The organism is Pseudomonas sp. RT4P38 (assembly GCF_054897765.1).
This window is the reverse complement of the sequence record NZ_CM142703.1, coordinates 1-113,931: the sequence shown is the minus strand read 5'-3', so window position 1 is coordinate 113,931 and position 113,931 is coordinate 1. Positions and strand designations below refer to the sequence as shown.

The following is a 113,931-nucleotide window of genomic DNA, read 5'->3' as shown; positions in this document are numbered from 1 at the left end:
CGCATCGAAGTGCAGCGGGCAGTCGAAGTGCTCGGCGTAGGTCGCCTCATAGTCGGGCGCTGCATGTTCGAAGCGAGCTGCCAGCAACGGCAGCGGATGGCCGAGCAGGTCGTCGCAGGTGACTTTCAACGACACCAGACAGAACTCGGCATTGAATACCGCCAGCGCCGGATTCTCCCGGTAATCAGCGGCGACAAACCAGATGCGCTCGCCGTCATCTTCAAGGCTCAGTTCGAAAAGTGTTCCTAACAGCGCCGGATAGCGTATCGCCAGACGTAAAGCGTCACCGAAGGTGGCACTGGTGAGCAGCGCATAACCGAGCATGCCGTAGGACGAAACGTGCATCCGCCGGCCCAGCTCCAGGCCAATGTCACGCTTGAGCGCGACAGCATTGGCGCAGACCTGCATCTCCTGATTGGTGGTGATGCGCGTGTCCGCCCGGCTCAAATCCGCCGGGTTTATGCCGCTTCCAGCCAGCAAGGCTTCGCTGGGCAGCCCCTGGTCCTTGAAGGCGTTGAGTACCAGAGAGACGGCGTTGAGGGTGGTGAGGTGGGAGTGGAGCATGGGGTGTTCCAGCCTTGGGATGCTGGAACGGCAGCAAGTTACATGCCTGACGATGACCCTGTGGGAGCGAGCAAGCTCGCTCCCACAGGGATTTGGGTTGTGTCAGCTGAGTTCGCCGCAGAGGTCCAGTTCTACAAGGCTCCGCACTTCAGCGGTGTCGAGCCCGGCACCGAGCAAGCCATGCAACTTGCCGAACGCAGCCTCGCGAGTCATGCCTCCGCCCGAAAGCACGCCAACGCCACGCAACCGGCTACCGGCCTCGTAAACATCCAGCTCCACTCCACCTTCATGGCACTGCGTAACCGCCACCACCACAACACCCTTGTCCCGCGCCCGCTCCAGGCTGGCGAGGAACTCTGGATTGTCGCTCGGTCCGGTGCCGCTGCCGTAGCACTCCAGAACCAGGCCCTGAATGCCGCTGTCGAGCAGGCCGTCCAGTATCTCGGCGCCGATGCCGGGGAACAGCGGCAGCACAGCGACTTTCGCCTGTTGCCTGGGCTGGTTGTAGGTCAGCGATGCCGGTATTGAAGACGCCTTCGCACCGCCACCCTGACGCTCCAGTCGCTTGAACGGATGACGACCGAAACTGCGAACCTTCGCGCAACGGGTCGGGTCCAGCAACTCGCCGTGGAAGTACAGATGAACGCCCGGCGCAAGGCCTTGGCCCAGAGCAACCAGCGCGCCGCTGAGGTTTTCCCAGGCATCGCTGTCGGCTACACCCGCCGGCAGCATGGAACCGGTGAACACCACGCGGGCATGCAGGCCGAGCAACTTAAAGCTCATGGCTGCAGCGCTGTAAGCGAGGGTGTCGGTGCCGTGCAAGATCAGCACGCTGTCGCAGCCCTGCACATCAACGGCGTCAACCACCGCTTCACGCAGTTGCTGCCAGTAAGCCGGGCTCATGTTGGCGCTGTCGATCAGCGGCGACATCTCGCGAAAGCGCCACTGCGGCACAACGAGATCAGGTTGGCTGTGCAGATACTCGCGCATCCGCGCTTCGAAACCGGACGCCGGGGCCAGGCCGTGAGCGCTGGCTTGCATACCGATGGTGCCACCGGTGTAGAGCACCATGACGTGCTGGGCGGCAGGGTAGGTCGAGGAATTCATGGGGGTTCTCCGAGAACGATGACAGCATGCGGTCGAGCATGACGCTGACCGCACGGTGTGTCACGTCGGGCGCAGGGGATGCGCCCGGTTTTTTACCGATCAGCGTTGCGCTGCGGGTACGCCTTGCGGCTGAGCTTCAGCCTTGATGGCGGCAGCAGGCGGATTGGCGGGCCAGGCTTTCAAGTCCAGGTCCAGATCCGGGAATTTGCTCGAATCGAACACGGGCGTCTTGATGCCGGCTGCGCGCTGGTCATCGTAGTCACGCAGGATGCGCATGCCGACTTTGAACAGCAGGAACAGCGCGATCAGGTTCACGAACGCCAGCAGGGTCATGGTGATGTCGGCGAACGCGAACACCGTACCCAGGTTCTCGATCGCACCCCAGTAGATCAACACCAGTACCAATGCGCGGTAGCCGATCAGCGCCTTGCGGTTTTCACCGATCAGGAACCGCAGGTTGTTCTCGCCCAGGTAGTAGTTGTAGAGAATCGAGGTGAACACGAACAACGACAGGGCCACGGAGATGAAACTCCGGCCCCAGTCACCGACGACGGCGGCGAGCGAGTTCTGGGTCAGGGCAATGCCGTCGCCTTCGAAACCTGGTGTGTAGAAGCCCGAGAGCAGGATCAGCAACGCGGTGCAGGTGCAGATCACAAAGGTGTCGAGGAACACGCTGAACGCCTGAACCACACCTTGCGAAACCGGGTGCTCGACCGAGGCCACAGCGGCCACGTTCGGCGCACTGCCCAGGCCTGCTTCGTTGGCGAACACGCCGCGCTTCACGCCCATGACGATGGCACTGCCGATCAGGCCACCGAAGGCCTGGTCGAGACCGAAGGCGCTTTTGACGATGGTCATCAGCATCGCTGGAACGTGGTCGAATTGCAGGACGATCACGTAGATGGTCACGCCGATGTACACCAGGGTTTTTACCGGCACCAACAGGTCAGCGACCTTGGCGATGCGCTTGATCCCACCGATGAACACCAGACCCAACAACACCGCCAGGGCCAGGCCGGTGTAAGTGGGGTCGAGGTCGAAAGCGTTTTTCAGCGAGTGGGTCACGGCGTGGGATTGCAGACCGTTGAAGGCGAAGCCGAAGGTGATCAGCAGTAGAAACGCCATGATCATGCCCAGCCAGCGTTTCTGCAGGCCGTGCTGGATGTAATAGGACGGACCGCCACGGTACGTGCCGTCGGAATCGCAGCGCTTGTAGAGCTGGCCGAGGGAGCATTCGAAGAAGCTGCTGGACATGCCGACCAACGCAGTCACCCACATCCAGAACACCGCGCCCGGACCACCCAGGGTCACGGCGATACCGACACCGGCGATGTTACCCGCACCGACACGGCCGGCGAGGCTGAGCATCAAGGCCTGGAACGAACTGAGTTGACCGGCGCTGCTTTTCAAGCTGTCGCGGAACACCGCGAACATGTGGAAGAAGTGGCGCAATTGAACGAAACGCGAGCGGATCGTGAAGTAGCTACCGAGCCCGACAATGAGCACGATCAGTACTTTCCCTGAGAGGAAGTCGTTAATGACTTCGAGCATGGATTATTCCTCGCTGTTTTTTGTTTAGGCAAATGCTGGAGGGTCAGAAATATCGCGTTACACCGGCTTGCGCGTGGCACAACAGGTGGGGCGACGGTTCGTCCCGGTTCCATATCGCGGGTTGTTATTAGTTCGGGTTTCGCATGGGTTTTGGCCTCGTTACCGACGACCGCTCACGCGAAGAGGGGCGGCACTATACCTATGAGCGTGCCATCCGTCTGCACGGTTGTGGTGCAAGCGACGAAACGAAGCCTTTGAAACACCTGACTTTTTTGAAGTCAGGCTCGTGTGGGAGGGCGAGAGCCCCATTTCCACAGAAGTCTTTTTCCTGCCAATGAGTTAAAAAAAAGGGCTTGGGGAATAAATCCCCAAGCCCTCAAAAGGTGAGAGGTGTCTAGTCCCTCGACCTGGTGAGCGTGGCGTTTCGTGCTCTTCGTTAAAAGAGCAAGCGCCGGCGTTGCGTTCGGTTAAGCCTTCAGAGGCACCAGACGCGGAGCAATCATGTTTTCCGGGCGCAGGATGTCGGCGAGCATTTCGTCGTCGAGCAAGCCTTCTTCGCGCACCAGTTCCAGCACGCCGCGGCCGCTTTCCAGCGCGATACGGGCGATGCGGGTGGCGTTTTCATAACCGATGTACGGGTTCAGCGCAGTGACCAGGCCGATCGAGTGTTCGACCAGTTCGCGGCAACGCTCTTCGTTGGCGGTGATGCCGACGATGCAGTGCTCGCGCAGCATGTCCATGGCGCGTTGCAGCAGGCGGATCGAGTCGAAGATCTTGAACGCGATCAGCGGCTCCATCACGTTCAGTTGCAACTGGCCGCCTTCGGCCGCGATGGTCAGGGCCAAGTCGTTGCCGATGATCTGGAACGCCACCTGGTTAACCGCTTCCGGGATGACCGGGTTGACCTTGCCAGGCATGATCGAGCTGCCTGGCTGACGCGCTGGCAGGTTGATTTCGTTGATGCCGGTGCGTGGGCCGCTGGACAGCAGGCGCAGGTCGTTGCAGATCTTCGACAGCTTGACCGCGGTGCGCTTGAGCATGCCGGAGAACAGCACGAAGGCGCCCATGTCGGAGGTGGCTTCGATCAGGTCGGCGGCCGGAACCAGCGGTTGACCGCTGATCAGCGCCAGACGCTGAACGGCCAGGAGTTGGTAGCGCGGGTCGGCGTTGATGCCGGTACCGATCGCGGTGCCGCCCAGGTTCACTTCGGTCAGCAGTTCAGGTGCCAACGTTTTCAAACGCGCCAGGTCTTCGCTCAGCGTGGTGGCGAAAGCGCGGAATTCTTGACCCAGGGTCATCGGCACGGCGTCTTGCAGCTGGGTACGACCCATCTTCAATACGTGGCTGAATTCCTGGCCCTTGGCGGCGAACGCCTGGATCAGGCTGTCGAGGCTGGCCAGCAACGCATCGTGACCCAGCAGCAGACCCAGACGGATCGCGGTCGGGTAGGCGTCGTTGGTCGACTGCGCCATGTTCACATCGTTGTTCGGGTGCAGGTATTGGTATTCGCCCTTCTGGTGACCCATGGCCTCCAGCGCGATGTTGGCAATGACTTCGTTGGCATTCATGTTGGTTGAAGTGCCAGCGCCGCCTTGAATCATGTCCACCACGAACTCTTCGTGGAAATCGCCGCGGATCAAACGTGCACAGGCTTCGCTGATGGCAGCGTGCTTGGCTTCGCTCAGGTGACCCAGTTCGCGGTTGGCGTCAGCGGCGGCCTGCTTGACCATTGCCAGGCCGACAACCAGCTTCGGGTAATGCGAAATCGGAACGCCGGAGAGACGGAAGTTGTTCACCGCTCGCAGGGTCTGAATGCCGTAATACGCTTGAGCAGGTACTTCGAGTACGCCAAGCAGGTCTTTTTCTGTGCGGAACGATGCAGCGGAAGACATGATAGAAATCATCTCGATAGGGACCCGGTCTGTGCCGGAACACCGCAAATGCTAGGCTTGTGGAGAATTTTGGGCCAATGCTGTTAAACACTAGCCTATGCACATTCGGCATAATGCCCGTGTGACGCCGTGTCTGCGGCGAGCGTGTGACCTAAATTGGTGCGTGTCCGGGAGGCCGTGATGAACCTTGAAAGTAAATGGCTTGAGGACTTTAGTGCTCTGGCTGCCACCCGCAGCTTCTCCCAGGCTGCCGAAAGGCGCTTCGTAACGCAGCCGGCATTCAGTCGGCGGATCCGCAGCCTCGAAGCTGCGCTGGGGCTGCAACTGGTCAATCGCTCGCGCACACCGATCGAGCTGACGGCGGCGGGGCAACTGTTTCTGGTCACCGCGCGGACCGTGGTTGAGCAGCTCGGTGAAGTATTGCGTCACCTTCATCACCTGGAAGGTGGGCAGGGTGAGGTGATGCAGGTCGCCGCCGCTCACTCGTTGGCGTTGGGTTTCTTTCCACGGTGGATCGCGCAATTGCGCAACGAAGGGTTGAACATTGCCACGCGATTGGTGGCGACCAACGTCGGCGACGCGGTGCATGCGCTGCGTGAAGGCGGTTGCGATCTGATGTTGGCGTTCTACGACCCGGATGCCGCGATGCAGATGGACCCGGAAATCTTTCCTTCGCTGCATTTGGGCCATACCGAGATGCTCCCGGTCTGCGCGGCCGATGCTGACGGCAAGCCACTGTTCGATCTGGAAGGCGAGGCCAGCGTGCCGCTGCTCGCTTATAGCGCCGGGGCGTTTCTCGGGCGTTCGGTGAACATGCTGCTGCGCCAACGGGCGCTGCGCTTCACTACCATTTATGAAACAGCCATGGCCGACAGCCTTAAAAGTATGGCGCTGGAAGGGTTGGGCATTGCCTGGGTGCCGCAGCTAAGTGTGCGCGCCGAACTGGCGCGCGGGGAACTGGTGGTCTGCGGCGGCCCGCAATGGCATGTGCCGCTGGAGATTCGTTTGTACCGTTGCGCGTTGGTACGCAAGGCCAACGTACGATTGCTGTGGCGCAAGCTCGAGGGCGGGGCGGCGAGTGCCAACCTTTAAGCCGTAGCGGGCAGAGGCGTACATTGCGCACCTCTGTTGTTAACAGGGTTCAACGTCAATTTTTGTCGGCCAGATAGTTCTTGATATTTCGTCGGTTGGCAGGGCTGAAAGTGTAAGAGATGGATCGGATTATCTCTCGTTTTGGCGCCATGTAAGTTTCGGCCCACCAGCCGTTGTACTGAACTTCAAAGTCCTCATGTTTAGCCCCCAATAAATGACCGACTTCATGTCCGACATACAAATGGCTGCCCAGTGATGCAATCGCAAATTTTCCGGTATTGGCCGGTGGCCAAAGAAGTGCGGCACCTGCTGTCTTGTCATTCAACGTATCATTTGTGACCAAGATGACTTTGGTCATATCATCCGTATTCAAACCTTCCTTCTTCATTTCATCGAGTAGTTTGTACCCCAGAGCCTCCCAGCTTCGTAAGGTATTAAGAGAATCATCGCCCTTGTAATCAAACTTGTTATAGGGTTCTCCGCCAGCGAAGACGACATTGACTTTTCGCTCGGTGAAGCTTTCCAGCTCGCTTACGAGAGGTCGGAAGTGATCGGCGTAAATCGTCGTTGCCGTAGATTTCGGCACGTCATCATGGATAACGGCGATGATGGTAATGGAGTTTTCGTGCTTTTTTTCGATAGTCGAAGTCATTCTTGAATCCTTTTTAGATTGCTTCTCGATACCCACTTAAGTTCGAAAAGTTGTTGTTGTAAGTTGCTCGTTGGTAATGGCTGGTGGCGATAATAAAAACTAACGATGAAGTTGTGATTTGGCGAGTGAACATATATTTCGTTCTATTGCATTACTCTGTAAACCCCACACAGAATAAATTGGGAAATCGTGCGTTCGGTTTAACTGAATAGCCCCTCTGTTTGGCTATTTTTTTGACCGATGAGTCAATGAATCTGACGGATTGCAGTAAATGACAGATGGTCACACCGGGGGCTGTTTATCTGCCTCATTGAGGTATACTGCGCGGCCTTTGGCCGGTTCGTCCGGCCATAATTCGTACAATCAAGCCACGCATTTTGCGTGGTTTGTTGTTTTTTGACGCGCCTGTGGGCGCCCAGAGAGAAGAGGCACGACGATGAGTGCACTGGTTGGCGTGATCATGGGCTCCAAGTCCGATTGGTCCACCCTTAGCCACACCGCCGATATGCTGGAAAAGCTCGGCATCCCTTACGAGGTGAAAGTGGTCTCTGCCCACCGCACCCCGGACCTGCTCTTCCAGTACGCCGAAGAGGCTGAGGCGCGTGGCATCGAGGTGATCATCGCCGGTGCCGGCGGCGCAGCCCACTTGCCAGGCATGTGTGCGGCCAAGACCCACCTGCCGGTACTGGGCGTGCCGGTGCAGTCGTCGATGCTGTCCGGCGTCGACTCGCTGCTTTCTATTGTGCAGATGCCCGCGGGCATTCCGGTCGCCACCCTGGCCATCGGCAAGGCCGGCGCGATCAACGCCGCGCTGCTGTCGGCGAGCATCCTCGGTGCCAAGCACCCGCAGTTCCACGCGGTGCTGAAAAAATTCCGCGCTGAGCAGACAGACAGCGTTCTGGAAAATCCAGACCCACGCATCGCCTGAGGTTGTTGACGATGAAGATCGGTGTAATCGGTGGCGGCCAGTTGGGTCGCATGTTGGCGCTGGCGGGCACTCCGCTGGGCATGAACTTCGCTTTTCTGGACCCGGCGCCGGATGCTTGCGCAGCCGCGTTGGGCGAGCACCTGCGGGCCGATTACGGCGATCAGGATCACCTGCGTCAACTGGCCGATGAAGTCGATCTGGTGACCTTCGAGTTCGAAAGCGTCCCGGCCGAAACCGTGGCCTTCCTGTCGCAATTCGTCCCGGTCTACCCGAGCGCCGAAGCCCTGCGCATCGCCCGTGATCGCTGGTTCGAGAAGAGCATGTTCAAGGACCTGGGGATTCCCACCCCGGCGTTCGCCGACATTCAATCGCAAGCCGATCTGGACGCCGCCGTGGCTTCCATCGGTCTGCCGGCCGTGCTGAAAACCCGCACCCTGGGTTATGACGGCAAGGGCCAGAAGGTCCTGCGCAAGCCTGAAGACGTGGTCGGCACGTTCGCCGAACTGGGCAGCGTGGCCTGCCTGCTGGAGGGCTTCGTGCCGTTCACCGGCGAAGTGTCGTTGATCGCCGTGCGCGCTCGCGATGGCGAAACCAGGTTCTATCCGCTGGTTCACAACACCCACGACAGCGGCATCCTCAAACTGTCCGTGGCCAGCACCGACCACCCGCTGCAAGCCTTGGCGGAAGACTATTCCAGCCGGGTGCTCAAGCAGCTGAATTATGTCGGTGTGATGGCGTTCGAGTTCTTCGAAGTCGACGGCGGCCTCAAGGCCAACGAGATTGCCCCGCGGGTGCACAACTCGGGTCACTGGACCACTGAAGGTGCCGAGTGCAGCCAGTTCGAAAACCACCTGCGGGCCGTTGCCGGTCTGCCGCTGGGTTCGACGGCCAAGGTCGGCGAGAGCGCGATGCTCAACTTCATCGGTGTTGTACCACCGGTAGAGAAAGTGATCGCGATTGCTGATTGCCACCTGCATCACTATGGCAAGGCCTTCAAGGTCGGCCGCAAGGTCGGTCACGCCAATCTGCGCTGTGCAGACCGTGATACGTTGGCTGCGCAAATCCTCAAGGTCGAAGCGCTCATCGCCGAATAGTTTCATGTGGCGGCGGCGGAACCTTCAGGAGTCGCCGTTCTCTGATGGCAGGATGCCAAAGTCTGTCTAGGCTTCGGCTAGGTGTCCTGTCTCACCAAATCATTCAGAGGGAAATGCCATGGGAATTATCGGAACCATCTTTATCGGCTTGATCGTCGGCCTGCTGGCTCGGTTTTTGAAACCTGGCGATGACAGCATGGGCTGGATCATGACCATCCTGCTCGGTATCGGCGGTTCGCTGGCGGCCACTTACGGCGGCCAGGCCCTGGGCATTTACCGCGCTGGCGAAGGCGCAGGTTTCATCGGTGCGCTGGTGGGCGCGGTGGTATTGCTGGTGATCTACGGCCTGATCAAAAAAAGGACCTGATTGAAGTGACAAAGCCCTCTCTGCGCCATCGCCGGAGAGGGCTAGAATGCTCGGCGTTACACCGTCCTTTCCTTTGCCGAGCACTTTCATGCGCCGTCTTCTATTGACTCTTCTATTCCTGGGTACGGGCCTTGCCCACGCCGGCGAACTGCCGGAAACCGACTGGCTCGAATTGATGCCCAAGTCGGACCAGAAAGCCCTCGAAGCCATGCCCGAAATCGACCACAACTCCCCCGAAGCCAATGGCACGTTTACCCAAAAGGGTGGCATGAAGCAGAGCAAGGGCTTGCCGGCGGTGATGTATTCGAGCAAAACCGTGCCGTCGATGAACGACAAGAACATCCGCATCGGCGGTTATCCGGTGCCGCTGGAGTCCGACGCCAAGGGCCGCAGCACGCTGTTCTTCCTCGTGCCGTACCCGGGCGCCTGCATCCACGTGCCGCCGCCACCGCCCAATCAACTGGTGTTGGTGCGTTATCCGAAAGGCTTGAAGCTGGATGATATCTACACGCCGCTGTGGGTGACCGGCACGCTGAAAATCGAGAAGGTCAACAACGACCTGGCCGATGCGGCGTATGCGTTGGATGCGGCGAAAGTGCGAGTAGTGCAGGAGTCGGATTTGTAACGCGCCAGTCAGGCTGGCAAAGATCAACTGTGGGAGCGAGCTTGCTCGCGATGGCGGTGTAACAGTCAACATTGATGTTGAATGTTATGGCCTCATCGCGAGCAAGCTCGCTCCCACATTGGGTTTGTGGTGTTGATTAGAGCGGTGCGCTGCCGATGCTGACGCCCAAGGTATGGCTCGCATCCGGCGCCAGCGTCACCACATCATCCATCACGTTCGCCGTTTCAATGCACAGCATCCGCTGCCAGCCATCGTCCGCCATGTCACTGAACGCCGCAGCACGATCAATCCACGGATTCCAGATCACCGCCGAGCGTGAGCCGCTGCTGGTCAGCTCAATGCGCCGTTCCCAGGCCGGATCGACAATGCTCAGCTTCGCCGGGGTATTGAGATAGATACGATCGGTCTCGCCGACAAAACGCAGATCGCCGGTCTGAGTGACGGTTTTCCAGTCGTCCAGGGTTTCGATGTAACTCAAGCCATCCAGCCCTTCGACATGCACTTCGCGTACATCGCTGACCGCGAAATAGCTGTGCAGTGCCTGGCTGATGGTGACTTTGTCAGCGCCCTGGTTATGGCTGGTCAGGCTGATGTGGAGTTGCTCATCCAGACGAATGCTCAGCTTCAAGTCCACTTGATGCGGCCAGCCTGGCAAGCCGCCTTCAGGGTAAGGCAGAACAAACTCCACCTTCAGGCTTTCGCCCTCGGTTTCAATGCCGCCCAGTTCCCAGTCCATCGCCCGCACCAGCCCGTGGGCGGTCGGCGGTTCGTTGCTGACGCGCATCGCTTGAACACTTTGCGGGTTGCGCGGCAGGTTACCGAACCAGGGCCAGCACACCGGAACCCCGGCGCGGATGCTCTTGCCGGTCTTGAACACCGCCTCGTCGTTGAGCCAGATCAGCGGTGGTTGACCGGCCAATTGATAACTGAGGATGTGCGCGCCTTGCTGGGCGACCAGCAATTCGGCCTGACCGTGGCGGATGCGCCAGCAGTTCAGTTCATCCAGTTTCACGGCTTCAACGTTGGGCGTGCTCATGGGGCAACTCTCGATCAGGAACAATGACTGCTATGGACCGCAAAACGGCCACCGCGTTTAACTAACGCGCGCGTGGCGGAACCGAACGGGTGCGGCCGCTGCCATCGATGGCGACGAACACAAACACGGCTTCAGTCACTTTACGCCACTCGCTGGACAGCGGATCGTCACTCCAGACTTCGACCATCATCTGAATCGAGCTGCGGCCGATTTCCAGCGCCTGGGTATAGAAGGAGAGCTGAGCGCCCACCGCTACCGGAACCAGAAACGCCATACGGTCGATTGCAACCGTGGCCACGCGCCCACCCGCGACTTTGCTGGCCATTGCGGTGCCGGCCAAATCCATTTGCGCTACCAGCCAGCCGCCGAAAATATCGCCAAAGCCGTTGGTTTCGCGAGGGAGCGCGGTAATTTGCAGGGCAAGGTCGCCTTGCGGGATTGGATCTTCTTGTTCGAGCTCTATCATGCCGGGGGTGCCTCTGACCCGTGACTCTTCATATATGTAGCGGGTGAATAGCCGTCTTGGAAAAACGATTCAGCCCCGAACATACTACGTTCGTCACGTTTTTCGTAAGGCGCCTAAAGGGAAACTCTGCGAAATCGGCTGACAGGTGCCAACGACGTTTTCGCACAGCAACCCCTTACAAGCAGGTGCAGGATTGCGAGTATATCGATCGGTAGACTCCGAGACGACCGTCCGGTTCTCATTTAGACCGTCAATTACGCACCTCTATGTGCTTTTTCGAACAATTTGCTATCGTGCCGGACCTGCCCAAGCCTCCGCCAGCGTTGTTGGGGTTGCAGATCCGACTATAAGAGAAGCCTTGCCATGACCACCGCGCCCTCAAGCATCGCGCAGCCCACTCAGTCCGCACGTCCGCTGACCCGCAACGACTACAAGACTTTATCGCTGTCTGCCCTGGGCGGCGCGCTGGAGTTTTACGACTTCATCATTTTCGTGTTCTTCGCCACGGTGGTGGGCAAGCTGTTCTTCCCGGCCGACATGCCCGAGTGGCTGCGCTTGATGCAGACTTTCGGGATCTTTGCCGCCGGCTACCTGGCGCGACCACTGGGCGGCATCGTCATGGCGCACTTCGGCGACCTGCTGGGGCGCAAGAAGATGTTCACCCTGAGTATTTTCATGATGGCGGTGCCGACCCTGATCATGGGTTTGTTACCGACTTATGCGCAGATCGGCATGTGGGCGCCGATCCTGTTGCTGCTGATGCGGGTGATTCAGGGCGCGGCGATTGGCGGTGAAGTGCCGGGCGCGTGGGTATTCGTTTCCGAACACGTACCGCAGCGTCATATCGGCTACGCCTGCGGCACCCTGACCAGCGGTCTGACGGCTGGCATCCTGCTGGGGTCGCTGGTCGCCACCGCGATCAACAGCATTTACACCCCGGTAGAAGTCGCGGATTACGCCTGGCGGATTCCGTTCCTGCTGGGCGGCGTGTTCGGCCTGTTCTCGGTTTACCTGCGCCGCTGGTTGCACGAGACGCCGGTGTTCGCCGAGCTGCAACTGCGCAAGGCCCTGGCTGAAGAAGTGCCGCTGCGCGCCGTGTTGCGTGACCATCGCGGGGCGATCCTGATTTCCATGCTGCTGACCTGGCTGCTGTCCGCCGGCATCATCGTGGTCATCCTGATGACCCCGACCGTGCTGCAGACCGTCTACCACTTCTCGCCAACCACCGCGTTGCAGGCAAACAGCCTGGCGATCGTGTTTCTGAGCGTGGGCTGCGTCGCCTCCGGTGCACTGGCTGACCGCTTCGGCGCGGGTCGTGTCTTCGTGTTCGGCAGTGCCGCGTTGCTGATCAGTTCGTGGACCTTCTACCACAGCCTGTTCAACCACCCGGACTGGCTGTTCCCGATGTACGCCTTGACCGGCTTCCTGGTCGGCACCATCGGTGCGGTGCCTTACGTGATGGTCAAAGCCTTCCCGGCGGTGGTGCGCTTCAGCGGTCTGTCGTTCTCCTACAACCTGGCTTACGCCATCTTCGGCGGCCTGACCCCGATGGTCGTCACTTTGCTGCTCAAGGAAAGCCCGATGGGGCCGGCCTATTACGTGGCGATCATTTGTGGTGTCGGGATTCTGGTGGGTGGGTATCTCTGGCAGAAGGGCCGCTAGATGCTGGCCTTTCATCTAATTGTCATATTTCAGCCATAGAGTGTTCACACGGCCTGCTGATACTTGGCCCCGACTTAACACACCTATCTGCTAGGAGTAAGGCATGAAACTGAAGCGTTTGATGGCGGCAATGACTTTTGTCGCTGCTGGCGTTGCGACTGCCAACGCGGTTGCCGCTGTTGACCCTGCTATCCCGAGCTACACCAAGACCACTGGTGTGTCGGGCAACCTGTCCAGCGTCGGCTCCGATACCCTGGCCAACCTCATGACCCTGTGGGCTGAGAACTACAAAAAAGAATACCCGAACGTAAACATCCAGATTCAGGCTGCCGGTTCGTCGACCGCGCCACCTGCGCTGACTGAAGGCACCGCTAACCTGGGCCCGATGAGCCGCAAGATGAAGGACAACGAGCTGCAGGCCTTCGAAACCAAATATGGCTACAAGCCAACCGCTATTCCGGTTGCCGTGGATGCCCTGGCAGTGTTCGTGCACAAGGACAACCCGATCCAGCACATGACCATGGAACAAGTCGACGCGATCTTCTCGTCCACTCGTCTGTGCGGCGCTAAAACCGACGTGAAAACCTGGGGTGACCTGGGTGTGACCGGCGACCTGGCGAACAAGCCGGTTCAACTGTTCGGTCGTAACTCGGTATCGGGCACCTATGGCTACTTCAAAGAAGAAGCCTTGTGCAAAGGTGACTACAAGCCAAACGTCAACGAACAACCAGGTTCGGCTTCGGTCGTGCAGTCGATCAGCTCCTCGCTGAACGGCGTTGGTTACTCGGGCATTGGCTACAAAACCGCTAGCGTGAAAACGGTAGCTCTGGCCAAGAAAGGCAGCACCGAGTTCGTCGAAGACACCGAAGAAAACGCCCTGAACGGCAAGTACCCGCTGTCGCGTTTCCTCTACGTTTACGTCAACAAAGCCCCGAACAAGCCTCTGGCCCCGCTGGAAGCCGAGTTCGTGAAGCTGATTCTGTCCAAACAGGGTCAGGAAGTTGTAGTGAAAGACGGCTACATCCCACTGCCGGCCAAGGTTGCTGCAAAAGCACTGGCTGACCTGGGTCTGCAAGAAGGCGGCAACGTCGCAAAGAAGTAAAACCTTGAGTCCGGGATGATTTCCGGGCTCCAGTGGGAGCGGGTACGCCCGCTCCTACACCCCAAATTTTTGATCCACTGCCAGTTCCCACTGGCGGCGGATTTGTTGCGTCACTGCATTGTCATCTTTCTGTCATACAGGACCGCTAGGGTGTGCGCATGAATGATCTGGCCAATTCCACCATGACTACTAATCCTCCCAAGCGAATTGATTTCAATACGCCTGAGCTGCAACGCAAGCGCCGCATCCGCGCGCTCAAAGATCGCCTGACCCGCTGGTACGTCCTCGTGGGCGGCCTTGCCGTTCTCGGCGCGATCACGCTGATCTTCTTCTTCCTCGCCTACGTCGTCTTCCCTCTGTTCCAAGGTGCCGACCTGACGACCAAGGACGCCATCACGCCCGCCTGGATGCAAGACGCCGGCAAGCCGTTGATGATCTCCCTGGAAGAACAGAACCAGGTCGCCATGCGCGTTTCCGACAAGGGGCAGGCGCTGTTCTTCGACATCGACAGTGGCGCCGAACTCAAGCGCGTCGATCTGCCGGTTCCGGCGGGTGCCAGCGTCACGTCCATCGGCGAAGACCAGCCCGGCCATCCGCTGGTAGCGGTGGGTTTCTCCAACGGCCAGGCCTTGGTGTTCCGTCACACCTATAAAGTCAGCTACCCGGATGGCAAGAAGACGATCACGCCAGCCATCGAGTACCCGTACGGCGAAGCCCCGATAGCGCTGAACGAGACTGGCGGTGCGCTGGAGCATGTCAGCCTTAACGCCACCGACACCACGCTGATGCTGGTCGGCTCTACCGGTGCGCAACTCAATGTTCTATCGCTGACCAGCGAAGAAAACATGATGACCGGCGAAATCACCAACGAGCAGAAGCGCATCGATCTGCCGCAGATGACCGAGCCGGTGAAGAACATCTTCGTCGACCCGCGCCAGCAATGGCTGTACGTGATTAACGGTCGCGCCCAGGCCGACGTATTCAGCCTGCGCGACAAGAGCCTCAACGGTCGTTACAAGCTGCTCGAAAATGGCGATGCCGAGATTACTGCCAGTACTCAATTGGTCGGCGGTATCTCGCTGATCCTTGGTGATTCGAAGGGCGGTCTGGCCCAGTGGTTCATGGCCCGCGACCCGGATGGCGAGCAGCGTCTGAAGCAGATCCGCACCTTCCAGATGGGCACTACGCCAATCCTTGAAATCACCGCCGAAGAACGTCGCAAAGGCTTTGTCGCTCTTGACGCTGCAGGCAAGCTCGGCGTGTTCCACAGCACCGCTCACCGCACCTTGCTGGTGGATCAAGTGGTCGATGGCCAAGGCCTTTTCGGTATGTCGCCACGGGCCAACCGCATCATTGTGGAGCAGGGCGGCAAGCTGCAACCGCTGCTTCTCGACAACCCGCACCCGGAGGTTTCCTGGAGCGCGTTGTGGAGCAAGGTCTGGTACGAGAACTACGACGAGCCTAAATACGTCTGGCAATCGACCGCCGCCAACACCGACTTCGAACCGAAGCTGAGCCTGTCGCCACTGACCTTCGGCACCCTGAAGGCCGCGTTCTACGCCATGCTGCTGGCTGCACCACTGGCCGTCGCTGCTGCGATTTACACCGCGTACTTCATGGCCCCGGGCATGCGCCGCAAGGTCAAACCGGTGATCGAGCTGATGGAAGCGATGCCGACGGTGATCCTCGGTTTCTTCGCCGGCCTGTTCCTCGCTCCGTATGTGGAAGGACATTTGCCGGGCATCTTCAGCCTGCTGATGCTTTTGCCGATCGGCATTCTGGTGGCCGGTTTCGTCTTCAGCCGCCTGCCTGAGTCCATCCGCCTGAAAGTGCCGGACGGCTGGGAAAGCGCGATTCTGATTCCAGTGATCCTGTTCGTGGGCTGGCTGTCGCTGTACATGAGCCCGTACATGGAAACCTGGTTCTTCGGTGGCGACATGCGCATGTGGATCTCCCACGACCTGGGCATCACCTACGACCAGCGCAACGCTCTGGTGGTCGGTCTGGCCATGGGCTTTGCGGTGATCCCGAACATCTACTCCATCGCCGAAGACGCCGTGTTCAGCGTGCCTCGCGGATTGACCCTCGGTTCTCTGGCCCTCGGTGCCACGCCGTGGCAGACCATGACGCGGGTGGTGATCCTCACCGCCAGCCCGGGCATCTTCTCGGCGTTGATGATCGGCATGGGCCGTGCGGTCGGTGAAACCATGATCGTGCTGATGGCCACCGGTAACACGCCGGTCATGGAAATGAACCTGTTCGAAGGTCTGCGCACGCTGGCCGCCAACGTCGCGGTGGAAATGCCCGAATCGGAAGTCGGCGGCAGCCACTACCGCGTGCTATTCCTCTCGGCGCTGGTGCTGCTGTTGTTCACCTTCGTCATGAACACCCTCGCGGAGCTGATTCGTCAGCGTCTGCGCAAGAAATACTCGTCGCTTTAAGAAAGGTAGAAGTCTGTGAAACAGAACTCCCTGAACGGATGGTTCAAGAGCGGCGCCCCCGGCGTCTGGATCAGCGGCGGCGCGGTGTCCATCGCGGTCATCATGACCATTGGCTTGCTGGCGGTGATTGCCGTGCGCGGTCTGGGTCACTTTTGGCCGGCGGACTTGATTCACGCCAGCTATGACGTGCCGGGCCAGGCCAATCACCTGGTCATCGGCGAGATCGTGCAGAAAGAAGAAGTGCCGCGCGAGCGCCTGAAAAGCGCTGGCCTGCCGGTGCCCGATCAGGGCCCGGAGTTCATGACCCGCGAGCTGATCAAGGTCGGCAACCGTGACTTGAACGGCAACGACTTCACCTGGATCGTCGGCGAGTGGCTGACTAACCAGAAGACCCCGCCTGAGTTGATGGCCATTGAGCGTCGCGAGTGGGGCAACTTCTACGGCTACCTGGTCAACGTCAAGCAGGATGGCAAGGTCATCGCTGAAGGCGAGGCCGCGTGGCCTGAGTTGCAGGCGCGTGTCGATCGCGTCAACAATCTTGCCGCGCAGCTCAAGAGCCTGGAAAAAGCCGACATCGGCGCGATCAACGCAGGTCTTGAGCGCGTCCGTCTGCACGGCCGCAAACTGGAACTGGCCGGCAAGCTCGACGCCGCCGCACAAGCGGACATGGAATCCGAGCGCGCCGAGCTCAACGCTCGTTATCAAGACATCGAAGTCCGCCTGAACGACCTGCACGCCCAGTTCAATCGCGACAGCCTGACGGCCCGCGATGCAAACGGCAAAGAGATCGAAATCGGTATTGGCAAAGTGGTTCATGCCTACCAGCCGAACGCGATGGGCACCTTCACCAAGATCGGTTTCTACTTCAGCAAGATGTGGGAATTCCTCAGCGACGACCCGCGTGAAGCGAACACCGAAGGCGGGATCTTCCCGGCGATTTTCGGCACTGTGATGATGACCCTGATCATGGCGATGGTCGTGACGCCGTTCGGCGTGCTGGCGGCGGTCTACCTGCGTGAGTATGCGAAACAGAACACCATGACTCGTCTGATCCGCATCGCGGTGAACAACCTGGCGGGCGTTCCGGCTATCGTCTACGGCGTGTTCGGTCTGGGCTTCTTCGTCTACGTACTCGGCGGCTCGGTCGACCGGTTGTTCTTCCCCGAAGCGCTGCCGGCACCGACCTTCGGTACCCCGGGTCTGCTCTGGGCGTCCCTGACCCTGGCGTTGCTGGCGGTGCCGGTGGTAATCGTGGCCACCGAAGAAGGTCTGGCGCGGATTCCTCGCACCGTGCGTGAAGGCTCGTTGGCCCTCGGCGCGACCAAGGCTGAAACCTTGTGGAAGATCGTGCTGCCAATGGCCAGCCCGGCGATGATGACCGGCATGATCCTCGCCGTGGCTCGCGCCGCCGGTGAAGTGGCGCCGCTGATGCTGGTGGGTGTGGTGAAACTGGCACCGTCGCTGCCACTGGACGGTAACTACCCGTACCTTCACCTTGACCAGAAGATCATGCACTTGGGCTTCCACATCTATGACGTCGGCTTTCAGAGCCCGAACGTCGAGGCCGCGCGTCCGCTGGTGTACGCCACGGCGCTGCTGCTGGTGCTGGTGATTGCCACGTTGAACCTGTCGGCCGTTTATATCCGTAACCATCTGCGCGAGAAGTACAAAGCGCTGGATAGCTGATTACCGCTGCTCCCTGTAGGAGCCAGGCTTGCCGGCGAAGGCGATTTCAAGGACGCCTTCGCGGGCAAGCCTCGCTCCTACAGAGTGGCAACACCGCTGGCCCATTTTTGTGAGGCCAGCGGCCAACCGAACCGAATTTGTTAGCACAGGGAGCCTCCCATGCAGCACGAAACACACACACACGGCATCAACATGTCTGCCCTGGGCCGCGATAAACAGAGCTTGAGCCTCGAGCAGGAAACCGTCGCCATCGAAGTGCCAGGCCTGAGCCTGTTCTACGGCGACAAACAAGCGCTGTACGACGTCAGCTTGAACATCCCGAAACAGCGCGTGACCGCCTTCATCGGTCCGTCCGGCTGCGGCAAGTCCACGCTGCTGCGTACGTTCAACCGCATGAACGACCTGGTGGATGGCTGCCGTGTCGAAGGCGCGATCAACCTCTACGGCAACAACATCTACCGTAAGGGCGAAGACGTGGCCGAGCTGCGTCGTCGTGTTGGCATGGTGTTCCAGAAGCCGAATCCGTTCCCGAAAACCATCTACGAAAACGTGGTCTACGGCCTGCGCATTCAAGGCATCAACAAGAAGCGCATCCTCGACGAAGCCGTCGAGTGGGCGTTGAAAGGCGCTGCGCTGTGGGACGAAGTCAAAGACCGTCTGCATGAATCGGCACTCGGCCTGTCCGGTGGTCAGCAACAACGTCTGGTGATCGCTCGTACCATCGCCGTGGAGCCAGAAGTGCTGCTGCTCGACGAACCGTGCTCGGCACTCGACCCGATCTCCACGCTGAAAGTCGAAGAGCTGATCTACGAACTGAAATCGAAGTTCACCATTGTCATCGTGACCCACAACATGCAACAGGCCGCGCGGGTTTCCGACTACACGGCGTTCATGTACATGGGCAAACTGGTGGAATTCGGCGACACCGACACCCTGTTCACCAATCCGGCGAAGAAGCAGACCGAAGACTACATCACTGGTCGCTACGGCTAGCAAGCGGTTGGTTGCTCACTGAACTGACGCTGCGGTCCACCGCACCTTACCGGACGCTCCAAGGACGCCAACATGATTAGTAAAGAAGGCCTTACCCACCACATTTCCGCGCAGTTCAACGCTGAACTGGAGGAAGTGCGCAGCCACCTCCTGGCCATGGGCGGGCTGGTGGAAAAGCAAGTCAACGACGCGGTGACCGCGCTGATCGAGGCCGACTCCGGTCTGGCTCAGCAGGTTCGCGAGATCGACGACCAGATCAACCAGATGGAACGCAATATCGACGAAGAGTGCCTGCGCATTCTGGCCCGTCGACAGCCTGCGGCGTCGGACCTGCGTCTGATCATCAGCATCTCCAAGTCGGTGATCGACCTGGAACGCATTGGCGATGAAGCGACCAAAATCGCCCGTCGCGCCATCCAGCTGTGCGAAGAAGGCGAAGCCCCTCGCGGCTATGTCGAGGTTCGCCATATTGGCGACCAGGTCCGCAACATGGTTCGCGATGCGCTGGACGCTTTTGCCCGCTTCGACGCCGACCTGGCGTTGTCGGTGGCGCAGTACGACAAGATCATCGACCGTGAATACAAAACCGCGCTGCGTGAGCTGGCCACCTACATGATGGAAGACCCGCGCTCTATCTCGCGGGTTCTGAGCATTATCTGGGTGCTGCGTTCGCTGGAACGGATCGGCGACCACGCGCGCAACATCTCGGAGTTGGTGATTTACCTGGTGCGTGGCACCGACGTGCGTCACTTGGGTCTCAAGCGCATGAAGGAAGAAGTTGAAGGCACAAGTGGCGAAACCGCTAATGTTCCGGGTAAAGCTGACGATAAGTAAGATTGCCTGAGAAAAGCGCCCGGCCTTCTGGTCGGGCGTTTTTGTTTGTGGTTTATCAATTCGAAAGCAGCACCCGCGAACGAAAAGTCCCGGCGTGACTGAAGGTTTTTGGCAATGTGCCATCAGCAAAGCGGTATGCTTGCCGGGATTTTTTAAAGGGGTGATGGATGAGTAAGGTCAGTGTGTTGGTCGTGGATGACGCGTCGTTCATTCGTGACCTGGTGAAGAAGTGCTTGCGCAACTACTTCCCGGGGATCCGGATCGAAGACGCGGTCAACGGCAAGAAGGCTCAGTCCCTGCTGGCTCGGGAAGCGTTCGACCTGGTCCTGTGCGACTGGGAAATGCCGGAAATGTCCGGGCTGGAGCTGCTGACCTGGTGCCGCGAGCAGGACAACCTCAAGACCATGCCGTTCGTGATGGTGACCAGCCGGGGCGATAAAGAGAACGTGGTCCAGGCGATCCAGGCCGGGGTTTCCGGCTACGTCAGCAAGCCGTTCACCAACGAGCAACTGCTGACCAAGGTCAAGCAGGCCCTGAACAAGGTCGGCAAGCTCGACACCTTGATGAACAGCGCGCCGACCAAAATGAACTCGGCGTTCGGCAACGATTCCCTGAGCGCCTTGACGGGTGGCAAGGCTGCCGTGGTCGCACCCGCAGCGGCGCCGGTCAACCCGTTCGCCAAACCTGTCGCCGCCGCGTCAGCCCCGGCGGCGGCTCCGTCTCGCGGTCTGCTCAACAGCCCGCCGATCAAGCCTCCAGCGTCCTCCGCGGCGCCAACGGGCGGTCGTGGCCAGGGTCAACTGCGCCTGCCGAACGGCATTCAGCAATGTGTAATCAAGGCCTTGAGTCTCAAGGAAGCACTGCTGGTGGTGAAGCGCACCGATACGCTGCCGCAAGTGCTCGACAGCGCGGTGCTCGATCTGGAGCAGGGCGACAACGCCGAAACCGCCCGCCTGAACGGCTACCTGCACGCCATCGTCGCCCACGAGCAGAAGCCCGACAGCGAGTGGCTGCAACTGACCTTCCGCTTCGTCGACCAGGATGCGCAGAAGCTCGACTATATCTCCCGTCTGATTGCCCGCGGCACGGCGCAGAAGCATTTCGTGCCCGGCGCTTAGGTTCGGCATCGTCTGTTAGGCCGCCATCGCGAGCAAGCTCGCTCCCACAAGGGAACGCATTCCAATAATGTGGGAGCGAGCTTGCTCGCGATGAGGCCTTCGAATTCACCACACATCCGCTGAACTGCCCATTTTGAAACATCTGCCGACTACCCGGGTCCATTGCAGCTGCTAGGCTCTTTCCCAGGCCTTACTCGACAGAATCTTGCCCATGCTCGCGCGCCTGCTGTTTTTCTGCGGTCTTTTCATGGCCTCCACCTCGGCGATGGCCATGACGATCTACAAGTCCACCGACGCCAATGGCGTGGTCTCCTACAGCGACCGGCCCACGACAGGCTCCAAGGTGTTCGTTTTTCGTGATCGCATGGTTGAGAATCTTGAGCGTCAGGTGTACCTCATCATCACGAAGAAGACGGGCGTGGACAGCGTTTACGTGCGCAATGACCTGTATGCACCGGTAGAGATCGAATTGAGCTTCGGCGGGCTGAAAAACGTCAGCGGTGCGCCGAGCCGACCGATTCGCCGGGTGATGCCGGCACGCAGCAGTATTCGTCTGGCGCTGCTCACGGCCACGCAGCCCGAAAGGCCGCTCGCGTATACACCAAAATTCGAATACTCCTTGGGCGACCCTTCAGGGGCCGCCATGGCCTATCGATACCCGCTGCCCTGGCGCGGCGGACCGTTTCGGTTGAGTCAGGGGGCTAATGGTCAGTACAGCCACTTTGGTCCAAAGAACCGCTACGCGATGGACATCGCCATGCCCGAAGGCACGCCGATCATCGCGGCGCGAGGCGGGGTGGTGGTGAAAACCGAAAATGCCCAAACCGGGCGTGGCACCGATCCGTCGGGCAATTTCGTGCGGGTGCTGCACGATGACGGGACGATGGGCGTGTACCTGCACCTCAAGCAAGGTTCGGTGTGCGTTCGCGAGGGGCAACGGGTGTCGGTAGGCAGTGCGTTGGCGCTGTCGGGCAATACCGGCAACAGCAGTGGGCCGCACCTGCATTTCGTGGTGCAGCGCAATTCCGGGTTGGGGCTGGTGTCGATCCCGTACCAGTTCAATCAACCGGTCGGCGCATTGCCCAACTTTGCGTTGGGCAAGCAGTGAGTCAAAGGTTGATGCTCAATCGAGCATCAACACCTTGGCCAGAATAATCTTCGGCCCTTTCATCTTCTTGATGATGATCCGCAAGCCTTCGACTTCCAGCACTTCTTCCTCTTCCGGTACCCGTTTCAGGGTTTCGTAGACCAGCCCGGCGAGGGTTTCGGCTTCGATGTGGTCCAGGTCGATGCCCAGCAGGCGTTCGACCTTGAACAGCGGCGTATCACCACGCACCAGCAGCTTGCCCGGCTGGTACGCGAGGATCCCGCGCTCAGCCTTGCGGTGTTCGTCCTGAATGTCGCCCACCAATACTTCCAGCACGTCTTCCATGGTCAGGTAGCCGATGATGTTGCCGTCGGCTTCCTCGACCACGGCGAAATGCGAACCGCCCTTGCGGAACTGTTCAAGTAACTGCGACAGCGGCATGTGGCGAGACACGCGCTCCAGCGGCCGGGTCAGTTCGGCGAGGTTGAACGATTCGGGAATGTGATCCAGTGCGGCCAATTCAAGCAGCAAATCCTTGATGTGCAGCAGGCCGACGAACTCCTGACGATCGCTGTCGTACACCGGATAACGGCTGAATTTGTGGCGACGGAACATCGCCAGGATTTCCTTCAGCGGCGCGTTGAACTCCAGCGTCACCAGGTCTTCCCGGGAGTTGGCCCAGTCGACCACTTCCAGTTCGCCCATCTCCACCGCCGAGGCCAAAACGCGCATGCCTTGGTCGCTCGGGTCCTGGCCACGGCTGGAGTGCAGGATCAGTTTCAGTTCTTCACGGCTGTAATGGTGCTCGTGATGAGGGCCGGGTTCACCTTGGCCGGCGATCCGCAGAATCGTGTTGGCACTGGCATTGAGCAGGTAAATGGCCGGGTACATCGCCCAGTAGAACAGGTACAGCGGCACGGCGGTCCAGAGCGACAGCAGTTCGGGTTTGCGGATGGCCCAGGATTTCGGGGCCAACTCGCCGATCACAATGTGCAGGTACGAAATGATGAAGAACGCCGTGAAGAACGACACGCCTTTGACCACTTCGGCCGACTCTACGCCAACGGCGCTCAGCACTGGCTCTAGGATGTGCGCGAACGCCGGTTCACCGACCCAGCCGAGGCCAAGTGAGGCGAGAGTGATACCCAATTGGCACGCCGACAGGTAGGCATCGAGCTGACTGTGAACGGTGCGCAGGATGTGTCCGCGCCAGCCGTTTTTTTCAGCGATGGCTTCGACCCGGGTCGAGCGCAGTTTGACCATGGCAAATTCTGCCGCAACGAAAAAGCCGTTGAGCAATACCAGGATCAGAGCAAAAAGAATCATGCCGAAATCGGCGAAGAGTGTCGCGAGGGTCAAGCCAGGGGAAGGGTCCATGATGGAGTTTTGCGGGTTCCGTGTATTCGAAAGGAAAGAAAAAAGTGCGCCTGAAGGGCAGGCGCAAGTCAGCCAATGTAGCGGCTGACCGGGCGATTGCCTAGTGGTGAGTGCTGGCCGGTATCAGTCAGTCGTGCTGATGACCCTGGATTTGGTGACTTGGGCGGGGGCGAAGTGGCAGGTAAACGTGCTGCCATGGCCCGGCACGCTGCTGATCTCCATCCGCGCGCGGTGGCGCAGCAACACGTGTTTGACGATCGCCAGACCTAGCCCGGTGCCGCCAGTATTGGAGTTGCGGCTGGAATCGACACGATAGAAGCGTTCAGTCAGGCGCGGCAGGTGTTTGCTGTCGATGCCGATGCCGGAGTCCTGCACGCTCAAGTGTGCACCTTGCTCATCGGCCCACCAGCGAATGCGGATATTGCCTTCGGCCGGTGTGTATTTCACTGCGTTGAACACCAGATTGGAAAACGCGCTGCGCAATTCGGCTTCGCTGCCCTTGAGCAGAATCGTCGGGTCGGCTTCCAGCATGATCGTCTGGTTACGCTGACCGGACAGCTGCTGAGCGTCGCTCTTGATCGATTGCAGCAAACCATCGATGGCCACCGGCTGGTTGTCCGACGGGTAATCGGTGGCTTCCAGTTTTGCCAGCAACAGCAAGTCGTTGAGTAAGGTCTGCATGCGCCCGCCTTGCTGTTGCATCTGCTGCAAGGCACGGGACCAGCGCGGGTTCACTTCCTCGACGTTGTCGAGCAGGGTTTCCAGATAACCGCAGATCACTGTCAACGGCGTGCGCAGTTCATGGGAGACGTTGGCGATGAAGTCTTTGCGCATCTGTTCCAGCTGATGGATACGCGTCACGTCGCGTACCAGCATTAAATGTTCGTTGTTGCCGTAGCGGGTGATGTACAGCTGAATGCGCAGGCGATCATTGGTCGGCGAGGGGATTTCCAGCGGCTCGGCGTAGCTGTTCTGCTCGAAGTATTCTTTGAAGCTCGGATGGCGTACGAGGTTGGTCACCGGCTGACCGCTGTCTTGCGGCGTCTTGAGGCCGAGCAGGGTTTCGGCGGCGCGGTTCCACCATTCCAGGTTGCCGTCGCTGTCGAGCATGATCACCGCGTCTTTCAGCGCGGCGGTGGATTCCTGGACCCGGTCGATCACCGCTTGCAGACGCCCGCGCACCCGTTGGTCGCGGCGTTGCAGGTGGTAGATGCTGTCGAACACTTCGCCCCACAGGCCATAGCCATCGGGCGGTGCTTCATCGGATTTGTGCAGGCGCAGCCACTCGTGCAGACGCAGCAGTTGCTTGAGCGTCCAGGCCAGGTAAAGGCCCAGGCCCGCGGCGAGGCTCCAGCCGTAGTAGCCGGAAATCAGGCCGATCACCAGGCAGGTGGTGACCAGCAACAGCATGTGGCGAATCAGGATGCCATGCCAGTTTTGGTTCACGGAAAATATGCGTCCTTGTCAGCGAGTCTGGCGGCAGGCTCAGGCCTTGGTGGAAAACCGGTAGCCGGTGCCGCGCACGGTTTGTACCAGATTTTCGTAGGCGTCGCCGAGGGCTTTGCGCAGGCGACGGATGTGCACGTCGACGGTGCGCTCTTCGACATACACGTTGCCGCCCCAGACCTGATCCAGCAACTGGCCACGTGTGTAGGCACGCTCCTGGTGGGTCATGAAGAATTGCAGCAGACGGTATTCGGTCGGGCCCATCTCTGCGGGTTTGCCGTCGATGGTCACACGGTGGCTGATCGGGTCCAGCAGCAGGCCGCCGACTTCGATCGGCGTCTCGCCATCGGTAGGGCCGGCGCGGCGCAGCACGGCCTTCAGGCGCGCCACCAGCTCACGTGGGGAAAAAGGCTTGGTGATGTAGTCATCGGCGCCGACTTCCAGGCCCTGGATCTTGTTGTCCTCTTCGCCCTTGGCGGTGAGCATGATGATCGGGATGTCCCCGGTCAGCTCATCGCGCTTGAGGCGCCGGGCCAGCTCGATGCCGGAAGTGCCGGGCAGCATCCAGTCGAGCAGGATCAGGTCCGGTTTACGGTCAACGATGATGGCGTGGGCCTGCTGGGAGTTCTCAGCCTCCAGGCAGTCATAGCCGGCCATTTCCAACGCAACGGCGATCATTTCGCGAATGGGCGCTTCGTCGTCGACGATCAGAATGCTCCTGCCAACCATGCCTTTAATCCTCTTGTCATTTAACTGTCTTGCGCCGCATTAGATAACGGAATTATTGCAGTCGTGTGACAGTATTTTAGTCGGCCTGCGATTGTTGTGAACCTGAACTAAGCTCTAATTCCGAATCCTGACAACCACAAAAGGAAGGTTTCCATGAAGCAATACTCGCAATCCATCAAGGCTCTGATGCTGACCGCGGCCCTGGCGTTGCCATCGATGGCCTTCGCGGCTGAGCCCGCAATGATGAAAGACGGGATGATGGTCGATCATAAGGGTATGACGGTGTACACGTTCGACAAGGATGCTGGCGGCAAGTCAATGTGTAACGATGATTGTGCCAAGAACTGGCCGCCAATGATGGCTCCGGCGGGTGCCAAGGCCGAAGGCAAGTGGAGCGTCATTAAGCGTGATGACGGCATGATGCAATACGCTTACGACGGCAAGCCGCTGTACACCTTTGTGAAGGACGAAAAGCCTGGAGAAATGAAAGGTGACGGCATGAAAGATGTCTGGCACGTCATCACCAATACCGGACCGAAGAAGTAAGCGAGTCCAGAAACCACAAACCTGCCCCCATGCCGGGAGCAGGTTTGATTCAACGCAGCCCGTAATCCAACACAATCCCCACAAAAATCGCCAACCCGGCCCAATGGTTGTGCAGAAACGCCTTGAAGCAACGCATCCGGTCCTTGCCGCGGGTGTACCAGAACTCCCACGCAAAACACCCCGCTGCCGCCAGCAATCCCAAGTGGAACCAGCCGCCGAGCTCAAATTTCGACCCGGCCAACAGCAAGCAACCCAACGCCAACCCTTGCAGCGTCAGGATGATCACCCGGTCCGCTTCGCCAAACAGAATCGCCGTGGATTTAACGCCGATTCTCAGATCGTCGTCGCGGTCGGTCATGGCGTAATAGGTGTCGTAGCCCACCGTCCACAACAGGTTGGCGATCCACAGCAACCACGCCGCCGCCGGCAGTTCACCGGTTTCGGCAGTGAACGCCATTGGCATCCCCCAGGAGAACGCCGCGCCCAGCACCACTTGCGGGTAATAGGTGTAGCGCTTCATGAACGGGTAAGTGAAGGCCAGTGCCAAACCACCGAACGACAGCCAGACCGTCGTGGCATTCGTGCACAGCACCAGCAAAAAGCTCACGCCCATCAGCAGCGCGAAGAACACCAGGGCTTCTTTGGAACTGATCTTGCCGCTCACCAATGGCCGCTGTTCGGTGCGCTTCACGTGGCCGTCGACTTTGCGGTCCGCCCAGTCATTGATTACGCAGCCACCGGCGCGGGTCAGCACCACACCGAGGACGAAAATGACGATGTTGGCCAGTGACGGTGAACCTTTACCGGCAATCCACAATGCCCACAGGGTTGGCCACAGCAGCAGATAAATGCCGATCGGCTTGTCCATGCGGGTCAGCTGAATGAAATCCCAGGCCCGAGGGTTCAAGCGATTCAGGGACTTGAGCAGGCTCTGGTACATCAGCAATTCTCCGGATGGGCGCGGGTGGCGTTCCACAGGGTCGGCAAGAAAATTTCGGCCACCAGCACGCTCAAGGCGCCACGGTCGAAACGCGAGCGCCGGCCCCACAGTTCAGGTGCCCGGGACTCCATCGGCAGCCACTGTTGAGGATAATGACAAACCTCGATAGCACGGCGCTGGAACGCTTGATCGCAAAACAGCAATTCGCCCAGGGAACGGCTGCCCAATTCGTCCATGTGCAAACCGTCGCCCTGCAACGCGCTGCGCGCCGCCACGCTGCGTGCAAACACCCAGGCCTCGCCGTGGCCACGCAGATACACCTCGCGAACCCAGCCCTCGCTGCCTTCGGCCAGATCCAGTGCGGCACATTCGTCGACGCGCAGAGGCTGCCAGCCTTCGAAGAGTGGAGTGACGCTGAAGCCGTCATTCGACAAACGGATCAGCCGTCGGGTCAGAGAGCCTTCGTCGAACAACCAGTCGAGGGTAGACGTGTCGGGGAGGGGCGTCAGTTGGCTTTCAGGGAGCCAGAGCGGGGTCATGGTGGGGGATTTTGAGTGCGGCACAGTGAGTCATTATTGGCAGCAAATGAGGCGGCGAGCTTACCATGTCAGCCGGCGATTTTGATTGATCCGGCCAGCCGTCGCGTCGAACAGGCTTGCATCTGCCGGGCCCGATCAGTACAAAACGCCCCTGAGCCGGACGGCAGCGCTCCAACCATCGACCGTTCGCGCCGGCAAAAGCCTGAATCCTGAGGATGTACGTGAATGAAAAAGTGGCAATGTGTGGTCTGCGGCCTGATCTACAACGAGGCCGACGGCTGGCCGGATGACGGCATTGCGCCCGGCACTCTGTGGCAAGACGTGCCGGAAGACTGGCTGTGCCCGGATTGCGGTGTAGGCAAGATGGATTTCGAAATGATCGAAATCAACTAAGACATTTGAAGGAGTAGGGAATGAACGCACCTGTCGTGATCATCGGCACTGGGCTGGCTGGCTACAACCTGGCCCGGGAGTTTCGCAAACTCGATGGCGAAACCCCGCTGCTGCTGATTACTGCAGATGATGGGCGCTCCTACTCCAAGCCGATGCTGTCCACAGGCTTCGGCAAAAACAAGGACGCCGATGGCCTGAGCATGGCCGAACCGGGCGCCATGGCCGAGCAATTGAAGGCTGAAGTGCGCACGCACACGCGCATCAGCGGCATTGATCCGGGCCACAAGCGCTTGTGGATCGGTGAGGAATCGGTGATTTACCGTGACCTGATCCTGGCGTGGGGCGCAGAAACCGTGCGAGTGCCGATCGAAGGCGATGCGGCTGACGCCGTTTTCCCGATCAACGACCTGGAAGATTACGCACGCTTTCGCGCGGCGGCGGCCGGCAAACGTCGGGTGTTGCTGCTCGGCGCCGGTCTGATCGGCTGCGAGTTCGCCAACGACCTGATCCTCGGAGGCTACGAGGTGCAATTGGTTGCACCGTGCGAGCAAGTCATGCCGACCCTGCTGCACCCGGCGGCGGCCGCTGCGGTTCAGGCCGGGCTGGAAAGTCTCGGCGCACGCTTCCACCTCGGGCCGGTGCTCAACCGCTTGCAGCGTGTGGCTGATGGCCTGGAAGCGCATCTCTCTGACGGTCAGGTGATTCCTTGTGACGTGGTTGTTTCGGCCATTGGTCTGCGTCCGCGCATCGACCTGGCGGCTGCGGCCGGTGTGCAGGTCAATCGCGGCGTGGTCGTCGATCGTCACCTTAAAACCTCCCACGCCAATATCTACGCCTTGGGCGACTGCGCCGAAGTCGACGGGCTGAATCTGTTGTACGTGATGCCCCTCATGAGCTGTGCGAGAGCGCTGGCTCAGACCCTCGCCGGAAACCCGACGGCGGTGAGTTATGGCCCGATGCCCATCACCGTGAAAACCCCGGTTTGCCCATTGGTGGTTTCACCACCGCCACGGGGTTTCGAAGGCGTCTGGACTGTCGAAGGGCAGGGCGCGGACATCAAGGTATTGTGCCGCGATGCCAGCGGCAAACTGCTGGGATATGCCCTGACAGGCGCTGCGGTGATGGAAAAACTGGCCCTGAACAAAGAGCTTCCGGCACTGCTGGCGTAAATACCGGTCGTTCTGTCGGAATCACCCCTCTTTTGCCCTTACAAAGGTCGCGCCGAGACTGGCGCGGCTCTTCGCTGCGTGCCATCCTCACTCCCGTCTGCCGCAGAGTAGAGCACCTGCGGCGCTTTGGGCGCTGTTCCAACGAGAACAGCACGGACATAACAACAAAAAACCGTCAAAGGGGCTTCACTAACATGCGTAAACCAGAACTCGCCGCTGCAATTGCTGAAAAAGCAGACCTCACCAAAGAGCAGGCCAACCGCGTTCTCAACGCCGTTCTCGAAGAAATCACCGGCGCTCTGCACCGCAAGGACAGCGTCACGCTGGTGGGCTTCGGTACCTTCCTGCAACGCCATCGCGGTGCCCGCACCGGCAAAAACCCGCAAACCGGTGAGCCGGTTAAAATCAAGGCCAGCAACACCGTTGCGTTCAAGCCAGGCAAGTCGTTGAAAGACAGCGTTAATCCGTAACACGCACCGACTTCCCGCATAGCCGGGTGAGCGGGATAAAAAATGGGCACGCCAATGTGGTTGGGTGCCCATTTTTTTATGCCTGACGAATCAGCTGACTCGGTTTTGTTGCTTGGCGAAAATCGCCGCCATCTCGGGTTCATCCAGATGATCCAGCGCTCGCTCCACCAACAAATGCACGCCGTCGGCCATGCGGCTGAGCGCCAGGGCTACGGAGCGGCGTGAGCCGTCGACATCGTCGGCGAGGCTCGCGGCGATGGCGCTAATGGACAGTAGGTCTTCCGAAGCGTTGGCGAGGAGTGCTTCAGTGTTGATGCCCTGGCAGACGCTGAAGAGCTGGCCGTTGCGTTTTGGTGGTTTGGGGTCGGCTGGCGGGAAGTGATGGTCGAGGGCGCGCTCGGCGGCTTCGTTGAGTTTGTTTGAATCGGGGCTTTCGTATGGGGAGACCGGATCGGTGTCTGGTGGGTTGGGTGTGACCTTGAACATGATCTTCAATTCCTTGAATGATGCTGACAACACTTCGCCGACTAAACGAAGGGGTGGCAGCTGTACGCAGGTTAGTCGGACCGGGGAATTGAAGAAGCCGGCGCACCCGAAGGTGCCCTACGCACAGCCACCATCAAATGCAGGTAGGAAATACCTGTCTGACAGAAGCTTGTGCAACTTCAATTACCAGCGAGCGACTAAACCCGATCACTGATGGGCAGTGACAGGAACCAAGTTCCCGACCGTCCCCAAGGCGCACAAGCCGGCGGATTCTGGCGTAGCCGTAGGCAACGACGCAAGGTGTTGTAGCTTTCAGGACGTAACCTTGAGCCGTTTTAAACTAGTGCTGTCGAGCAGTGTTTAACTACCGGAAATGTTGGCAGGAAACGATATTCGACAACATTCGGCATAACGGATGCGTCCTACGCTAAATATCGATTCGTCTGACTGCGCCAATGGGTAGATCCACGCAAAGTCCCTTGTCTTTAAAAGACACAGGGATATGTGGATGCACAGTGCTGCCAACCAAGTCATTTTCAGACGCGACACTGATTTTTCCTGCGACATTCAGGTACTCAATCAGCCCACGCGCATCACCCCAACGCTCCATACACCATCGCTGCAATCCCCCGGCGAGCGCATCGCGTTGGCCGCCGACCTGGCCCAGCGCTGGGCCAGTCAAGGGAGCCGCCCATGACCCACCCTGCCAACCTTGCTGCGGCCGCCGCCTCCAAAACCGCCATCGGCTCACCCGGTGCCTGCCCTTTGCGGCAAACCCATGTGCAGTTGTTGCCCTTGCGTTATGGGCTGGTGGAAAAGCCCCTCGACCCGAGTGCCGAACTGAAGCTGCCGTATACCCTGACGACCCGTCCTCTGGGCATTCGCATGCTGCGCGATGGCTGGTTGTACGTCATCGACAGCGTGACCGGCCATCTGCACGAGTATCAAGTACTTAACGGACTGGTCAGCGCCTTGCTGCACAAGGGCGCCAAGGTTGCCGACGATCAGCGCACGCCCATCGAAGAGCGTCCGGCGCTGGTGTTTTCACGACGCAGCACCCTGCATGTGAGCTTCGCCGAAGTGCAGTGGACGGTGGCCAAATGCGCTCAAGTCACTGACAACCGCGAGGAACGCGAACACTTCATGCAGGCCGTCGATCTCGGCCCGGTGCATTGCCAAACCGGTAGCGCGAACTTGCTGACGGTCGCGCAAGGCAAACAGTGGTTGGCAGAGATTGCGACCGATCCGGCCCGGCAGGCGCAAGCCGCGCAAGACCGCGCGGAACAGGACACCGAGTCGCCGCCGGACGCCGTTCTAATGCCGACGGTGGACGTCAGCGATGCCCCCGCGCACGAACGTGAACCCTATCTGTGGGAGCAGCCTCGGCGCTTTCGCGAGGCGCACATTGGCGAGTTTCTCGGGCGGGTACGCCCGGCTTATCAGGACGACACCCTGTTCCTTGTGGTGCACGACGACCTCGGCGTATTGCGTGATCTGGCCGAATATCAGGACACCGTGGTCGGCTGGGTCGACGACTGGAGCAATGCCGACCATAACGAACGCGATTACCTGTTGGCCTGTTTTATCGAGTCCCTGAGCCAGCTCAGTCCGGCCGATATCGGCAACCTGGCCGAGGCCAGCAACGATCCGTCGGTCCAGGTGCTTTTTGGCGATCTGGAACAGTTGCCCGAACCGGATCGGGAACACACCCGCAAAGCCTTGCTCGACTACCTGAACAAGGGCGGCAAGGTCGAGCCTACGGGCGTACCGGTGCCACCGGAACTGGAGCAGTTGCGCAAAGAAGCCCATGCCGAAGCGTTCAAATTCGCCAAGTACCAGGGCGCCGCACCCGACTTCACCGCCCACAGCCGCGCCAGTGACGAGGCAGACCGCCGTTACTACGCTCGCCAACATTTCAAGGTTGCCCCCGACGATTTCGTCGAACGTCACCTCGATACCTTGATAAAACTCGGCCAAGAGCAAAACAAACGCATCATCGATGTGCTCGAAGGTTCCAGCTTCAGTGGCAAACGCGGGGTCAACGATTTCATCGACCGCCCCGCCATGGACGCGGCGCTGTTTCAGCATCGCGACGACCTTGGCCGCTGGAACCGCTTGCTCGAACGCATCACCGCTGACCGTACGATGATGGTATGTGCCGGTCGCTACCATCGTTCGGCCTGGTACTACGACGCGCAGGATCAACAGCAACTCCACCAGGCCTTCACCGCCGAATACGCCTGCCTCAAGGACATCTGCCGCAGTGACCACGCCAGCGAAACCCTCCTCGGTTATCTGGAGAAACACCCCGAACTGACCCGGCCACTGTTCTACACCTTGCCCCTGCGTCTTCAGCCAGAACGGGCCGCGCAATACGCCACGTTGTTCAACGCCGGCATGGGGGTGTTCAACAACCTGCCGCACTGGTTGGGCGAGCTGCAGAAAATCGAACAAGCGCACCTGCCAGCCCTCGACGACCTGCCCGAGCATACCCGCGCTGTCGCGGACGCGGCCCAGCACAGCCTCAGCCCGGCGCTGAACCTGGGCCTGAGCCGGGCGCTGGAAGGGTTCGACCTGTCGGCAGAGAAAATCCCCGACCTAGACGAGCTGTTCAGTCGTCTGCCCAAAGCCTTGTCGGGGCGGATACTCGATGCGGCAAAAACCACCGGCGTGACCTTTACTGTCGCCAGCCCGGCGGAACATGCGGCGCTGCAAACCAACCTCAAGGAACTGCTCAGGGAGCGCGACTACCTGAAAACCCTGACCCGCGAACGCAACCAGCTCACCCACAACAAAAACCGGGCGGGGCACAAGACGCCACGGGCGGTGGAGTTGCAGGGCGAGATCGTGCGAGTACGCGGGCAGTTGACGCTACTTGAAGGCCGGTTGGCTGGGGCGCTGAGCCCGATTGCGGAGCTGCCGGATCAGTCGGCGCGCCTGTACGGCGCGACGCCGGCTCGGGCGGGGGTGACGGTGGTGTTTCCGCCGGCGCAGCAGTTGGAGGTGCGGAGTTTGTTGAAGGATATTCGGCTGGGGGTTCAGAGTGTGCCGAATGCGAATTTGGTGAGAAGCGAGGGGATGGGGTTGTTAATGTTTTTGGTGCAGGGGGTGAATTTGGTTTCGGTTATAAGGGAACTGACCAACCAATCCAGGAACAAGCGAGTCTGGATGCCCGTTTTTAATGCAGCGATGACCACCGGGGCCGCTGGGTTCACTGCGGCGCAAAGTCTCGCCGATACAGCGTTGAAGGCACGTAGCGCTGCACTCGTCGCGGGACTTCAACACCACGCCTTGCAGAATGTGCATTTGCAGATGGGCAAGCTGCATGTTGGACTGGGCATTTTCACCTACGGCTTCGGTTTTATCTCTTCAGTGGTTAGTCTCAATACCCAACAGCAGAATTGGCAACAGGCGACGCGTAGTGGGAATGCTGCTGCGCAGAATAGTGCAGCGCTCGCTGCAACGGGCGCGGCCGGCATGACGACCGTCAATGCCTATGGCTTAGGTCATACCTTACACGTGGGGTATAGCGTAGCGATTGCCAGAAACGCTGCAGCAAGAACGGCTGCTTGGGCCGCGGCTGGTACCCGTTTGTCCACCGTGTTCTTCCGCTTCAATCTGGCCGGTGCCCTGTTCACCATTTTGGAGTTGGGCGGAACCTGGCTGTACAACCGTTACAACATCAGTGCCCATGATAAATGGCTGAAAACCACACCCTGGAGCCTGGACACCGATCATCGCGGCGACCATGCCCTGGATGAATATCAGCGTTATCTGGCCTATTTGCTCAACGCCCCGTATACGCAACTGGGCCCGAACGAGCATGACTCGTGGCTGAAAAACCTCCTGCTAAAAGCCAAGCCCAGCGACATTCACTTGGTGCTGCCAAGGTTCAAGCTCAATGATTTTCAGCCGCCCCTGAGCGGTCACCCGACTCATCGCCTGGGAATCGGTGCCCACCGTCTTTCCGTTCCCCTCCATAGTCGTGGCACGCCGCGAGAACGCAAGGACGTTATCAGCGATGAAATCACGGCCAGCCTGCGCATCGTACAAACAGGACCCGATCGGCTGGTGCTGTGCCTGCAATATCCCGTGGATCCTGACAGCGAATTTACCCCGGCGTCCGAAACACTGGAGCTGGCCGTCTGTATACAGACCTTGAACGCCAAGGGGGTGTGGGAATCGCTGACTGACGTTATTCACCTCAACCCGCGCGGTAAGGGTCATTTCCCTGCGTTACCTCGTCAATCCGTTACCGAGCATCCACCGTTGTTGCTGGTTCAAACCCATCTGCTGGAACTGGCCGACCATGCCCACCAAGATTGATAGCTCCCTGCCTGCACCGCACCTTGAGCAATCCCGCAAAGCCGGCGATGTCGAGCCGTTTCCCAGCGGAAGGATCACCTATCTCGCGCCGTTGCCATTGCCGACACCGCTGCCGCCGCATGGCCCGCATATCGGGGAACTAAATGAGGTGTACATGGACTTTGGGCTGGGATCACCGCAAATCTTTATGTGGCAGATGACATTAGGGGGACCATTCAGTGTTGCCTTCTCGGTTGCATTCTTAATACCTCTATTTGGCGGCTTCATGTTTTTCTTGTTCGGCATGGGCTGGGACGATATTACTCATGCCATAAAAGGAGTATTCAATGAGGCGTACGGACCAGCCATACAGGGCGGTTTTTTAATGCTGCTCATCGGCCTCGGCGTCTGGCACCACAACCATAAAAAACGTCTCCAAATCATCCCCACCCGCTTCAACCGCCAACGCCGCGAAGTCTGCTTCATGCCCGAAGACGCCACCGACCCCGTCTTCGTTCCCTGGGAATCCCTCTCCGCCTGGATCATCGAAGCCCAAGGTGCCACTCAATACGGCATCCACCGCCAATACGGCATGGGCATCGGCTTCCAGCACGGCGAGACCCTGACCAGCGTCGAATTTCCCTGTTTCGGTCTTTCCCTGGCCATCAGCCACTGGGAAGCCATCCGCGGCTACATGGAATACGAAGTCAACGACCTAAAATCCATCCAGGACCCGCAAGACCTGCAAGGCCCCGACGATCCACCCCACGAAGGCCTGCACACCTTCCGCAACGCCCGTGCGCGCATGCACCAACAAATCCGCGATGGTCAGCGCGGTCGGGTGTCCGGCTTTTTCTGGTACCTGTACCACGTGATGACGCTGTGGACGATTCCCAACCACCTGACCGAATGGGAAGTCCGCCGACTTCAGAAAATGGCCCCGCACGCCTTGCCCGAGGTCATGCGCCAATGGTCGGAACCGCTGCCGAAGGAACAATGGGCGAAGCCGAGCGAAGAACTGCTGCGCCTGAGCGCACAGGTCCGCGTCCTGCACAAACGTCAGCCGCGACGCCCGATCACCGAGATTTTTGCCGAGGTACAGCGCGCGAATCCGACCGACAAACGTCGCGCATGAGGTGTTATTCCAAAGTAATCGGTTCGGACAATTAGCTGACAACATCGGCGTTTTTCAAGGTAGTTGTCGCGTCAACCGTTCAACTATGCCGCTCTTTTCTCGTACTGCTGCTCCCGATCCGGATTCAGCATCACCGCTCCTATCGGCTCCCAGTTCCGCGTCTGGCCTGACCAACGTTCCGGGCTTTTCTTGCGCGCTCGCTGGTACAGTTCATGCCGCCGCGCCAGGATCTGCTGGTCCAGCCCTCGATGCCGCTCCGTCGGTGTCACGAAGCGGATCCGGCTATGCCGGTGCTCGTTGTTGTACCAACGCATAAAATCTCTCACCCACGCGCGTGCGGCGTCCAAGCTGGCAAAACCCTCCTGCGGCCATTGCGGGCAATATTTCAGCGTTCTAAACAGCGACTCCGAGTACGGATTGTCGTTGCTCACTCGCGGTCGGCCACGGGACGGCGTGATACCCAGGTCGTACATCTTGCTCAACAGCGTCAGCGATTTCATCGGCGCACCATTGTCCGAGTGCAGCACCAGCGGCTCGTGTAAACACTGCTCGCCGATCACGCTGCGTTGCAGCAGCGCAGCCGCTTTTTCGCCGCTTTCTTCTTCGTAAACTTCCCAGCCCACGGCCTTGCGGCTGTAAATATCTTCGATCAAATACAGGTAGTAGTACTTGCCGCGTATCGGCGACGGCAAATACGTGATGTCCCACGACCACACCTGATTGGGCGCTTTGGCGACATGCGTCGTCGGTGCCGCATGCCGTCTGGGTCGCTGGCTACGGCCCCGATGATGTTGCTGACCGGCTGCACGCAGGATGCGATAAAACGTCGCTTCCGACGCCAGATAACGCCCCTCGTCAGCCAGCCTCGGTACGATCTGACTCGGCGGCAAATGGGCATACGCAGGGCTGTTACACAGCGTCACGATCGCTTGTCGTTCGATCTCGCTCAACGCATTACGCGGCGTGGGCCGCACGGTGGTTGTGCGGGCATCGGCTTGAAGATCCTCACTCTGCGTCCATCGCTGCAAGGTTCTGAGCGACAGCCCCACCTCTTGGCACGCTCTGATTTTTCGAGCACCGGCCTCGATGGCTTCGATCAACCAAGCCACCAACAACTGCCGTTCCGGCAAAGAGGTCAGGTGTCCTCGTTGTCGATCCCCCAGTAATCGTTGAGCTTTTTTCGCAGCACCAACAACGCGGCGGTTTCGGCCAGCGCCTTGTCTTTACGCAGCAGTTCGCGCTCAAGTTGCTGAATACGTTTCTTGTCCTTGCGAGATTGTTCGCGGTCGACCTTTTGTTGGTTCTGAACACTCTGCTGCCCCGTGATACAGGCTTGGCGCCAGGCGCTGACGTGTTCGGGGTACAGACCTTTTCGTCGGCAGTACTCACCCAGTTCGAGCTGCGACAGACCGGCGGTTTCAAGGACGACAGCGAACCGGGCTTCAGCAGACCAGTTCTCGGGGAGTGGCTTGTCTTCAGGCACTGCGCTTCCTTCAGAACTGACCTTCTTGCGCCAGTTGGACAAAGACATTTCGCTAACCCCTTCACGCCGGGAAACCTCGGCCATCGTCAGGTTCAGCGGGGGAAGCAGCATCTTGAGTAATGCGGCTTTGCGTTCAGGTGAATAGTACGGCACGACCAGTCTCTTTCCGCCCCCGATATGCTTTTTCAGGAAAATTCGGAGAGGCGACAACTATCCTGACACCGGGGGACATTGGGAGCACTTGATGCCGTCCCAGACGTGTTGCTTGAAATGTCTTCAGTGCTGCTTGCGCAAGCGCTTTGGCGGAACCGAAAACCGTCGATTTGAATCAGCGGAATAGCGAGAACCGGTTACAGCCTCCAGTTGCCCGCCTTCACGCACAAAATCATTCACCTCTTTCACCCGGCGACTGCGGAGCCAGGTAATCCATTGGATCAACTCGGCGTGCCCCTGCTGTTCAAGCATCTGCGTAAAACGCACCTGCCAGCGCTTACAGGCAGGTCCGCAAAGCCCTGTACGGCGTTGCAAATCAACCACGCTTTCGCCATTGATCACCCCTTGAGCAAAACCCAGCCAGTGTTCCGGATAACCCAATCGGGACAGCTCCGTGCCACGCAGTAAGCTCAACGTGCTTGAGCAACCAGAGCAGTAGAAATTAGGGCGCCGCTCATCGACACGCTTCATATCAAGTGACCCACACTTTGAGCAAACAGCCTGTTGAGTCGTCAGTAAATGCTCTAACCCGCTAAGGAAAGCCTGGGCCTGGGCCGCAATATGCGGCGGCGGTTCCAGGTCGGTTCGATCTTGTCGCGCAGACCACCAGTGGTACAACGCTGGAAACTCTTTAGCCACTACCGCACGGCAGGGTTTAATCCAGCGCCACGTGGTGCTGGGGGAAATGCCCATCGCTTTGGCGACATTGGGCATGGACCAGCCCGCTAAGAGGTACTGTCCGTAGGCGGACCACAGGTGCATAAGCCCGTACCCCGAAAATGGATTTTTCGACAGACAGTTAAAGCCTTTATTGCAAGCTGCACAGCGGTAAAACGGAAGACGCAGGTTTGGCATGGCCTCCAGTCTGAAGCGTGGATGACCACACTGCGGGCACTCGACCGGTGATTTATTGGGTAGCTCGTGCAGATAACGGATAAATGCATCCGCCTGACTGTGCAGCTCGATGGGCAGGCATCTGTGGTAGTCAGGTGAGATTGCCAAGTGGGCAGCATTGGCCGGAGCGAACATGCGCTTATCCTTTTGCTTGTATAGCTCGTCCTTAAGCTGAGAGAAAAAAATCGCGACGCCTGAACCATGCTCGGCTTGAGCAAGTCGACAAAATACCGTGCACGCTAACAAGGCATACAAAGAATTGATGTAGGAGGGATTCGGAAGAGCGGTAAGAAATTTCCGCGATACCGAAAGTTTCGTTTTGGAACTTTGGATTTAATGCAAAGTGCCATCACGATGATGGCACTTTTCTTATTGGCTGTTGTCACTCGTCGATTTATTCATCGATACCGGTAACATTTCGGAATGCTCCTACATTTATCTTTTTTTATTTTTGGCATGCTTCACGCCTGCCTCAGTGAGCGAACCGGCGATGCATATGGCTGTGATTATCCTTGGTCAAAAGGAAGGCTCTATCTCAATGGTTTCAGGTCGGCTGTCCAGAAAATGAAATATTAAACGGATCTCAGGGATTCCCTTGCTACATATAGGGAAATCTCCTGCAGGAAATAAACACGCTTCGTCTTATTGTTTAATCGGATGCTTGCTAGTGGCCATCATCGTGAGTACGATGCGCGCACTTGAAAGAGCACGAACTCAATTGGATGAGACTCATCGCAGCTCTTTGATACTGTCCCACGCCTCGGTAATTCCATTAGGCGTATGACTGTAATCCTTAATAAAGGCCATGGATGTCCTACTCAAGCAAACTTTCCGCTCATTACCTTGAACTCGCAAAAGCCTCTGTTTCCAAAGAGAATTTCGCGGGCGAGGATGTTCGCTTTTCGAGCGAATATGAGGCATTGGAAAGCGAGCTGGGCAAAGCCCAGTCCATGCACGAAAGCGGTCAGATCGACTGGCTGAAAATCCGCGAAAGCAGTGAAAACCTGTTGCGCACCCAGTCCAAGGATTTGCGGGTCGGTGCCTGGCTGACCTGGGCTCTGTACCAGCGCGAGTCCTTCCAGGGACTGCTGGCCGGCCTTGGACTTCTGCACCACCTGTGCGAGAACCACTGGGCCGAGGTTCATCCCCACAAGGCCCGCACCCGCTCCGCTGCCATCAGTTGGTTGGTGCCGCGTCTTGAGCAGGTGCTGAACCAAAACATCGCGATCAAAGAGCAGCTGCCGCTGTTCCGCCGTCTGGTGGAACATCTTGAAGGCCTCGATGCTGCCTGCACCGAACACCTGGGCGACTATGCGCCGTTGCTGCTGCCGATCTCCCGCCGCCTGAAAAACATGGTCCAGCGCGCCGCTGACAACCAGCCGGAGCCCGGTGTGGTAGGGACCGCCGTGGCCCAGGTCAAGCAGGCTGCCACGCAGCTGTTCACTCCCGGCGCGCCGATCGACAACGAGAAAGAAGCCCACAAGGCCCTGCGCGCTCAGCAAGAAAACGCGCGACCGTTGTGTGCCTGGTGGCTCAAGCAGAAAGCCACCGACCTGCGCGCCTTGCGCCTCAATCGAACACTGTTGTGGTTGCCCATCGACGCGGTGCCCGAGCGCAATGCCGAGCAGATCACCGTTCTGCGTGGTTTGCCAGCCGACAAGCTCAAGGCCTGCCAGGACCGTTACGACCAGGCCAAATACGCTGACCTGCTGGTGGAACTGGAGGCGAGCCTGGCGAAGGCGCCGTTCTGGTTCGATGGCCAGCGAATGGTTTGGGAGTGCCTCCAGGGGCTCAACGCCGAGATGGCTATGCGCGAAGTGGAAATCCACTTCGCGCTTTTGATTCAGCGCCTGCCCGGCATCATCGAATTGCGTTTTCATGACGGCGCCCCGTTTGCCGATCCGGCGACCCGCGCCTGGGTCAGCGCCCACGTCATGCCGCACCTGCAAAGCGCCAGTGCGCCGCGCAAGGTCGAAGTCGCCGACACCCAGCCGGCCTGGGAACTGGCCCTGGAAGAAGTCCTGCCGATCCTGCGCAAGGACGGCCTCAAGGCCGCCGTGCAGATCCTCAAGCAAGGCTTGCAAAGCGCCCAAGGCGGACGCGTCCGGTTCTTCTGGCAGTTCGCCCTCGCGCGGTTGTGCTTCATGGCCAAGAAATACGAACTGGCCAGGACCCAACTCGAAACCCTCGACCAAACATTACAGGACTCAGGCCTGAACGCCTGGGAGCCCGATCTTGCGCTGGAAGTGCTGCATTTACTGCATAGCTGCTGCGAGTTGTTACCGCAGAACCATGCCGTACGTGAACGCAAGGAAGAGATTTATCGCAGGCTGTGCCACCTCGATCTCGAAGTGGTACTCGAATAGGCCCCAGGGCCACAACCGCAAGGAGAATAGCCATGGCCAAAGAAGGCTCGGTAGCCCCCAAGGAACGCATCAACGTCACTTTCAAACCTGCCACTGGTGGTGCTCAGGAAGAGATTGAACTGCCGTTGAAACTACTGGCAATCGGTGACTACACCCACCGCAAGGACGAACGTAAAGTCGAAGATCGCAAACCGATCGGCATCGACAAGATGACCTTCGACGAAGTGCTGGCCAAGCAAGAGCTGCAGCTGACGTTGAGCGTACCGAACCGTCTTCAGGAAGAAGGCGACACTGAAGAACTGGCCGTGAAATTGCGCGTCAACTCGATGAAGGACTTCAACCCGGCCAGCCTGGTCGAACAAGTGCCTGAGCTGAAAAAACTGATGGAACTGCGCGACGCGCTGGTGGCCCTCAAAGGCCCGCTGGGTAACGCGCCTGCGTTCCGCAAAGCCATCGAAGGCGTTCTCGCCGACGACGAATCCCGCGGTCGCGTATTGGGTGAGCTGGGCTTGAACGCCGCAGCCCAGGACGCCTGAGTCTCCATCAGCCAAGGAAGCCAACACAATGAGCACTAGCGCAGCACAGCAAAAGAGCAAAGAGAACGGCGAATACAGCATTCTCGACAGCATCATCGCCGAAACCCGCCTGACGCCGGACGACGAAGCCTACGACATCGCCAAGCGCGGTGTGTCGGCCTTCATCGAAGAGCTGCTCAAGCCGCAGAACAGCGGTGAGCCGGTCAAGAAAGCCATGGTTGACCGCATGATCGCCGAGATCGATGCCAAGCTCAGCCGCCAGATGGACGAAATCCTGCACCACCCGGCGTTCCAGTCCCTGGAATCGTCGTGGCGTGGCTTGCAGTTGCTGGTCGACCGCACCAACTTCCGCGAAAACATCAAGATCGAAATCCTCAACGTCTCCAAAGAAGACCTGCTGGACGATTTCGAAGATTCGCCAGAAGTGATGCAGGCTGGCCTGTACAAGCACATCTACACCGCTGAATACGGTCAGTTCGGTGGTCAGCCGGTTGGCGCGATCATCGCTAACTACTTCATGTCCCCAAGCTCGCCGGACGTGAAACTGATGCAGTACGTGTCCAGCGTTGCCTGCATGTCCCACGCGCCGTTCATCGCCGCCGCCGGCCCGAAATTCTTCGGCCTGGAAAGCTTCACCGGTCTGCCAGACCTGAAGGATCTGAAAGATCACTTCGAAGGCCCGCAATTCGCCAAATGGCAGAGCTTCCGCCAGTCGGAAGACTCCCGTTACGTTGGCCTGACCGTGCCGCGTTTCCTGCTGCGTAACCCGTACGACCCGGAAGAAAACCCGGTCAAATCGTTCGTGTACAAAGAAACCGTCGCCAACAGCCACGAGCATTACCTGTGGGGCAACACGGCCTACGCGTTCGGCACCAAGCTGACCGACAGCTTCGCCAAATTCCGCTGGTGCCCGAACATCATCGGCCCGCAGAGCGGTGGCGCGGTTGAAGACCTGCCGTTGCACCACTTCGAAAGCATGGGCGAAATCGAAACCAAGATTCCTACGGAAGTTCTGGTTTCCGACCGTCGTGAATACGAACTGGCCGAGGAAGGCTTCATCTCCCTGACCATGCGCAAAGGCAGTGACAACGCGGCGTTCTTCTCCGCGAGCTCGGTGCAAAAGCCGAAGTTCTTCGGCATCAGCGCTGAAGGCAAGGCAGCAGAGCTGAACTACAAGCTCGGCACTCAACTGCCGTACATGATGATCGTCAACCGCCTGGCTCACTACTTGAAAGTGCTGCAGCGCGAGCAACTCGGTTCGTGGAAAGAACGTACCGACCTCGAGCTGGAACTCAACAAGTGGATCCGCCAGTACGTGGCCGACCAGGAAAACCCAAGTGCCGAAGTTCGTGGCCGTCGTCCACTGCGCGCTGCCCAGATCATCGTCAGCGATGTTGAAGGCGAGCCTGGCTGGTACCGCGTCAGCCTGAACGTGCGCCCGCACTTCAAGTACATGGGTGCCGATTTCACCCTGTCGCTGGTTGGCAAGCTGGACAAAGAGTAAGCGGAGCGACTCATGACTGGATATGGCAGCCTTTTCGAACGCCTGGGTGGCGACGCGGACAAACGCGTCGGTTGGAGCCGCGAGGTTTCCGCCATGGCGTCCGTGGCTGCCCATCTGGCCAAGATGCTCAGCACCCGTGCGGGCAGCGTGCAAACGCTGTCCGATTACGGGCTACCCGATCTCAATGACATGCGTCTGAGCCTGCACGACTCCCTGAGTCAGGCCCGTCTGGCCATCGAAAATTTCATCGAAGCCTACGAGCCACGCCTGAGCAATGTGCGTGTCATTTCCCTGCCGCGTGACAACGATCAGCTTCGCCTGTCCTTCAGCATCGAAGGCTTGCTGGAAGTTGATGGTTTCAAGCGTCAGGTCAGTTTCGCCGCGCGCCTGGATGGCAGCGGTCAAGTCAAGGTCAACTAAGGAGATTCGTATGTCCGGCAAACCCGCAGCACGTGTCACCGACCCCACCGCTTGCCCACTCCCCGGCCACGGCACCAACCCGATCGTCGCCGGTTCCGGCGACGTGTTCTTCGACGGCCTCGCGGCCGCCCGCCAAGGCGATGCCTCGGCGTGTGGTGGTGCGCTGGTTGGCGATTTAGCAACGACCGTTTTGATCAACGGTAAACCGGCGGCCACTGTGGGCTCCGTCGGTGCTCATGGCAATAAAGTTACGGCTGGGTCTTCGACGGTGATTATCGGGAACTCGCATACGCCGGTGCCGTTTATTCCGCCGACTCCATTAATGCTGTTTTCCCATTGTCAGCATGTTGTGATGGAAGATCAGGATGGAAATCCACTTCAGGATATTCCTTATCAGATTACAACCGCCAAAGGCGAAGTTATCTTCGGGCAAAGTGATGCAATGGGCAGAACCCAGTTGGTAGGGGGGGAAGAAGGTGAAACTTTTGACTTTTACGCCGCAATTGATGGAGCGTCGGTATGAGCGCCGAAATTTTGTCTACCTTGATGACACGGTCAATTGCATTAACTTCCAAGGCAGATCCGGTCGGGAAAAAAGTTACCTATAAAGTATTCTGGAAAACGACTGCTTTCTGGACTGATGCAGATATTGCTGCTTATCACGACGAAGCACCATTGATTGCGGAAGGACTGATCAATGAGCAGTATTGGGACAAAGATGGCAAGGTAAATAACTATAAATTTACCTGCGAAGATTTTGCAATCATGGTCTTAGTGGAGTTTTCTAGTAAGCGCGGGCTTCCAGTTAAACTGGTTACTGGCGTCAGGGCTTATAGAAACATGGAAAATTATAGTCCGTCCGCTCATGACCGATACGGGTCGAATAAGTACGGTTTCGCTGAAATGGTGATGCTGAGTTACGGCGCCCGTGAAATGCAAAAAACGACAGTCAATACTGTAGCCGTAGCCTCCGTGGAGGATTTGATGCCGGGCGACATCCTTGCGCAGGCACTTGATCGTCCGATGATGACTACTGCCCATCACATACAGATGGCTGTGGCGGTGACTGACTCACGAATTGATATACGGCAGGGAAATACAGACGCCGCAATTATCTGGCCATTCACATGGGGTGTGAAACTTACCGGGAAAGATATGGCTGATCCCCAAAGTAGTGGATATGTAGGGCTTCCGGTACAAAAAGGATACTTCATTAAGTCAGGGTCAGGCTGGACTTACCATAATCTGACGAAAGGCACTGTTAATGAAGATTTTCTTAAGGCCTTTGAGTTATATCGCTGGAACTTCATGGGATTTAATAAGGAATGACTATGGAAGGTTACTTTGCCGGCATGGTAGATAATGACTACTTCGGTGTGTTGGCGGTTTTTTGTTTTTTTGTTGGTGTTACCGGACTTATTCCAAGTGTTAGGGAAAAAAGGCTTCACAAGGTATTGAATTTTATTTGTATTATGGCCATTCCGGTTATGTTTGTGATGGGTGTCTATTATTTGACGCACTCCAGTGTCTGATTTTTTATTCAAGACGCTCTGTTTCTGCTGGGTGAATTGAATGTTTCGATGTTCACAACTTTTTGCAAAACCGACAAACAGGTAACCCCTCGTGTCCTTTAACCACTACTACCAAAGCGAACTCACCGCACTTCGCCAGTTAGGTCGTCGATTCGCCGAGCGTAGCCCGGCGCTGGCGCCTTTCCTGGGTCAGGCCGGGCGGGATCCGGACGTGGAGCGGTTGCTGGAAGGCTTTGCGTTCCTGACCGGCCGCCTGCGCCAAAAGCTCGACGACGAGTTGCCGGAGCTCAGCCACTCGCTGATGCATTTGCTGTGGCCCAACTACATGCGGCCGCTGCCGGCGTTCAGCATTTTGCAGTTCGATCCGTTGAAGCGTTCGGGTCCTGCGTTGATGGTTGAGCGTAATACGCCGGTTGAGAGTGTGCCGGTCGATGACGTTCGTTGCCGTTTCCGCACGTGCTACCCGACCGAGGTGTTGCCGCTGGACCTGGCCGCGCTGAATTACTCGGTGAAAGGCGATGGTTCGTTGTTGAGTCTGCGTCTGGAGATGAGTGCTGACGGTCACCTTGGTGAGCTGGAGCTGAGCCGTCTGCGCCTGCACTTCGCCGGTGAGCGTTACATCAGTCAGATGCTTTACCTGAGCCTGCTGCGCAACCTGGAAGGCATCGAACTGGTCCCGCTGGACGGTGCCGGAAAACCGATTAACGGCGTGAACGGCACGCCAATGGCATTCAAGATGCCCGGCGACCGCGTGCAGCCGGTGGGTTTTGCCGAGGAAGAAGCGTTGATCCCGTATCCGCTGAACACCTTCCGCGGCTATCGCTATCTGCAGGAATATTTCGCCTTCCAGGACAAATTCCTCTTCGTCGATATCAACGGTCTGGACCTGCTCAAGGCACTGCCGGAAGACACCCTCAAGCAGGTGCGCGGCCTGGAATTGCGCTTCGATATTCGCAAGAGCGGCATCCAGCGTCTGCGTCCGACCCTGGACAACGTGAAGCTCTACTGCACGCCGATCGTCAACCTGTTCAAACACGATGCGTTGCCGATCCGCCTCGACGGCAAACAGGACGAATACCTGCTGCTGCCGGCCGAATTCGGCCTGGAAAACTGCGGCGTGTTTTCCGTGGAAACCGTCACCGGCTGGAAGCCCGGTGGCCTTGGTTATCAAGAGTACGTGCCGTTCGAATCCTTTGAGCACGACCCGAGTTTCGACGTGCCCAACAGCCGCCCGCACTACAGCATCCGCCAGCGTTCGTCTTCGTTGCACAACGGCCTCGACACTTATCTGAGCTTCGGCATCCGTCACACCGAAGCCCACGAAACCCTGTCGATCGAGTTGATGTGCACCAACCAGAACCTGCCAAAAAAACTCAAGCTCGGCGACATCTGCATGGCCTGCGAAGAGACGCCGGAGTTCCTGAGTTTCCGCAACATCACCCCGGCCACGCCCAGCTATGCGCCGCCGCTGAACCGTGACTTCCTCTGGAAGCTGATCAGCAACATGTCGCTTAACTATCTATCGCTGGCCGACGTCAATGCGTTGAAGGTGATTCTCGAAACCTACGACCTGCCGCGCTACTACGACCAACACGCGGAAAAAGTCAGTAAACGCCTGCTGGGTGGGCTCAAGTCGATCAAGCACCAACACGTCGACCGCTTGCACCGAGGGTTGCCGGTACGCGGGTTGCGCACCGAGCTGACGATCGACCCGGAAGGGTATATCGGTGAGGGCGACCTGTTCGTTTTCGCTTCAGTTCTTAACGAGTTTTTCGCGCTTTACGCCAGTCTCAATTCGTACCACGAGCTGCGGGTAAAAAGCACACAGGGAGAGGTGTACCAATGGACACCACGTATGGGTCTGCAACCCCTGCTTTAAGCGGGCTGACCCGGGTAATACGCGAGTACTCGCTGTTTCAGGCCGTGCTGCTGGTGGTTGACCGGTTGCGCGAGGCGCACCCGTACCTGAGCGAAGACGATCTGTACGACCAGCTGGAATTCCAGGCCAATCCGAGCCTGGGTTTCCCCGGCAGTGATGTGGATCGCGTGGAGTTTTTCGAAGAGCATGGGCAGATGCGCGCGCGTCTGCGTTTCAACCTGATCGGCCTGGTCGGTTCCGGTTCGCCACTGCCAGCGTTCTACGGCGAACAGGCCCTGGGCGATAGCGAAGACGGCAACCCGACCCGCAACTTTCTCGACCTGTTTCACCATCGCCTGCAACGGCTGATGCTGCCGATCTGGAAAAAATACCGCTACCGCGCAAGCTTCCAGAGCGGCGCGCTCGACCCGTTTTCGTCGCAGCTGTTTGCGTTGATCGGCCTAGGCGGCGAAGAGATCCGCCGGGCCCAGGAACTGAACTGGAAACGCCTGCTGCCGTACCTCGGCTTGCTCAGCTTGCGGGCGCACTCGGCGGCGCTGATCGAAGCGGTGCTGCGTTACTACTTCAAACACGCCGAACTGACCATCGAGCAGTGCATCGAGCGTCGCGTCGAAATTCTCGACGAGCAACGCAATCGCTTGGGCCGCGCCAACAGCCTGCTTGGCGAAGACCTGGTGCTGGGCGAACACGTGCGCGACCGCAGCGGCAAATTCCGCATTCACATCCGCGAACTCGACTGGCAACGCTTCCACGAATTCCTGCCGATCGGTTTCGGCTACCAGCCGCTCTGCGCGCTGGTCCGGTTCACCCTGCGTGACCCGCTCGACTACGACATTCGCCTGGTCCTGCGCCAGGAAGAAATCCGCGAACTGCGCATCGGTGAACAGAACGCTTGTCGCCTGGGATGGACCAGCTGGCTCGGCCGCGAAAAAGCGGACGGCGTGGTGACCCTGGGCAGCAAAATTCATTAAGGACGTGAGACCAATGATCAACGTAGACCTGCAACAACTTATCCAGGCGCTGGACGCCGAAACCCGTCGTGACCTGGAAAGTTCGGCCGAACGCTGCGTCGCCCGTGGCGGCAGCAAGATCCTCGTCGAAGACTTGCTGCTGGGCTTGCTGGAGCGCCCGCAAGGCTTGCTCGCACGCGCGCTGCAAGACGCCGAAGTCGATGCCGGTGAGCTGAGCGCCGCGTTACAATCGCGGGTCGAGCACAGCGCTTCGCGCAACCCGGTGTTCGCCCCGGAACTGGTGCAGTGGCTGCAAGATGCGTTGCTGGTGGCAAACCTTGAATTGGGCCAAAGCCAGGTCGAGCAAGCCGCGTTGATCCTCGCGCTGTTGCGCAACCCGATGCGCTACGCCGGCAGCCGCTACCAGTCGTTGCTGGCCAAGCTGAACATCGAACGCCTGAAAGAATTCGCCCTGTCGCAGAAAGAACAACCGGCCACGGGCAAACCCGCGGTGCCCGGCGAATCGCTGTTGCAGCGCTTCACCCACAACCTGACCCAACAGGCCCGCGACGGCAAACTCGACCCGGTGCTGTGCCGCGATGGCGCGATCCGTCAGATGGTCGACATCCTCGCCCGTCGCCGCAAGAACAACCCGATTGTGGTCGGTGAAGCCGGCGTCGGTAAAACCGCCATCGTCGAAGGCCTGGCCTCGCGCATCGCGGCCGGTGAAGTGCCGCAAGTCTTGAAAGGCGTTGAATTGCTGTCGCTGGACATGGGCCTGTTGCAGGCGGGCGCCAGCGTCAAAGGTGAGTTCGAGCGTCGCCTCAAAGGCGTGATCGATGAAGTCAAAGCCTCGCCGAAACCGATCATCATCTTCATCGACGAAGCCCACACGCTGATCGGCGCGGGCGGCAACGCTGGCGGCTCCGATGCAGCCAACCTGCTTAAGCCGGCCTTGGCCCGTGGGGAGCTGCGCACCATCGCCGCCACCACCTGGGCGGAGTACAAGAAGTACTTCGAAAAAGACCCGGCCCTGGCCCGTCGCTTCCAGCCGGTGCAACTGCACGAACCGACCGTCAGCGAAGCGGTGACCATCCTGCGTGGCCTCGCTCAGGTTTACGAGAAGAGCCACGGCATCTACTTGCGCGATGACGCCGTGGTTGCGGCGGCCGAGTTGTCTGCTCGCTACCTCGCGGGCCGTCAGCTGCCGGACAAAGCCGTCGACGTGCTCGACACCGCGTGCGCCCGCGTGCGCATCAGCCTCGCCGCCGCACCGGAAAGCCTTGAACGCCTGCGTGGCGAACTGGCTGAAGGTGGCCGTCAGCGTCAGGCCCTGCGCCGTGATGCCGAGGCTGGTCTGCTGATTGATCACGAAGCGCTGGACGCTTTGGAAGATCGCCTGGGCGAAGCCGAAGATGAAATGGTCGCCCTCGAAGTGCTGTGGACTGAACAGAAAGAACTGGCCGAGCGCCTGCTGGACCTGCGTCAGCAACTGGCCAAGGCGCGCGAAGCCGCTGCCGTCGAGCCTACCGTCACGGTTGAAGAAGACACCGAAGGCACAGTGATCGAGACGCTGGCGGTTGATGAAGCGCAAAGCGTCGCATCCCTGGAAGCCGCGCTGAACGAAACCCACCGCGCCCTGACCGATGCCCAGCTCAAAGAGCGTCTGGTGAGCTTCGAAGTCTGCCCGCGTCTGGTGGCCGAAGTGATCAGCGCCTGGACCGGCGTGCCATTGGCCCAACTGGCCCGTGAGCACAACGCCAAGGTCGCGAGCTTCGCCACCGACTTGCGCACGCGCATCCGTGGCCAGGAACAAGCCGTTCACGCGCTGGATCGCTCGATGCGCGCCACCGCTGCCGGCCTGAACAAACCTGATGCACCGGTGGGCGTGTTCCTGCTGGTCGGCCCGAGCGGCGTCGGCAAGACCGAAACCGCGCTGGCCCTCGCTGACTTGCTGTACGGCGGTGATCGTTTCATCACCACCATCAACATGTCCGAGTTCCAGGAGAAACACACCGTCTCGCGCCTGATCGGTGCGCCGCCGGGCTACGTTGGTTACGGCGAAGGCGGCATGCTCACCGAAGCCGTGCGTCAGAAACCGTACTCGGTGGTGCTGCTCGATGAAGTCGAGAAAGCCGACCCGGACGTGCTCAATCTGTTCTACCAAATCTTTGACAAAGGTGTGGCCAACGACGGCGAAGGGCGCGAGATCGACTTCCGCAACACGCTGATCCTGATGACCTCGAACCTGGGCAGCGACCGCATCAGCGAACTCTGCGAAAACGGCGCACGCCCATCGGCCGAAGTCCTCGAAGAAACCATTCGCCCGGTCCTCAGCAAGCACTTCAAACCGGCGCTGCTGGCGCGGATGCGCGTGGTGCCTTACTACCCGGTCGGTGGCCCGGTGCTGCGCGAGCTGATCGAAATCAAACTCGGTCGTTTGGGCGAGCGCCTGAACCGCCGTCAGCTGGATTTCACCTACTCGCAGGACCTCGTCGATCACTTGGCCGAACGCTGCACCCAGAGCGACAGCGGCGCGCGCCTGATCGACCATTTGCTCGACCTGCACGTGCTGCCACTGGTAGCCGACCGCTTGCTCGATGCGATGGCCATCGGTGAAAGCCTCAAGCGTGTCCATGCGACGCTCGACGGCAACGCCAGCGTGACCTGCGAGTTCGCCTGAGGTGGGTGTGATGTTCACTCAAGTGCCGCAACCGCTGGTCTATGCCGAAGCCTTGCTGGCGCAGTTCGCCAGCTTGTCGCGGGCGGCGGACGGTGCTGCGCTGCTGGGTGACTTCGTGCGCGGGTTGGCCGAGCTCAGCGGTTGTGAGCTGACTCAGTTGTACCTGTTGGACGCGACCCACACGTGCCTGGGAATGAACGCCGAGTGCCTGAACGGCATCCTGCAGCCTCGGGAAGCGGCGAGCCTGCCGGCGGATTACAACGGTGAACAACTGCTGCAATTCGCCCTGTGTCAGAACCGTGCGGTGTGCCTCAACGAGCTGAGCGGCAGCCTGCACGAAACCAGTTTTCTACCGCCTCAGGCCACGCCTTGGCAGTCGCTGTTGTGTGTGCCGCTGGTCAATCAGCAGAAGGCCGTCGAAGGCTTGCTGCTGTGTGCCAGTCGCCGGCACATCGACCTCCAAGGCTTCACCGATTCCCTCGGTCAACTGGGCTCGTTCGTCCTTGGCCAACTGCATTTGCTGCAACGTTTGCGTCAGCCGACCGGTGATGCACGACCGGCGAAGGTCAGCGTCCCGAGTGCCAGCGGCTATGGCTTGATCGGCAAGAGTTCGGCCATGCGCCAGACCTATTCGCTGATCAGCAAAGTTCTTCACAGCCCTTATACCGTGCTGCTGCGCGGCGAAACCGGCACCGGCAAGGAAGTGGTGGCGCGGGCGATTCACGATTGCGGCCCGCGCCGTTCCCAGGCGTTCATCGTGCAGAACTGCGCGGCGTTCCCCGAGAACCTGCTGGAAAGCGAACTGTTCGGCTACCGCAAAGGTGCCTTCACCGGTGCTGATCGCGACCGTGCCGGGCTGTTCGACGCGGCCAACGGCGGCACCTTGCTGCTCGATGAAATCGGCGACATGCCGTTGTCCCTGCAAGCCAAGCTGTTGCGGGTTCTGCAGGAAGGCGAGATCCGCCCGCTGGGTTCCAACGACACCCACAAGATCGACGTGCGCATCATCGCCGCGACTCACCGGGATTTATCGGTGCTGGTCAGTGAAGGCAAATTCCGCGAGGACTTGTACTACCGCCTCGCGCAATTCCCGATCGAGTTGCCGGCCTTGCGTCAGCGCGAAGGTGACATCCTCGACCTCGCCCGACACTTCGCCGACAAGGCCTGCTCGTTCTTGCAGCGCGATGCAGTGTGCTGGTCCGATGCGGCGCTGGATCACCTGTCCGGATATGCCTTCCCCGGCAACGTGCGTGAACTCAAAGGCCTGGTCGAACGCGCGGTATTGCTGTGCGAGGGCGGCGAATTATTGGCCGAGCATTTCTCTCTGCGCATGGAAGCCATGCCGGAAGACAGCAGCGGCCTGAACTTGCGTGAACGCCTGGAGCAGGTCGAGCGCAGTCTGCTGCTCGATTGCCTGCGCAAAAACGACGGCAACCAGACCCTCGCGGCGCGCGAACTCGGGCTGCCACGCCGCACGCTGCTGTACCGCCTCGGGCGCCTGAACATCAATCTGGGTGATTTCGATGGCTAGGTAACAGACCGTCGATTTCACCTCATCCGCTTATTTCAGCGCCGCCCAAACGGGTCGGCGCTTTGTACTTTGTCTACCCCTGGAGACCCTCTGATGTCTGTTCGTCACTGGCAAGCCGTCCTGCTGACCCTCGTCGTTCTATGCGGCCTCGGCGGCTGTAGCGGCAATTACAAATACAACGACAACACCTATCGCCCATTGGGTGATCCGCAGGCGGTCAATCGCGGCAAGTGACCGCAAGGAGTATCACCATGGAACTGGTTTTCGAAATGCTCAACACCAAGCAGTTCGTGCCCACGGATTTGTGCCAGAAGACCTTCAAACAGGCCGGTGGCGTGATCGGTCGGGGCGAGGATTGCGACTGGATCATTCCGGACCGCAAGCGTCACCTGTCCAACCACCACGCGTTGATCAGCTACCGCGAAGGCACGTTTTTCCTGACCGATACCAGCAGCAACGGTATCCAGGACAGCGAAAGCGGCGCACGCCTGCGCAAGGGCGAAGCGATGCGCATCGAGCACGGCAGTGTCTACGTGCTGGGTGACTTCGAGATCCGTGCGCGGCTGGTGCGCGACCCGGCGACCTTCGACGTAGAAGTCGGCCGTCCGCAAGCGGCGGGCAGCATCATCCCGGACGATGCGTTTCTCGATCTCGACCCGCTCAATGCCCTCGATCAGCAAGAGCGCGTGTATTCGGAAATCGACGAACTGATCTCCCCGAGTAACACCATCGAGGACACCCGTCAGCGCGCCGACTATGCGCGCATCGACATGGAAAGCCTGATGGTGCCGGAGCTGATCAACGCCCCGGCAGAGCCAGCACCCGCACCACCGCCCAAAGCGGTCGAGCGTCAGAGCGAAGGTTTCTGGGAGCACTTCGGTGCGGCGCTGGGCGTGGACCTCAAAGGCCTCGACCACGATGCTCGCGAAGCCCTTGCGTTGAACGCTGCACGCCTGCTCAAGCAAAGCGTCGGCGGTTTGCAGCAGAGCCTGCGCACCCGCAGCGAACTGAAAAACGAACTGCGTCTGGCCCAGACCACCGTGCAAGGCACTCACAAAAACCCATTGAAATTTGCCGTCGATGCCGGTGAGGCGCTGGGCATTTTGTTGCAACCGAACAAGCCGGGCCAGTTGCCGGCCGAGCAAGCAATCTCCCGTGCGTTCCGCGATTTGCAGGCGCATCAGGTGGCCCTGTTGACCGCTAGCCGCGCTGCCGTTCGCGGCACGCTGGAACACTTCTCACCACAGCAATTGACCCTGCGTTTCGAGCGCGACAACAAGCCGTTGCTCGCCACGTCCGGCAGTCGCTGGAGAGCTTACGGTCGTTATCACCAGGCCCTGCGTCAGGACGATGACTGGAGCGAGCGCCTGCTGGCCCGCGACTTCGCTCAGGCCTACGAAGAACAGATCCGCCTGATTTCCACCCTTCACACCGACCACCAAGGATGATGCGCATGTCTCGCTGCTCGACCGCTTTTTTCAAGACGCTGACGGCGTTCGCGGCCCTGGTGCTGCTGGCCGGTTGCTCGTCGCTGTCGCCGTATTCCCACGTCACCAAACTCAACCTGAAGCTGACCGCCAGCGATCAGCTGAACCCGGACCTCAACGGGCGTCCGTCGCCGATCGTTGTGCGTCTGTTCGAGCTTAAGCATCCGGTGACGTTCGAGAACGCTGACTTCTTTAGCCTGTACGAGCGCGCCAAGGAATCCCTGGCCCCGGACCTGGTGGCCAGCGAAGAAATTGAACTGCGTCCAGGTGAAACCGTGGAGATGAAACTCAGTGTGGAGGAGGGCAGTCGTTACGTCGGCATCCTCGCCGCCTACCGCGATCTGCCGGAAACCAAATGGCGCTACACGGTGCAAGTCACTCCGGTGGAAGTCACCGACGCTGATCTGACCCTCGACCAGGCCGGTATTCGCAACAGCAACGAAACGCTCGCCAAGGCGGATGACTGATCATGAATTCCCATAAAGTGATTTGGCAGGAAGGCATGCTGTTGCGTCCGCAACACTTCCAGCACAACGATCGCTATTACGACCACCAGATGAAGACCCGCACGCAGTTGCTGGGCAGCTACACCTGGGGCTTCCTGAACCTGGACATCGACTTGCAGTTCCTCAACATGGGCAAACTGGTGATCAGCCAGGCCTCGGGGATTCTGCCGGACGGCAGCCTGTTCGAACTCGGCGGCAACACCGAGCCGCTGGCCCTCGACGTGCCGCCGAACACCGGTAATACGCCGATCTACCTGGCACTGCCACTGGTCACCGGCAACCACATCGAGTCGCGCCGTCCGGAGCAATCCGACGTGCTGGCGCGCTATACCGCGTACGAAGCGGAAGTCGCCGATTCCAACGCCGGCGACGACTCTGCCAGCCAGGTCAGCTGCGCCCGTCCGGACTTCAAACTGTTGCTCGGCGAGCAGCAGAGCGACCAGGCCTACGTGAAACTGAAGATCTGCGAAGTGCTCGACACTACGCCCGACGGCGTGATCAGCCTCGACCCGGACTTCGTCCCGACCTTCCTTCAGGCGCATTCGTCCAGCTACCTGCTGTCGTGCCTCAAGGAAGTCATCAGCATGCTCGGCCACCGGGGCGACACCATCGCCGAGCGCATCCGTTCCAACGGCAAAGTCGGTGGCGCGGAGGTCGGTGACTTCATGATGCTGCAGCTGATCAACCGCACCGAACTGCTGCTGCGCCACTACCTCGGCCTTGAACAGCTTCACCCGGAAGAGTTGTACCGCACGCTGCTGACTATGCTCGGCGATCTGGCGACCTTCTCCAGCGACAGCAAACGCCCGCGTCTGGACAGCCGTTACCAGCACAGCGACCAGGGCGCGAGTTTCCGCAAACTGATGGAAGCGATTCGTCAGGTGCTGTCGATGGTGCTCGAACAGCACGCCATCGAACTGGTCTTGCAAGCGCGCCAGTACGGGATCATCGTCTCGCCGTTGCACGACCACAAACTGCTGGGCTCAGCCTCGTTTGTGCTCGCCGCCAGTGCCAACTGCGACTCCGAAGAACTGCGCCAACGTTTGCCGGCGCACCTCAAGGTCGGCCCAGTGGAACGCATCCGCCAACTGGTCAACCTGCACCTGCCTGGCATCAAGGTCAAACCGTTGCCGGTGGCCCCGCGGCAGATCGCGTTCCACTCCAACAAAACCTATTTCATTCTCGAACTCAGTTCCGAAGACCTGGCACAACTCGAGCGCTCCGGCGGCTTCGCGTTCCACGTGTCCGGCGAATTTGCCGAGCTTGAACTGAAATTCTGGGCCATCAGGAACTGACCGACATGATCAAGGACATGGAACATAACCAGGACGATAAAACCGTCCTGCTCGACCGCCAGGGCCACGGCCCGGCGCAAAGTCCGCTGACAGATTTCGCTGCACCGCCGCGTTTCGAACAGCTCGAAGAACGGATGATCTACGCCGCGCGTTTGCGCCCGGCCGAAGCGTTCAACATCAGCCTCAACTCGCTGGTGGCCGCTGCCTCTGACCTGCTGTCGGAAGTGGTGCGACTCAAGCACAGCGACACCCGCGAAGACATGTACGCGCTCAACGAGCGACTGACCGCCGGGCTGAAACTGTTTGAAGTGCGGGCGCTGCACAACGGCGCCGAAAGCAGCCAGGTGATGGCCGCGCGTTACGTGCTCTGCACCGTGGTCGACGAAGCCGTCGTGACCACGCCGTGGGGCAACGAAAGCGAGTGGTCGCAGATGAGTCTGCTCAGCAGCTTCCACAACGAAACCTTCGGCGGCGAGAAGTTCTTCCAGCTGCTGGATCGCCTGTCGAAAAACCCGGTCAAGCACCTGCCGATGCTGGAGCTGATGTACCTGTGCCTGTCGCTGGGCTTCGAGGGCAAATACCGGGTGCAAGCCCGCGGCATGCTCGAGCTCGAAGGCATCCGCGACGCCTTGTATCGCCAGATTCGTCAGTTGCGCGGCGACGTGCCTCGCGAACTGTCGCCCCATTGGGAAGGCTTGAACGATCAGCGCCGCAGCCTGGTGCGCATCGTGCCGGCGTGGATGGTGGTGCTGTTCACCGTGGTTTGCCTGGTGGTGATGTATTCGGGCTTCGCCTGGGTATTGGGCGAGCAACGCGAAACCGTTCTGCAACCTTATCAGCAGCTAGATCCGGCCGCGGTCCAGCCGCCGTCGCAGCCGTAAACAGGGACGTGTGATGAAAAAGTTTTTCAAGAAAGTCGGCGCATTCTTGCGTCAGACCTGGGTCTGGACCCTGCTGCTGGTGCTGTTCGTCGCGCTGCTCGTGTGGTTCGTCGGGCCACTGCTGGCGGTCAATGACTACAAGTTCTGGGAAGGTTCGACCTCCCGCCTGCTGACCATCAGTGTGTTGTTCCTGATCTGGGGCCTGACCATGGTCTTTGTCAGCTGGCGCGCTGGCGTACGCAAGAAAGCCATCGAAGACACCGAAGACGGTCAGGACCGTATCCGCCGTGAAGAGCTGATCGACGAAGAGCAGAAAGAGCTTCGCGTACGTTTCAAGGATGCGTTGAAAACCCTGAAGACCTCGAGCCTGTATCGCGGTCGCAGCGAACGCTGGCGCAGCGATTTGCCTTGGTACCTGTTGATCGGCCCGCAGGGCAGCGGCAAGACCAGCCTGCTGGACTTCTCCGGCCTTGAGTTCCCGATCAACAAGATCGACCGCAAGCTGACCCGCGACACCCTCGGCACCCGTCATTGCGATTGGTACTTCGCCGACCACGGCGTGCTGATCGACACCGCCGGGCGTTACCTGACCCAGTCGGATGCCGAAGTCGATGGCAGCGCCTGGAGCACCTTGCTCGACCTGCTGCGCAAGCGTCGCCGCAACCGTCCGTTGAATGGCGTGCTGGTGACCATTCCAGTAGAAATGCTGCTGGGCAACACCGAGCAAGACCTCGACACCCTGGCTCGCCAGGTGCGTGCTCGCTTGCAGGATGTGCATCAAAAACTGCACGTCGATGTGCCGATTTATCTGGTGCTGAGCAAGGCTGACAAGCTGCTCGGTTTCGACGAGTTCTTCGATCAACTGACCCGCGAAGAAAGCGATCAGGTGCTCGGCACCAGCTTCCGCAAAGAGCAGAGCGGCACCGACGTCGCCGTGCTGCGCGCCGAGTTCGAAGAGCTGCTGCGTCGCCTGAACAGCCAGGTGATCATGCGCATGCACCAGGAGCGCGACACCCAGCGCCGTGGCCGCATCCTCGACTTCCCGCATCAACTGGGGCAGATCGGCGAGCGTCTGTGCCTGTTCGTCGACATGGCGTTCACCGGCAACCGTTACCAGCGTGTCAGCCAGTTGCGCGGTTTCTACCTGACCAGCGCACCGCACCTGACTCAGGAAATGGACTCGACCGCGGCCGCTATCGGCGCCAACGTGGGGGTGAAGAGCGGCATGCTGCCGACATTGCGCAGCGGCCGTTCGCGCTTCATTCACCACTTGCTCAGCCGGGTGATTTTCCCGGAGGCCGATCTGGCCGGTCTGGACAAGCGCGAACGCAGCCGCATCCATTGGGGCCAGCGCGCCTTGTACGTCGGCGCTTTGTCGGCACTGGCGCTGTTCGGCATGCTGTGGGCGGGCGGATTCTCGGCCAACTACGAGCGTCTGGAAAACCTGCGTAACCTGGCACAAAACTGGACTCAACAGCGCTCGGCCCTGACCACGCGTGATGACTCCATGGCGGTGCTAAAGACCCTCGACACCCGCTTCGCGGCGACTCAGGTCTTCCCGAAAAAAGGTGACGTGTCGTACCACGAGCGTGGCGGTCTGTACCAAGGTGAAGACGTCAATCCAGTGGTCAAGGACGCCTACGAGCGTGAGCTTGAAGCGCAACTGTTGCCACGGGTCGCGACGCTGCTGGAAGGGCAGATCCGCGCCAACATGAAGGACCGCGAACGCCTGCTCAACAGCCTGCGTGCGTACCTGATGTTGAACATGAAAGATCGCCGCGATGCGGGCTGGCTCAAGGATTGGGTCGCCACTGACTGGTCCCAGCGTTACGCCGGCAACACCGCCGTGCAGAACGGTTTGAACACGCACTTTGAGCGTTTGCTCCAGCAGCCGTTTATCTACCCGCTGAACGATCAACTGGTGGCTCAGGCGCGTCAGGTATTGCGCAGTGAGTCGCTGGCCAACGTGGTCTACCGGATGCTGCGCGAGCAGGCTCGCAACCTGCCGGAATACCGTTTGAGCCAACACATCGGCCCACAGGCCTCGCTGTTTGTCGGCACCGAATACGTGATCCCGGGTTTCTACACCCAACAGGGTTATCAACAGTACTTCTCGGTCCAGGGCTCTGCGCTGGTGACCGATATCCTGCGTGACAACTGGGTGCTGGGCGAAGGCTCGGGCATCAGCGGCATGGACTTGCGTCGCCTGATGGTCGAACTGGAGCAACTGTACTTCCGCGACTACGCCAACTTCTGGAGCGAAGCGGTCGGCCAGGTTGCGTTGCCACCGATCAACGATGCGGGCGAGGGCGCCGAGCAACTGGCGGGCCTGACTTCCGCTAATTCCCCGGTGCTGCAACTGCTGGTGGAAGTGCGTGAGAACACCCGTTTCCCGGCAGAAGCCGAACCGGTTGATCAAGCGGCTGATGCCGCTGCAGCGCTGGGTGAGCAGAAAGGCAAGTTGGGCAAGCTGGGCAAACTGGCGTCTGCCGCAGCGGACCAAGCCTCGGACATGGCGGCGATGAAAAACCTGCCGGACACCGCGAAGAAATCCCTGCAACGTCGCTTCGAACCGCTGCACCGTTTGCTGGATGACAACAACGGCCCGGCCGCTGATTTGACCCCAGCCCTGACGGCACTCAACGACCTGCAACTGCAACTGGCGAGCCTGGCACGTGCCAGTTCCCCGGATCAGGCCGCGTTCGAAATGGCCAAGACCCGTATGAGTGGCCAGCGTGATGCGCTGAGCGCCTTGCGCAATGCTTCCAACCGTCTGCCGCGTCCGGTCAGCGTGTGGTTCAACGTGTTGGCCGAAGACACCTGGCGTCTGGTGCTGAACGATTCCTACCAGTACCTGAACCAGCGTTATCAGAGCGAGCTGTACAGCTTCTATGGCAAGGCGATCAACAAGCGGTATCCCTTCAGCGCCCACAGCACCAGTGACGTGGCGATCAGCGACTTCCGCGAGTTTTTCAAGGCCCAAGGCATCAACGACCGCTTCTTCGAGACCTACATGCGTCCGTTCGTGAGTGGAGATCCGGGCAACTACCGCATGCGCAGCATCGACGGTCACAGCCTGCCGGTGTCCAAGGTCTACCTCGACCAGATGGCCGCGGCACAAGTGATTCGCCAGAGCTTCTTCTCGATCAATCCGGCCGAGCCACAAGTGCAATTCAAACTGGAGCCGTACACCCTCGACCCGGCCGTCAGCCGTTCCGAGTTCAAGTTTGGCGACAAGACCATCGAGTATCGCCACGGTCCGATCGTGCCGGTGTCGTTCAAATGGCCAACCGATGCTGAAGACGGTCGCACCAGCCTGGTCCTCGACAAAATGGCCGGCCGCCCGATCGGTATCGAAAAGAACACCGGCCCATGGTCGCTGTTCCGACTGTTCGATTTGATGCAGACCGAGTACCTGAGCGGTCGCGACGTGCTGGTGCTCAAAGCTGACGTGGGCGGCCTGCGCGCCAACTACTTGCTGTCGAGCCAGCGCACACCGAACCCGTTCGACATGGGCGTGCTGCGTACCTTCCGTATGCCGGTGCAGCTCTGATGCGGGTTGCCAGTACCTGGCGCAGCGCTGCGCGTACCGATCCGGGCAAGGTTCGGGCGCGCAACGAAGATGCTTTTCTCGACTGCCCACAGCAGGGGCTGTGGGTGGTCGCGGACGGCATGGGTGGTCATCAGGGTGGCGACATCGCCAGCCAGTTGATCGTCGCCAGCCTGGCGGAATTGCCGGTGCAGGACGACTTCGACGAGCGACTCAAAGGAATACGCCAGTGCCTGCACTGGTTGAACCGCCGCTTGGGTCAGGAGTTGACCGTCACGGCCGGGCGCCATGACAGCATCATGGGCAGCACCGTGGTGGCGCTGCTGGTGGAAGGCAATCGCGCGGCCTGCATCTGGGCCGGCGACAGCCGTTGCTACCTGTGGCGTGGCCAGCGTTTGTATCAGCTGTCCAAGGACCATTCGCTGCAACAGCAACTCATCGATGAGCAAAACATGAGCGTCGAAGACGCCCGTGCGCATCCTTCTGCTCATGCCCTGACCCGTGCGGTCGGCGCTGCCGAGCAGTTGACGCTGGATGTGCTCGAACTCGAGGTTTACCCCGGCGATGCGTTTCTGTTGTGCAGCGATGGTTTGTACCAGGGGTTGAGCACCGATGCCTTGGGCAACGCCCTGAGCCTGACTGCGCCGCACGTTGCGCTGGAGCGTCTGTTCGATGGCGCTCTGCGTGGCTCGGCCCGGGACAACTTGACTGCTGTGGTGATCCGAAAATGACTCAACTCATGCCGCCGCTCGACGACCTGCCGGTGACCGACGAGGAAGCCAATAACCTGACTTACTTTGCGTTTGCCAAGCCTCTAAACGGAAAGCCGCGTAACGCTGAGCCGGCAACGGCGCCGACAAAGGCCAGCGTCGGTGAAATGCCGGACGTACTCGCAGGCCGTTACCGCATCGAGCGCCTGCTCGGTGCTGGCGGCATGGGCGCGGTTTACCGCGCACGGGATCTGCTGAGCGAGCAGTTCGGCGATCCCGACCCTTACATCGCGCTGAAAATCCTCAGCGAAGAATTTGCCGAATCGCCGGATGCCAGTGCCTTGCTCTACAGCGAGTTCGCCCTGACCCGACGCTTGCGCCACGACAACGTGCTGCGATTGCACAGCTTTGAAGTGGACACCGACTGCCAGCGCGCCTTCATCACCATGGAACTCATGCGTGGGCTGACCCTGGACAAATTACTCTGCGAGCGGCCGCTGGGCCTGCCGTGGAAAGAACTGCGCGACATCGCGCTGCCGCTGCTCGACGCGCTGGCCTTCGCCCACGCTCGCGGCGTGCTGCACGGTGACATGAAGCCGAGCAACGTGATGCTCAGCGAAGAAGGCGTGCGCCTGTTCGACTTCGGTCTGGGCCAGGCCGAGGAGGGCATCCTGCCTGGCCTGCCACACCTGAGCCGCAACCGCTTCAACGCCTGGACCCCCGGCTACGCCGCCCCCGAACTGCTCGAAGGCCAACCGCTGTCGCCCAGTGCGGATGTCTACGGCGTGGCCTGCGTGCTCTACGAATTGGCCGGCGGCAAACACCCGTTCCGCCGCCTGCCCTCGACCGAGGCCCGTGACGGCCACCTCGAACGCGAGCTGCACGCACCCAGGAATCTCCCGAAACACTGCTGGCCAGCCCTGCGAACGGCGCTGGCATTCAATGCGGCAGATCGAACGATCACTGCCGCCCAACTGCGTGACGCTATGGGCGCCACATCGACTTGGCTGCAACGTCTGCGACTTCGGGCGTAACGGATGACTACCGAACAGGGAGCAAACAATGTTTAACCCTTCCAACGAAACGCATTTCAGCCTGACCGTCGAAGACTACGTCGGCGACCTGCAAGTGCTGTCGTTCACCGGCACCGAAGGCATCAGCCAGCCGTATCGCTTCGACCTGGAACTGGTCAGCGAAAACCCCGACCTCGACCTGGAAAAGCTTTTGCACAAACAGGCATTTCTGGCGCTCGATCCGCAGGGTAGCGGCATCCACGGCCAGATTTACCGCGTCGCCCAAGGCGATGCCGGCAAACGCCTGACCCGCTACAAAATCTCCCTGGTGCCGCAACTGCAATACCTGCACCACCGCACCAATCAGCGCATCTATCAGCAGATGTCGGCACCGAAAATCATCGCGCTGATCCTCGACGAACACGGCATCAAGGCCAACGCCTACAACTTCCAGCTCAGCCAGCCCTGCCCGGACCGCGACTACTGCGTGCAGTACGACGAAACCGACCTGCATTTCGTCCAGCGCCTGTGCGAAGAAGAAGGCATTCACTACCACTTCCAGCACAGCGAAAAAGCCCACCTGCTGGTGTTCGGCGACGACCAGACCGTGTTCCCGAAACTCGGCCAGCCCACCGCTTATGTGCAAGGCAGCGGCATGGTCGCCGACGAACCGGTCATCAAAGGTTTCAAACTACGCCTGGAAACCCGCACCGGCCGCGTCACCCGCCGCGACTACGACTTCGAAAAACCACGCTTGCAACTCGAATCCGCCTACAAACCCGAGTCGCAAAGCGACGCGCCGGACCTCGAAGACTACGACTACCCCGGCCGCTTCATCGACCGCGCGCGCGGCAAATTCCTCAGCCAGCGCACCCTCGAACGCCACCGCGCCGACTACCGCCAGGCCGAAGGCCACGGCGACCAAACAAAGTTGATCAGCGGCCACTTCCTGGAAATGTCCGACCACCCGCGCACCGAGTGGAACGACCTCTGGCTGCTCACCGAAATCTTCCACGAAGGCAAACAACCGCAAGTCCTCGAAGAGTCCGTGACCAGCGACACCACCGACCACAAGGACGACTTCCACCAGGGCTACCGCAACCGCTTCCTCGCCACCCCGTGGGACGTGTTCTATCGGCCGGCCCTGCAACACCCGAAACCCCGCGTCCTCGGCAGCCAAACCGCCATGGTCACCGGCCCCAAAGGTGAAGAAATCCACTGCGACCAATACGGCCGCATCAAAGTGCAATTCCACTGGGACCGCGAAGGGTTGGCTGATGACAAAACCAGCTGCTGGATGCGCGTCTCATCGAGCTGGGCCGGTGATCGTTATGGCGCCATCGCCATCCCGCGCATCGGCATGGAAGTGCTGGTGACCTTCCTCGAAGGCGATCCCGATCAGCCGCTGGTGACCGGTTGCCTGTACCACAAGGAAAACCAGGTTCCCTACAACTTGCCGGCGAACAAAACCCGGACCGTGTTCAAAACCCTCAGTTCACCGGGTGGCGGTGGGTTTAATGAACTGCGGATTGAAGACAAGAAAGGGGCGGAGCAGATATTCATCCATGCCCAGCGGGATTGGGATGAAAACATTGAGCATGATCAGAAGATTCGCGTGGGTAACGAACGCCACGACACGGTTGTGAAGAACACATACACCGAGCTGAAGGCTGAGGAACATCGGACCACGATTGCGGATCGCAAGACTGAAGCGCGGATGGATGATCACCTGACGATTGGGCAGAACCAGCATGTGAAGCTGGGGACTGCGCAGCTGACTAGCGTTGGGAAAGAGATTCATCTGAAGGCTGGGGACAAGATTGTGATTGAGGCTGGGATGGAGCTCACCGTGAAGGCGGGTGGGAGCTTTATCAAGCTCGATGCCGGCGGGATTACCGTGGTTGGGCCGGTGGTGAAGATTAATGCCGGTGGGTCTGCTGGGAGTGGGACGGGGATTGGGATTAAGCCACCGGTACTGCCGGAGGCGGCGGATAAGGATAAGGCGGGGAGTTTGATGGATCAGGCGTTGGGGAATGCGGTGCCGGAGAAGGTTAAGCCAACTGTCGATTACCCGTTCTCGCTATGAATGGAATAACAAGCCTCAACATGGACAAGGATTTTTCAAAATGATCATTAGCCCTCCCTTTCTTCCTAGCCCAGTTGCGGGAGAAACCGACGATGCATATCTGGCGCGGGCCATGGTTGGCGGCGTTCCTGGTGACGGTGGTTATCCACTCAGCTTTGACCTCAACTGGCACGGAGGCATCCATCTGACTGCTCCTCAAGAGGGTGGGAAAGCTATTCCTGTTCGCGCTATCTCTGATGGGACACTGGCTTATTTTCGCAGTCCTGCCCCAGTGAGCCCTGCGTCGGATCATGCGCTCAACTTTCGGGGCGGTTGGACCGATAACGGTTGTGTCGTTCTACGCCACGAAACAGAGGTTGGGGAGGGAACTCAGTCGAAGGTCGTTTTCTATTCAATCTACATGCACCTGTCGAAAATTAACCTGAGCCCATTGCAAATAGGCGCGGCTGTCCTCCGAAAAGACTCTATTGGCGAAGCGGGCAGCATCTATGGCAAGGAGGGGCGAATCCATTTCGAGATCATTGCGGATCAGAGCCAGATAGCCAATCTGACGGGTAGAACGACTCGGGATCTTAGCTACCAGTCCAATAATGGAAGGACGGACAGCTGTTGGGGCGATATGTATTTTTTTGTTCCCCCTGAGGTTCTATTTTACGGTGCCGCACCTCCTGATCGTCGCCAACCGCTGAACAATGGCCCTGTGGTTTACCGTCCCCCAGCGATGACCTCGAATCCACCGATCCAAGAAGGGGGTAGCTCAGCATCTTCCACAGGTGCCCCCGCCACGGTAGACGGCTATGAGCCGGCTGTAGCTTCGCAACTTCAGGAAGGCATCTTCGTACGAATGCGCTTTGAAAAAGGCCAATGCACGTTAACGTCTTTTTACATTAGTGGAGTAGAAATAGGCGCGCAGCATGAGGAGGCTGAGTACGAGTACAAGCTGTACGACAAAGCCAAGCAATACTACCCGCAGTCACCAAGCGCTGGTTATGAACTGTTGCGTTTCGGCAGAGTGCTGGGTCCTGATGTACTTCAACCTCTCGATGCTGCGCACTGGCGCCAGATCAAGTTTCCTGGCAAGGCCGGCGAACAGAGCAAGGTTGGTTGGGTCAATTTGAACGCGGCCAGCGTAACGAAATTCAGCGATGCGGATTTTCCGCATTGGCAGGGTTGGCATCTGGTTGATGACGATACGGATACGGACAGTCATTGCCAGTCTGATTTCGTGAGGCGTTTGCTGGGGTTTAGCTCAGGTTCGGTCCAGCCCGGAAATGGTGATGCCGTGAGTATGGCAAACTCACCTGGCTACGCAGTTCTCTCAGAGGAAGAAAAGCAGAATCTTTCGGAGCGCTATACAAATGAACATGAACTGAGCATGTCTCGCTTGCGCTCATCGGAAACACAGGAACGTATAAAACGCTTGGTTTGTAAGTTTCCGAGCGAATGGACTGCAACTGATTTTGATACCCGCTATGGGTGGTTGCTGAAAGTGGCCGATGGTGGTCCGATGCCTCAGAACCAATTTGACAAAATAAAAAGCCATCAGAAAGAGTTGGCGTTCTGGGAGCAGGCAAACTTGACTGGGATTGACAGCAAGCATTGGCATTTTCCTCCCGTAGAATTTATTCGAGTGTTCAGGAAGTGTGGTTGGTTTAGTAGTGAAGAGCTTGTGCGTATATTGAAGGCCGCTCCTGCGGCGGGTAGACAGCGGGCCGCTGGACTAAGAACGCAAATGAATAAAATGCTATCGAAATATTTAATCAGCAGCTCAAGGCTTCGCGTCTCTCATTTCTTTTCGCAAGTAGGGATCGAGACAGGTTGGTGGCAATTTCGAGAAGAAATTGGTGGTCCTCGGTATTTTCGTACAATGTATGAAGTCATAACGCCTGCTGAAGCGGGAGAAGATTATGACACCGCAGTTACTAGGGTGCGTAATCTGCCTTCGGGGCGCCGCCCTGTGGAACTTCCGAATCCAGGCCCGCACCCGAAGCCAACAATAAATAGATCTGGTTATATGGCTACACGTCCAGGGCAAATAGCACCTAAAGCTGCTGGAATGGATAATGGGGTCGCCAATTCAGCGAATGGAGGAATGGCGGGGGATGGTGACAGATTTCACGGTCGTGGCTTCCTACAAATTACGGGAAGAAAAAACTACAAAAGCTATGAGAGATATAGAGGGAAGGACTTCACAACAGATCCTCATCCAGCTCTTCTCGCGACAGATGATTACAATGCGTGTGATGCATCTGGTTTTTTTTGGGTGAGAGAGAAAATAAGTAAACATGCGGACGTAGGATCTACCTCCGCTGTAGCGACGGTAGTTGGTTCGGTAATTAATAGAGGGAGTCCCGTTAAAACTCCTGATCATAATGCTGAAAGGCAGGATGCACTTGTGCCTATCTGGGATGTGCTCAATGAAAAAGTATAAAAGTATTCTTTCTGTGATTGGATTCATCTGTGCTGCTTCTCTTGTGGCGTCAGTATTTGCTGGGGGGTCGCAATGCCAACTTAACCTGTCGCAGTCGAAGTTAGCAGTTTCTAGCTGCGTCCAAGATGGTGGTATAGATATATTGAAGTTGGCGCCACGTGCTCAGCCTTCTTATGAGACAAACCTCGAAAATCTTCCGACTTTTATCGTGAGTGGAGATAATTTAGATGCTGTTTTGAAGTTGCTGGGGAGTGGAGAAGAGTCTTACAATAATTTAATTAAGTTGCCAAATCCGGAACAGATTCTTAATGCTGTTGATGCCTCCAGTGCAGCCAGGTCAAAGATGGTGCAAGAAAACTGGAAGCTGGTGAGTATGAAGGATGTTGTATATGAAGGTCCGGGTGGCAGCGAAGGTCCGGGAGTTGTTTGTATTACGGTTGAAAGGAAGATAAAAGAGGGGTATGTAGTTGTCTCTCAATGCAATGGTTTTTATGAGGATGATATTTCGGAGTTTAAACGGTTGCTTGGTTTGATCGATGAAAGAAGCAAATAATCATCGGTTGGGGAAAGCAATGCGAAAGGAGATGGATTTATTTGTTTATTTAATTTTCAGTTTGTTGCTATATTTTCCTATTGCTAATGCTGCCACTGTGGATGTTTGTGATACGGAAGGAGGTGCGAAACACTTTATCTCTCAGTGGTCTGAAGACGGAGATAAAATCGATACTCTTTCAAGAGTAAGTGGCGATAAATTTTCCGTCCAAGAAGGAAAAGGTAGTCGAAGACGTTGACCTGAACGGTGATGGAGTCAATGACTATATTTTCACTTCTTATGGTAGCGAGGGGTCCAGTAAAGATAAAACCTTTGGATTTTTAGTTCAGTGCAAAGGTTATCTTAAATTCGTTGGCGGGGACTATTTCGCTAAGGTGGAAGTTTTGGATAAGGCTCCTAAAATAAATAGTGGATTTAAAAATATACAAGTGTATTCCTACCAGAGAGATGGTGATGGGAATATCCGTTACAAAGGAAAGGAAGCGCTAACCACTCCTCATGTGTGGAGCTTTAATCCAGAAACTAAAAAATATGAAGGAAAATATGAATGATTTGAGTGAATGGGGCACCCATTAGCCATCTTTCAGTCAAGGCTAAAGTGAATCGGGCAGACTCATTTGTTTGGGTCGTCCCTTTCTTTATTAGATTTAAATGGAATTAATCTCTATGGTTAAAAATATAGTTTTTTGGTATGTTCGACATTTTTCGTATTTAGCATGGCTTCCGTTCAAGCAGAACCGTTCTATTCTGCAAAGATATTGCAAGCCGACTACTCTGCGGTTCCTAACCTTAAGCTGCTAATTAGAATTCAAGATGTAGAAACGGGAAGTAATGAGCCGAACGGCTCTACTCGAGCGGCCTGTATGCGTGCTAGCAAGTCAGCTGCTCAGCCTGGGCCAAACCCTTGCTTTTCTTTCGAACTGGATGAGGGAAATGGAAATGTCAGTGTTTTAAAGCAGACTCTGCTAAATGATCCGCAACGGGGAAGCGACCCAATTTATATTGAGTTGCTTTACAAATCGGAGCAGACAAAAAATCAATATGGGTGGTTTGATAATAAAACGGTCAAGCTAAGAGTTGATGACAATAATGGATTGAATAACTGGGATGCGGATCTACCCCAGAGCTTGCCTCAAGTCAAAATAGTGCAAGAGAGCGATATTTATCAGTTGGTTTTGGCGGATGCGGATGCGCTGCTTAATTCGGCTTACCATGATAAGGCAAATCGTTTAAGCGACGAAAAAAGAACCGCGTTTCGTGAGGTTCAACGAGCTTGGATGAAACTTCGGGATCTCGAGTGTGTAAAGTCTATATATGGTGAGCAATCTTCTAGTTGCTTGATTCGTCTGACCCTTGATCGTGCCAGGCAGATTGCGGTCGCTCCGCCATCAAAATAGATGAAAAAAATTAAAGAAATAGATCTGTCCCATTTCTACGTGCTTACCGAGGTTCCGAGGAAGAAGTCATGGATCCGGATCGGCCGTCTCAATTTACGACGACCTGGGTTGAGGTCTCCCATGGCGTGGTATCAGGAGTTTATGAAATGGTCAGCCAAGGTGCCCGTATTTACGGGATGACTTACACAAACTACAAAACCCAAAAGAAGTATTCATTCGATCAAGATATCGGTATGGATGCATCGCCAGGAACGGGTTGCCAATGGTAATTTCAATTCGTTTCCTCGGGGGGGTGTGCATGAAGGCTGTTGCCCTCTACAGCTTCATTTTCCCCCTATTTGGAATGTCGGCTTATGCGGCACCCGCCCTGTTGAAAGCAGAGCAAACGTTGCCTGTCGCTGTAACTGCTGCCATCGCTGCTGAGAATGAGATACGTACTACGTACGTTCATCCAGTCCCTCTCGGAGCGTTAAGTTGGAAGGGCGGCGTTATTGGAGGGGTGGTGTTTGAAGATTCAATACCGAACTGTGCCATCTACTCCTACCAGAGCGGCTTGCTGAATTCTGCGTTTGCAGGAGCACCTTGTACGTTTCGAGGACCGCCAAAAATGATGGATGACAGGAAAGAGCTGTTGCCGGATGTCGTATTTGAGTTGGAGGTTTTTCTACCGAACCGGGGCGCTATGGTGAACCATGCGGTGGCGTTCTATTACGATGCTCAGAAAGACGCTTTCTGCGAAAGCCAATCCCTTGCTGACTGGTATCAGTCAGGGAATAGAAATCTTAGCCCTGATCTTCAGGATGGCCGATGTGCCATTGGGGTTAACGCGGTTAGCGGGTAGTGATGACACGAAATTTCGGATTTTCAAAAAGGGGACTCGAGGTCCCCTTTTTTACAACTGCCGGTCCCTACAGGTCAGCTGACTCGGCTTATTTGCTTGGCGAAAATCGCCGCCATTTCCGGCTCATCCAAATGATCCAGCGCTCGCTCAACCAGCAAACGCACCCCGTCGGCCATACGGCTGAGCGCCAGGGCTACGGTGCGGCGTGAGCCGTCCACACCGTCGGCGAGGCTGGCGGCGATGGCGCTGATGGACAAGAGGTCTTCCGAGGCATTGGCGAGGAGGGTTTCTGTGTTGATGTCGGGGCAAACGCTGAAGAGGTCGCCATTGCGACGTTTAGGTTTTTTATCCGCAGGTGTGCCGAGGTGAAGATTTAGGGCGCGTTCGGCGGCTTCGTGGAGCTTTTTGGAATCGAAGGATTCGTAGGGGGATGTGTCTTCGTGTTCGGGGGGATTGGGTGTTGGCTTGATCATAGATGTATCTCCTGGAATTAAGAGACCGACACCGTTTCGCTTTGCACTTCGAAAGAGGTGGCAGCTGTGCGTTGGTGTGCAAGACCGATCCAGGAACCGGCAGACCCGAAGGTCTCCGACGCACAGCCGCCATAACGATCCGCGAGCATAGGAAAACGCTCGACGAATAGCCATAAGCAATTGCGCACCTGGATTAGGACTTGCACGTCCGTGTCACCGATTTTGCGGTGACCACCAGAGACTAGCGGTGATACCGAAGACTGCCTAGTTCACGGACAGCCCGGCGTGTTGAAGGAAATGTCCGAGAGGTTTGAGGGGATCAAGATCAAAAGATCGTCCGAACGCGGCCCGAACCTTCGGCAGCTCCTACAGGATTGTGTTTCTTCAGGTGTAGGGACGGTGTCGGGAGGTGACGCGGAGCGTCACGGGATGCATTCCTTTACTGCGCGTGGGAACGATCAGGTTGGCGTGACTTGGTAGTCATTGGCGTCAAAAAGACCTGCATCTTCTTCTAACGCAACCAGACAGTGGCGTTCTTTCTTGAAGCCGCTACACTGCGCCGGCCGTTCATTTCCCTTTTGAGGCTGTGCGCATGAAATTTCGTTTTCTTCTGTGGATGCTGGGTTTGTTGATGGGTAAGGCCAGTCGGACTAATCCTGCGTTTCAGCAGCAGTTGGGTGACAAGGAGCTTGTATTCCAATTACAGACCCTGGATGGGAAAGTGGCGCGGCATTTCTTTGTGAAGGATCAGCGCATCACCAGCAAGTCCGGCGTGTATGCCGAACCGGCGTTTGCGATTGCCTTTAAAGATGCAGCGTATGGCTTTGCCACGATGCAGGCGAAGAACAAGCAGTTGGCGTTTATGACGGGGATTCAGGACAAGTCGATTCAGATCAAGGGCAACCCGGCGCTGGTGATCTGGTTCCAGGGGTTGACCAAGTATTTGAAGCCGAGGAAGGCTAAGGCTTGAGTTTTGCGGTGATGCGGTGACGCGGAGCGTCACGGGATGCATTCCCACGCAGAGCGTGGGAACGATCAATGTGGTCAGGTAGACCGGGATGGATTTTTTATACCTGGGTGAATTGCGAAGCCAGTTCACGCAGCAGCACTTCGGCCTCAAGCACTTTGCTGACGACGTCGTTAGCCTTGTCGCGAGTCAGGCCGACGCGTTCGAGCAAGGCATCCGGAATATCTTCATCTGGCCCGGAGCCGACGCCACGGCTACGCAACAAACGCACCGCCAGGCACACCAGGTTCGGGTACTCGGCGTAATCGCCGTCGTAACTCGGGTCGTGCTGGAAGCGCAGCGCGGTGGCCAGTTCATCCGGCATGTCCCAGTAGCGCATCAGCCACGAGCCGATCTGTTCGCGGCTGATGCCCAGCAAGTGTTGCTCGACGTAGCTGTGGCACAGGTGCGGGTTGACCTCAAGGTGGCGGCAGATCAGCGAGAAGTGCGGCGGGAACACGTGGGCGAGCAGCAAGTAGCCGAAGTTGTGCAGCAGGCCGGCGAGGTAGGTCAGGCCGGCTTCCGGGCGCTGGGCGCGCGGCATGGCGCGGGTCAGGCCTTCGATGACGGCGGCGGTGTAGATCGACTGCTGCCAGTACGGCGTGGTGTGTTGCGGGTGGTCTTTGGGCAGGCTCAGGGTTTTGCCCAGGGCCAGACCCAGCGCCAGGTTGATCACCAGGTCGAAGCCCAGCACCCGCACGATCGCGTCTTCCACTGAACGAATCTTGCCCGGCGAGGCGTAGTACGGCGACGCCGCCCAGCTCACAACCTGTGCGGCCAGGGCCGGGTCGGTTTCGACGACGCCGGTGATGTCGTCGATGGTGGCGTTGGGATCGACACGCAGTTTGATGATTTTCTGCGCGGTCTCGGCCAGCGGCGGAATTTCGATGGTCTCTTCCAGACGCTGCTGGATGCGCCGCGCGGTGAACGCTTGAACGGCCTGGGTGATTTCCTCGCGGTCATCGTGGGGGCGGTCGAGGTTCGGGCGAATGCTGGTCAGCGCTTCGCCGAAATTGGCGGCGCTGGACTTGGTTAACATGGTCTTGAAGTCTTCGCTGGTGATCTCCAGCAACACGCCCGGCTCGCCCGAGTTGATCAGCAACTTCGGCTCGCGCAGCAGGCTTTCTTCATACAGGCACGGTGAACTGGTGAGCGCCGGCATGCCGGGCAGCAGGCTCAGGTTGTGTTTGCCGAGCATTTTTACCAGGCGTTCGGTGGACACGGCGGTGAGGCGGCGGCCCGTCAATTCGGCGAGGCTATTGAGGTCCAGCAATTGGCTCTGCGGGAACAGCACCATGAGCGTGCCCACGGCGTCATCAAGCAGAACTGCCTGCACTTTGCGTGCGGCGTTCAGGCCGTGGTGGTCGAGGACTTCTTCGTAGGCGATACCCAGTTTGCCCAGCATCAGCCGAATAACCGACGGAGCGTGCGGGGTGGCGGGTGCGAGGGCAACTTCGGTCATGGTCTGTATCCGTTTTAAAACAATGGCAGGAGTATAACCAGCTTGCTCAGAACGGTGGTTCAGAAACTGCGACGGTGCTCACACTTGGCCGTATTGCTGCCCATGACGTAGCCAGCGGTCGAGCAGCGGGCTGACGTGATCCGGCCAGCGTTCCAGCAGCGCTTGGGCGGCGTCTCGCACAGCGGGCAGCAGATCGGCGTCGCGCATCAGGTCAGCGACTTTGAATTGCAGCAGGCCGGTCTGACGCGTGCCGAGCATTTCGCCGGGGCCGCGCAGCTCGAGGTCTTTTTCGGCGATGACAAAACCGTCGTTGGTTTCGCGCATGATGCCCAGTCGCTGACGACCGATCTGTGACAGCGGCGGATGGTAAAGCAGCACGCAATGGCTGGCGGCACTGCCTCGACCGACGCGACCGCGCAACTGGTGCAACTGCGCGAGTCCGAGGCGTTCAGGGTTTTCGATGATCATCAGGCTGGCGTTGGGCACGTCGACGCCGACTTCAATCACCGTGGTTGCGACCAACAGTTGCAGGTTGCCGGCCTTGAATTCAGCCATGACGGCGGCTTTCTCGACGGGCTTCATGCGACCGTGGATGAGCCCGACCTTCAGCTCGCCGAGGGCGGCGGTGAGGTCTTCGTAAGTGGTTTCGGCGGCTTGGCAGGTCAGCTCTTCCGACTCTTCGATCAGCGTGCACACCCAATAGGCCTGACGTCCTTCGGCACAGGCACCGCGCACCCGCTCGATGACTTCGACGCGCCGGGTATCGGTGATCAGCACGGTGTTCACCGGGGTTCGACCGGGCGGTAGTTCGTCGAGGATCGAGGTGTCGAGGTCGGCGTAGGCGCTCATGGCCAGCGTCCGCGGAATCGGTGTGGCGGTCATGATCAACTGGTGCGGACACATCCGCCCACCGACGCCTTTCTGGCGCAATGCCAGGCGCTGTTGCACGCCGAAGCGGTGTTGTTCGTCGATGATCACCAAGGCCAGGTTCTTGAACTGCACTTCGTCCTGGAACAGCGCGTGGGTGCCGACCACCATCGGCGTGCCGCTGGCGATCTGTTCCAGCGCGGCCACGCGGTTCTTGCCTTTGAGCTTGCCGGCCAGCCACGCGACTTCGATGCCCAGCGGTTCGAGCCAGCGTTTGAAGGTGATGAAATGCTGCTCGGCGAGGATTTCGGTGGGCGCCATCAGTGCCACTTGATAACCGGCCTCCAGGGCCTGGAGTGCGGCGAGGGCAGCGACCACGGTTTTACCGGCGCCAACGTCGCCCTGAATCAGCCGCAACATGGGTTCGTGCTGATTGAGGTCGTAAGCGATTTCGTTGCCGACCCGTTGCTGAGCGCCGGTCGGCGTGAAGCCAAGATTGGCCAGATACTGGGCCGGCAGCCGGGTGGCATTTGGCATCGCCGGCGCGCGCAGGGAACGCATGCTCTCGCGCAGGCGCTGCTGGGACAGTTGATGCGTCAGCAGTTCTTCGAAGGCTAGACGGTGCTGGGCCCAGTGATGACCGAGGGCGAGTTCGTCGACATCGGCATCGGCGGGTGGGTGATGCAGGTAGCGGATCGCATCGGCCAGGGGCGCCAGTTGATAATCCCGCGCCAGTTCGGTCGGCAGCCAGTCGGGCAGGCTGGTGGGGCCGAGCATCGTCAGGGTCTGCATGCACAACTGGCGCAAGCGCTGCTGGGTCAGGCCTTCGGTGAGCGGGTAGACCGGGGTCAGGGTTTCATCCACCGGCGGCGGCTCGTCGCCGGTGATGGAGCGGTATTCCGGGTGATAGATCTCCAGCCCCGACGCACCGGGCCGCGCTTCGCCGTAGCAGCGAATGCGCGTGCCGCGTTTGAGGCCTTCTTTCTGAGCGTTGCTGAAATGGTAGAAACGCAGGCTGAGCCCGCCGGTGCCGTCCTGCAGGCGCACCACCAGGCTTCGGCGACGGCCCATGACCACGTCGGCGCCGCTGACGGTGCCTTCGATCACGGCGTCCTGGCCCGGCCGCAAATGGCCGATCGGGACCACGCGAGTGCGGTCCTGATAACGCAACGGCAGGTGAAAAAGCACGTCCTGAAGATTCTCCAGGCCGACCTTGGCCAATTTCTCGGCCATGGCTTCACCGACACCCTTGAGGGCCGTCACCGACACTTGCGACAACTCGGTCATGGCAGCGACTTAGGCCGCAACCACCGGTGCTTGCGGCTGGGCCACCGAGCACAGGCGAATGGAGTCAGCGAGGATTTCAATCGCCTTCGGCCGCGGAAAGCTCGCGCGCCAGGCGATGGCCACGGTGCGGAACGGCACCGGAGGCGTCAGTGGGCGCACTTCGATCACGCCGGGAGCGTAGTGATGGCTGTCGACTGCCGACAGCGGCAGGATCGAGATGCCGAGGCCGGACGCAACCATGTGGCGGATGGTTTCCAGGGAACTGGATTCCACCGTGGTGTGCTTGGCGCCGTCGTTGCCTTTGGCGAGGGTCGGGCAGGCTTCCAGCACTTGATCGCGGAAGCAGTGGCCTTCGCCGAGCAGCAGCAGGCTCTTGTCGTTGAGCAGGCTGGCGTCGATGGTTTCTTTTTGGGTCCACGGGTGCTGGGCCGGCATCAGGACGTAGAACGGCTCGTCGTAGAGCTGCAGGGTCAGGACGTCGGCTTCGTTGAACGGCAGGGCGATGATGATCGCGTCGAGCTCGCCGTTGCGCAGTTTGTCGCGCAGCACGTGGGTGAAGTTTTCTTCGATGTACAACGGCATCTGCGGGGCGACCCGGTGCAGTTGTGGAATCAGGTGCGGAAACAGGTACGGGCCGACGGTGTAGATCGCGCCGACTTTCAGCGGGGCAGTCAGCTGGTTCTTGCCGGCCTGGGCCAGTTCGCGGATGCCTTGGGCTTGCTCCAGGACTTTCTGCGCCTGGGCGACAATGCCTTCGCCGACCGGGGTCAGGCGCACGGCACTCTTGCTGCGCTCGAAAATCAGCACACCGAGTTCGTCTTCAAGCTTTTTCACGCCCACCGACAGGGTCGGCTGGCTGACATGGCAACGCTCGGCCGCGTGGCCGAAGTGCTGCTCTTGGGCGAGGGTAACGATGTAGCGTAATTCTGTAAGAGTCATAGCAAGCGTCCATGAAGTTGCGAGCCAAGCATACCGGCTGCAATCGATAGACGCACGTTATCAGACTGAGTGTGTTAAGTGACACAGGGCAAGCAGGTTTGCCGCTGGCAGATAAACAAAAGGCACCTTTCAGTACCCTTTTGGCCGGATTGGGAACCTGTGGGAGCGAGCTTGCTCGCGATATGCAATGCAACAGTCCACGAAGATGTTGAATGTGATCGCCCCATCGCGAGCAAGCTCGCTCCCACATTGATCAGCGGCGTTTTTCCAGCGAGTAAACAAACGGTGCAACGATTTCGATCGAGCCGTTGTTCAGCATGTCGGCCGGTGGTTTTGGCAGCGGTTGGGCGCGGCGGATCATTTCCAGGGTGGCCCGGTCCAGATCGGCATTACCGGAAGCGGTCACCAGTTCAAACGACAACACGTTACCTTCGGCATCCACCACGAAGCGCAGACGGTTCATCCCTTCCTTGCTCCGCGCCTGCGCACTGGCCGGGTACTTCTTGTACTTGGCCAAGTGAGCGAGCAGGGTGCCTTGCCAACTGGCCTTGGCCGCTTGCTGCGCCGGTGATGGGCCCGGTGCCGGTTGTGCGGATTTCTCCGTTGGCGCCTGAGTCGGTTGCGCGTCGCTCGGTTTTTCCTCGGACGGCTTCTCTTTAGGCGGTTCCGGCTTTTTCTCCACAGGCTTGGGCGGTTGAGGCTTGGGCTTGGGTTTGACCGGTTTCGGGACGGCGATCTCGGCCTTCGGCACTTCAGCCAGCTTCGGTATCGGCAGTTCTTCCACCGGGGCGGGTGGCTGTGGCGGCGTTATGACCTTCGGCGGTGCCGGCGGTGGCGGGGCCGGAACCGGTGCCAATTCGACCATCATCGCCTGCGGCGGCAGTTCGATCGGTGGGCGCGACGTCCAGTTCAGCGCCAGCGCAATGGCCAGCGCATGGACGCCCAGCACCACGGCCAGGCTCCCGCTATAACGCGTCAGCTTTTGGCGCGTCGTGATCATTTCTTGGCTGCCGTCTCGAGTCCGACCAGACCCACCTTCAGGTAACCGGCAGAGCGCAGGTTGTCCATCACGCTCATCAGGTCGCCGTAGTCCACGCCTTTATCGGCCTGGAAGAAGATCGTCGTGTCTTTCTTGCCTTTGGTCCTGGCGTCGAGGGTGGCGCCGAGTGCTTCGGCCTTCACCTCGTCTTCGCCGAGGAACAGGCGTTGATCTGCCTTGACGCTGAGGAACACCGGTTTCTCTGGCCGTGGCGCCGGTTTGGCGCTGGAAGCGGGCAGGTCGACCTTGATGTCCACGGTGGCGAGCGGGGCCGCCACCATGAAGATGATCAACAGCACCAGCATCACGTCGATGAACGGCGTGACGTTGATTTCGTGGTTCTCGGCCAGATCGTCGTCTGCGCCTTCTTTCAAATGCAAGCCCATGGCTGATTACCCTACTTTGACCATGTGGGGTTGCGCGGAGCGCTCGGTGGTCGGCAGGTGATCGAGGTCACGGCTGACCAGCAGCAGGACTTCTGCCGAAGCGTCGGACACCTGCGCCTTGTAACCGGCGATGGAGCGGGCAAAGACGTTGTAGATCACAACGGCCGGAATCGCTGCAACCAGACCCAGCGCGGTTGCCAGCAGGGCTTCGGCGATGCCGGGAGCGACGACAGCGAGGTTGGTGGTCTGGGTTTTGGCGATGCCGATGAAGCTGTTCATGATGCCCCACACGGTACCGAACAGGCCGACGAACGGCGCGGTGGAACCGATGGTGGCGAGCACGCCGGTGCCGCTGCTCATGTTGCGACCGCAGGCTGCAACCAGACGCTCAAGGCGGAAGGCGACGCGTTCCTTGATGCCTTCTTTCTCGCGGCTGTTGACCGACAAACGCATCTCTTCCAGGGCGTCATGCACCAGCAAATTGGCGAGGGTGCCTTGCTTGGTGGCGGTCACACTGGCTTCTTTAAGCGTGGTGGCTTTTTTCAGGTGGACGATTTCGGTGCGCAGACGACGCTTGGCGCCCATCAGCTCGAAGCCTTTGGCGATCCAGATGGTCCAGGTGATGATCGAGGCGATGGCCAGACCGATCATCACGATTTTCACGATGATGTCGGCGTTCTGGTACATGCCCCACGGCGACAGGTCGTGGGCCATGCCCAGGGTGTTGTCGGCTTCGAGGACTTCCGGAATGTCTTCGGCAGTGGTGTCTACAGCTTGGGCCGGGTCGGTCGCAGCCGGGGTAACATGATCAGCTGGAGTTGGAGCTGGAGCAGCAGTGGCTGCCGGAGCGGCTGGCGCTTGTGCGTCAGCGAAAGCGGCGGTCGGCGCCAGCATCAGGCTGAGCAGCAGGGCGGCCACCGCGCTCCAGGCGCGAGGTCGTTTGGTTGGCGAAGCGGGGAATTGATTGCGTGTCATGCTGGCCGGACCTGAGAAAGAAAAACGGTAGATGCTCTTCCAGGCCTCGTGAGGCCGAGAACAAAAGTGGCAGGCATTATTGCAAGTAATTCTTGTTAACAAAAGTAATAGAGTATCTTTTTTTCCTTCATTGCTAGCCGCTCGTCCATTGCCGGCGCTAGTCTGTGCCTTTCTGATGGGAGTTTTCTGATGTCCGCGCCCTCTGTTTTGATCGCCGGCTGTGGTGATGTTGGTAGTCGTCTGGCCACGCAATTGTTGGCTGGCGGATGGGAGGTTCACGGCTTGCGGCGTGATGTCTCGCGTCTGCCAAAGGGCGTGATCGGCGTTGCCGGTGACTTGTTCAATGAAGACTGTCCGGCGACCTGGCCAGTCGGTGCGGTGGATTATCTGGTGTATTGTGCCGCCGCTACCGATCACGATGAAGCCGGTTATCGCGCTGCTTATGTGCAGGGCTTGCAGCATGTGCTGGACTGGCTGAACGACTACGGTCAGGTGCCCAATCGCCTGCTGTTTGTTTCCAGCAGCAGTGTGTATGGCCAGCAGGATGGCGAGTGGGTCGACGAGACTTCGCCGACCGTTGCAGCAGGCTATTCAGGTCGATTGATGCTGGAGGCTGAGCAAGTGGCACTCCAAAGCGGCATCCCGGCCAGCATCGTGCGTTTGACCGGCATTTACGGCCCGGGCCGCGAATGGCTGCTGACGCAGGTTCGTCGGGGTTATCGCGTGGCCGTTGACCCGCCGCTGTACGGCAATCGCATTCACGCCGACGACGCGGCGGGGCTTTTGGCTTACCTGCTTGAAGCGGATCGACGCGGTGTGGCGCTGGATGAGGTCTATATCGGAGTGGACGACGCGCCTGCGCCGCTGGCCGAAGTGGTGGGCTGGTTGCGTGAGTATCTGGGCGTGACCGAATGGGCTGAAGACGCGAGCGTACGGCGCACCGGCAGCAAGCAGTGCAGCAATGCTCGGGCGAAGGCCTTGGGCTGGACGCCGAAGTACTCAAGCTATCGAGAAGGCTACGCCGCGATCCTCGAAGGCCGCTGCTAACTCCCACACCCCACAAACCAAATGTGTTGGCCTTTAGGGGCGGGTTACTGCTTTTCCAGTAACCACTTGCGCTCACCCGGTGTGAACGAAGGCATCTCGTCTGCCTGAGCCGTGTTTACGGCCTGGAGGATCTCTAGTTCTTTGCCCTTGCGCGCAAAGATCCAGGTGTTGCCCTGGCCATTCACTTGCAGCCACATGTTGTCGTTACCGCTGCTCATCGAAGCGCAATCACCGGCCAGACACAAGGCATAGCGATCCGCACCCGGCAGGCCGGCAACCTGGCCGTCAGCCTGGAATTGCACGGTATTGCCTTCACCGGGACCGCTGACGACTTTCCAGCTGCCGCCCATGTAGGCCGAGTACAGCGCGCGCTCGAAGCTGGCGCCGATTGGTGCGCCGTCTGGCACCTGAACCTGAGCGCGATCGAAGACTTGCTCCGGCTCATTGTCGTTGGCGGCTTGGCTCAGTTGCTTGCCGTCACGCTTCAGCTCGCTGGCGGAGCTGCCATAAAAGTCGATTTTCCAGGCCCCGGACTCTTCGCCCAGCAGCTTGCCGTCGACGTTTTCAAAACCATTGGTGTAGCGGGCCTGACTGGCCTTGGTGTTGACGTCCCATTCCAGGTTCGGGCCATAGGCCTGGAGCGCTTCACGCAGGGGGCCGCCTTTGGATGCAGCATCGATCGCCACCTGATTGATCCAGGTACCGCTGATATCACGGTCGGCGGGGTTGCTGGCACAACCGCCCAGGAATAGGGCGAGCAGCGAGAGAACAAGCGCTTGGCGCATGGTGGAATCCTTTCAAAACGCTTTTTATACGTTCGGCAGCGGCGCAGCCGTGAAGGGCTGCGCCGGGCGCATTACTCGATGACCAGAATGGCATCCATTTCAACCTGCGAACCCTTTGGCAGGGCTGCTACGCCAATGGCGGCGCGGGCAGGATAAGGCTGGTCAAAGTACTTGCCCATGATCTCGTTGACCTTGGCGAAGTGGCTCAGGTCGGTGAGGAAGATGTTCAATTTGACGATGTCCTTGAACGAACCGCCAGCGGCTTCGGCGACGGCTTTGAGGTTCTCGAACACCTGGACGGTCTGGGCTTCGAAGCCCTCAACCAGTTCCATGGTTTTTGGGTCCAGAGGAATTTGACCCGACATGTAAACGGTGTTGCCAGCCTTGATCGCCTGGGAGTAAGTACCGATGGCGGCCGGGGCCTTGTCGCTGGTGATAACTGTTTTGGTCATGAATGACTCCTTGTAATGAGTGGCTTACGCACGCATGCGAGTGATGCGAATCACCCCGGTCAGGGCGCGCAGTTTCTTGATCACGCGGGCCAGGTGCACGCGGTCGTGCACGCTGACCACCAGTTGGACCACGCTGATGCGACCATCGCGTTCGTCCATGCTGATTTTTTCGATATTGCCGTCGGCCGCGTTGACGCTGCTGGCCAGCAGAGCGATCAGGCCGCGCTGGTGTTCCAGCTCGACGCGCAGTTCGACATTGAATTCGCCGGTGACATCCTTGGCCCACGAGAGCTGGATACATTTTTCCGGATTGTGGCGGATTTCGCTGATGTTGCGGCAGTTGTCCAAGTGCACGACCATGCCTTTGCCCGCGGACAAGTGGCCGACAATCGGGTCGCCCGGGATCGGTGTGCAGCACTTGGCGTAGCTGAGCACCAGGCCTTCGGTGCCACGAATCGCCAGCGGGCCTTCCGCGCTTGGCAGCTGTTCGCCTTCGCCGAGCAGGCGGCGAGCGACCACATAAGCCATGCGATTGCCCAGGCCGATGTCTTCGAGCAAGTCTTCGATCAGTTCGAGACGGTACTCGGTGAGCATCGCTTTGACTCGCTCGGCCGCGACTTTCTCCAGCGAGCTGTCGAAGCCATTCAGCACTTTGTTCAGTAGGCGTTCGCCGAGGCTGATGGATTCGGAGCGGCGTTGCAGTTTCAGTGCATGTCGGATGTGGGTCCGCGCCTTGCCGGTGACCACGAAGTTGAGCCACGCCGGGTTCGGCCGCGCGCCGGGGGCGCTGACGATCTCGACCGTGGAGCCGCTTTGCAACGGTTCGGACAGCGGTGCGAGACGACGATTGATCCGACAGGCAATGCAGCTGTTGCCCACGTCGGTGTGCACCGCGTAAGCGAAGTCGACCGCCGTGGAGCCTTTAGGCAGCTCCATGATCCGGCCTTTGGGCGTGAACACGTAGACCTCGTCCGGGAACAGGTCAATCTTGACGCTCTCGATGAATTCCAGCGAGTTGCCGGCCCGTTGCTGCATCTCCAGCACGCCTTTGACCCACTGACGGGCGCGGGCGTGAGTGCCTTTTGGCTGCTCGTCGCCGCTGGATTTGTACAGCCAATGCGCGGCGATGCCGTTGTTGGCCATCTCTTCCATTTCACGGGTGCGGATCTGGATCTCGATCGGAACACCGTGCATGCCGAACAATGTGGTGTGCAGCGACTGGTAGCCGTTCGCTTTGGGGATCGCGATGTAATCCTTGAAGCGCCCCGGCAACGGTTTGTACAAATTGTGCACGGCACCCAGCACGCGGTAGCAGGTATCGACCTTGTCGACGATGATCCGGAACGCATAGACGTCCATGATCTCGTTGAAGGCCCGACGCTTGCCGCGCATTTTCTTGTAGATGCCGTAGAGGTGTTTCTGACGACCGCTGACCTCGCCCTGAATGCCGTCGATGGCCAGGCAGTGGCTGAGTGATTCTTCGATCTTGTTGACGATTTCCTTGCGGTTGCCCCGGGCGCGTTTGACCGCCTGGTTAATCCGTGCGGAACGCATCGGGTGCATCGCCTTGAAGCCGAGGTCTTCGAATTCTATGCGGATGGCGTGCATGCCCAGCCGGTTGGCAATGGGCGCATAGATTTCCAGGGTTTCCTTGGCAATCCGTCGGCGTTTTTCGCCGGACAGGACTTCCAGCGTGCGCATGTTGTGCAGGCGGTCAGCCAGCTTGACCAGGATCACGCGAATGTCGCGGGCCATGGCCATGGCCATTTTCTGGAAGTTTTCGGCCTGGGCTTCGGCTTTGGTCTCGAAGTTCATCTGGGTCAGTTTGCTGACCCCGTCGACCAGTTCGGCCACGGTTTCGCCGAACTGCGCTTGCAGCGCTTCCTTGGCAATACCGGTGTCTTCGATCACGTCATGCAGCATCGCAGCCATCAGGCTCTGATGGTCCATGTGCATGTCGGCAAGAATATTCGCAACCGCGAGTGGGTGCGTGACGTACGCCTCGCCGCTACGGCGGCGTTGGCCATCGTGAGCTTGTTCGGCGTAGAAGTACGCTCGGCGGACCAGGTTGACCTGGTCCTTGCCGAGGTAGGTCGATAAGCGATCGGCGAGGGCGTCTATGCTCGGCATGATAAATCCTGCCGTTCGCTGTGACCCCGCGCCGTGCTACGTCGACCAGGCATGGCTTAGACGGCCTCGTTGGACTCGTCCTCGAACGCTGCGAACAGCGGTTCGTCTTCGACGATTTCAGCATTGGCGATGAACTCGTAGCTCATCAGGCCTTCAGCGATTTCACGCAAGGCTACAACGGTAGGCTTGTCGTTTTCCCACTGGACTAGTGGCTCTTTGCCGCCGGTGGCCAGTTGACGGGCACGCTTGGTAGACAGCATGACCAGCTCAAAGCGGTTTTCCACGTGGTTTAGGCAATCTTCAACGGTTACGCGGGCCATGGTATTCCTCGGAGCGAATGCAATATGCGCGCTGCCCGGTTGGGCGAGCGGACTCAACAGTTTAAAAAATCACCAGCGTTTAGGGAAGCGCTGATTTTTTGACCAAGCCCTTCAACGCGCTGCAAGTGCCAATGTAAAGCCCTTGCAGCGGTTTTGGGAAGAGCGAATCAGCCCAGTAATTCAGCCAGCAATTTGCCGTGACGCTGTTGCTGACGCTTCTGATGCAGCTGATTGGCGCGGAAAATCGCCTTCAAATCGTCCAATGCGTGGGCGAAATCGTCGTTGATGATCAGGTAGTCGTAGTCGACGTAGTGGCTCATCTCACTGACCGCTTCGCGCATCCGGCCCTCGATGATCTCGTCGCTGTCCTGGCCGCGATTGGTCAGGCGCTGGTGCAAGGCCTGCAGGGACGGAGGCAGAATGAAGATCGAACGAGCCTGGGGCATCAACTTGCGCACTTGCTCTGCACCCTGCCAGTCGATTTCCAGAATCAGGTCGTGGCCTTCGTCCAGGGTCTGCTGCAGATGGCTTTGCGAAGTGCCGTAGAGATTGCCGAACACTTCGGCGCGCTCGAGGAAATCTCCATGCTCGATCATCTTCACGAAGTCGCTGCGTTCGACGAAGTGATAGTTCACGCCGTTCACTTCACCGGGGCGCATGGCGCGTGTGGTGTGGGAGACGGAGACGCGGATCTCCTGATTAGCGTCGGTCAGGGCCTTGACCAGGCTGCTCTTGCCCGCGCCCGAAGGTGCGGAAATGATGTACAGGGTGCCGGTGCTGTGGGTCATGTCGGGTTTGCCTTACTCAATATTCTGCACTTGTTCGCGCATCTGCTCGATCAACACCTTGAGGTTGACCGCCGCCTGGGTGCTGCGCGGGTCGAAGGCTTTGGAGCCCAGTGTGTTGGCTTCGCGGTTGAGCTCTTGCATCAGGAAGTCCAGGCGCCGACCGGCAGCGCCACCGGATTTGAGCACCCGGCGAACTTCGATGATGTGAGTGCTCAGGCGATCCAGTTCTTCGGCGACGTCGCTCTTTTGCGCGAGCATGACCATTTCCTGCTCCAGCCGCTGCGGGTCCATCTCGGCCTTCATGTCGGCAAAGCGATCGAGGACTTTCTGGCGCTGGGTGGCGAGCATCTGCGGGACCAGTTCACGCAGGGTCACCACGTCTTCTTCAATGGAGGTCAGGCGATCATTGATCAACCGTGCCAGCTCCGCGCCTTCGCGCTCGCGGCCGGCCTTGAGTTCTTTCAGACCTTCGTTGAACAGCGCCAGTGCTTCGGCATTCAAGGCTTGCGGGTCAGTTGCATCGCCCACCAGCACGCCAGGCCAGGCCAGGACTTCCAGCGGGTTCAGTGCGGCCGGATTCTTGATCAGGCCGGCGATGGTCTCGGCGGCAGCGACCAGTTGGGCGGCGCGCTCGCGGTCCACTTGCAGTGGTTTGTCGGTGTTTTCTTCGGTGAAGCGCAGGGTGCATTCGAGCTTGCCCCGGGAGATTCCCTGGCGCAGCGCTTCGCGGACCGCGCCTTCGAGGTCGCGAAAGGACTCCGGCAGACGCAAGTGCGGCTCCAGGTAGCGGCTGTTGACCGAGCGCAGTTCCCAGCTAAGGGTGCCTTGGGCGCCGGCTTTTTCGACGCGGGCGAAGGCGGTCATGCTGTGCACCATGGAGGTACCTCGCAATGCAGGTTCATGCGTTACCAAAGGTTTCGCAGGCCTGATCTATATGAATTTAAGCCGAGAGGCAGCAAAGGCGCAGGATTGTAGCGCAGTGGGGCGAATGCGCCCAAACACGAGGTGTGACAAAGGGCTGCAGGCCGTCGGTAAAGCGCTATTCAGGGCCTTCAGTCGTCGGGGGATTTTTTTAGAAGTGCCCACTCGTGGCCCTGCGGCTCTATAATGCTCGGCAGTTTTCCGTCCCCCGTACAGGTACTCCCTATGAAACGTCCAAGTGGTCGCGCTGCCGATCAGCTCCGCTCGATCCGCATTACCCGCAACTACACCAAACACGCCGAGGGATCTGTACTGGTCGAGTTCGGTGATACCAAAGTCATCTGCACCGTCAGCGTCGAGAACGGCGTGCCGCGGTTCCTCAAAGGTCAGGGCCAAGGCTGGTTGACCGCTGAATACGGCATGCTGCCGCGCGCCACTGGCGAGCGTAACCAGCGTGAAGCGAGCCGCGGCAAGCAAGGCGGCCGTACCCTGGAAATCCAGCGTCTGATCGGCCGTTCCCTGCGTGCTTCGCTGGACATGTCCAAGCTGGGCGACGTCACCTTGTACGTCGACTGCGACGTGATCCAGGCTGACGGCGGCACCCGCACCGCATCCATCACCGGCGCCATGGTTGCACTGGTCGACGCGTTGAAAGTGATCAAGAAGCGCGGCGGCCTGAAAGGCGGCGACCCGTTGAAGCAAATGATCGCAGCCGTTTCGGTGGGCATGTATCAGGGCGAGCCTGTGCTCGATCTCGACTATCTGGAAGACTCGGCAGCCGAAACTGACCTGAACGTGGTGATGACCAGCACTGGCGGCTTCATCGAAGTTCAGGGCACTGCCGAAGGCGCACCGTTCCAGCCGGAAGAGCTGAACGCGATGCTGGAACTGGCGAAGAAAGGCATGACCGAAATCTTCGAACTGCAAAAGGCTGCACTGGCCGACTGATCGGACCGCTCCAGGCAAGGAGGACGTTATGAGTGACGAGCAACAGCTACTTCCCACCCCGAGCAAAGAGGTTCGGCAGTGGGCGATGTTTTGTCACCTGTCCGCCTTGCTGGGGATCTGGATTCCGTTCGGTACGTTGATCGGTCCGCTGATTCTCTGGCAGATGAAGCGCGAGATGGACCCGTTCATCGATGCGCAGGGGAAGGAGGCGCTGAACTTTCAGATCACCGTCGCCATTGCTTCCGCCATCTGCTTCCTGCTGATGGTGGTGATCATCGGGTTCTTCATGTTTGGTCTGGTGGCGATTGGTGCGTTGGTGCTGACCATCATCGGTGGCGTGAAGGCCAATGAAGGGGTGCCTTACCGTTACCCATTCACGTGGCGGTTGATCAAATAATCACCGCGCTCCTACTGGAATGGGGCGCGCACAAAAAAGCCGACACTGAAGTCGGCTTTTTTGTGTCTGCGAAAAAGCGCTTAAATCGTCAGCGTCCAGTCGTAGTCCACGATCAGCGGCGCGTGCTGCGAGAACCGTGGCTGGCGAGGCAAACGCGCGCTACGTACGAAGCGGCGCAGACCCGGTGTCAGCAACTGATAGTCGAAACGCCAACCGAGGTTGAGCATTTCAGCCTGTTCGTTATCCGGCCACCAGCTGTACTGGTCACCTTCACGGCTGACTTCGCGCAGGGCATCGACATAACCCATGTTGCCGACAATCTCGTCCATCCAGGCACGTTCAGGTGCCAGGAAACCCGGGGATTGCTGGCTGTCGCGCCAGTTCTTGATATCCAGCTTCTGTTGCGCCACGTACAGCGAGCCACAGTAAATGTACTCGCGACGTTTGCGTCGCTGTTTATCCAGATAACGGGCGAAATCGTCCATTAGCTTGAACTTCTGGTTCAAGTCTTCATCGCCATTCTGCCCCGAAGGGAGCAGCAAGGTCGCGATGCTGACCTTGTCGAAATCGGCTTGCAGGTAGCGCCCGTAGCGGTCGGCCGTCTCGAACCCGAGACCGCTGATGACTGCCTTCGGTTGCAGCCGCGAATACAAAGCCACGCCACCTTGGGCGGGAACTTCGGCTTCGCAGGCATAAAGGAAGTAGCCATCCAGTTGGAAGGCTGGATCGTCCAGTTCAAAGGCGGAGGCGCGGGTGTCCTGCAGGCAGATGACGTCGGCATTCTGTGCTTGCAGCCAACTGAGCAAACCTCGCTCCACTGCAGCCTGAATACCATTGACGTTCACACTGATGATCCGCATAAATGGCCCCAAAAATCGCGTGCGTGTATGATACACGGCGTCAACCTAATTAGCTAAATCCGTGGTATTTGGGGTTTTTTTCATGCAAGCGTATCAGCGCGATTTCATTCGTTTTGCCATCGATCGCGGCGTTTTGCGCTTCGGCGAGTTCACCCTGAAGTCCGGGCGCACCAGTCCTTACTTCTTTAATGCCGGCCTGTTCAACTCGGGGTCGGCCCTTGCGCAGCTGGGTCGTTTCTACGCGGCAGCCATCGTCGAGAGCGGTATTTCGTTCGACGTACTCTTCGGTCCAGCCTACAAAGGTATCCCTTTGGCGGCGACCACTGCAGTGGCCCTGGCCGAACATCATGGTCGTGATCTGCCATGGTGCTTCAACCGCAAGGAAGCCAAAGCTCACGGCGAAGGCGGCAGCCTGGTCGGTGCACCGTTGACCGGCGACGTGCTGATCATCGACGACGTCATCACCGCTGGCACTGCAATCCGTGAGGTGATGCAGATCATCGCTTCCCAGGACGGCGCCAAGGCGGCGGGCGTGCTCATCGCCCTGAACCGTCAGGAGCGTGGCAACGGTGAGTTGTCGGCAATCCAGGAAGTGGAGCGTGACTTCGGCATTCCAGTGATCAGCATTGTTTCGTTGAACCAGGTGCTGGAATTCCTGGCGGACGATCCGCAGCTCAAGCAGCATTTGCCAGCGGTTGAAGCCTACCGCGCCCAGTTCGGCGTCTGACGTAAAGGCCCTGTTTTTACAGGGCCTTTTTTTCATCTGGCGATTAACGCAGACTGCACCATTTCGCACACAGGCGCAGGGTTAACCGGGCGTTGAACAGCGCAAACACCATCAGTGCAAACACAACCATCACGTAAAGTGTGCGATCCACGCGCAGGCGAACAAAACGTTCGTTACCTTTTTTCGGCTACGTTTTCTGGCGAGCGGGCCAGATTGGCTTTCATCCAGCTCCAGTGCTTCATGCAGCCTCGGCCACGCAAGGTTGAACATGAAGGTGGTCAAGGTCAGCAGCAATCCACTGACCGCCACGATGTCACTGAACGGCATTGATCCCCAGCGTTGCGCAGAGCAGGTCGTGGGAATCCTCGCTAATCTCGAACTGCCCGGCGCTGCCTTTACGTTTTGTGATGGGTTTGAAGGTCGGTTCGTTCTGTGTGATCAGCATGTTCAGCTCATCACGAATGACGTCAGAACTGATCACCACCAGGTACACCGTCTGCGCATGCTCCGCAGACTCGATCACGGCTCGCATGCTGTGCTGCAGAATATCGTCCAGCTGATTGCGAAAGCGCGAAACGGTGTTTTTCAGCAGGGTTTTGCTTTGGCTCTGGGTCAGCTGAAAAATCGTCGATATCTGAGATTCGGTCGGCAATGTCTGCCCGAAGTAGCTTTGAATCAGATACAGCAAGCGGTCCTGTTTCGCTTCATCGGCCCGACTCGGCATACCGCCTTCAACCAGCATTTTCAAGTATTCGGTCAGGCTCGCCTTGGCGATACGCTGTAAGGCATGAGCGATTTCGCTGTCGGATATCTTCAGGGTCTTTTTGACCGGCCCCTTCTGCTCCTGCTCGAAAGCCTGGGCGTCGATCGTGAACGAGATCTGCATGGCCGAGTCTCCCGTGATCACTTACCGGATTTCGGATAAGGGTCGTCCGTTGCGTCTCCTTGGCCGCTGAGGATTTTCCAGCCGTTTTGTACGTGCAATGAATCCAGGCGTTGCGGGCAGGGCGGCAAGGATTTTTTCGATTGGTTGGAATACTCGTAGCCGCAGTCGGCGCATTCGTAGGTGCCTGCGGATACGTCGCTGCCGTTAGGTGCGTAAACTTTTTGCATGGTGAGGTCTCCTGTGGGTACAGGGACGATCCTATGCGGACTAATGCTGGCGGGATGTCGGACGTTTCGCTTAATCAGGTCAGGCATTTCCTGCGCACAAAAAAAGATCGCAGACTTCGTCAGCTCCTACGGAATATTCGTACATCCGTGGGTGCTGCCGAAGGCTGCGATCTTTTGATGTACTTGAATCAGTGACGCTTGCGATTGCTGATCAAAGTACCCACACCGGTATCGGTGAAGATCTCAAGCAGAATTGCATTCGGAACCCGACCATCGATGATCAGCGAGCTGCCAACGCCGCCTTGCACGGCTTCCAGTGCGCAACGGATCTTCGGCAGCATGCCGCCGTAGATCGTGCCGTCGGCGATCAAGTCGTCGACCTGTTGGGTGGTCAGGCCGGTCAGGACCGTGCCCGACTTGTCCATCAGGCCTGCGATGTTGGTCAGCAGCATCAATTTTTCAGCTTTCAGCGCTTCGGCGACTTTGCCTGCCACCAGGTCGGCGTTGATGTTGTACGACTCACCGTTGGCGCCAACGCCGATCGGCGCGATCACTGGAATAAAATCGCCTTTGACCAGCAGATTCAGCAGATCGGTGTTGATGCCGACCACTTCACCCACCTGGCCGATGTCGATGATTTCCGGTTGGGTCATCTCCGGCGTCTGGCGGGTCACGGTGAGCTTCTTCGCACGAATCAGCTCGGCGTCTTTACCGGTCAGGCCGATGGCGCTGCCGCCGTGACGGTTGATCAGGTTGACGATGTCCTTGTTCACCTGGCCGCCGAGGACCATTTCCACCACATCCATGGTTTGTGCGTCAGTCACGCGCATGCCATCGATGAAGTGGCTCTCGATCGACAGACGCTTGAGCAGGTCGCCGATTTGCGGGCCGCCGCCGTGAACCACCACCGGGTTAATGCCGACAGCTTTCATCAGCACGATGTCGCGGGCGAAGCCGGTTTTCAGCTCCTCGCTTTCCATCGCGTTGCCGCCGTATTTGATCACCAGCGTCTTGCCGACATAGCGGCGAATGTAAGGCAGCGCTTCGGACAGGACCTTGGCGGTGTTGGCGGCGGCTTCGCGTTCGAGGGTCATTCAGGGCTCCGGGTGCTTCGTTAAATCAAAACGGTAATTGGAGATCAGGTGCAACACGCTTCAACTGGACTTTGAATACGTCCTTGATGCGCTGCAATTCCGCCTCGTCATCGGCCTCGAAGCGCAGCACCAGCACCGGTGTGGTGTTGGACGCGCGCACCAGGCCCCAGCCTTTGGCGTAGTCGACTCGCACGCCGTCAATGGTGGTCAGGTCGGCGCCTTCGCCCCACTTCGCGTCGTGCAGTGCATCAATGATGCTGAATTTGCTCTCTTCGGTCACATGGATATTGATTTCCGGCGTAGAAATATCGTTCGGGAAGGTCGCAAACAGCTCTTCCGCGGTGGATTTTTCTTTGCTGAGGATCTCCAGCAGACGAGCGGCGCTGTAAATGCCGTCGTCGAAACCGAACCAGCGCTCCTTGAAGAAGATGTGCCCGCTCATTTCGCCGGCCAACAGGGCGCCGGTTTGCTTCATTTTCTTTTTGATCAACGAGTGGCCAGTCTTCCACATTAGCGGACGGCCGCCGTATTCCTTGATCAGCGGCGTCAGGCGACGGGTGCATTTGACGTCGAAGATGATCTCCGCGTCAGCGTTGCGCGCCAGCACGTCACGGGCGAACAGCATCAGCAGGCGGTCCGGGAAGACGATGCTGCCGGTGTTGGTCACCACGCCGACGCGGTCGCCATCGCCGTCGAAAGCCAAGCCGAGGTCAGCGTTGGTTTCCTTGACCTTGGCGATCAGGTCCACGAGGTTTTCAGGCTTGCCCGGATCCGGATGGTGATTCGGGAAGTTGCCGTCGACATCGCAGAACAGCGGGATGACTTCGCAGTTCAGGGCTTCGATCAGTTGCGGTGCGATCACGCCGGCCGCGCCGTTACCGCAGTCAACAACGACTTTGAGGCGACGAGCCAGTTTGATGTCCTGGACGATTTCGGTGTTGTAGCGATCGAGGATCTCGACCTTGGTAATGCTGCCCTTGCCGCTGCTCAGGTTGTTGGTCTTGAGGCGTTCGTGCAGGGCCTGGATCTGTTCGTTGGCCAGGGTGTCGCCAGCGATGACGATTTTGAAACCGTTGTAGTTCGACGGGTTGTGGCTGCCGGTGAGCATGACGCCGGATTTGCCTTCCAGCACGTTGGCGGCGTAGTACAGCGCAGGCGTTGGCACCAGGCCGACGTCGCTGACGTGGCAACCGCTGTCGGCGAGGCCTTTGATCAGTTGTTCGACCAGCTCCGGGCCGGACAGGCGACCATCACGGCCGACGGACACGTTGGGTTCGTCCTGGGCCAGGCTCTGGGAGCCGATGGCGCGGCCTAGCCAATAAGCGGTTTCAGCGTTCAAGAATTCCGGGACGGTGCCGCGAATGTCGTAGGCGCGGAAGATGCTGTCGGGGAACTTGGGTGCGACTTGGGCTGGGCTGCTCATTACTGGAAATGCTCCATCTCGAAGGGTGGCTGGACCTGCTGCGAAGAACTCGTCGGCAGGCTCAAACTGAAGGGTATGACGGCGTTTTCCACTGAGAGTTCGTGGTGTGCAAAGGCCATGCCCCCAACATTAGCCAGCGATTGGCCGGCCAATGCCTTGATTTTGGGCGGTAAACCTTCCAGATGAGGCTAGTGCAATTTTCGTCCTTGAACGCAAAAAAACTGGCGTCAGGGCCGGGCAGACTGCCCAGCCTGAGACCCTGCGATCAATGGCTGCCGGAATGCCCGAAACCACCAGCACCGCGCTCGGTTTCAACGAACTCTTCGACCATCTCGAAGTGCGCTTGAACGACCGGCACCAAAACCAGCTGGGCCAAACGCTCGCCCACCACCATGTTGAAGTCGGTCTGGCCACGGTTCCAGCACGACACCATCAGCGGACCCTGGTAATCCGAATCGATCAGGCCGACGAGGTTGCCCAGCACGATTCCGTGCTTATGGCCCAGGCCGGAGCGCGGCAGAATCAGCGCCGCCAGGCCCGGATCGCCGATGTACACCGACAGACCGGTTGGAATCAGCAGGGTTTCGCCCGGCTTGATGACGGTGTCTTTTTCCAGCATGGCGCGCAGGTCGAGGCCGGCGGAGCCTGGTGTGGCGTACTGCGGCAGCGGGAAGTCGGTACCGATGCGAGGGTCGAGGATCTTGGCTTGCAAAGCGTGCATGTAAATTAAACCTGGTTCAGACGTTCGGAGATAAAAGTGATCAGCTGGCGGGCAATTTTGCTCTTGCTGGTCTGGGCGAAAAGTGTGGCGTGTAGCTGGCGGTCGATCACGCTGCAGGCGTTCTCTTCGCTGTTGAAGCCAATGCTCGGGTTGGCGACGTCGTTGGCGACGATCAAATCGAGGTTCTTGTCTTTCAACTTGCGGGCAGCGTAATCGAGCAGGTGTTCGGTTTCAGCGGCGAAACCGACACTGAACGGACGGTCAGGGCGGGTGGCGATGGTGGCCAGAATGTCTGGGTTACGCACCATCTGTAGCAACAAGCCGTCGCCGTTCGTAGGGTCTTTCTTGAGTTTCTGTGGGGCGACGACTTCCGGGCGGTAGTCCGCGACTGCCGCAGAAGCAATAAACAGATCGCAAGGGATCGCGGCTTCACAGGCGGCGAGCATGTCGCGGGCGCTGACCACGTCGATGCGGGTAACTCGATCTGGCGTTGGCAGGTGCACCGGACCGGTGATCAGCGTCACGCGGGCACCGGCTTCCACCGCGGCTTCGGCCAGGGCAAAGCCCATTTTTCCGGAGCTGTGGTTGGTGATGTAGCGCACCGGGTCGATGTTTTCCTGGGTCGGGCCGGCGGTAATCAGCACGTGTTTGCCGGTCAGCGCCTGGCGGTGGAAGCAGTCCGCGGCGCATTGGGCAAGGTCGGTGGCTTCGAGCATGCGGCCCATGCCGACGTCGCCACAGGCCTGGCTGCCAGAGGCCGGGCCGAAGACTTTCAAGTGGCGGCTTTCGAGCAGTTGCAGGTTGGCCTGGGTCGCTGGATCGCGCCACATGGCCTGGTTCATGGCCGGGGCAACGGCGACCACGGCGTCGGTGGCCAGCACCAGGGTGGTCAGCAGGTCATTGGCAATGCCTTGGGCCAGACGGGCGATCAGGTCCGCAGTGGCGGGGGCGATCAGCACCAGGTCGGCCCATTTGGCCAGCTCGATGTGGCCCATGGCAGCTTCGGCCGCCGGGTCCAACAGGTCGAGGTGGACCGGGTGTCCGGACAAGGCCTGCATGGTCAGCGGGGTGATGAACTCGCTGCCGCCACGGGTCATGACCACGCGCACTTCGGCGCCCTGGTCGATCAGTCGGCGAACCAGGTCGGCGCTTTTGTAGGCAGCGATACCGCCGCCGACGCCCAGAACGATGCGTTTCCGATACAGCCGCTGCATAGGTCTGCCTTTCAATTCGATGGTGACTGCATGGCGATACCCCCTCCCCAGGGATGAAATCGCCAGCAAAAAAGATGGGCTACGATATCACAGCGACCGCTACGGAACAGCGGCGCCCACACACAGGGAGGTGCTATGAGTATTCGTGATTGGCCGGCGGCCGAGCGCCCGCGGGAGAGGTTGCTTGAGTTGGGCTCTGGGAGTCTTTCGGACGCCGAACTGCTGGCGATTTTTTTACGAACCGGCGTGTCGGGTAAAAGCGCGGTAGATCTGGCGCGACACCTGTTGAATCAGTTTGGCAGCCTGCGCGCACTGCTTGAGGCCGATCAGGAGGCATTCAGCAGGCAATTGGGGCTCGGACCCGCAAAATTCGCTCAGTTGCAAGCGGTACAGGAAATGGGCAGACGGCATTTAGCCGAACGTGCGCGCCAAAAATCGGCACTGGAAAATCCGCAGGCAGTTCGTGATTACCTGAAGTCGATGCTGCGCCACGAGCCTCACGAGGTGTTCGGGTGTCTGTTTTTGGATTCCAAGCATCAAGTGCTGGCCTTTGAAGCGTTGTTTCGCGGCTCTATCGACAGCACGAGTGTCCATCCAAGACAGGTGGTCAAGCGTGCACTTGCCCACAACGCTGCAGCGTTGATCCTCTGCCACAACCATCCGTCGGGCAACACCAACCCCAGTCAAGCCGACCGCACGCTGACCAAGCGCCTGCAAGAGGCGCTGGACCTGATCGATGTGCGGGTACTCGACCACTTCATCATCGGTGACGGCGATCCGCTGTCCATGGCCGAGTACGGCTGGATGTAGCGGGGCGACCAACCCCCCTGTGGGAGCGAGCTTGCTCGCGATGGCGTCGTGTCAGTCACCCTATTCAGTGATGGAAGGAACGCCATCGCGAGCAAGCTCGCTCCCACAGGTTTTGTGTTGGGGCGGATTACTTGAGGCTGACTTTGGAGTAATCCTGACGACCAAACGGGCTGACCGAGTAACCCTCGACGTCTTTACGCATCAGCGCGAAAGCGGTCGGGTGGGCCAGCGGCAGCCACAGTGCCTGCTGCTGGATCTGCGCCTGAGCCTGTTCGTAGAGCTTGGTACGCACACCTTGCTCGCCGGTGGTCTTGCCGGCGCTGATCAGCTTGTCCAGGTCCTGGTTGCAGTAGCGGGCGAAGTTGGTGCCGGACTTGACCGCGGCGCAGGAAAACTGCGGCGTGAGGAAGTTGTCCGGGTCACCGTTGTCGCCGGCCCAGCCCATGAACAGCAGGTCATGTTCACCGGCCTTGGCGCGGCGAATCAGTTCGCCCCATTCGATTACCCGAATCTCGGCCTGAATACCGATCTCAGCGAGGTCGGATTGGAGCATTTGAGCGCTGAGGCTCGGGTTCGGGTTGAGCAGGCTGCCGGATGGTCGGGTCCAGATGGTGGTCTGGAAACCGTCCTTGAACCCGGCCTTGGCCATCAATGCCCGAGCCTTTTCGACGTCATGCGGGTAGCCCGGCAGGCCTTTGGCGTAGCTCCAGGTGTTAGGCGGGTAGGGGCCATTGGCGGGTTGGGCGGTGTCTTCGAACACGGCTTTGACGTAGTTGGCCTTGTCGAACGCGAGGTTGATCGCCTGGCGCACTTCAGGCTTGTCCAGCGGTGGGTGCTGGCTGTTGATGCCGACGAACGCGGTCATGAAGGCGTCAGTCTTTTCGACTTTCAGCGTCGGTTCTTTCAGCGCTGCCTGTACGTCCAGAGGCTTGGGCGACAGGGCGATCTGGCACTCGTTGCGGCGCAATTTCTGCAACCGTACGTTGGCATCCGGGGTGATGGCGAAGATCAACGGGTCCACCGACGGCTTGCCGCGGAAGTAATCCGGGTTGGCCTTGTAGCGAATCGAGGCATCTTTCTGGAAGCGCGTGAAGATGAAAGGACCGCTGCCGATCGGCTGGCTGTTGAGCTTCTCCGGGGTGCCGCCCTTCATCAGCTTGTCGGCGTACTCGGCCGAGTAAATCGAGGCGAAGCCCATGCTCAGGGTCGCGAGGAAGGTCGAGTCCGGGTGATCAAGGGTGAAGCGCACGGTCAGCGGGTCCAGGGCGTCGATCTTCTTGATCAGTGCAGGCAACTGCATCGACTGGGCGTGCGGATAGCCGCTCTTGGCGACTTTGTGCCATGGGTTTGCCGGGTCGAGCATGCGGTCGAAGCTGAACTTCACGTCTTCGGCGGTCAGGTCGCGCGACGGGCTGAAGTACTCGGTGCGGTGGAATTTCACCTGCGGATGCAATTTGAAGACATAGGTCAGGCCGTCTGGCGTGATTTCCCAGCTGTCCGCGAGGCTGGCGACCACTTTGCCGCTGGCGGTATCGAAGTCCACCAGACGGTTCATCAGCACGTCAGCCGAGGCGTTGGTGGTGGTCAGTGAGTTGTATTGCACCACGTCGAACCCTTCCGGGCTTGCCTCAGTGCAGACGCTCAGCGCGGCGGCATGGGCCAACGGGCTCAGCAGAAGAGGAGCGAGCAACAGCGATAGGGCAGCGAGGCGCATGGTCGGATTCCTTTACAGATCGAAGGCCCATCTGCAAGTGCAGTCTGGAAAAGGCTTACCCTAGTGGGCTCTTTTGCAAATGACTATCCCCTTTTTCATTTTAAGGGGACTATAGGCGATCGTTTTCGGTGAGTGCGGGCTGAGAAGAATCCTGGATTGGCGTGTTGGCCGATTCTCTGCGACGAGCGGTCTCTATCGACGACAGCCTTTATCCAAGGCGCTCGGAGCCCGAAAAGTGGGGTTTTTATCAACTCAACGCACACGGAATGTTGTTGCTCTCTAGTCTTTCTGGTATAAAGCAGCGCTCTTTTCTAGGGGCCCGGTTCCTTCACTTGTAGGTGTAGCCGGTAAGACCTCTAAAGAAACGCGGCGCCTGGCGCCAAATGACTGAGAGATTAAGCGGCCAACCCATGCCGGGTTGGGCATGTGGTTTTAGAGGGCTGAGGCATGTCGAGAGTATGTCAAGTTACCGGTAAGGGTCCGGTGACTGGGAATAACATTTCCCACGCAAACAACAAAACCCGTCGTCGTTTCCTGCCGAACCTGCAGCATCACCGCTTCTGGGTTGAAGAAGAGAAACGTTTCGTGCGTCTGCGCGTATCTGCCAAAGGCATGCGTATCATCGACAAGCGTGGCATCACTGTCGTGCTGGCCGAAATCCGCAAAGCTGGCAAGATCTAAGGGAGCTAATCATGCGTGAATTGATTCGTTTGATTTCGAGCGCCGGTACTGGTCACTTCTACACTACCGACAAGAACAAGCGCACTACTCCGGACAAAATCGAGATCAAGAAATTTGATCCGGTTGTTCGTAAGCACGTGATCTACAAAGAAGGCAAAATCAAGTAATTGATTTTTCCGACTTACGAAAAAGGCCCGTATCTCACGATACGGGCCTTTTTTGTGGCTTGAAGAAAGGCTTCAGGCCTTCTGTTCAAACGCCACATAGATTTTGCGGCACGGTTCCAGCACCTCCCAGGTGCCTCTGAACCCGGCCGGAATCACGAAACGATCGCCGACGCGCAGGGTCTTGCCATTGCCTTCGTTGTCGCGCAGCACTGAAACGCCCTGAATGATTTCGCAGTATTCATGCTCGGTGAAGTTCACATGCCACTGGCCAACAGCGCCTTCCCAAACCCCCGCGTTCAACTGGCCGCAAGGGCTGTTGTAGTGGTTGTAAACCACTTGTTCGGGATCGCCCTTCAGAATTTTCGCCTGATCCGGTTTATAGCGCTCGGACTTGGTAGTAGCGAGGCTGAAGTCGACGACATCCTGGATATTCATTGTTGTAATCCCCCGTGATTGCGACGCAAGTGACTGGAAAGCTCAAAGTCTATGTTTATTAAAATGAACATCGCAAGGCCGTTTGCCGGCCTTATGTCAAATATATTGAAACTTCACCTGCCGCTGGTTTAGGGTGACGGTTGCCTTGGGCCGAAAAAGCAGGCTGGCCGGGCGGAATTCCTGAGGACGTCCGCGAAGAACGCGGGGCGCTCGTATTCAATAAGAGGAGGACACTCGAATGACCACCCTGACTCGTGCCGATTGGGAACAACGGGCTCGCGATCTGAAGATCGAAGGCCGTGCCTACATCAATGGCGAATACACCGATGCTGTCTCCGCCGAGACCTTCGAGTGCATCAGCCCGGTCGATGGCCGTCTGCTGGGCAAGATTGCCAGCTGTGACGCCGCCGATGCCCAGCGGGCTGTTGAAAATGCCCGCGCCACCTTCAATTCCGGCGTCTGGTCACGTCTGGCGCCGACCAAACGCAAAGCCACCATGATTCGTTTCGCCGGCCTGTTGAAACAGCACGCCGAAGAGCTGGCCCTGCTTGAAACCCTGGACATGGGCAAGCCCATCAGCGATTCCCTGTACATCGACGTTCCAGGCGCGGCGCAAGCCCTGAGCTGGAGCGGTGAAGCGATCGACAAGATTTACGACGAAGTGGCCGCGACTCCCCATGACCAACTGGGCCTGGTGACTCGCGAACCGGTCGGCGTCGTCAGCGCCATCGTGCCGTGGAACTTCCCGCTGATGATGGCCTGCTGGAAACTCGGTCCGGCGTTGTCCACCGGTAACTCGGTGATCCTCAAACCGTCCGAAAAATCGCCGCTGACGGCTATCCGCATTGCTGCGCTGGCCGTTGAAGCCGGTATCCCGAAAGGCGTGCTGAACGTCCTGCCAGGTTACGGTCACACCGTCGGCAAGGCCCTGGCCCTGCACAACGACGTGGACACCCTGGTGTTCACCGGTTCGACCAAGATCGCCAAGCAATTGCTGATCTACTCCGGCGAATCGAACATGAAACGCGTCTGGCTCGAAGCCGGCGGCAAGAGCCCGAACATCGTGTTCGCCGATGCGCCGGACCTGCAAGCTGCCGCTGAATCGGCTGCCGGCGCCATCGCCTTCAACCAGGGCGAAGTCTGCACCGCCGGCTCGCGCCTGCTGGTGGAGCGTTCGATCAAGGATAAATTCCTGCCGCTGGTGATCGAGGCCCTCAAAACCTGGAAACCGGGCAACCCGCTGGACCCGGCGACCAACGTCGGCGCGCTGGTGGATACGCAGCAGATGAACACCGTGCTGTCCTATATCGAATCCGGCCACGCCGACGGCGCCAAACTGGTGGCGGGCGGCAAGCGCATTCTTCAGGAAACCGGTGGCACCTACGTTGAGCCGACGATTTTCGACGGCGTCAGCAACGCGATGAAAATCGCTCAGGAAGAAATCTTCGGCCCAGTGCTGTCGGTGATCACTTTCGATACCGCCGAAGAAGCCATCCAGATCGCCAACGACACGCCTTATGGTTTGGCTGCAGCGGTGTGGACCAAGGATATTTCCAAGGCGCACCTGACCGCCAAAGCGCTGCGCGCCGGTAGCGTGTGGGTCAACCAGTACGACGGCGGCGACATGACGGCCCCGTTCGGTGGCTTCAAGCAGTCCGGCAACGGTCGCGACAAGTCGCTGCACGCGTTCGACAAGTACACCGAGCTTAAGGCGACCTGGATCAAGTTGTAAATTTGTAGCGGCCCCGGTCATATCCGGGGCCAAGCACAACGAAGATCCCCTGTGGGAGCGAGCTTGCTCGCGATAGCGGTCTGACAGTCGACGTCAATGTTGAATGTGAAACTGCCATCGCGAGCAAGCTCGCTCCCACAGTGTTTTGTGTTGTCTGTGAAAAATAATATCCACAGGAGCGTGGAAAATGCGTTGGGCGACTTATTTCGCCGTGTTGGCGTCTGTCTTGAGTGTCGGCCTGGCCCTGGGCGTCAGCATGCCGCTGGTGTCGTTTCGCCTGGAAAGCTGGGGTTACGGCTCCTTCGCCATTGGCGTGATGGCGGCGATGCCCGCCATTGGCGTATTGCTGGGGGCCAAGATCTCCAGCCATCTGGCCGCGCGTCTGGGCACGGCCAACCTCATGCGCCTGTGCCTGTGGGCCGGGGCGTTGTCCATCGGTTTGCTGGCGCTGTTGCCGAGCTATCCGATTTGGCTGGTATTGCGGCTGATGATCGGGGTGATCCTGACGCTGGTCTTCATCCTCGGTGAAAGCTGGATCAACCAACTGGTGGTCGAGCAATGGCGCGGGCGATTGGTGGCGCTGTATGGCAGCAGCTATGCACTGAGTCAGCTGGCCGGGCCGTTGCTGCTGGGCGTGGTGGGCACCGAACACGATTACGGATTCTGGGTCGGCGTCGGCTTGCTGACGGCGGCACCGTTCCTGTTGTTGGGTCGCAGCGGCGCACCGAGCAGCGAAGCCTGCGGCGTAACCTTCAGTGATTTGCTGGGCTTCTGCCGTGGCCTGCCGGCGATTGCCTGGGCGGTGTCGCTGTTCGCGGCGTTCGAAGCGATGATCCTGACCTTGTTGCCGGTCTATTGCCTGCGTCAGGGCTTCACGACGGAAATCGCTTTGGCGATGGTCAGCACGGTGGTGGTGGGTGATGCCTTGCTGCAATTGCCGATTGGCGCGTTGGCGGATCGCTTGTCACGACGTACGTTGTTCACCGGGTGTGCGGTGGTCCTGCTGATTTCGAGCCTGGCCATCCCGTTGTTGATCGACACGTTGCTGATCTGGCCGTTGTGGGTGTTGTTCGGTGCCAGTGCTGGCGGCTTGTTCACCTTGTCACTGATCCTGATCGGCGAGCGCTATCGCGACGATGCACTGGTGCGCGCCAATGCGCATATCGCGCAGCTGTGGGGCATCGGATGCCTGATCGGGCCGCTGGCGGCCGGTGCTGGCAGTCAGTGGATCAGCGGGCATGCGTTGCCGCTGCTGATGGCAGCAGGTGCGCTGGGGTTGGTGATTCTGCTGTCGCGCCAAGGCGCGTTTGGTACGGTGGCCGAACCGGCCTAGAGCATCCGTTCCAGGCCGACGGCGGTGCTCATCCACGCATTGAAGCGCCGCCACCAGCTTCCGGGTTCCTCGGTCAGGGTGTGCAGTTTGCCGTCATCTTCAGTGCCCCAGACAATCTGGCCATTCTCAAGCTTGGCCTGATAACTCAGGGGTGGCGCCATACCCTGCATCGCCAATTCGCGAACGCGCGCGGCGAGTTCCGGGCTGTCTACCAGCACCCCGACTTCGGTATTCCACAGCACCGAGCGTGGGTCGAAATTGAACGAACCGATAAAAGACTTCTGCTGGTCGAAGATCATCGCCTTGCTGTGCAGGCTGGAGTCGGAGCCGCGGTAGGACTTGCTGTAGAACAGATGGGGTCCGCTGCCGCCGCCTTCGCCAGGCTGGCGACGCAATTCGAACAGCTGCACGCCATGCTCCAGCAGTGCCTTGCGATACGGCGCGTAACCGCCATGCACCGCCGGCACGTCAGTGGCTTCCAGTGAGTTGGTCAGCAATTTCACCGACACCCCTGCATCGGCGCGGCCCGTCAGGTACACCAGCCCCGGCTGACCGGGTACAAAGTAGGCCGAAACCATGATCAGCTCTTTGCTGACGCCATTGAGCTCGGGCGCCAGCTGCGTGGTCAGCAGCAACTGCGGGTCGGGCTCGCCGTCGGCCAGCACCTTGCTTGGCGCATCCCACAGCGCCTGGTTCCAGGCCCAGATCAACTCCCGACGCCAGATGTCCAGGCGCGGATGGGTGGTAAAGGTCATCAACTGCTGGTAGAGCGCGTGATTCTGTTTGCGCGTTTCCTCAAGTGATTCTTGCAGTCGGGTCCGGGTGTTTTCCAGGTCCTTTTGCGTCGGTTTGCTGGACAGAAATTCTTCAATCGGCTTGCTCAGCGCACTGTTCCAGTATTGGTCGAAACTGTGCCCCAGCTGTTCGGCGACCGGGCCGACGCTGAGCATGTCGATGTCAGTGAAATTCAGGTTGGGTTCGGCATCGAAATACTCGTCTCCCAGATTGCGGCCGCCGACGATGGCCATGCTGTTGTCGGCCAGCCAGAGCTTGTTGTGCATGCGTCGGTGTTGCAGTGAGAGGTTGAGCAACCGTCCCACCGTTCGTGTCACGCCGGTGCTGCGGCCCAGGTGCAATGGGTTGAACACACGGATCTGGATCTGCGGATGCGCCGCCAGAGTGGCAATAATCCGATCCAGGCCATCGCTGGTGGTGTCGTCGAGCAGAATGCGTACGCGCACGCCGCGATCGGCAGCCTTGAGCAGTTCGTCCACCAGCATTCGTGTGCTGATGCCGTCGTGAACGATGTAGTACTGCAAATCGAGGCTGCTTTGGGCGTTGCGAATCAGCTCGGCGCGAGCGGTGAAGGCTTCGGTGCTGTCGGACAACAGGCGAAAGCCGGATTGCCCCTCATGGGGCGCAGCCTGCGCCTGGACCGAGCGACCGAACGCCGAGTCACTGGCAGGCAGTGCCTGGCTCGGTTCGCGCGGAACGTTGAACGTCGCACAGCCGCCGAGGAACGAGGCGAGTAACAGAAGAGCGAGCAGGGGCTGTCTGACTCTCACGTGGGATTGTTCCGATTGGCGGCAGGTGTCGGCATATGGACGCTGGATTCCCGAGAAAGGTCAGTCGGTGAAGCAGTCGGTTTCCGCGAGCAGTCTGATCGCTGCGGCACCGACCTTGCGCACCGCGTCTTCGATCTGCGGTGTTGGCTTGGCAGCGTAGTTCATCCGCAGGCAATTGCGGTATTTGCCGGAGGCGGAAAAGATACTGCCGACGGCAATCTGTACGCCTTGATCATGCAGCGCACGATTCAGTTTCAGGGTGTCGAAGCCTTCCGGTAGCTCAACCCACAACATGAAGCTGCCTTGTGGACGACTGGCGCGGGTGCCGGCCGGGAAGTAACGCGTGACCCAATCGATCATCAAGTCGCGATTGCGCTGGTATTGCGTACGCATCCGTCGCAAATGCGGCTCGAAGTACCCCGCTTTGAGGAATTCGGCGATGGCAATCTGCGGCTGCGGCGCCGTGGAACCGGTGCTGATGTATTTCATGTGCAGCACACGTTCCAGATAACGCCCCGGCGCCACCCAACCAATGCGCAGTCCCGGCGCCAAGGTCTTGGAAAACGAGCTGCAGAGCAGGACCCGGCCGTCTTCGTCGAAGGATTTGATCGTGCGCGGCCGCGGGTAGGTATAAGCCAGTTCGCCATACACATCGTCCTCGATGATCGCCACGTCGAAGCGCTGTGCCAACGTCAACAACGCGCGTTTTCGCGACTCCGGCATGATGTAGCCCAACGGGTTGTTGCAGTTGGGGGTCAACTGTATGGCCTTGATCGGCCATTGTTCCAAGGCCAGTTCCAGCGCATCGAGACTGATCCCGGTGAGCGGGTCGGTGGGGATTTCCAGGGCTTTCATGCCCAGGCCCTTGAGGGTCTGCATGGCGCCGTGAAAGCTTGGCGAGTCCACGGCCACAATATCCCCCGGCTCGCAGATGGCGCGAATACTGGTGGACAGCGCTTCGTGACAACCGGTGGTGATCACCAGATCGTTGGCGCTTAACTGGCAGCCGGAATCGAGCAGCAGGCGGGCAACCTGTTCGCGCAGTTCGAGGGTGCCGTAGATGTTGTCGTAATACAGGCCGGGCATGTCCTGCCGGCGGCTGATCCGCGCCAGGTTGCGCAGCAGCGGTTTCATGGTCGGCGTGGTGATGTCCGGCATGCCGCGGCCCAGTTGCACGACATCTTTGCGCGGGACGGCGCGAATGAGTTCCAGCACTTGATCCCACTGGGAAATATCCACCGGCCGCTGCGCCGGGCGACCAATGACCGGAAGCTCCGGCAGCTCACGACCCACCGGAACGAAGTAACCGGATTTGGGTTTCGGTGTCGCCAACCCGCTGTCTTCCAACACGCGATAGGCCTGCTGCACTGTGCTCAGGCTGACGCCGTGTTCGACACTCAACGCCCGCACCGACGGCAGCCGGTCACCGGGGCGATAGAAGCCCTGTTCGATCCGCGTGCCGAGTAGTTCGGCGAGGTTGACGTAAAGGGTCATGGTGCAGTCTCGGTGTGGGTGATTCGGTTGATCAGTACAGATGGGTCGAAAATATAGGATTCAGACGCTGAAATGCAAGATCTGTATGGAGTTAAAACAGTCTCGTTGAATCTGTAATGCTTTTCGCCTCCCGCGCATCATGAAAGCTCTGGCTACCCAAGTAAACAGGAGCAATCAAAATGAACGGCTTGAGCGATGTGCGGCTGACGTTACACAGTCAGGAACTGGCGGCAGGGCAAAAAAACGGTGCACGCGAAGCAGTCATGCGCAACGCACCGTCCGGCCTGAGTCGCTGGGGTCTGTTCTGGCATCGTCTGCACACGCGCAAGGCGCTGCTGACGCTCACGCCCGAGCAACTGAGGGATGTGGGGCTGAGTCGGGAGCAGGCGCGGGAGGAGGGGCTTAAACCCTTCTGGCGGATCTGAGTCCTGTGGTGTTCTCCCGGCCCAATCGCGAGCAAGCTCGCTCCCACAGGTGATCTGTGTCGTTCACAAATTACTGTGGGAGCGAGCTTGCTCGCGATTGGGCCCTAAGAAACACAGCTATATTCTCAGACCAACTCTTTAAGCCGATGCCAAAGCATCCCCAATGCCAGCAACGGCGAACGCAAATGTTTGCCGCCAGGGAAGGTGATATGAGGCACCTTGGCAAACAGATCAAAGCCTCCACTGTGCTGACCGCTGATAGCCTCAGCCAACAGTTTCCCTGCGAGGTGTGTGGCATTCACGCCATGACCGGAATAAGCCTGGGCGTAATACACATTCGGCTGATCCTTGAGCCGGCCGATCTGCGGCAGGCGATTGGCGCCGATGCCGATCATCCCGCCCCATTGAAAATCGATCTTCACCCCAGCCAGTTGCGGGAAAACCTCCAGCATCTTCGGCCGCATGTACGCGGCGATGTCTTTTGGGTCGCGACCTGAATAATGACAGGCGCCGCCAAACAGCAAACGCCGGTCCGCCGAGAGTCGGTAGTAATCCAGCGCCACCCGTTGATCGCAGACCGCCATATTCTGCGGCAGTAGCGAGTGAGCGAGCTCTTCACTCAAGGGTTCGGTGGCGATGATGTAGCTGCCGGCGGGCAGCACTTTGCCGCTGAGCTCGGGATTGAGTTCATTGAGGTAGGCGTTACAGCCCAGCACCAGCGTCTTGGCGCGAACCGAGCCCTGGGCGGTATGGACCTTGACCTCGGGGCCATAATCGATGCGGGTGACCGCCGATTGCTCGAACAGCTTCACCCCCAACTGCTGGGCGGCAGCCGCTTCGCCCAGAGCCAGGTTCAGCGGATGCAGATGCCCCGAGCCCATGTCGATCAAACCGCCGACGTAGCGGTCGGACCCCACCACGGAGTGCATTTCGCTGGCTTGCAGCAGACGGGTTTCGTAACGGTAACCGAGGCTGCGCAGCTCTTCGGCGTCTTCGGCAAAACCTTCAAGGTCGCGAGGCTTGTTAGCGAGGTCGCAATAACCCCAGGTCAGGTCGCAAGGGATCTGAAAACGCTCGACGCGCTGTCGGACGATTTCCACCGCTTCCAGTCCCATGAGTTTCATCTGACGCACGCCGTCCGCACCGACCACGTCAGCGAACTGATCGAGGCCATGACCGACGCCACGAATCAACTGCCCGCCGTTGCGTCCGCTGGCGCCCCAACCGATTTTGTGGGCTTCGAGCAGGATCACGCTGAGGCCGCGTTCGGCCAGCTCGAGCGCCGTGTTCAACCCTGAGAACCCGCCGCCAACCACGCACACGTCCGCCACCAGATCGCTTGTGAGCACCGGATGATCGGGCTGCGGCAGGCTGCTGGCGGCGTAGTAAGAGGCAGTGTGCGGGTGGTTCGGGGCAGGTTGCTGAGCACGGGCGTTCATGTGCGTGTTCCTGATTCTTGTGTTTAGAAAATTTTACGGAGCATAAGCCGGACCTTCGGACGCGGGCAACACTGGTCGGTTGATGCTGTCTGGATCGGGGCTTTTGCGTCAGAATCGCGCTCTATTCCGCTTTTGGTCACCGCTTCGATGAGCTGCAACAGTCAGAAAATTCGCACGCTCCGGCAGCAGATTCCCGCGTTCGAGTGCGTGCCCGGCTGCCATGACTGCTGTGGACCGGTGACCACCTCACCGGAAGAAATGTCTCGCCTGCCGCGCAAGACCCGGGCAGAGCAGGACGCCGCGATGGATGAACTCAATTGCGTCCACTTGGGGCCCAACGGCTGCACCGTGTATGACGAGCGACCGCTGATCTGTCGGCTGTTTGGCACCACCAAGACTTTGCCGTGCCCCAATGGGCGCGGGCCGGTGGAACTGATTCATCCGCGGGTCGAGAAGCAGATTCACGAGTACATGGCCAGCACTCGACAGGTGTTGGTTTAGGTAAACCGAGTCGCTGCAATCGCGAGCAAGCTCGCTCCCACAAAAAACACCGATCACCTGTGGGAGCGAGCTTGCTCGCGATAGCGGCAATGTGGGCACCGACTTTCTTGAAGTCTGCCCTCAATCCGGAATCGGCAGATTCAGGCTCTCTTTCACCTCTTCCATCACGATATAGCTCTTGGATTCGCGCACATGTGGCAGCTTGAGCAGGATGTCGCCCAGCAGTTTGCGGTACGAGGCCATCTCGGAAATCCGCGCCTTCACCAGATAGTCGAAATCCCCTGACACCAAATGGCACTCCAGCACATGGGGCAGTTTCAGCACCGCGCGTCGGAACTCTTCGAAAGTATCACCGGATTTGTAGTCGAGGCTGATCTCGACGAACACCAGAAGACTGCCCTTGAGGTGCTGCGGATTGAGCCGGGCGTTGTAGCCCATGATGATTCCTTCGCGCTCCAGACGCCGGACCCGCTCGGTACACGGCGTGGTCGAGAGCCCGACCTTTTCCCCCAGCTCGGTGAAGGAGATGCGCCCGTCCGCTTGCAGGATCCGCAAAATGTTGCGGTCGATCTTGTCCAGCTCACGTTTCGTTTGAGTGTTGGTACGCATAGGGGATGCGCCTCCGTGAAAAGGGATTTTGCCGAGAATTCTCGCCAAATATAGGCACTTATATAGTGAAAAGCACTGCCTAATCTTTTTTACACTGCGCACATCAATGCTCGACAACTACGAACGTCAGCGGCAAGCCGCGATGAGGGATATGAAAATGCGCGTTATGGTCTTGGGTAGCGGCGTCATCGGTACCGCCAGTGCTTATTATCTGGCTCGAGCCGGGTTTGAAGTGGTGGTCGTGGACCGTCAGCCCGCCCCTGCCATGGAGACCAGTTTCGCCAACGCCGGCCAGGTATCGCCGGGTTATGCCTCACCATGGGCCGCGCCGGGTGTTCCGCTCAAGGCCATCAAGTGGCTGTTGCAGCGCCACGCACCGTTGGCGATCAAGGCCACCGCCGACATCGACCAGTACCTGTGGATGGCGCAAATGCTGCGCAACTGCACTGCCAACCGTTATGCGGTGAACAAGGAGCGCATGGTCCGACTGTCCGAGTACAGCCGTGACTGCCTCGACGAATTGCGCGCCGAAACCGGCATTGCCTACGAAGGCCGCAGCCTCGGTACTACACAACTGTTCCGTACCCAGGCTCAGCTCGACGGCGCCTGGAAAGATATCGCCGTGCTGAAAGAATCCGGTGTGCCGTTCGAACTGCTCGACCGCGCTGGCATTGCCCGCGTTGAACCGGCGCTGGCCAGCGTCACCCACATCCTCGCCGGTGCCCTGCGCCTGCCGAACGACCAGACCGGCGATTGCCAGATGTTCACCACCCGCCTGGCCGAAATGGCCGTGAAACTCGGTGTGGAATTCCGCTTCGACCAGGACATTCAGCGCCTCGACTACGCCGGTGATCGCGTCAACGGCGTATGGATCGACGGCAAGCTGGAAACCGCTGACCGCTACGTGCTGGCACTGGGCAGCTATTCGCCGCAGTTGCTCAAGCCGCTGGGCATCAGGGCTCCGGTGTATCCGCTCAAGGGTTACTCCCTGACCGTGCCGATCACCAACCCGGCGATGGCCCCGACTTCGACTATCCTCGATGAGACCTACAAGGTCGCAATCACCCGTTTTGACAACCGTATCCGCGTCGGCGGCATGGCTGAAATAGCCGGTTTTGACCTGTCGCTGAACCCGCGTCGGCGCGAAACCCTGGAGATGATCGTCAACGACCTTTATCCTCAGGGCGGCGATCTGGCCCAGGCAAGTTTCTGGACCGGACTGCGTCCGACCACCCCGGACGGCACGCCGATCGTGGGTGCTACGCCGTTCAGTAATCTGTTTTTGAACACGGGTCACGGCACGCTTGGTTGGACCATGGCGTGCGGTTCCGGTCGCTTGCTGGCTGATCTGATGGCGAAGAAAACGCCGCAAATCAGCGCCGAAGGCCTCGATATTTCCCGTTATGGAAAAAAGCTTCAGGAGTCTGCAAAACATGTCAATCCAGCGCCAGCTCACCAATGAGCGCATGAGCCAGATCGTAGTCCACAGCGGTACCGTGTATCTGGCAGGGCAGGTCGGCGACGATATGAACGCCGGGATTGAACAGCAGACCCGTGAAACGCTTGCCAACATCGAGCGTTTGCTGGATCTGGCCGGGACCGACAAGAGCCGTCTGCTGTCGGTGACGATTTACTTGAAAGACATTGATGCACACTTTGAAGGCATGAACGCGGTCTGGGACAAGTGGCTGCCAAAAGGCGTCGCACCGGCCCGTGCCACCGTTGAATCGAAGTTGTGCGAACCGGAAATCCTGGTTGAGCTGTCGGTTGTCGCCGCTCTGCCATAAACCAGTCTGAAAAATCCCTCTCCCGGTGCTACTGGCGGTTCACGCCGTCAGCCAGCGCCGGTTTTTATTCCCATGACCGCCTAGAAGTCTGCCGCCATGCGTCCAGCCCGTGCCCTGATCGACCTTCAAGCCCTGCGTCACAACTACCAAATCGCCCGTGAAGTCACGGGGGCCAAGGCCCTCGCGGTGATCAAGGCCGATGCCTACGGTCATGGCGCGGTGCGTTGCGCCCAGGCGCTGGAAGCCTGCGCGGACGGATTTGCCGTGGCTTGCATGGAAGAAGCGTTGGAGCTGCGAGCTGCGGGCATTCGTGCGCCGGTGTTGTTGCTGGAAGGTTTTTTCGAGGCCGATGAGCTGTCGCTGATCGTCGAGCATGGCTTCTGGTGCGTGGTGCATTCGCTGTGGCAGCTCGAAGCTATCGAGAACGCTGCACTCAGCAAGCCGATCACGGTCTGGCTCAAGCTCGACTCGGGTATGCATCGGGTGGGCTTGCATCCAAAGGATTATCAGGCGGCCTATCAACGGCTGCTGGCCAGCGGCAAGGTTGCGAAGATTGTTCTGATGAGCCACTTCGCCCGGGCTGATGAGCTGCACAGTCAGGCCAGTGCCGAGCAGGTCGCGGTGTTCGAAGCGGCGCGCCAGGGCTTGTCGGCTGAGGTCAGCCTGCGTAACTCGCCGGCAGTGCTCGGTTGGCCGCAGATTCCAAGTGATTGGGTTCGCCCGGGCATCATGCTCTACGGCGCGACTCCGTTTGAAGAAGCCAATGCCGTGGCGTCCCGCCTGCAACCGGTGATGACCCTCGAATCGAAAGTGATCTGCGTGCGTGAACTGCCGGCCGGCGAGCCGATCGGTTACGGCGCCACATTCATCACCCAGAAACCAATGCGCGTGGGCGTGGTGGCCATGGGTTACGCCGACGGCTACCCACGTCAGGCACCGACCGGTACGCCAGTGATGGTTGCCGGGCAGCGCAGCCAGTTGATTGGCCGAGTGTCGATGGACATGCTCTGCATCGACCTGACCGATGTGCCGCAAGCCGGGCTCGGTTCGACCGTCGAGTTGTGGGGCAAAAATATCCTCGCCAGTGACGTGGCTACGGCCGCGGGCACGATTCCTTACCAGATCTTCTGCAACCTGCGCCGGGTGCCAATGCTCTATTCCGGGGCTTGACGCAAAGCGCGTCGACCGAAAGTCGCTTCGCCGAACAGGATTCAGGTCCAAGTGTTGTAAATACTGAACGCTGTCGCCATGATAACGCTCAATATTCCAACAACCTGAATCTTGGAGGCGCAAGCTTGGACGTCGGTGAACGACTGCAATCCATCCGTAAGCTCAAAGGACTTTCCCAGCGTGAACTCGCCAAACGCGCGGGCGTCACCAACAGCACGATTTCAATGATCGAGAAGAACAGCGTCAGCCCCTCGATCAGTTCGCTGAGGAAGGTACTGGGCGGGATTCCCATGTCCATGGTCGAGTTCTTTTCCGAAGAAATCCTGCAGGAAAAACCGACGCAGATCGTCTACAAAGCCAACGAGCTGATCGATATTTCCGATGGCGCAGTGACCATGAAGCTGGTCGGCAAGGCTCATCCGAGCCGGGCCATCGCGTTCCTCAACGAAATCTACCCGCCAGGCGCCGACACCGGTGATGAGATGCTCACCCATGAGGGCGAGGAAACCGGGATTCTGCTCGAAGGTCGACTTGAACTGGTGGTGGGGCTTGAAACGTTTGTCCTCGAAGCCGGTGACAGCTACTACTTTGAAAGTACTAAACCGCACCGTTTCCGTAATCCGTTCGATGCGCCGGCGCGACTAATCAGCGCAGCTACGCCAGCGAATTTCTAACAAAAGAGGCGTCCCGCCAGCATTGCGCAGGTGCCCGAGTTGTTTTTCCGCCACGCATAAGACCCCTTCGACTTTGGGGTTGTTTCAGTGTGGCGGGCTTACCGTTATACTTGCGCCCGCCTGCGAACCGTGGCCGTGGGCGTGACTAGCCACCATTGAGGGTGAACGCGTGAATCTAATTATGAAAATGCTGGCCGTACCAGCAACCGTATTGGCCCTATGGGCAGTCAGCGCACAAGCTGCGACCAACGACGATATTGCTAAACGCCTTGAGCCAGTTGGCCAGGTTTGCGTTCAGGGTAAAGAGTGCAAGGGGATGGAAGTCGCTGCTTCGGCGGGTGGTGGTGATGCCAAAACCCCTGATTCCGTGATTGCAAAACATTGCAACGCTTGCCACGGCACCGGCTTGTTGGGCGCACCGAAAGTCGGTGATGCTGCAGCCTGGGGCGAGCGCGCCAAGAAACAAGGCGGCCTTGACGGCTTGCTGGCGAAAGCAATCTCCGGCATCAATGCAATGCCACCAAAAGGCACCTGCGCCGATTGCTCTGATGGCGATCTCAAGGGCGCCATCCAGAAGATGTCCGGCCTGAAATAAGCCTTCATCTTCATCAAAAAACCGCTTTCGAGCGGTTTTTTTGTGCCTGCGATTTACGCCTGAGACTGTTCATTTCAGCAAAGACCCGGCAAGCTCGGTCCAATCCCCAATTCACGGAATATAAGGGAGGATCAGATGGTGCAGCTGTGTTCTATCGAGCAGGCGGTCGATGACGTATTGGCACAGTTGCCAGCGCATATCCACATGGGCCTGCCCCTCGGTCTGGGCAAACCCAACCACTTCGTTAACGCGCTCTATCAGCGCGTAGCGCAACTGCCCGAGCGGCAACTGACGATCTATACCGCTCTGTGCCTTGGCCGCCCTTCCTTGGGTGACGGTTTGCAAAAGCGCTTTCTCGAACCCTTCATCGAACGGGTTTTCGGCGACTATCCGGAACTGGATTTCCTGGCCGACCTGCACCGCGACAGCCTGCCGTCCAACATCCATGTTCAGCAGTTCTTCATGCAGCCCGGCAGCCTGCTACACAGCACACAAGCCCAGCAGGATTACGTCAGCAGTAACTACAGCCATGCCGCCCGGGACATCAACGCCGCCGGGTTGAACCTGGTGGCGCAATTGGTGGCCAGCCACAGCGAACATCCCGATCGCCTGAGCCTGAGCTGCAACCCGGACATCACCCTCGACCTGTTCCCCATGATCGCCAAGCGTCGGGCGGTGGGGGAGACGATCCTGCTGGTGGGCCAGGTGCACAACGATTTGCCCTACATGCCGGGGGACGCGGAAGTCGGCATGGACGCTTTCGACCTGCTGATCGACGAGAAGGACAGCACCACGCTGTTCTCCACGCCGAACATGCCGGTGGGTTTCCAGGATCACTTCATCGGGCTGCACGCCAGCACGCTGGTGCGCGACGGCGGCACCTTGCAGATCGGCATCGGCGCCATGGGTGATGCCCTGACCGCGGCACTGCTGGCGCGGCAGGCTGACAATGACGGTTACAAGGCGTTGCTGGCGGACGTGAATCTCAGCCAGTGGGCGCAACTTATCGACCGCGAAGGCGGCGTCGAACCCTTCACCAAAGGCCTTTACGGTTGCAGCGAAATGTTCGTCAACGGTTTGCTGGTGCTGGCCGACGCCGGGATTGTGCGGCGCAAGGTCTACCCCGATGTGCCGACCCAGCAACAAGCGAATGCCGGCACGCTGGATGAAGCTGCGCAGACTGACGGCATCTCGGTGCATGGCGGTTTCTTCCTCGGGCCGCGCAGTTTCTATGAGCGCCTGCGCGAGCTGCCGCAAAGCAAGCGGCTTGAGTTCAACATGACCCGCATCAGCTACATCAACGAGCTCTATGGTCAGGAAGAACTCAAACGCTTGCAGCGTCTCGATGCGCGCTTCATCAACACCGTGTTTACCATGACCTTGCTGGGCGCAGGCGTGGCCGATCAGCTCGAAGACGGGCGAGTGCTCAGCGGTGTCGGCGGGCAATACAACTTCGTCGCCCAGGGCCATGCGCTGGAAGGGGCACGTTCGGTGTTGCTCCTGCGCAGCTGGCGCGAATCGGGCGGAGAGGTGAGTTCGAACATCGTCTGGGAGTACGGCCATTGCACGATACCGCGACACCTGCGAGACATCGTGGTCACCGAGTACGGCATCGCCGATTTGCGGGGCAAGACCGATGCGGCAGTGATCGAGGCGTTGCTGAACATCAGCGATTCACGCTTCCAGCCGGGGTTGATCCAGCAGGCGCAGAACGTTGGTAAATTGCCGAAGAACTTCCGCATTGATCCACAGTTCGCCGATAACAGCGCGCAGCGTTTGCAGGCGATTCAGGTGCTCCATCCGAATTTGTTTCCGGAGTATCCGTTGGGCTGTGATTTCACCGCTGAGGAGAAGGACCTGTTGCGGGCGCTGAACTGGTTGAAGAGCAAGTTCAAACTCACGGAGATTCTGGAGCTGGGCAAGGCCGCGCTGGACGCGCCGCAGGCGTCGGAGTTTCCCGAGCATCTGGAGCGAATGCAGCTGACGAAACCGGAAGGGCTGAAAGAGGATTTGTTTCAGCGACTATTGCTCACCGGCCTCAAAGCCACCGCACAGTAGTGAGGACACCTTCGCGGGCAAGCCTCGCTCCTACAGGGTTTATGTCGACCACGAAATTTGGCACGGTACATACCCGTAGGAGCGAGGCTTGCCCGCGAAGAACGATGACGCGGTCCATCAGAAAAACCGCATCGCCTGCATCGCGAGCAAGCTTTGCTCCTACAGGAAGGTTACGACGCCGCCAGCCAGCGACTGCACGCGAGCCAGGGATTCAACGCGATAACCCTGAGCATCCAGTTCCGCACGGCCGCCCTGGAACGACTTCTCGATCACGATACCCAAACCCGCGACGGTCGCGCCGGCCTGTTTGATGATCGAGATCAGCGCTTGCGACGCCTTACCGTTGGCCAAAAAGTCATCGATGATCAGCACGCGATCGCTGCTGGTCAGGTGGCGGGGGGAGATCGCCACGGTGCTTTCGGTCTGCTTGGTGAACGAGTAAACGGTCGCCGACAGCAGGTTTTCGGTCAGGGTCAGGGACTGATGCTTGCGCGCAAAAATCACCGGCACGCCGAGGTTCAGACCGGTCATGATCGCCGGAGCAATACCCGAGGCTTCGATGGTGACGATCTTGGTGATGCCCGAATCCTTGAACAGCGTGGCGAATTCGTCGCCGATCAGCTTCATCAGGGCCGGGTCGATCTGGTGGTTCAGAAAGGCGTCGACTTTCAGGACCTGGTCGGAAAGCACGATGCCTTCTTCGCGAATTTTCTTGTGCAGTGCTTCCATGAAGCTTTCCTCTAAGGACGGCTATGCGTCTAAGGCTGGTTAAAAAGTAGTCGATTCTAGCGCTTTAACATCGCGCGTATATCCGCCAATGCGGTATTGCCGCGAACAGCTTTGACTTCAACCGGTGTGTCGTCGTTGCCTTCCCAGGCCAGGTCGTCTGGCGGCAATTCATCGAGGAAGCGGCTCGGTGCGCAATCGATGATCTCGCCGTATTGCTTACGCTTGGCGGCGAAGGTGAAGGCCAGCGTCTGACGCGCTCGGGTAATTCCGACGTAGGCCAGCCTGCGTTCTTCTTCGATGGTGTCGGCTTCGATACTGGAGCGGTGCGGGAGGATTTCCTCTTCCATGCCCATGATGAACACGTAAGGAAATTCCAGACCCTTGGAGGCGTGCAGGGTCATCATCTGCACACCTTCGGCGCCGTCTTCCTCTTCCTGCTGACGTTCCAGCATGTCGCGCAGGACGAGTTTGCCGATGGCGTCTTCGACGGTCATCTCGCCTTCTTCGTCTTTTTCGAGCGTGTTCTTCAACGCCTCGATCAGGAACCAGACGTTACCCATGCGGTAATCGGCGGCCTTGTCGCTGGAGCTGTTGGTGCGCAGCCAGTTCTCGTAGTCGATGTCCATGACCATGCTGCGCAGCGCCGAGATCGGGTCTTCGCCGGCGCACTGCTCGCGAACCTTGTCCATGAAACGCTTGAAGCGCGACAGGCGATCAGTGAAGCGCGCATCCAGATGTTCGCCCAGACCGATTTCGTCGGTGGCGGCGTACATCGAGATTTTTCGCCCGGTGGCGTAGTTGCCAAGCTTTTCCAGTGTGGTCGAACCGATCTCCCGGCGTGGGACGTTGATCACCCGCAGGAAGGCGTTGTCGTCGTCCGGGTTCACGATCAGGCGGAAGTAGGCCATCAGGTCTTTCACTTCCTGACGTCCGAAAAAGCTGTTGCCACCGGACAGGCGATACGGAATCTGGTGATGTTGCAGCTTCAGCTCGATCAGCTTGGCCTGGTAGTTACCGCGATACAGAATTGCGAAATCGCTGTACGGCCGATCCGTGCGCAAGTGCAGGGTCAGCAGTTCCACGGCCACCCGTTCGGCTTCGGCGTCTTCGTTGCGGCAGCGGATCACGCGGATCTCGTCGCCGTGGCCCATCTCGCTCCACAACTGCTTCTCGAATTCGTGCGGGTTGTTCGAGATCAGCACGTTGGCGCACCGCAGGATGCGGCTGGTGGAGCGATAGTTTTGCTCCAGCATCACCACTTTCAGGGACGGGTAATCGTCCTTGAGCAGCATCAGGTTTTCCGGCCGCGCGCCGCGCCAGGCATAAATCGACTGGTCGTCGTCACCGACCACGGTGAACTGGTTGCGCGTGCCGATCAGCAACTTCACCAGCAAATATTGGCTGGCGTTGGTGTCCTGATACTCGTCCACCAGCAGGTAGCGGACTTTGTTCTGCCATTTTTCGAGGATGTCGGCGTGTTCCTGGAACAGCTTCACCGGCTGCAGGATCAGGTCGTCGAAGTCCACCGCGTTAAACGCCTTGAGCGTGCGCTGATAGTGGGTGTAGACGATGGCGGCGGTCTGTTCCTTGGGATTGCGCGCGTTTTCCAGGGCTTCGGGCGGCAGGATCAGGTCGTTCTTCCACGAGCCGATCATGTTCTTGATCTCGTCGACGCCGTCGTCGCCCGAGTATTCCTTCTGCATGATATCGGTCATCAGGGCTTTGACATCGGTTTCGTCGAAGATCGAGAAACCTGGCTTGTAGCCCAGCCGCACGTGCTCCTTACGGATGATGTTCAGGCCCAGGTTGTGGAAAGTGCAGACGGTCAGGCCGCGGCCTTCGCCACCCTTGAGCAGGGTGCCGACCCGCTCCTTCATCTCGCGCGCCGCCTTGTTGGTAAAGGTCATGGCGACGATGTACTGGGCGCGGATGCCGCAGTTCTGGATCAGATGCGCAATTTTGCGGGTGATCACGCTGGTCTTGCCGGAGCCTGCGCCGGCGAGCACCAAAAGAGGGCCGCCGACGTAGCTCACGGCTTCTTGCTGCCGGGGATTGAGTCGGGACAT

General features: G+C 59.0%; 108 protein-coding genes and 1 pseudogene (1 of these 109 only partly in view). 65 read left to right on the top strand and 44 right to left on the bottom strand.

Annotated elements, in window-relative coordinates:
- From ACYZT7_RS00545 to aspA, 4 genes are all read right to left on the bottom strand, one after another.
- Positions 1-564, bottom strand: partial view of an AraC family transcriptional regulator gene (locus ACYZT7_RS00545; RefSeq protein WP_462039534.1) — the 5' portion only. 429 nt of this gene lie to the left of the window's left edge; the window shows 564 of its 993 coding nt (coding positions 1-564); it begins with the start codon at positions 562-564; its stop codon lies off the left edge, out of view.
- Positions 565-666: 102 nt separating this feature from the next.
- Positions 667-1,671, bottom strand: coding sequence for an asparaginase (locus ACYZT7_RS00540; RefSeq protein ID WP_462039533.1), 1,005 nt, complete (start codon positions 1,669-1,671; stop codon positions 667-669).
- 99 nt (positions 1,672-1,770) lie between these two features.
- Positions 1,771-3,222, bottom strand: a complete 1,452-nt coding sequence (locus ACYZT7_RS00535; RefSeq protein WP_462039532.1) for an alanine/glycine:cation symporter family protein — start codon at positions 3,220-3,222, stop codon at positions 1,771-1,773.
- A gap of 467 nt (positions 3,223-3,689) precedes the next feature.
- Positions 3,690-5,114: an aspartate ammonia-lyase gene (aspA, locus tag ACYZT7_RS00530; RefSeq protein ID WP_283182249.1), complete on the bottom strand. Its 1,425-nt coding sequence runs from the start codon at positions 5,112-5,114 to the stop codon at positions 3,690-3,692.
- Between the two features lie 180 nt (positions 5,115-5,294).
- On the opposite strand from aspA, the gene ACYZT7_RS00525 reads away from it, so the two are divergent.
- Positions 5,295-6,206, top strand: a complete 912-nt coding sequence (locus ACYZT7_RS00525) for a LysR substrate-binding domain-containing protein (RefSeq protein ID WP_449644524.1) — start codon at positions 5,295-5,297, stop codon at positions 6,204-6,206.
- A gap of 55 nt (positions 6,207-6,261) precedes the next feature.
- Here ACYZT7_RS00525 and ACYZT7_RS00520 read toward each other — a convergent pair whose 3' ends face one another.
- Positions 6,262-6,858 (bottom strand): hypothetical protein, encoded by a 597-nt coding sequence (locus tag ACYZT7_RS00520; protein ID WP_462039531.1) that lies wholly within the window; start codon positions 6,856-6,858, stop codon positions 6,262-6,264.
- Positions 6,859-7,294: 436 nt separating this feature from the next.
- On the opposite strand from ACYZT7_RS00520, the gene purE reads away from it, so the two are divergent.
- From purE to ACYZT7_RS00500, 4 genes are all read left to right on the top strand, one after another.
- Positions 7,295-7,786, top strand: a complete 492-nt coding sequence (gene purE, locus ACYZT7_RS00515; protein WP_008150032.1) for a 5-(carboxyamino)imidazole ribonucleotide mutase — start codon at positions 7,295-7,297, stop codon at positions 7,784-7,786.
- Between the two features lie 11 nt (positions 7,787-7,797).
- Positions 7,798-8,880, top strand: coding sequence for a 5-(carboxyamino)imidazole ribonucleotide synthase (locus tag ACYZT7_RS00510; RefSeq protein ID WP_462039530.1), 1,083 nt, complete (start codon positions 7,798-7,800; stop codon positions 8,878-8,880).
- A 118-nt stretch (positions 8,881-8,998) separates the two neighbouring features.
- Positions 8,999-9,247: a GlsB/YeaQ/YmgE family stress response membrane protein gene (locus ACYZT7_RS00505; RefSeq protein ID WP_007896499.1), complete on the top strand. Its 249-nt coding sequence runs from the start codon at positions 8,999-9,001 to the stop codon at positions 9,245-9,247.
- Between the two features lie 88 nt (positions 9,248-9,335).
- Entirely contained in the window at positions 9,336-9,872 is a 537-nt protein-coding gene (locus tag ACYZT7_RS00500; protein WP_462039529.1) for a DUF3299 domain-containing protein, read from the top strand.
- A 136-nt stretch (positions 9,873-10,008) separates the two neighbouring features.
- Here the strand turns inward: ACYZT7_RS00500 and ACYZT7_RS00495 are convergent, their stop codons facing one another.
- Complete coding sequence (locus ACYZT7_RS00495) at positions 10,009-10,908, bottom strand: D-hexose-6-phosphate mutarotase (protein ID WP_462039528.1); 900 nt, start codon at positions 10,906-10,908, stop codon at positions 10,009-10,011.
- A gap of 61 nt (positions 10,909-10,969) precedes the next feature.
- The gene (locus ACYZT7_RS00490; RefSeq protein ID WP_007896491.1) at positions 10,970-11,374 is read right to left on the bottom strand and encodes an acyl-CoA thioesterase; all 405 of its coding nucleotides are present in this window, start codon (positions 11,372-11,374) and stop codon (positions 10,970-10,972) included.
- A gap of 363 nt (positions 11,375-11,737) precedes the next feature.
- Here ACYZT7_RS00490 and ACYZT7_RS00485 point away from each other — a divergent pair, with 363 nt between their 5' ends.
- From ACYZT7_RS00485 to ACYZT7_RS00450, 8 genes are all read left to right on the top strand, one after another.
- Entirely contained in the window at positions 11,738-13,036 is a 1,299-nt protein-coding gene (locus ACYZT7_RS00485) for an MFS transporter (protein ID WP_462039527.1), read from the top strand.
- Positions 13,037-13,139: 103 nt separating this feature from the next.
- Positions 13,140-14,138, top strand: coding sequence for a phosphate ABC transporter substrate-binding protein PstS (locus ACYZT7_RS00480; protein WP_403099892.1), 999 nt, complete (start codon positions 13,140-13,142; stop codon positions 14,136-14,138).
- A 407-nt stretch (positions 14,139-14,545) separates the two neighbouring features.
- Complete coding sequence (locus ACYZT7_RS00475) at positions 14,546-16,579, top strand: ABC transporter permease subunit (protein WP_462041893.1); 2,034 nt, start codon at positions 14,546-14,548, stop codon at positions 16,577-16,579.
- Between the two features lie 15 nt (positions 16,580-16,594).
- On the top strand, positions 16,595-18,265 hold the full coding sequence (gene pstA, locus ACYZT7_RS00470) for a phosphate ABC transporter permease PstA (protein WP_462039526.1): 1,671 nt from the start codon (positions 16,595-16,597) through the stop codon (positions 18,263-18,265).
- A gap of 159 nt (positions 18,266-18,424) precedes the next feature.
- Positions 18,425-19,258 carry a phosphate ABC transporter ATP-binding protein PstB gene (gene pstB / locus ACYZT7_RS00465; protein ID WP_462039525.1) on the top strand — a complete coding sequence of 278 codons (834 nt, stop codon included), beginning with the start codon at positions 18,425-18,427 and terminating at the stop codon, positions 19,256-19,258.
- Positions 19,259-19,330: 72 nt separating this feature from the next.
- Complete coding sequence (gene phoU / locus ACYZT7_RS00460) at positions 19,331-20,092, top strand: phosphate signaling complex protein PhoU (protein ID WP_008150055.1); 762 nt, start codon at positions 19,331-19,333, stop codon at positions 20,090-20,092.
- Between the two features lie 167 nt (positions 20,093-20,259).
- Positions 20,260-21,210 (top strand): response regulator, encoded by a 951-nt coding sequence (locus ACYZT7_RS00455; protein WP_462039524.1) that lies wholly within the window; start codon positions 20,260-20,262, stop codon positions 21,208-21,210.
- Between the two features lie 211 nt (positions 21,211-21,421).
- Entirely contained in the window at positions 21,422-22,318 is an 897-nt protein-coding gene (locus tag ACYZT7_RS00450; RefSeq protein ID WP_462039523.1) for a peptidoglycan DD-metalloendopeptidase family protein, read from the top strand.
- A 15-nt stretch (positions 22,319-22,333) separates the two neighbouring features.
- Here the strand turns inward: ACYZT7_RS00450 and ACYZT7_RS00445 are convergent, their stop codons facing one another.
- The 3 genes from ACYZT7_RS00445 to phoB form a co-directional block, all read right to left on the bottom strand.
- Entirely contained in the window at positions 22,334-23,674 is a 1,341-nt protein-coding gene (locus tag ACYZT7_RS00445; RefSeq protein WP_462039522.1) for a hemolysin family protein, read from the bottom strand.
- 123 nt (positions 23,675-23,797) lie between these two features.
- Positions 23,798-25,084 carry a phosphate regulon sensor histidine kinase PhoR gene (gene phoR, locus ACYZT7_RS00440; protein WP_462041892.1) on the bottom strand — a complete coding sequence of 429 codons (1,287 nt, stop codon included), beginning with the start codon at positions 25,082-25,084 and terminating at the stop codon, positions 23,798-23,800.
- A gap of 75 nt (positions 25,085-25,159) precedes the next feature.
- Positions 25,160-25,849, bottom strand: coding sequence for a phosphate regulon transcriptional regulator PhoB (phoB, locus tag ACYZT7_RS00435; RefSeq protein ID WP_008150066.1), 690 nt, complete (start codon positions 25,847-25,849; stop codon positions 25,160-25,162).
- A 153-nt stretch (positions 25,850-26,002) separates the two neighbouring features.
- Between phoB and ACYZT7_RS00430 the strand changes: the two genes are divergently transcribed.
- Entirely contained in the window at positions 26,003-26,395 is a 393-nt protein-coding gene (locus ACYZT7_RS00430) for a COG4315 family predicted lipoprotein (RefSeq protein WP_462039521.1), read from the top strand.
- A 49-nt stretch (positions 26,396-26,444) separates the two neighbouring features.
- Here ACYZT7_RS00430 and ubiA read toward each other — a convergent pair whose 3' ends face one another.
- Positions 26,445-27,335, bottom strand: coding sequence for a 4-hydroxybenzoate octaprenyltransferase (ubiA, locus tag ACYZT7_RS00425; protein ID WP_462039520.1), 891 nt, complete (start codon positions 27,333-27,335; stop codon positions 26,445-26,447).
- Positions 27,335-27,874: a chorismate--pyruvate lyase family protein gene (locus ACYZT7_RS00420; protein WP_462039519.1), complete on the bottom strand. Its 540-nt coding sequence runs from the start codon at positions 27,872-27,874 to the stop codon at positions 27,335-27,337. The genes ubiA and ACYZT7_RS00420 overlap by 1 nt, the downstream gene beginning before the upstream one ends.
- 225 nt (positions 27,875-28,099) lie before the next feature.
- Here ACYZT7_RS00420 and ACYZT7_RS00415 point away from each other — a divergent pair, with 225 nt between their 5' ends.
- The 3 genes from ACYZT7_RS00415 (at position 28,100) to ACYZT7_RS00405 (ending at position 29,906) form a co-directional block, all read left to right on the top strand.
- Positions 28,100-28,267, top strand: coding sequence for a rubredoxin (locus ACYZT7_RS00415; protein ID WP_007954349.1), 168 nt, complete (start codon positions 28,100-28,102; stop codon positions 28,265-28,267).
- A gap of 20 nt (positions 28,268-28,287) precedes the next feature.
- The gene (locus ACYZT7_RS00410) at positions 28,288-29,436 is read left to right on the top strand and encodes an NAD(P)/FAD-dependent oxidoreductase (protein ID WP_462039518.1); all 1,149 of its coding nucleotides are present in this window, start codon (positions 28,288-28,290) and stop codon (positions 29,434-29,436) included.
- 194 nt (positions 29,437-29,630) lie between these two features.
- Positions 29,631-29,906, top strand: coding sequence for an HU family DNA-binding protein (locus ACYZT7_RS00405; RefSeq protein ID WP_003213368.1), 276 nt, complete (start codon positions 29,631-29,633; stop codon positions 29,904-29,906).
- Positions 29,907-29,996: 90 nt separating this feature from the next.
- Here ACYZT7_RS00405 and ACYZT7_RS00400 read toward each other — a convergent pair whose 3' ends face one another.
- Positions 29,997-30,392: a DUF6124 family protein gene (locus tag ACYZT7_RS00400; RefSeq protein ID WP_462039517.1), complete on the bottom strand. Its 396-nt coding sequence runs from the start codon at positions 30,390-30,392 to the stop codon at positions 29,997-29,999.
- 508 nt (positions 30,393-30,900) lie between these two features.
- Between ACYZT7_RS00400 and ACYZT7_RS00395 the strand changes: the two genes are divergently transcribed.
- From ACYZT7_RS00395 to ACYZT7_RS00385, 3 genes are read left to right on the top strand one after another with little or no spacing between them, the layout of a single operon-like run.
- Positions 30,901-31,089 carry a hypothetical protein gene (locus ACYZT7_RS00395; RefSeq protein ID WP_462039516.1) on the top strand — a complete coding sequence of 63 codons (189 nt, stop codon included), beginning with the start codon at positions 30,901-30,903 and terminating at the stop codon, positions 31,087-31,089.
- The gene (locus tag ACYZT7_RS00390) at positions 31,086-34,718 is read left to right on the top strand and encodes a toxin VasX (protein ID WP_462039515.1); all 3,633 of its coding nucleotides are present in this window, start codon (positions 31,086-31,088) and stop codon (positions 34,716-34,718) included. The genes ACYZT7_RS00395 and ACYZT7_RS00390 overlap by 4 nt, the downstream gene beginning before the upstream one ends.
- Positions 34,702-35,832 carry a hypothetical protein gene (locus ACYZT7_RS00385; RefSeq protein ID WP_462039514.1) on the top strand — a complete coding sequence of 377 codons (1,131 nt, stop codon included), beginning with the start codon at positions 34,702-34,704 and terminating at the stop codon, positions 35,830-35,832. The genes ACYZT7_RS00390 and ACYZT7_RS00385 overlap by 17 nt, the downstream gene beginning before the upstream one ends.
- Before the next feature lie 83 nt (positions 35,833-35,915).
- Here ACYZT7_RS00385 and ACYZT7_RS00380 read toward each other — a convergent pair.
- Positions 35,916-37,468, bottom strand: a protein-coding gene (locus ACYZT7_RS00380; protein WP_462039513.1) for an IS3 family transposase whose coding sequence is annotated in 2 segments (ribosomal slippage) — positions 35,916-37,006 and positions 37,006-37,468 — 1,554 coding nt in all. Because the reading frame shifts where the segments join, the coding sequence is not laid out codon by codon here.
- 123 nt (positions 37,469-37,591) lie between these two features.
- Positions 37,592-38,557 carry a transposase gene (locus tag ACYZT7_RS00375; protein WP_462039512.1) on the bottom strand — a complete coding sequence of 322 codons (966 nt, stop codon included), beginning with the start codon at positions 38,555-38,557 and terminating at the stop codon, positions 37,592-37,594.
- Positions 38,558-39,231: 674 nt separating this feature from the next.
- Between ACYZT7_RS00375 and tssA the strand changes: the two genes are divergently transcribed.
- The 27 genes from tssA to ACYZT7_RS00240 all read left to right on the top strand — a co-directional run bounded on the left by tssA (position 39,232) and on the right by ACYZT7_RS00240 (position 68,573).
- Positions 39,232-40,788, top strand: coding sequence for a type VI secretion system protein TssA (gene tssA / locus ACYZT7_RS00370; protein ID WP_462039511.1), 1,557 nt, complete (start codon positions 39,232-39,234; stop codon positions 40,786-40,788).
- Between the two features lie 32 nt (positions 40,789-40,820).
- Positions 40,821-41,324, top strand: a complete 504-nt coding sequence (gene tssB / locus ACYZT7_RS00365; protein ID WP_462039510.1) for a type VI secretion system contractile sheath small subunit — start codon at positions 40,821-40,823, stop codon at positions 41,322-41,324.
- Between the two features lie 28 nt (positions 41,325-41,352).
- Positions 41,353-42,828 carry a type VI secretion system contractile sheath large subunit gene (gene tssC / locus ACYZT7_RS00360; RefSeq protein ID WP_462039509.1) on the top strand — a complete coding sequence of 492 codons (1,476 nt, stop codon included), beginning with the start codon at positions 41,353-41,355 and terminating at the stop codon, positions 42,826-42,828.
- Positions 42,829-42,840: 12 nt separating this feature from the next.
- On the top strand, positions 42,841-43,248 hold the full coding sequence (gene tssE, locus ACYZT7_RS00355) for a type VI secretion system baseplate subunit TssE (RefSeq protein ID WP_007894554.1): 408 nt from the start codon (positions 42,841-42,843) through the stop codon (positions 43,246-43,248).
- A 10-nt stretch (positions 43,249-43,258) separates the two neighbouring features.
- A complete protein-coding gene (locus tag ACYZT7_RS00350; RefSeq protein WP_462039508.1) occupies positions 43,259-43,771 on the top strand; it encodes a PAAR domain-containing protein in 513 nt (170 codons plus the stop codon).
- Entirely contained in the window at positions 43,768-44,577 is an 810-nt protein-coding gene (locus tag ACYZT7_RS00345) for a hypothetical protein (RefSeq protein ID WP_462039507.1), read from the top strand. The genes ACYZT7_RS00350 and ACYZT7_RS00345 overlap by 4 nt, the downstream gene beginning before the upstream one ends.
- A 2-nt stretch (positions 44,578-44,579) precedes the next feature.
- Positions 44,580-44,780 (top strand): hypothetical protein, encoded by a 201-nt coding sequence (locus ACYZT7_RS00340; RefSeq protein ID WP_462039506.1) that lies wholly within the window; start codon positions 44,580-44,582, stop codon positions 44,778-44,780.
- 91 nt (positions 44,781-44,871) lie between these two features.
- On the top strand, positions 44,872-46,659 hold the full coding sequence (tssF, locus tag ACYZT7_RS00335) for a type VI secretion system baseplate subunit TssF (RefSeq protein WP_462039505.1): 1,788 nt from the start codon (positions 44,872-44,874) through the stop codon (positions 46,657-46,659).
- On the top strand, positions 46,623-47,630 hold the full coding sequence (gene tssG, locus ACYZT7_RS00330) for a type VI secretion system baseplate subunit TssG (protein WP_033059313.1): 1,008 nt from the start codon (positions 46,623-46,625) through the stop codon (positions 47,628-47,630). Before tssF ends, tssG begins: the two co-directional genes overlap by 37 nt.
- Positions 47,631-47,643: 13 nt before the next feature.
- Positions 47,644-50,292, top strand: a complete 2,649-nt coding sequence (tssH, locus tag ACYZT7_RS00325; RefSeq protein ID WP_462039504.1) for a type VI secretion system ATPase TssH — start codon at positions 47,644-47,646, stop codon at positions 50,290-50,292.
- 10 nt (positions 50,293-50,302) lie between these two features.
- On the top strand, positions 50,303-51,823 hold the full coding sequence (locus ACYZT7_RS00320; RefSeq protein ID WP_462039503.1) for a sigma-54 interaction domain-containing protein: 1,521 nt from the start codon (positions 50,303-50,305) through the stop codon (positions 51,821-51,823).
- A gap of 93 nt (positions 51,824-51,916) precedes the next feature.
- Entirely contained in the window at positions 51,917-52,057 is a 141-nt protein-coding gene (locus ACYZT7_RS00315; protein ID WP_008150087.1) for a hypothetical protein, read from the top strand.
- 17 nt (positions 52,058-52,074) lie between these two features.
- Positions 52,075-53,271, top strand: a complete 1,197-nt coding sequence (gene tagH / locus ACYZT7_RS00310; protein WP_462039502.1) for a type VI secretion system-associated FHA domain protein TagH — start codon at positions 52,075-52,077, stop codon at positions 53,269-53,271.
- 5 nt (positions 53,272-53,276) lie between these two features.
- Positions 53,277-53,777, top strand: coding sequence for a type VI secretion system lipoprotein TssJ (gene tssJ, locus ACYZT7_RS00305; protein ID WP_008150089.1), 501 nt, complete (start codon positions 53,277-53,279; stop codon positions 53,775-53,777).
- A gap of 2 nt (positions 53,778-53,779) precedes the next feature.
- A complete protein-coding gene (gene tssK, locus ACYZT7_RS00300) occupies positions 53,780-55,111 on the top strand; it encodes a type VI secretion system baseplate subunit TssK (protein WP_462039501.1) in 1,332 nt (443 codons plus the stop codon).
- Positions 55,112-55,116: 5 nt separating this feature from the next.
- Entirely contained in the window at positions 55,117-55,992 is an 876-nt protein-coding gene (icmH, locus tag ACYZT7_RS00295; protein ID WP_462032580.1) for a type IVB secretion system protein IcmH/DotU, read from the top strand.
- A 13-nt stretch (positions 55,993-56,005) separates the two neighbouring features.
- Positions 56,006-59,545 carry a type VI secretion system membrane subunit TssM gene (gene tssM, locus ACYZT7_RS00290; protein ID WP_462039500.1) on the top strand — a complete coding sequence of 1,180 codons (3,540 nt, stop codon included), beginning with the start codon at positions 56,006-56,008 and terminating at the stop codon, positions 59,543-59,545.
- Entirely contained in the window at positions 59,545-60,273 is a 729-nt protein-coding gene (locus ACYZT7_RS00285; RefSeq protein ID WP_462039499.1) for a PP2C family protein-serine/threonine phosphatase, read from the top strand. Before tssM ends, ACYZT7_RS00285 begins: the two co-directional genes overlap by 1 nt.
- A complete protein-coding gene (locus tag ACYZT7_RS00280; protein ID WP_462039498.1) occupies positions 60,270-61,286 on the top strand; it encodes a serine/threonine-protein kinase in 1,017 nt (338 codons plus the stop codon). Before ACYZT7_RS00285 ends, ACYZT7_RS00280 begins: the two co-directional genes overlap by 4 nt.
- Positions 61,287-61,314: 28 nt before the next feature.
- On the top strand, positions 61,315-63,351 hold the full coding sequence (locus tag ACYZT7_RS00275; protein WP_462039497.1) for a type VI secretion system Vgr family protein: 2,037 nt from the start codon (positions 61,315-61,317) through the stop codon (positions 63,349-63,351).
- A 40-nt stretch (positions 63,352-63,391) separates the two neighbouring features.
- A complete protein-coding gene (locus tag ACYZT7_RS00270; RefSeq protein ID WP_462039496.1) occupies positions 63,392-65,782 on the top strand; it encodes a hypothetical protein in 2,391 nt (796 codons plus the stop codon).
- Positions 65,769-66,335, top strand: coding sequence for a hypothetical protein (locus ACYZT7_RS00265; RefSeq protein ID WP_462039495.1), 567 nt, complete (start codon positions 65,769-65,771; stop codon positions 66,333-66,335). Before ACYZT7_RS00270 ends, ACYZT7_RS00265 begins: the two co-directional genes overlap by 14 nt.
- Entirely contained in the window at positions 66,319-66,573 is a 255-nt protein-coding gene (locus tag ACYZT7_RS00260; protein WP_462039494.1) for a hypothetical protein, read from the top strand. The genes ACYZT7_RS00265 and ACYZT7_RS00260 overlap by 17 nt, the downstream gene beginning before the upstream one ends.
- Positions 66,524-66,886 (top strand): hypothetical protein, encoded by a 363-nt coding sequence (locus tag ACYZT7_RS00255; protein ID WP_462039493.1) that lies wholly within the window; start codon positions 66,524-66,526, stop codon positions 66,884-66,886. The genes ACYZT7_RS00260 and ACYZT7_RS00255 overlap by 50 nt, the downstream gene beginning before the upstream one ends.
- A gap of 165 nt (positions 66,887-67,051) precedes the next feature.
- Positions 67,052-67,732 (top strand): lysozyme inhibitor LprI family protein, encoded by a 681-nt coding sequence (locus tag ACYZT7_RS00250; protein ID WP_462039492.1) that lies wholly within the window; start codon positions 67,052-67,054, stop codon positions 67,730-67,732.
- A gap of 68 nt (positions 67,733-67,800) precedes the next feature.
- Positions 67,801-68,001, top strand: coding sequence for a hypothetical protein (locus tag ACYZT7_RS00245; protein WP_462039491.1), 201 nt, complete (start codon positions 67,801-67,803; stop codon positions 67,999-68,001).
- Positions 67,995-68,573, top strand: coding sequence for a hypothetical protein (locus ACYZT7_RS00240; RefSeq protein ID WP_462039490.1), 579 nt, complete (start codon positions 67,995-67,997; stop codon positions 68,571-68,573). Before ACYZT7_RS00245 ends, ACYZT7_RS00240 begins: the two co-directional genes overlap by 7 nt.
- A gap of 74 nt (positions 68,574-68,647) precedes the next feature.
- On the opposite strand, the gene ACYZT7_RS00235 is transcribed toward ACYZT7_RS00240, so the two are convergent.
- Positions 68,648-69,046 (bottom strand): DUF6124 family protein, encoded by a 399-nt coding sequence (locus ACYZT7_RS00235; protein WP_462039489.1) that lies wholly within the window; start codon positions 69,044-69,046, stop codon positions 68,648-68,650.
- Positions 69,047-69,638: 592 nt separating this feature from the next.
- Between ACYZT7_RS00235 and ACYZT7_RS00230 the strand changes: the two genes are divergently transcribed.
- On the top strand, positions 69,639-70,016 hold the full coding sequence (locus ACYZT7_RS00230) for a helicase (RefSeq protein WP_447795315.1): 378 nt from the start codon (positions 69,639-69,641) through the stop codon (positions 70,014-70,016).
- Between the two features lie 97 nt (positions 70,017-70,113).
- Here ACYZT7_RS00230 and ACYZT7_RS00225 read toward each other — a convergent pair whose 3' ends face one another.
- The 6 genes from ACYZT7_RS00225 to exbB all read right to left on the bottom strand — a co-directional run bounded on the left by ACYZT7_RS00225 (position 70,114) and on the right by exbB (position 77,007).
- Positions 70,114-71,514, bottom strand: a complete 1,401-nt coding sequence (locus tag ACYZT7_RS00225) for an aminoacyl-tRNA deacylase and HDOD domain-containing protein (protein WP_462039488.1) — start codon at positions 71,512-71,514, stop codon at positions 70,114-70,116.
- A gap of 78 nt (positions 71,515-71,592) precedes the next feature.
- Positions 71,593-73,668 (bottom strand): ATP-dependent DNA helicase RecG, encoded by a 2,076-nt coding sequence (gene recG / locus ACYZT7_RS00220; RefSeq protein ID WP_462039487.1) that lies wholly within the window; start codon positions 73,666-73,668, stop codon positions 71,593-71,595.
- Between the two features lie 9 nt (positions 73,669-73,677).
- Complete coding sequence (locus ACYZT7_RS00215; protein WP_462039486.1) at positions 73,678-74,607, bottom strand: LysR substrate-binding domain-containing protein; 930 nt, start codon at positions 74,605-74,607, stop codon at positions 73,678-73,680.
- 253 nt (positions 74,608-74,860) lie between these two features.
- A complete protein-coding gene (locus tag ACYZT7_RS00210) occupies positions 74,861-75,607 on the bottom strand; it encodes an energy transducer TonB family protein (RefSeq protein ID WP_462039485.1) in 747 nt (248 codons plus the stop codon).
- Complete coding sequence (gene exbD, locus ACYZT7_RS00205; protein ID WP_095126905.1) at positions 75,604-76,032, bottom strand: TonB system transport protein ExbD; 429 nt, start codon at positions 76,030-76,032, stop codon at positions 75,604-75,606. The genes ACYZT7_RS00210 and exbD overlap by 4 nt, the downstream gene beginning before the upstream one ends.
- A gap of 6 nt (positions 76,033-76,038) precedes the next feature.
- The gene (exbB, locus tag ACYZT7_RS00200) at positions 76,039-77,007 is read right to left on the bottom strand and encodes a tonB-system energizer ExbB (protein WP_462039484.1); all 969 of its coding nucleotides are present in this window, start codon (positions 77,005-77,007) and stop codon (positions 76,039-76,041) included.
- Positions 77,008-77,196: 189 nt separating this feature from the next.
- Here exbB and ACYZT7_RS00195 point away from each other — a divergent pair, with 189 nt between their 5' ends.
- On the top strand, positions 77,197-78,054 hold the full coding sequence (locus ACYZT7_RS00195; RefSeq protein ID WP_462039483.1) for an SDR family oxidoreductase: 858 nt from the start codon (positions 77,197-77,199) through the stop codon (positions 78,052-78,054).
- Between the two features lie 44 nt (positions 78,055-78,098).
- Here the strand turns inward: ACYZT7_RS00195 and ACYZT7_RS00190 are convergent, their stop codons facing one another.
- The 6 genes from ACYZT7_RS00190 to ACYZT7_RS00165 all read right to left on the bottom strand — a co-directional run bounded on the left by ACYZT7_RS00190 (position 78,099) and on the right by ACYZT7_RS00165 (position 83,405).
- Complete coding sequence (locus ACYZT7_RS00190; RefSeq protein WP_461967174.1) at positions 78,099-78,839, bottom strand: hypothetical protein; 741 nt, start codon at positions 78,837-78,839, stop codon at positions 78,099-78,101.
- Positions 78,840-78,910: 71 nt separating this feature from the next.
- A complete protein-coding gene (locus ACYZT7_RS00185) occupies positions 78,911-79,291 on the bottom strand; it encodes a RidA family protein (RefSeq protein ID WP_003229509.1) in 381 nt (126 codons plus the stop codon).
- Between the two features lie 24 nt (positions 79,292-79,315).
- Complete coding sequence (gene spoT, locus ACYZT7_RS00180) at positions 79,316-81,421, bottom strand: bifunctional GTP diphosphokinase/guanosine-3',5'-bis pyrophosphate 3'-pyrophosphohydrolase (RefSeq protein WP_033059343.1); 2,106 nt, start codon at positions 81,419-81,421, stop codon at positions 79,316-79,318.
- Positions 81,422-81,477: 56 nt separating this feature from the next.
- On the bottom strand, positions 81,478-81,741 hold the full coding sequence (rpoZ, locus tag ACYZT7_RS00175) for a DNA-directed RNA polymerase subunit omega (protein ID WP_007894670.1): 264 nt from the start codon (positions 81,739-81,741) through the stop codon (positions 81,478-81,480).
- Between the two features lie 167 nt (positions 81,742-81,908).
- A complete protein-coding gene (gene gmk, locus ACYZT7_RS00170; RefSeq protein ID WP_462039482.1) occupies positions 81,909-82,529 on the bottom strand; it encodes a guanylate kinase in 621 nt (206 codons plus the stop codon).
- A 12-nt stretch (positions 82,530-82,541) separates the two neighbouring features.
- Positions 82,542-83,405 carry a YicC/YloC family endoribonuclease gene (locus ACYZT7_RS00165; RefSeq protein WP_008150145.1) on the bottom strand — a complete coding sequence of 288 codons (864 nt, stop codon included), beginning with the start codon at positions 83,403-83,405 and terminating at the stop codon, positions 82,542-82,544.
- Positions 83,406-83,675: 270 nt separating this feature from the next.
- On the opposite strand from ACYZT7_RS00165, the gene rph reads away from it, so the two are divergent.
- Positions 83,676-84,398: a ribonuclease PH gene (rph, locus tag ACYZT7_RS00160; RefSeq protein ID WP_010465211.1), complete on the top strand. Its 723-nt coding sequence runs from the start codon at positions 83,676-83,678 to the stop codon at positions 84,396-84,398.
- A gap of 28 nt (positions 84,399-84,426) precedes the next feature.
- The gene (locus tag ACYZT7_RS00155) at positions 84,427-84,795 is read left to right on the top strand and encodes a DUF4870 domain-containing protein (protein WP_207259900.1); all 369 of its coding nucleotides are present in this window, start codon (positions 84,427-84,429) and stop codon (positions 84,793-84,795) included.
- 80 nt (positions 84,796-84,875) lie between these two features.
- On the opposite strand, the gene ACYZT7_RS00150 is transcribed toward ACYZT7_RS00155, so the two are convergent.
- Positions 84,876-85,655: an exodeoxyribonuclease III gene (locus ACYZT7_RS00150; protein ID WP_007934608.1), complete on the bottom strand. Its 780-nt coding sequence runs from the start codon at positions 85,653-85,655 to the stop codon at positions 84,876-84,878.
- An 82-nt stretch (positions 85,656-85,737) separates the two neighbouring features.
- On the opposite strand from ACYZT7_RS00150, the gene pyrE reads away from it, so the two are divergent.
- Positions 85,738-86,382 (top strand): orotate phosphoribosyltransferase, encoded by a 645-nt coding sequence (gene pyrE / locus ACYZT7_RS00145; protein WP_007894680.1) that lies wholly within the window; start codon positions 85,738-85,740, stop codon positions 86,380-86,382.
- A gap of 129 nt (positions 86,383-86,511) precedes the next feature.
- Here pyrE and ACYZT7_RS00140 read toward each other — a convergent pair whose 3' ends face one another.
- The 7 genes and pseudogenes from ACYZT7_RS00140 to coaBC all read right to left on the bottom strand — a co-directional run bounded on the left by ACYZT7_RS00140 (position 86,512) and on the right by coaBC (position 91,947).
- Complete coding sequence (locus ACYZT7_RS00140; protein WP_462039481.1) at positions 86,512-86,709, bottom strand: hypothetical protein; 198 nt, start codon at positions 86,707-86,709, stop codon at positions 86,512-86,514.
- Positions 86,696-87,268: a hypothetical protein gene (locus tag ACYZT7_RS00135; RefSeq protein ID WP_462039480.1), complete on the bottom strand. Its 573-nt coding sequence runs from the start codon at positions 87,266-87,268 to the stop codon at positions 86,696-86,698. The genes ACYZT7_RS00140 and ACYZT7_RS00135 overlap by 14 nt, the downstream gene beginning before the upstream one ends.
- Positions 87,269-87,285: 17 nt before the next feature.
- Positions 87,286-87,495, bottom strand: a complete 210-nt coding sequence (locus ACYZT7_RS00130) for a hypothetical protein (protein WP_134420911.1) — start codon at positions 87,493-87,495, stop codon at positions 87,286-87,288.
- A gap of 188 nt (positions 87,496-87,683) precedes the next feature.
- Positions 87,684-88,589, bottom strand: coding sequence for an acetylglutamate kinase (gene argB / locus ACYZT7_RS00125; RefSeq protein ID WP_008007602.1), 906 nt, complete (start codon positions 88,587-88,589; stop codon positions 87,684-87,686).
- Positions 88,590-88,614: 25 nt separating this feature from the next.
- Positions 88,615-90,018, bottom strand: a pseudogene (locus tag ACYZT7_RS00120) (phosphomannomutase/phosphoglucomutase); the annotation flags it as partial.
- 259 nt (positions 90,019-90,277) lie between these two features.
- Positions 90,278-90,733 carry a dUTP diphosphatase gene (gene dut / locus ACYZT7_RS00115; protein WP_134420907.1) on the bottom strand — a complete coding sequence of 152 codons (456 nt, stop codon included), beginning with the start codon at positions 90,731-90,733 and terminating at the stop codon, positions 90,278-90,280.
- A 5-nt stretch (positions 90,734-90,738) separates the two neighbouring features.
- Positions 90,739-91,947 carry a bifunctional phosphopantothenoylcysteine decarboxylase/phosphopantothenate--cysteine ligase CoaBC gene (gene coaBC, locus ACYZT7_RS00110; RefSeq protein ID WP_462039479.1) on the bottom strand — a complete coding sequence of 403 codons (1,209 nt, stop codon included), beginning with the start codon at positions 91,945-91,947 and terminating at the stop codon, positions 90,739-90,741.
- A gap of 135 nt (positions 91,948-92,082) precedes the next feature.
- Between coaBC and radC the strand changes: the two genes are divergently transcribed.
- Positions 92,083-92,757 carry a RadC family protein gene (gene radC, locus ACYZT7_RS00105; protein WP_462031254.1) on the top strand — a complete coding sequence of 225 codons (675 nt, stop codon included), beginning with the start codon at positions 92,083-92,085 and terminating at the stop codon, positions 92,755-92,757.
- A 127-nt stretch (positions 92,758-92,884) separates the two neighbouring features.
- Here radC and ACYZT7_RS00100 read toward each other — a convergent pair whose 3' ends face one another.
- Positions 92,885-94,471: an ABC transporter substrate-binding protein gene (locus ACYZT7_RS00100; RefSeq protein WP_462039478.1), complete on the bottom strand. Its 1,587-nt coding sequence runs from the start codon at positions 94,469-94,471 to the stop codon at positions 92,885-92,887.
- Positions 94,472-94,918: 447 nt separating this feature from the next.
- Between ACYZT7_RS00100 and rpmB the strand changes: the two genes are divergently transcribed.
- Positions 94,919-95,152: a 50S ribosomal protein L28 gene (gene rpmB, locus ACYZT7_RS00095; protein WP_007894701.1), complete on the top strand. Its 234-nt coding sequence runs from the start codon at positions 94,919-94,921 to the stop codon at positions 95,150-95,152.
- A gap of 11 nt (positions 95,153-95,163) precedes the next feature.
- Complete coding sequence (gene rpmG, locus ACYZT7_RS00090; protein ID WP_007894709.1) at positions 95,164-95,319, top strand: 50S ribosomal protein L33; 156 nt, start codon at positions 95,164-95,166, stop codon at positions 95,317-95,319.
- A 72-nt stretch (positions 95,320-95,391) separates the two neighbouring features.
- On the opposite strand, the gene ACYZT7_RS00085 is transcribed toward rpmG, so the two are convergent.
- Positions 95,392-95,754: a cupin domain-containing protein gene (locus ACYZT7_RS00085; RefSeq protein WP_462039477.1), complete on the bottom strand. Its 363-nt coding sequence runs from the start codon at positions 95,752-95,754 to the stop codon at positions 95,392-95,394.
- 238 nt (positions 95,755-95,992) lie between these two features.
- Between ACYZT7_RS00085 and ACYZT7_RS00080 the strand changes: the two genes are divergently transcribed.
- Together ACYZT7_RS00080 and ACYZT7_RS00075 are read left to right on the top strand one after the other, a co-directional pair.
- Positions 95,993-97,486, top strand: a complete 1,494-nt coding sequence (locus tag ACYZT7_RS00080) for an aldehyde dehydrogenase (RefSeq protein WP_282376211.1) — start codon at positions 95,993-95,995, stop codon at positions 97,484-97,486.
- 187 nt (positions 97,487-97,673) lie between these two features.
- On the top strand, positions 97,674-98,819 hold the full coding sequence (locus ACYZT7_RS00075; protein WP_462039476.1) for an MFS transporter: 1,146 nt from the start codon (positions 97,674-97,676) through the stop codon (positions 98,817-98,819).
- Here the strand turns inward: ACYZT7_RS00075 and ACYZT7_RS00070 are convergent.
- On the bottom strand, positions 98,816-100,384 hold the full coding sequence (locus tag ACYZT7_RS00070; protein ID WP_462039475.1) for a phospholipase D family protein: 1,569 nt from the start codon (positions 100,382-100,384) through the stop codon (positions 98,816-98,818). The two genes, ACYZT7_RS00075 and ACYZT7_RS00070, sit on opposite strands and share 4 nt — an antisense overlap.
- Before the next feature lie 60 nt (positions 100,385-100,444).
- The gene (locus ACYZT7_RS00065) at positions 100,445-101,878 is read right to left on the bottom strand and encodes an aminotransferase-like domain-containing protein (protein WP_462039474.1); all 1,434 of its coding nucleotides are present in this window, start codon (positions 101,876-101,878) and stop codon (positions 100,445-100,447) included.
- Between the two features lie 179 nt (positions 101,879-102,057).
- Between ACYZT7_RS00065 and ACYZT7_RS00060 the strand changes: the two genes are divergently transcribed.
- Positions 102,058-102,303, top strand: coding sequence for a DUF1127 domain-containing protein (locus tag ACYZT7_RS00060; protein ID WP_010465178.1), 246 nt, complete (start codon positions 102,058-102,060; stop codon positions 102,301-102,303).
- 125 nt (positions 102,304-102,428) lie between these two features.
- Here ACYZT7_RS00060 and ACYZT7_RS00055 read toward each other — a convergent pair whose 3' ends face one another.
- Positions 102,429-103,742, bottom strand: coding sequence for an NAD(P)/FAD-dependent oxidoreductase (locus tag ACYZT7_RS00055; RefSeq protein ID WP_462039473.1), 1,314 nt, complete (start codon positions 103,740-103,742; stop codon positions 102,429-102,431).
- A gap of 147 nt (positions 103,743-103,889) precedes the next feature.
- On the opposite strand from ACYZT7_RS00055, the gene ACYZT7_RS00050 reads away from it, so the two are divergent.
- Positions 103,890-104,243, top strand: a complete 354-nt coding sequence (locus tag ACYZT7_RS00050) for a YkgJ family cysteine cluster protein (RefSeq protein WP_462039472.1) — start codon at positions 103,890-103,892, stop codon at positions 104,241-104,243.
- Between the two features lie 120 nt (positions 104,244-104,363).
- Here the strand turns inward: ACYZT7_RS00050 and ACYZT7_RS00045 are convergent, their stop codons facing one another.
- Positions 104,364-104,852: an Lrp/AsnC ligand binding domain-containing protein gene (locus tag ACYZT7_RS00045; RefSeq protein WP_003206849.1), complete on the bottom strand. Its 489-nt coding sequence runs from the start codon at positions 104,850-104,852 to the stop codon at positions 104,364-104,366.
- A gap of 157 nt (positions 104,853-105,009) precedes the next feature.
- On the opposite strand from ACYZT7_RS00045, the gene dadA reads away from it, so the two are divergent.
- From dadA to ACYZT7_RS00015, 6 genes are all read left to right on the top strand, one after another.
- Complete coding sequence (gene dadA, locus ACYZT7_RS00040) at positions 105,010-106,314, top strand: D-amino acid dehydrogenase (protein WP_462039471.1); 1,305 nt, start codon at positions 105,010-105,012, stop codon at positions 106,312-106,314.
- Positions 106,286-106,639, top strand: coding sequence for a RidA family protein (locus ACYZT7_RS00035; RefSeq protein ID WP_008150191.1), 354 nt, complete (start codon positions 106,286-106,288; stop codon positions 106,637-106,639). The genes dadA and ACYZT7_RS00035 overlap by 29 nt, the downstream gene beginning before the upstream one ends.
- A gap of 96 nt (positions 106,640-106,735) precedes the next feature.
- Positions 106,736-107,809 (top strand): alanine racemase, encoded by a 1,074-nt coding sequence (alr, locus tag ACYZT7_RS00030; RefSeq protein WP_462039470.1) that lies wholly within the window; start codon positions 106,736-106,738, stop codon positions 107,807-107,809.
- A 125-nt stretch (positions 107,810-107,934) separates the two neighbouring features.
- A complete protein-coding gene (locus tag ACYZT7_RS00025; protein WP_449645041.1) occupies positions 107,935-108,483 on the top strand; it encodes a cupin domain-containing protein in 549 nt (182 codons plus the stop codon).
- A 169-nt stretch (positions 108,484-108,652) separates the two neighbouring features.
- Positions 108,653-109,078, top strand: coding sequence for a c-type cytochrome (locus ACYZT7_RS00020; protein ID WP_309674869.1), 426 nt, complete (start codon positions 108,653-108,655; stop codon positions 109,076-109,078).
- Between the two features lie 135 nt (positions 109,079-109,213).
- Complete coding sequence (locus ACYZT7_RS00015) at positions 109,214-111,136, top strand: acetyl-CoA hydrolase/transferase C-terminal domain-containing protein (protein WP_462039469.1); 1,923 nt, start codon at positions 109,214-109,216, stop codon at positions 111,134-111,136.
- Positions 111,137-111,295: 159 nt separating this feature from the next.
- Here ACYZT7_RS00015 and ACYZT7_RS00010 read toward each other — a convergent pair whose 3' ends face one another.
- Both ACYZT7_RS00010 and rep read right to left on the bottom strand, forming a co-directional pair.
- Entirely contained in the window at positions 111,296-111,865 is a 570-nt protein-coding gene (locus tag ACYZT7_RS00010) for a xanthine phosphoribosyltransferase (protein ID WP_462039468.1), read from the bottom strand.
- A 56-nt stretch (positions 111,866-111,921) separates the two neighbouring features.
- Positions 111,922-113,931, bottom strand: coding sequence for a DNA helicase Rep (rep, locus tag ACYZT7_RS00005; protein WP_462039467.1), 2,010 nt, complete (start codon positions 113,929-113,931; stop codon positions 111,922-111,924).

Coding starts and splice junctions, on each gene's coding strand:
- ACYZT7_RS00050 (WP_462039472.1), top strand. CDS start 103,890: ATGAGCTGCAACAGTCAGAAAATTCGCACGCTCCGGCAGCAGATTCCC.
- ACYZT7_RS00215 (WP_462039486.1), bottom strand. CDS start 74,607: ATGACTCTTACAGAATTACGCTACATCGTTACCCTCGCCCAAGAGCAG.
- ACYZT7_RS00400 (WP_462039517.1), bottom strand. CDS start 30,392: ATGTTCAAGGTCACACCCAACCCACCAGACACCGATCCGGTCTCCCCA.
- ACYZT7_RS00265 (WP_462039495.1), top strand. CDS start 65,769: ATGAAAAAGTATAAAAGTATTCTTTCTGTGATTGGATTCATCTGTGCT.
- ACYZT7_RS00405 (WP_003213368.1), top strand. CDS start 29,631: ATGCGTAAACCAGAACTCGCCGCTGCAATTGCTGAAAAAGCAGACCTC.
- rpmG (WP_007894709.1), top strand. CDS start 95,164: ATGCGTGAATTGATTCGTTTGATTTCGAGCGCCGGTACTGGTCACTTC.
- tssM (WP_462039500.1), top strand. CDS start 56,006: ATGAAAAAGTTTTTCAAGAAAGTCGGCGCATTCTTGCGTCAGACCTGG.
- ACYZT7_RS00395 (WP_462039516.1), top strand. CDS start 30,901: ATGCACAGTGCTGCCAACCAAGTCATTTTCAGACGCGACACTGATTTT.
- tssK (WP_462039501.1), top strand. CDS start 53,780: ATGAATTCCCATAAAGTGATTTGGCAGGAAGGCATGCTGTTGCGTCCG.
- ACYZT7_RS00150 (WP_007934608.1), bottom strand. CDS start 85,655: ATGCGGATCATCAGTGTGAACGTCAATGGTATTCAGGCTGCAGTGGAG.
- ACYZT7_RS00165 (WP_008150145.1), bottom strand. CDS start 83,405: ATGGTGCACAGCATGACCGCCTTCGCCCGCGTCGAAAAAGCCGGCGCC.
- tssE (WP_007894554.1), top strand. CDS start 42,841: ATGACTGGATATGGCAGCCTTTTCGAACGCCTGGGTGGCGACGCGGAC.
- exbB (WP_462039484.1), bottom strand. CDS start 77,007: ATGACACGCAATCAATTCCCCGCTTCGCCAACCAAACGACCTCGCGCC.
- rph (WP_010465211.1), top strand. CDS start 83,676: ATGAAACGTCCAAGTGGTCGCGCTGCCGATCAGCTCCGCTCGATCCGC.
- ACYZT7_RS00075 (WP_462039476.1), top strand. CDS start 97,674: ATGCGTTGGGCGACTTATTTCGCCGTGTTGGCGTCTGTCTTGAGTGTC.
- ACYZT7_RS00230 (WP_447795315.1), top strand. CDS start 69,639: ATGAAATTTCGTTTTCTTCTGTGGATGCTGGGTTTGTTGATGGGTAAG.
- ACYZT7_RS00060 (WP_010465178.1), top strand. CDS start 102,058: ATGAACGGCTTGAGCGATGTGCGGCTGACGTTACACAGTCAGGAACTG.
- tssB (WP_462039510.1), top strand. CDS start 40,821: ATGGCCAAAGAAGGCTCGGTAGCCCCCAAGGAACGCATCAACGTCACT.
- ACYZT7_RS00130 (WP_134420911.1), bottom strand. CDS start 87,495: ATGCAAAAAGTTTACGCACCTAACGGCAGCGACGTATCCGCAGGCACC.
- ACYZT7_RS00490 (WP_007896491.1), bottom strand. CDS start 11,374: ATGATAGAGCTCGAACAAGAAGATCCAATCCCGCAAGGCGACCTTGCC.
- ACYZT7_RS00340 (WP_462039506.1), top strand. CDS start 44,580: ATGGAAGGTTACTTTGCCGGCATGGTAGATAATGACTACTTCGGTGTG.
- tssJ (WP_008150089.1), top strand. CDS start 53,277: ATGTCTCGCTGCTCGACCGCTTTTTTCAAGACGCTGACGGCGTTCGCG.
- ACYZT7_RS00035 (WP_008150191.1), top strand. CDS start 106,286: ATGTCAATCCAGCGCCAGCTCACCAATGAGCGCATGAGCCAGATCGTA.
- ACYZT7_RS00320 (WP_462039503.1), top strand. CDS start 50,303: ATGTTCACTCAAGTGCCGCAACCGCTGGTCTATGCCGAAGCCTTGCTG.
- ACYZT7_RS00140 (WP_462039481.1), bottom strand. CDS start 86,709: ATGCCGTTCAGTGACATCGTGGCGGTCAGTGGATTGCTGCTGACCTTG.
- ACYZT7_RS00345 (WP_462039507.1), top strand. CDS start 43,768: ATGAGCGCCGAAATTTTGTCTACCTTGATGACACGGTCAATTGCATTA.
- ACYZT7_RS00195 (WP_462039483.1), top strand. CDS start 77,197: ATGTCCGCGCCCTCTGTTTTGATCGCCGGCTGTGGTGATGTTGGTAGT.
- ACYZT7_RS00045 (WP_003206849.1), bottom strand. CDS start 104,852: ATGCGTACCAACACTCAAACGAAACGTGAGCTGGACAAGATCGACCGC.
- tssG (WP_033059313.1), top strand. CDS start 46,623: ATGGACACCACGTATGGGTCTGCAACCCCTGCTTTAAGCGGGCTGACC.
- ACYZT7_RS00415 (WP_007954349.1), top strand. CDS start 28,100: ATGAAAAAGTGGCAATGTGTGGTCTGCGGCCTGATCTACAACGAGGCC.
- ACYZT7_RS00495 (WP_462039528.1), bottom strand. CDS start 10,908: ATGAGCACGCCCAACGTTGAAGCCGTGAAACTGGATGAACTGAACTGC.
- ACYZT7_RS00270 (WP_462039496.1), top strand. CDS start 63,392: ATGATCATTAGCCCTCCCTTTCTTCCTAGCCCAGTTGCGGGAGAAACC.
- ACYZT7_RS00190 (WP_461967174.1), bottom strand. CDS start 78,839: ATGCGCCAAGCGCTTGTTCTCTCGCTGCTCGCCCTATTCCTGGGCGGT.
- ACYZT7_RS00505 (WP_007896499.1), top strand. CDS start 8,999: ATGGGAATTATCGGAACCATCTTTATCGGCTTGATCGTCGGCCTGCTG.
- dut (WP_134420907.1), bottom strand. CDS start 90,733: ATGCACGCTTTGCAAGCCAAGATCCTCGACCCTCGCATCGGTACCGAC.
- phoR (WP_462041892.1), bottom strand. CDS start 25,084: ATGCTGTTGCTGGTCACCACCTGCCTGGTGATCGGCCTGATTTCCGGC.
- ACYZT7_RS00315 (WP_008150087.1), top strand. CDS start 51,917: ATGTCTGTTCGTCACTGGCAAGCCGTCCTGCTGACCCTCGTCGTTCTA.
- ACYZT7_RS00185 (WP_003229509.1), bottom strand. CDS start 79,291: ATGACCAAAACAGTTATCACCAGCGACAAGGCCCCGGCCGCCATCGGT.
- ACYZT7_RS00235 (WP_462039489.1), bottom strand. CDS start 69,046: ATGATCAAGCCAACACCCAATCCCCCCGAACACGAAGACACATCCCCC.
- ACYZT7_RS00535 (WP_462039532.1), bottom strand. CDS start 3,222: ATGCTCGAAGTCATTAACGACTTCCTCTCAGGGAAAGTACTGATCGTG.
- pstB (WP_462039525.1), top strand. CDS start 18,425: ATGCAGCACGAAACACACACACACGGCATCAACATGTCTGCCCTGGGC.
- rpoZ (WP_007894670.1), bottom strand. CDS start 81,741: ATGGCCCGCGTAACCGTTGAAGATTGCCTAAACCACGTGGAAAACCGC.
- coaBC (WP_462039479.1), bottom strand. CDS start 91,947: ATGCAGCGGCTGTATCGGAAACGCATCGTTCTGGGCGTCGGCGGCGGT.
- ACYZT7_RS00475 (WP_462041893.1), top strand. CDS start 14,546: ATGCAAGACGCCGGCAAGCCGTTGATGATCTCCCTGGAAGAACAGAAC.
- spoT (WP_033059343.1), bottom strand. CDS start 81,421: ATGCCGAGCATAGACGCCCTCGCCGATCGCTTATCGACCTACCTCGGC.
- radC (WP_462031254.1), top strand. CDS start 92,083: ATGAGTATTCGTGATTGGCCGGCGGCCGAGCGCCCGCGGGAGAGGTTG.
- ACYZT7_RS00455 (WP_462039524.1), top strand. CDS start 20,260: ATGAGTAAGGTCAGTGTGTTGGTCGTGGATGACGCGTCGTTCATTCGT.
- phoB (WP_008150066.1), bottom strand. CDS start 25,849: ATGGTTGGCAGGAGCATTCTGATCGTCGACGACGAAGCGCCCATTCGC.
- ACYZT7_RS00525 (WP_449644524.1), top strand. CDS start 5,295: ATGAACCTTGAAAGTAAATGGCTTGAGGACTTTAGTGCTCTGGCTGCC.
- ACYZT7_RS00430 (WP_462039521.1), top strand. CDS start 26,003: ATGAAGCAATACTCGCAATCCATCAAGGCTCTGATGCTGACCGCGGCC.
- rpmB (WP_007894701.1), top strand. CDS start 94,919: ATGTCGAGAGTATGTCAAGTTACCGGTAAGGGTCCGGTGACTGGGAAT.
- ACYZT7_RS00135 (WP_462039480.1), bottom strand. CDS start 87,268: ATGCAGATCTCGTTCACGATCGACGCCCAGGCTTTCGAGCAGGAGCAG.
- ACYZT7_RS00250 (WP_462039492.1), top strand. CDS start 67,052: ATGGCTTCCGTTCAAGCAGAACCGTTCTATTCTGCAAAGATATTGCAA.
- ACYZT7_RS00450 (WP_462039523.1), top strand. CDS start 21,422: ATGCTCGCGCGCCTGCTGTTTTTCTGCGGTCTTTTCATGGCCTCCACC.
- ACYZT7_RS00520 (WP_462039531.1), bottom strand. CDS start 6,858: ATGACTTCGACTATCGAAAAAAAGCACGAAAACTCCATTACCATCATC.
- rep (WP_462039467.1), bottom strand. CDS start 113,931: ATGTCCCGACTCAATCCCCGGCAGCAAGAAGCCGTGAGCTACGTCGGC.
- ACYZT7_RS00240 (WP_462039490.1), top strand. CDS start 67,995: ATGGTAATTTCAATTCGTTTCCTCGGGGGGGTGTGCATGAAGGCTGTT.
- icmH (WP_462032580.1), top strand. CDS start 55,117: ATGATCAAGGACATGGAACATAACCAGGACGATAAAACCGTCCTGCTC.
- tagH (WP_462039502.1), top strand. CDS start 52,075: ATGGAACTGGTTTTCGAAATGCTCAACACCAAGCAGTTCGTGCCCACG.
- ACYZT7_RS00225 (WP_462039488.1), bottom strand. CDS start 71,514: ATGACCGAAGTTGCCCTCGCACCCGCCACCCCGCACGCTCCGTCGGTT.
- argB (WP_008007602.1), bottom strand. CDS start 88,589: ATGACCCTCGAACGCGAAGCCGCCGCCAACACCGCCAAGGTCCTGTCC.
- ACYZT7_RS00480 (WP_403099892.1), top strand. CDS start 13,140: ATGAAACTGAAGCGTTTGATGGCGGCAATGACTTTTGTCGCTGCTGGC.
- dadA (WP_462039471.1), top strand. CDS start 105,010: ATGCGCGTTATGGTCTTGGGTAGCGGCGTCATCGGTACCGCCAGTGCT.
- ACYZT7_RS00065 (WP_462039474.1), bottom strand. CDS start 101,878: ATGACCCTTTACGTCAACCTCGCCGAACTACTCGGCACGCGGATCGAA.
- phoU (WP_008150055.1), top strand. CDS start 19,331: ATGATTAGTAAAGAAGGCCTTACCCACCACATTTCCGCGCAGTTCAAC.
- ACYZT7_RS00485 (WP_462039527.1), top strand. CDS start 11,738: ATGACCACCGCGCCCTCAAGCATCGCGCAGCCCACTCAGTCCGCACGT.
- ACYZT7_RS00260 (WP_462039494.1), top strand. CDS start 66,319: ATGAAAGAAGCAAATAATCATCGGTTGGGGAAAGCAATGCGAAAGGAG.
- purE (WP_008150032.1), top strand. CDS start 7,295: ATGAGTGCACTGGTTGGCGTGATCATGGGCTCCAAGTCCGATTGGTCC.
- ubiA (WP_462039520.1), bottom strand. CDS start 27,335: ATGTACCAGAGCCTGCTCAAGTCCCTGAATCGCTTGAACCCTCGGGCC.
- aspA (WP_283182249.1), bottom strand. CDS start 5,114: ATGTCTTCCGCTGCATCGTTCCGCACAGAAAAAGACCTGCTTGGCGTA.
- ACYZT7_RS00385 (WP_462039514.1), top strand. CDS start 34,702: ATGCCCACCAAGATTGATAGCTCCCTGCCTGCACCGCACCTTGAGCAA.
- ACYZT7_RS00540 (WP_462039533.1), bottom strand. CDS start 1,671: ATGAATTCCTCGACCTACCCTGCCGCCCAGCACGTCATGGTGCTCTAC.
- ACYZT7_RS00420 (WP_462039519.1), bottom strand. CDS start 27,874: ATGACCCCGCTCTGGCTCCCTGAAAGCCAACTGACGCCCCTCCCCGAC.
- ACYZT7_RS00275 (WP_462039497.1), top strand. CDS start 61,315: ATGTTTAACCCTTCCAACGAAACGCATTTCAGCCTGACCGTCGAAGAC.
- ACYZT7_RS00080 (WP_282376211.1), top strand. CDS start 95,993: ATGACCACCCTGACTCGTGCCGATTGGGAACAACGGGCTCGCGATCTG.
- ACYZT7_RS00280 (WP_462039498.1), top strand. CDS start 60,270: ATGACTCAACTCATGCCGCCGCTCGACGACCTGCCGGTGACCGACGAG.
- ACYZT7_RS00285 (WP_462039499.1), top strand. CDS start 59,545: ATGCGGGTTGCCAGTACCTGGCGCAGCGCTGCGCGTACCGATCCGGGC.
- ACYZT7_RS00375 (WP_462039512.1), bottom strand. CDS start 38,557: ATGTTCGCTCCGGCCAATGCTGCCCACTTGGCAATCTCACCTGACTAC.
- exbD (WP_095126905.1), bottom strand. CDS start 76,032: ATGGGCTTGCATTTGAAAGAAGGCGCAGACGACGATCTGGCCGAGAAC.
- ACYZT7_RS00390 (WP_462039515.1), top strand. CDS start 31,086: ATGACCCACCCTGCCAACCTTGCTGCGGCCGCCGCCTCCAAAACCGCC.
- ACYZT7_RS00055 (WP_462039473.1), bottom strand. CDS start 103,742: ATGAACGCCCGTGCTCAGCAACCTGCCCCGAACCACCCGCACACTGCC.
- tssC (WP_462039509.1), top strand. CDS start 41,353: ATGAGCACTAGCGCAGCACAGCAAAAGAGCAAAGAGAACGGCGAATAC.
- ACYZT7_RS00510 (WP_462039530.1), top strand. CDS start 7,798: ATGAAGATCGGTGTAATCGGTGGCGGCCAGTTGGGTCGCATGTTGGCG.
- ACYZT7_RS00015 (WP_462039469.1), top strand. CDS start 109,214: ATGGTGCAGCTGTGTTCTATCGAGCAGGCGGTCGATGACGTATTGGCA.
- ACYZT7_RS00100 (WP_462039478.1), bottom strand. CDS start 94,471: ATGCGCCTCGCTGCCCTATCGCTGTTGCTCGCTCCTCTTCTGCTGAGC.
- gmk (WP_462039482.1), bottom strand. CDS start 82,529: ATGACCCACAGCACCGGCACCCTGTACATCATTTCCGCACCTTCGGGC.
- pyrE (WP_007894680.1), top strand. CDS start 85,738: ATGCAAGCGTATCAGCGCGATTTCATTCGTTTTGCCATCGATCGCGGC.
- alr (WP_462039470.1), top strand. CDS start 106,736: ATGCGTCCAGCCCGTGCCCTGATCGACCTTCAAGCCCTGCGTCACAAC.
- ACYZT7_RS00155 (WP_207259900.1), top strand. CDS start 84,427: ATGAGTGACGAGCAACAGCTACTTCCCACCCCGAGCAAAGAGGTTCGG.
- recG (WP_462039487.1), bottom strand. CDS start 73,668: ATGACCGAGTTGTCGCAAGTGTCGGTGACGGCCCTCAAGGGTGTCGGT.
- ACYZT7_RS00445 (WP_462039522.1), bottom strand. CDS start 23,674: ATGGACCCTTCCCCTGGCTTGACCCTCGCGACACTCTTCGCCGATTTC.
- ACYZT7_RS00210 (WP_462039485.1), bottom strand. CDS start 75,607: ATGATCACGACGCGCCAAAAGCTGACGCGTTATAGCGGGAGCCTGGCC.
- tssA (WP_462039511.1), top strand. CDS start 39,232: ATGTCCTACTCAAGCAAACTTTCCGCTCATTACCTTGAACTCGCAAAA.
- ACYZT7_RS00350 (WP_462039508.1), top strand. CDS start 43,259: ATGTCCGGCAAACCCGCAGCACGTGTCACCGACCCCACCGCTTGCCCA.
- ACYZT7_RS00500 (WP_462039529.1), top strand. CDS start 9,336: ATGCGCCGTCTTCTATTGACTCTTCTATTCCTGGGTACGGGCCTTGCC.
- ACYZT7_RS00245 (WP_462039491.1), top strand. CDS start 67,801: ATGGATCCGGATCGGCCGTCTCAATTTACGACGACCTGGGTTGAGGTC.
- ACYZT7_RS00010 (WP_462039468.1), bottom strand. CDS start 111,865: ATGGAAGCACTGCACAAGAAAATTCGCGAAGAAGGCATCGTGCTTTCC.
- ACYZT7_RS00085 (WP_462039477.1), bottom strand. CDS start 95,754: ATGAATATCCAGGATGTCGTCGACTTCAGCCTCGCTACTACCAAGTCC.
- tssH (WP_462039504.1), top strand. CDS start 47,644: ATGATCAACGTAGACCTGCAACAACTTATCCAGGCGCTGGACGCCGAA.
- ACYZT7_RS00410 (WP_462039518.1), top strand. CDS start 28,288: ATGAACGCACCTGTCGTGATCATCGGCACTGGGCTGGCTGGCTACAAC.